Source organism: Rhizorhabdus sp. P4_G5 (assembly GCF_056401065.1).
In genome coordinates this window covers 113604-228946 of sequence record NZ_JBFUKB010000004.1, presented here as the reverse complement: position 1 = coordinate 228946, position 115343 = coordinate 113604, and the positions used below count along the sequence as shown (strand labels likewise).

The window sequence follows — 115343 nt, the reverse complement described above, 5'->3', positions numbered from 1 at the left end:
TGGATCAGGTCGGTCGCCCGCTATCTGCGCGCGACCTCTCCCGCACGCCTCCGCGAAGCCGAAGCATTGCTGCGGCACGCCCGCGTCCAGCCCCCCGCCGCTTTCGCCGCGCCGGAAAAAACAAAAAAAACGCACACACAACCCCATGCACCCGGAAAAAGCTGCGAACGGCTCGCAAATGAAAACCCCTCTCCCATCTTCATGGGCGAGGCCGGGTGAGGCTCTTCTTCCTTCCGCGCCGGTCCACGCCCGTCGAAAGAAGACAACAGACCCTCATCCAGCCCTCTCCCGCCCTTCGACTGCCTGCAAGGCAGGCGCTCAGGATAAACTTCAGCCAAAGGCTGAAGGCGGGAGAAGGCTCCGGCCTGCACGGCATTGCCATCCCTCACTCTCTCCGCCCCTCTCTCCGGTCCCCCAACGCCGTCATTCCAGCGAAAGCTGGAATCTCTCTTCGCTGACATGTCACGGGAAGGGCGGGGAGAAGGTTCGCGCGAAGCCATGGCGCAAAGAAATCTTGGCCCCGCCCCAAGCATCCTTCATTTGCGCATTGCGGCATCAGGGGCCATCTGGCGGCCATGGCATCCTTGCTCGATCCTGAAGCGCGCGGGCGCGTCATCCTCGTCGGCGCCGGTCCCGGCGATCCCGGCCTGCTGACGCTGCGCGCGGTCGAGGCGCTGCGCGCCGCCGATGTCGTCGTCCATGACGGCCTCATCGACATGCGCGTGCTCGATCATGCGCCGGCCGGGGCGCAGCGCATCTCGGTCGCCAAGCAGCGCGATCGACACACCCTGCCGCAGGAGGCGATCAACGCGCTGATCATCGCCCACGTCAAGGCGGGCTCGGTGGTCGTGCGGCTCAAGGGCGGCGATCCGTTCGTGTTCGGCCGCGGCGGCGAAGAGGTCGAGGCGGTCCGCGCCGCCGGCCTTCCGATCGAGGTCATCCCCGGGGTATCCTCGGCGCTGGGCTGCGCCGCCGAAGCGATGCTGCCGCTCACCCACCGCGACTGGTCGAGCGCGGTGAGCTTCGTGGCGGGCACCTGCAAGGGGCTGAGCGAGCAGAATTGGGCAGGCCTGGCCGGCCAGGGCCGCACCCTCGTCATCTATATGGGCGTCACCTGCGCCGGCGCCATCGCCGACAAGCTGATGGCGGACGGCGTCGCGCCCGACATGCCGGTGGCGGTGCTCGAGCGCGGCACGCTCGAAGGCTCGCGCGCGATCCGCACCCTGCTTGCCGATCTCGGCGACATGGTGCCGCGCGAGCAGGTGATCAGCCCGGCGATCATCGTCGTCGGCGAGGTCGTCCTGCTGTCCGACGCCGAAAACCGCCTCAAGGGCCTCGCGGCACAGGCCGAATGGATGAAAGACCCTGAAGTGATAAGAGACCGGGCGTGAAGATATTGACGGGGAATGATCTGGTGACCGGCGACGTGATCTGGTGGACCGGCGAAGGCTGGTCGCGCCATGTCGAGCATGCCGTCGACGTCGACCAGCATGGCGAGGCCATCGCCGCGCGCGAGGAAGCGGCGCGGCACGTCAACGGCCCCTATGTGATCCAGGCCGAGCTGACCGGCACGGGCCCCCGCCCCGCCCATATCAAGGACCGCATCCGCGCGATCGGCCCGACCGTCCGGGCCGATCTCGGCCTCAAACCCGCCGATCCGGCCATCGGCGACTGGGTGATCTGACATGTACCGTTACGACCAATATGATCAGGCGATCGTCGATGCCCGCGTCGAGGAATTCCGCGATCAGGTGAAGCGCCGCCTGTCCGGCGAAATGAGCGAGGACCAGTTCAAGCCGCTGCGGCTGATGAACGGCCTCTATCTCCAGCTTCATGCCTATATGCTGCGCATCGCCATCCCCTATGGCACGCTGTCGGGCAAGCAGATGCGGGTGCTCGCCCATATCGCGCGGACCTACGACAAGGATTACGGGCACTTCACCACCCGGCAGAACCTCCAGCTCAACTGGATCAAGCTGTCCGACGCGCCCGACATCCTCGCCGAGCTGGCCAAGGTCGAGATGCATGCCATCCAGACCAGCGGCAACTGCATCCGCAACATATCGTCGGATCAATATGCCGGCGCCGCCGCGGACGAAGTCGAGGATCCCCGCCCCTGGGCCGAGCTGCTGCGCCAGTGGAGCACCTTCCATCCCGAGTTCAGCTATCTGCCGCGCAAGTTCAAGATCGCGGTGATCGCGGCCGAGGAGGATCGTGCTGCGGTCAAGCTCCACGACATCGGGCTGCAGCTGCACCGCAACGACGCGGGCGAGATCGGTTTCCGCGTGTTCGTCGGCGGCGGCATGGGCCGCACCCCGATGATCGCGCCGGTCATCCGGGAGTTCCTGCCCAAGGCCGACCTGCTGAGCTATATGGAAGCCTGCCTGCGCGTCTATAACCGCTTCGGCCGGCGCGATAATCTCTACAAGGCGCGGATCAAGATCCTCGTCCATGAGATCGGCGGCGACGAATATCGCCGTCAGGTCGAGGAGGAATTCCTCCACACGAGCACGCTGGGGCTGGACGCGCCGGAGGCCGAATATGAGCGGATCGCCGCGACCTTCGCGCCACCCGCCTTCGAGACCGGCCTGCCCGACCAGATCGACCGCAGCGATCCGGAGTTCGCGCTTTGGGTCGACCAGCAGGTCGCCGCGCACAAGGTGCCGGGCTATGCGATCGTCAACATCAGCCTCAAGCCGACCACCGGCATCCCAGGCGACGCATCCTCGGCGCAGATCGACGTCATGGCGGAGCTCGGCGAGACCTACAGCTTCGACGAGCTGCGCGTGACCCATGCGCAGAACATCGTCCTGCCCCATGTCCGCAAGGCCGATCTCTACACGATCTGGCAGAAGCTCGACGCGGCCGGACTGGCGACGCCCAATCTCGACCTGATCGGCGACATCATCGCCTGTCCCGGGCTCGACTATTGCTCGCTGGCGAACGCCCGCTCGATCCCGCTGGCGCAGAAGATCGCCAGCCGCTTCGCCGATCTCGGCAAGCAGCGCGACCTCGGCGAGCTCAAGCTGAAGATCTCCGGCTGCATCAACGCCTGCGGCCACCATCATGCCGGCCACATCGGCATCCTGGGCGTCGATCGCAAGGGCGAGGAGAATTACCAGCTCTCCTTCGGCGGCTCTGCGGCCGAGGATACCAGCATCGCCCGGATCATCGGCCCCGGCTTCTCCGAGGACGGCGTCGTCGACGCGATCGAGAAGGCGGTGAACGTCTTCACCGCGCTGCGCACCGATGGCGAGCGCTTCGTCGATACCTATCGCCGCGTCGGCGAGGCACCGTTCAAGGAGGCGATCTATGGGTGATCTGATCCGTTTCCGCGACGACGAGGCGCATGACGAGCCGGCGGTGACGCTCGACGGCTTTCTCGGCCAGTCGAACGCCACATCGGTCCGGCTCGAGCCGACCGACGATCCGCGCGCGCTGATCCCCTATCTCGACCGGCTGTCGCTGATCGAAGTGTCGTTCCCGAAGTTCCGCGACGGCCGCGGCTATTCGACCGGAAGCATCCTGCGCGAGGCCGGCTATGCCGGCGAGCTGCGCGCGGCCGGCGACGTGCTGGTCGATCAGATCGGGCCGATGCGGCGCTGCGGCTTCGACGCCTTCCTTACCGAAGTCGAGATCGATCGCGAGACGCTGGACAAGCTGCTGGGCCTGTATGACGGCGTCTATCAGAAGACGGTCGACGGACGGATTCCGATCTGGGCCCGGCGCCATGGCTGAGCCGGCTCGCCGCATCGACCGGATCGACACGGCGCCGCGCTTCACCGCGGCCGACGTCGCGCGCCTCAACGCGCGCTTCGAAGGCGTCGGCACCGAGGAGCTGATCCGCGCCGTGCTGGCCGAAAAGCTGCTCGGCGAGGTCGCGGTGGTCTCGTCATTCGGCGCCGAGTCCGCGGTGCTGCTCGATCTCGTCGCGCGGGTCGATCCCTCCGTCCCGGTACTGTTCCTCGACACCGGCAAGATGTTCCAGGAGACGCTCGACTATCGCGACGCGCTGATCGCGCGGCTCGGGCTGACCGGCGTGCGCAACATCGCGCCCGAAGAGGCGGTGATCGCCGCCAGGGACGGCACCGGGCTGCGCTGGTCCTATGATCCCGACGGCTGCTGCGAGATCCGCAAGGTGCTGCCGCTCGCCCGTGCGATGAAGGGCTTCGACGCGTCGATCACCGGCCGCAAGGGTTTCCAGGCGGCGACCCGCATCGGCATCCCGCGCTTCGAGCTCGACGGCGACCGCATCAAGTTCAATCCGCTCGCCGACTGGACCAAGGCGGATCTGGACGGCTGGTTCGAAAGCCGCGAGCTGCCGCGCCATCCGCTGGAGGCCCAGGGCTATCTGTCGATCGGCTGCGCGCCCTGCACGAGCATCGTCAAGCCGGGCGAGGATCCGCGCGCGGGCCGCTGGCGCGGATGGGACAAGGTCGAGTGCGGGATCCACGGCGAACCGCTGGTTCGTCCCGGGGAAGAGCCGGTCTTCTGATCCGGATCGACCCGGTCAGCCGATGATGAACAGGCCGATCTTGTAGAGAATGTAGAATGGCGCGCAGAGCACCGCGCCGGCCAAGATGCCGTCCATGACATGATCGACGCGCTGCATGCCCGATCCCCTCCGAACTGCCCTGCTCGTGCAGGGTCATGATCGTGCAGCAAACCACATCCCCGCGCACTTGTCATGCGGCTAGTCTCGCCTAGTCGTCATAGTCCTGGCTGCCGTACATTTCGTCGGCGAGATCGGAGAATTTGGTGAACCGGCTCTCGAACTTGAGCGGGATCGTCCCGGTCGAGCCGTGGCGCTGCTTGGCGATGATGAGTTCGGCGCGGTTATGGGCGCGGGACATCTTCTGCTGCCATTCCTCGAAGGCCGTCACTTCGACCGCGCTGTCGCCGACCGCGATCGACGCTTCCTTGGGACGGATGAGGTTGAGGTAATAATCCTCGCGATAGACGAACCACACCATGTCGGCATCCTGCTCGATCGATCCGGATTCGCGCAGGTCCGACAGCACCGGCTTCTTGTTCTCGCGCTGCTCGACCGCGCGGCTGAGCTGCGACAAGGCGATCACCGGCACGTTGAGTTCCTTGGCCAGCGTCTTGAGGCCGCGGCTGATCTCGGAGATCTCCTGGACGCGGTTGCCGTCCGCGCTGCGCCCGGAGCCCTGCAGCAGCTGGAGATAGTCGACGACGATCACGCCGATGCCGCGCTGCCGCTTGAGGCGCCGCGCGCGGGTCCGCAGCGCCGCGATCGTCAGGCCCGGCGTGTCGTCGATATAGAGCGGCAGGCCTTCGAGATCCTGCGCCGCGCGGGCGAAAGTGGTGAACTCCGCATGGCTGATCTTGCCCATGCGGATCTGCTCGGCGCTGATCTCCGCCTGCTCGGACAGGACGCGGGTCGCCAGCTGGTCCGCCGACATTTCGAGGCTGAAGAACGCCACCGGCGCGCCCACCGACTTCTCGATGCCCGCCTGCTGGTCACGAATATAGCGGATAGCCACGTTGAACGCGATGTTGGTGGCCAGCGAGGTCTTGCCCATGCCGGGGCGGCCGGCGAGGATGATCAGGTCGGACGGATGAAGACCGCCGATCTTGGCATTGAGCCGCTCCAGCCCCGTCGTCAGGCCGGCGACATGACCGCCCGAGTTGAGCGCCGCGCTGGCCATCTCGATCACGACCTTGGTCGCCTGGCCAAACGTCTTAACGCTGCCCTCCTCGCCGCCCTGCTCGGCGACGCGATAGAGCTGGATCTCGGCCTGCTCGATCTGCGCCTTCGGGTCGACATCATCGGAGGTATCGAGCGCCTGCTCGACCATCTCGCGGCCGACGCCGACAAGCGCGCGCAGCAGGGCCAGGTCATATATCTGGTTGGCGAAGTCGCGGGCGCCGATCAACGCTGCGCCGCTGCCCGTCAGCTGGGCCAGATAGCCAGGGCCGCCCAGCTCGCGCATCCCCGCGTCGCCCTCGAACATCGGCCGCAGCGTCACCGGCGTGGCCAGCATGTTCCGATCGAGGAGGCGCAGGATCGCTTCATAGATCCGGCCGTGCAACGGCTCGAAGAAATGCTCCGGCCGCAGCCTGATCTGGATGTCCTCGGCCAGCCGGTTGTCGATCATGATAGCGCCCAGCAGCGCCGCTTCGGCCTCGATGTTCTGCGGCAAGGCGGGTGCCTCGGCCCCGGTGGGAGCGATATGTCTGACAGGCTCGAGCATGGCGCGATTATCGGCGCGAAGCACCCCTGCCGCAAGCGGCGTCGCGCAAAAGTTCGGGGGACGGATCTGTGGATCGATTCTGCTTGTCTTAAATGTTGCAAGCGTCCATAATGTAAGCATGCTCCCAGATATGAGTCGCAATATTTCGTTTCTGATGCACGATATCGCGCGCCGGTCGCGATATTGGTTCGATGCGCGCGCCCGTTCCCGGGGCATCACGCGCGCGCAGTGGCGGGTGCTGATCATGTTGTCGCGGATCGATGGCTGCACGCAGAGCGAGCTGGCCGAACGCCTGGACGTCGAGCGCATTACCCTGTGCCGCATGGTCGATCGGCTGGCGGAGGCCGGGTTCGTGGAGCGCCGCGCCGATCCTTCCGACCGTCGCGTATGGAGATTGCACCTCACCGAGCGGGCGATGCCGCTCGTCGGGGAGCTCGAGGCCATTGCCCACGAGATGGAGGAAAACATGCTCGCGCCGCTGTCGGCGGAGCAGCGCCTGGTCCTGACCGATCTGCTCATCTCCGTGCGCGACCATATTCGCCAGGACGAGGATCCGATCGAGCTACCGCGCGCCGAGGCACAGCTGTGAACGAGATGAGCAGCATCACCGCGGACGCGGAGCTCGGCGTCACCGCCGGCAAGGACCGCCGCCTGGGCCGTCTCGCGGCCATGGTGTCGGTACCGGCGCTGCTGCTGTTCGTGGGTCTCTACTTCTGGCTATCCGGCGGGCGCACCGTCTCGACCGACAATGCTCAGGTGAACGCGCATGTCGCCGAGGTGAGCTCGGAAATCGGCGGGCGCATCACCGAGGTCGATGTTGTCGAGAACCAGCATGTGAACCAGGGCGATCTGCTGTTCCGCGTGGATCCCGAGCCGTTCCGGATCGCGCTGATGCAGGCCGAGGCCGCGGTGGGCAACGCCGAACTGTCGGTGGCCCAGCTCCAGAGCACCTATCACGCCAAACAGGCCGACACGCAAAAGAGCGTGTCGGACGTCAGCCTCGCGCGTGACACCTTCCGCCGCCAGCAGGAGCTGCTCGCGCGCGGCTTCACCACGCGTGCCAACTATGATGCGGCCAAGGCTGGGCTCGCTGCCGCGCAAGCCGAGCAGGCATCGGCTGCTTCCGAAGCCGAGTCGGCCCGGGCCGTGCTCGGCGTCTCCAGAGCCGGCGGCCACCCCGTCGTCGAAGCCGCCATGGCAGCGCGCGACAAAGCCAGGTTCGACCTGTCGCGTACCGAGGTTCGGGCTCCGATCAGCGGTGTAATCAGCCAGGCCGACAAGCTTTCGCCTGGCACGATTGCGGTTCAGATGCTGCCGCTCATCAACATCGTCAGCGACCACGGCTATTGGATCGACGCCAACTTCAAGGAAACCCAGCTCGACAAGATGCGAATCGGCCAGCGTGCAGACATCGAGGTCGACGCCATTCCCGGGCGCACCATCAAAGGCCATGTCATCGGCATCAACGCCGGCACCGGCTCGCAATTCTCGCTGCTGCCGCCCCAGAACGCCACCGGCAACTGGGTGAAGGTCACGCAGCGTGTGCCGGTGCGCATCCAGATCGACGACAAGCTCGACCGGCCGCTGGTGGCCGGCTGGAGCGCCCATGTGACGGTCCACGTGGCCGATTGAGTTCCTCCCCCAAGAGGCAAACTGGAAGCCTGTAGGACCGCAAGGTTCTGCAGGCTTCTCTTTATCGACCGGCCTGGTCCAGACCGGCCGAACCGACTGGTTTTCCCGCCTGCCGCGGAAGCGCAAAGCGCTTCCACCCCGGCCGATCACCCTCTATGGCCAACAGCCGCATGTCCGATCCGCGCATCATCGCCATCGATCTCGATGAGAAGACGATCATCTGGCGCAACGCCGATGTCGAGCAGGAGCGACGCGTGGCGATCTTCGATCTGCTCGAAGCCAACCACTTCAAGCCGCTCAAGCCCTATCCGCGAGGTTATGCCGGCCCCTATCGGGTCAAGCTGCGGGTCGAGGAAGGGCGGCTGGCGATCGACATCACCGCTGAAAGCGGCGAACTTCTTGAAACGCTTATCCTCGGGCTCGGCAGCTTCCGTCGTCCGATCAAGGATTATTTCGCAATCTGCGACAGCTATTTCCAGGCCATACGGAGTTCCACGGCGCAACAGATCGAGACGGTCGACATGGCCCGGCGCGGCATCCACAACGATGCGGCAGAACTTCTCAAGGATCGGCTGGAGAACAAGATCGACGTCGACTTCGATACTGCGCGCCGCCTCTTCACGCTGATCTGCGTGCTCCATATCCGTGGCTGAACCGGTCGACATGCGCGAAGTCGCCGGCCGTGTCCTCATCGACGCCGCGCGCGAGGCTGCCGGCCACGCCCACGCGCCCTATTCGCGCTTCGGCGTTGGCGCGGCGGTGCTGCTCGGGGACGGCCAAGTGATCACCGGTGCCAATTTCGAAAATGCCAGCTACGGCCTATCGCTCTGCGCCGAAACCGTCGCGATCGCCACCGCCAACAGCCGCGGTCACCTGCGCGACATCGTCGCGATCGGAGTCATCGGCGGCCGGCTCGGCGCGGACAGGACGATCAGCGGCTCCGACCTCGTCATGCCGTGCGGGCGCTGCCGGCAGATCATCAACGAGGCCGCCGATCTCGGCGGACAGGACATCGACATCTACTGCGGAGCGGCCGATGGCAGTGCGTTCGCCTATTATCGAGCGTCCGAATTGCTGCCGCACGCCTTCGGCCCGGCCGATCTCGGCATAAGATAGGGTCTACCGCCGCCGCGTCTCAGCAACCTTGCCGTCATGCTGAACTTGTTTCAGCATCCACTCCTGATCTAGGGCCATCCTCAAGTGAAGCGGTGGATGCTGAAACAAGTTCAGCATGACGATGAACGATGGCGGCCGCTTATCAGGACGGCCGCGTGAAAGGGATTTCAGCCGAATGTCGATCATGTCGGACAAGTGGATCAGAGAGCAGGCGCAAAAGCACGGCATGATCGAGCCGTTCGTCGAGGCCCAGCGGCGCGATGGCTGCATCAGCTATGGTCTTTCCTCCTACGGCTATGACGCGCGGGTCGCGCCCGAGTTCAAGATCTTCACCAATGTCGATTCGGCGACGGTCGACCCGAAGAACTTCGCCCCGAATAGCTTCGTCGACCGCGAGACCGAGGTCTGCATCATCCCGCCGAACAGCTTCGCACTGGCGCGCACGGTCGAATATTTCCGCGTGCCGCGCGACGTGCTCGTCATCTGCCTCGGCAAATCGACCTATGCGCGATGCGGCATCATCGTGAATGTGACGCCGCTCGAGCCGGGTTGGGAAGGCCATGTCACGCTCGAATTCTCGAACACCACCCCCCTGCCGGCCAAGATCTACGCCAATGAGGGCGCCTGCCAGTTCCTGTTCCTGCAGGGCAACGAACCCTGCGAGACGAGCTATGCTGACCGCGCGGGCAAATATATGGGCCAGCAGGGCGTGACGCTGCCGAAGCTTTGACGCCGTCCATTACCGCCGTCCGCCCTTGTGGCGGATGTTCGAAGGCCGCCCTCGCCTGCCGGTCATCGGCCGCGCCCTGCCCTTGCCGTCCCGCCGCGCACCGCCGCGGATCGGCAGATGGTTCGCGCCTTCCTCCAGCTCGAAGCGCAACGAGCCGTTGATCGGGCTGGCCTCGACCAGCCGCAGCCTGAGCTTCATGCCCGGGAAGTAGCGCTCCCCGCTTTCCTCGCCTTCGAGCGAGCGCGACGCCTCGTCATAGCGGAAGCGCTCGGCGCCGAGCGTCGAAACCGGCACCAGTCCGTCACCGCCGAGACCTTCGACGGTCGCGAAGAAACCGAACGGCTGCACGCCGGTAATCCGCGTATCCAGGATCTCGCCGATCTTGGTCGACAGGAAAGCCGCGACATAGCGGTCGATGGTGTCGCGCTCCGCTTCCATGGCGCGCCGCTCGGCCTGACTGATCAGCTCGCCGATCGCGGTCATCCGCTCGGCCTCGTCCTCGGTCAGGGCCGTCCTGGCCGGTATGTCGCCGGAACGGCCTGGCCCAACGAGCTTGGGCTTGCCGCATTCCAGCCGGTAGGCGCCGACCAGCGAACGATGGACGAGCAGATCGGCATAACGCCGAATTGGACTGGTGAAATGCGCGTAGCTGCCCAGAGCGAGTCCGAAATGGCCGGTATTGGCGGGTGCGTAATAGGCTTGGGTCTGGGAGCGCAGCACCTGCTCCATGATCTGCGGCTTGACGGCTTCGTCGGTGATACGCCCCAGGATATGGTTGAAGGTGGCGGGACGCACCACCTGCCCCAGCGCGAATTCCATGTCGTAGGTCGCCAGATAATCCTTGAGCGCGACCAGCTTCTCGCGGCTTGGCGGCTCGTGATCCCGGTACATCACCGGAGCCTTCTTCGCCTCGAGCGCCTTGGCGGCCGCGACGTTGGCCGCGATCATGTAGTCCTCGACCAGACGGTGCGCGTCGAGCCGCTCGCGCGGCGCCACCGACAGGATGCGCCCCTTTTCGTCGAGCACCACGCGTCGCTCCGGCAGGTCGAGATCGAGTGGCTCGCGCTTCTCGCGTGCGTTGAACAGCGCTTTCCAGCACGCCCATAGCGGCTTGAGCGCGGTATCGACCAGCGCCGGATCCCAGTCCGTCGCTCCGGTGGCGGCGTCGATAGCCGCCTGCGCGTCCTCATAGGCGATGTTCGCCGCGATCCTGACGACCGCACGTGTAAAGCGCCAGCCCGCCAATGTGCCATCGGCCTTGACCGTCAGGTGACAGACCAGCGCGGCGCGATCGACGCCCTGCTTCAGCGAGCAGATATCCGCCGAGAGCTCTTCGGGCAGCATCGGCACCACCCGGTCCGGGAAATAGACGCTGTTGCCGCGCTTCTTCGCCTCGCGGTCCAGCGCGGAGCCGGGGCGCACGTAGAAGGACACGTCCGCGATCGCCACGATCGCCCTGAAGCCGCCGGGATTGGCTGGGTCATCGTCGGGCATTGCCCAGATCGCATCGTCATGGTCGCGCGCATCGGCAGGATCGATCGCGACGATCGGCAGGTCGCGCAGGTCCTCACGGTCCTCGCCAAGGTCGAGCCGCGGGACCAGCTCGGCTTCTTCCAGCACCGCTTCGGGGAAGACATCCGGAATGCCGTGCTTGTGGATCGCCACCAGGCTGAACGAGCGCGGCGCGAACGGATCGCCGAGACGCTCGGTCACGCGCGCGGTGATCCGCGGCGGCCGGCCGACCTTTTCGGCCAGCACCAGGTCGCCCGCATCCGCATCGCCCGCGTCGGAGACGAGGGTGTCGCGCTTCTCGCGCTTGTCGACCGGGCGCAGCCACAGCTTGTCGCCCTCGCGGTGGAGCACGCCCAGCATCAGTTCCTCGCCACGAGCGAGCTTCTTCATGGGATGGGCGATCCAGCCGCGGCCGGCTTCCTCGGTGCGCGCCAGGATGCGGTCGCCGACGCCGAGCGCGGGCCCCTTGCGGCCGCGCAGCTCCTTGACCCGCAACTGCGGCGGAGGACCATTTTCGCCATGCCAGGTTTCGGGCACTGCCAGCGCGACGCCTTCATCGGTGACGTCGGTCACGCGCAGCACGGTGACCTTGGGAATGCCCCCCATCTTATGGAAGGCGCGCCCGCGCGCGCTGTCGATCAGCCCTTCGTCGGCCATGTCCTTGAGCAGCGCCTTGAGCGCGATCTTCTCATTGCCCTGCAAGCCGAAGGCACGGGCGATTTCCCTCTTGCCGGCGGGGACGTCCGACTTCGCGATGAAATCGAGGATCTGGTCGCGGCTCGGCAGGCCGGGGGAAAAGGAGCGAGGCATCGCCATGACATAGGTGCCGCGGACGCATTCGTCACGCGTGCTGATTGCCGCAGTTCGATATCCGTCAAACGCTATTGCGATTGATTTGCAATCTAAATGCCGCTAGCTCATCGACATCGACAGGAGTCGGCAGGTCTGATGATGCACGCAACACTCGATCGGAGAGCGGGATTGGAGAGCGAAGCGCTCTTCTTTGTCGACATGCCCGATCCTGCACGCGGCCAGATGCTGATCCGCCCCGTCGAGCCACGCTTCGCCTATGGCGAGCGGAGCAGTCCGAACTGGCCGATGATCGTCATGATAATCGTGCTCCATGCCGCTGCGCTGGTTGCCCTGGTCAAGCTGGATGTAATCCAGGTGGCAAGGGCGAAGCCGGCCCCGCTGGTCATAGACCTCATCTCCGAACCGGCACCGCCGCCGATCGTCGAGCGCCCCAAGCCCGAACCGGTCGTCGAGCAGAAGATCGAGCCACAGCCGGTGACGACGCCTCCGCAGGTCGTCCAGACGGTAGCGCCGCCGCCCCCGCCGATCCTGGTGGCAGTCACGCCGAGCCCGCCGAAGCCGGTGCCCGTCGTTCAGCCATCGGCCGGCCCGATAAGCGTGAGCGATCTCGAAGCGCGAATGATCGAGGGCAAGCCGCCACGCTATCCGGTGGAATCGCGCCGCAAGCGGGAGCAGGGCACGGTGCAGCTCCGCCTCCTGATCGGCACCGACGGCAGTGTCGAACAGGTTTCCATCGCGCAGAGCAGCGGCTTCGACCGGCTCGATCAGGCCGCGCTGCTGGCTGCGCGCGGCTGGCGCTGGCAGCCGATGATCCGCGACGGCGCCGCGGTCGCGGTGCGTGGCATCATGTCGATCCCGTTCGTCCTGAAGAGCTGACCTCGCCATGATGCTGGCTGTTCCCGGCGTGCTGCAGGGCCGCACCCTCGATCATGTCCGCGATCTCGTGACCGCTGCGGAATGGATCGACGGGAACGACACCTCCGGTCATCAATCGGCGCTCGCCAAGCGGAACCGTCAGCTGCCCGAAAACTCCGCTGCCGCGCGTGACGCTGGCTCGACGATCCTCGATGCCCTCGGCGGCGCCCCCCGGTTCATCGCCGCGGCCCTGCCACTCAAGGTGTTTCCGCCGCTGTTCAATCTTTATGGTGTTGGCGACCGCTTCGACACTCATGTCGACAGCGCGATCCGGGTGAAGCGGGGCAGCGACTTCCGTATCCGCGCCGACCTGTCAGCCACGCTCTTCCTCTCCGATCCGGACAGCTATGACGGTGGCGAACTCGTCGTCGAGGACCTGTTCGGCACGCATAGCGCCAAGGGCGCGGCGGGCGACCTGGTCGTCTATCCATCCTCCAGCCTGCACCATGTCACGCCCGTCACCCGCGGCGAGCGGCTCTGCGCCTTTTTCTGGATCCAGAGCATGGTGCGCGACGACGGCGCGCGACGGACGCTGTTCGACCTAGATGGCGCGATCCAGACAATCGCCCTCGATCGCGGCCAGGACGATCCGGCGATCATCAAGCTGACCGGTGTGTATCACAATCTGCTGCGGCGCTGGGCCGAGGCGTGATCTCCAAGCCGTAAACCTGGCCGGAGTGACGGCGGCAGTCAAGCCGCGCGGTTGGCCCGGCGCGCCTTTTCCAGCTTCTTGAGCACCATGTCGCGTTTCAGCCGCGACAGATGGTCGATGAAGAGAATGCCTTCGAGATGGTCCATCTCATGCTGCAGGCACGTGGCCATCAAGCCCTCGAGCTTCTCTTCATGCTGCAAGCCCTGCTCGTCGAGCCAGCGCGCATGGACCACCGCCGGCCGTTCGACCTCGGCATATTGGTCGGGCACCGACAGGCAGCCCTCATTATAGACGGAATGATCGTCGGATGGATCGAACAGTTCGGGGTTGATGAACACGCGCGGCTGCCGGATCGGCTTGCCCTCCGCGTCTTCCTGCTCCTGAAGATCGATCACCAGCACCCGCTTGGGCACGCCGATCTGGATGGCCGCGAGGCCGATCCCGGGCGCGTCGTACATCGTCTCTAACATGTCGGCGATCAGTGCCCGCAGCTCATCGTCGATGCCATCGACGGGCTTCGAGATGGTGCGCAGCCGCGGGTCGGGCGCTTCGAGGATAGGACGGATGGCCATCCTGTGGAGCTAGGTAATCGGGGCCGAATCGTCAAGGTGGCTGGCGCTCAGGACACCGGACGCCTTGCCCTGAGCGCCTGCGCCAGCGTCCCTTCGTCCAGATAGTCCAGCTCGCCGCCGACCGGCAGGCCATGCGCCAGCTGGGTCAGCCGGATCGGCAGGGTGTCCAGCCGGTCGGCAATATAATGGGCGGTGGTCTGGCCTTCGAGAGTGGCGTTCATCGCCAATACCACCTCATCGATTCCGCCCGCCGTCACCCGGCCGATCAGCAGGTCGATCGAGAGATCCTCGGGCCGGATGCCGTCCAGGGCCGAGAGCCGCCCGCCGAGCACATGGTAGCGCCCCGGAAACAGCCGCGAGCGATCGAGCGCCCAGAGATCGGCGACCTCCTCGACCACGCAGAGCATCCGCGCATCGCGGCGCGGATCGCTGCAGATGCCGCAAGGGTCGCTGGTGTCGACATTGCCGCACAGATGACAGCTGGTGAGCTTCTCGTTCACCGCCTCCAGCGCGCGCAGCAGCGGCGCCATCGCACCTTCGCGCTTCTTGAGCAGATGCAGCACCGCCCGGCGCGCCGAGCGCGGGCCCAGTCCGGGCAGCTTCGCGAGCGCCTGCGTCAGTGTCTCGATTTCCGGAGATGCCATGCGCTTATCGATATGGGCTTGCATCATCGCATGGCAAGCGTTTCAGAGGAGCGATGCGTATCGCCTTCATGGGAACCCCCGACTTCGCCATACCGACGCTCGACGCGCTCGTCGCGGCGGGGCACGAGATCGTCGCGGTCTATTGCCAGCCGCCGCGCCGCGCCGGACGGAAACAGGCGGTGCTGCCCTCTCCCGTCCAGGCCCGCGCGGGGGCGTTGGGCCTGGCGGTCCGGCATCCCGTCAACCTGCGCGATGCGGAGGCACAGGCGGCCTTCGCCGCGCTCGATCTCGATGTCGCAGTGGTCGCGGCTTACGGCCTCATCCTGCCGCAGGCGATCCTCGATGCGCCGCGGCTCGGCTGCGTCAACGTCCATGGCTCGCTGCTGCCACGATGGCGAGGGGCCGCACCGATCCAGCGCGCCATCCTTGCCGGCGATCCGTTCACCGGCGTCACCATCATGCAGATGGAGCGCGGACTCGACACCGGCCCGATGCTCGCCAAGGTCGAGACTCCGGTCGATGCGAAAACCGGCGGCGAGCTGACCGATGAACTCGCCCGCAGCGGCGCCGCCCTGATGGCGGAGGTGCTGGCGGACATGACCGCATTCCCGCCTGTCGCGCAGCCCGAAGCCGGATCGACCTACGCACCCAAGATCGACAAGAGCGAGGCCCGCATCGACTTCCGCGAACCTGCGGGCCAAGTCGAGCGCCAGATTCGAGCCTTCAATCCGGCGCCTGGCGCCTGGTTCGAACATGAGGGCGAGCGCATCCGCATCCTCGCCTGCGACATCGTCGATTCCAACGGCCTGGCCGCGCCGGGCGAGGTGATCGACGATCGGCTGACGGTGGAGTGCATCGCCGGCGCGATCCGGCCGACCCGCGTCCAGCGCGCGGGCAAGGCGGCGATGAGCACGGCGGAGATGCTGCGCGGCTTCGCGATACCGGCGGGCGCCAATCTCGCGGCGCCATCTTTCGAATGACGCGGTTCCGGCTGACGGTGGAATATGATGGCCGCCCCTTCATGGGGTGGCAGCGCCAGGCGCACGGGCCCAGCGTCCAGCAGGCGATCGAGGAGGCGGTGACGGCGATCACCGGCGAAACGCCGCCGCTCCATGCCGCGGGCCGTACCGATGCAGGCGTCCATGGCCGGGCCATGGCGGCCCATGTCGATATCGCCCGCGCCATCACGCCGTTCCGGCTCGGTGAAGCGATCAACGCTCGGCTGCGCCCCCTGCCGGTTGCCATCCTCGCCTGCGAGGCGGTCGACGACGATTGGCACGCGCGCTTCTCCTGCGTCGGCCGGCGCTACATCTACCGGATCGTCAATCGCCGCGCGCCGCTTACGCTCGAGGCCGGGCTCGCCTGGCAGGTAGCCGCGCAGCTCGATGCAGCCAGCATGCACGAGGCCGCGCAGCGCCTCGTCGGCGCGCATGACTTCACCACCTTCCGCTCGGCCCATTGCCAGGCGCTGAGCGCGCTCAAGAGCCTCGACCGGCTCGACGTGCGCCGCGACGGCGAGATCATCGAAATCGAGGCGGCGGCGCGCTCCTTTCTCCACCACCAGGTCCGTTCGATGGTCGGCTGCCTGATGCTGGTCGGACGGGGCAAGTGGAGCGCGGACGACCTGTCGGATGCGCTGGACGCGCGGGACCGCGCCCGGCTCGGCTTCAACGCGCCACCCGATGGGCTCTACTTCATGGAAGCGGTATATTCCTGAGATCTCCGCGCACGGCGAGGATTTCTCAGCTCCGTCCCACCCCGAACAGACTCGACAGCGACTTGTCGAGCATCATCAGCTGCCACAATAGCCGGCCATGGTCGCTACGCCCGCTGCGGTGCTCGGTCACGATCGTGTCGAGCGCCTTGCCGTCGAACCAGCCGGTCTCGCTCAGCGCGGAGCCCCGAGCGATCCTCTGGGCCTCGGCTGCGAGCGGGCCGCGGAACCAGGCGCTGATCGGAGTGGCGAAGCCCATCTTCTTGCGGAACAATATATCGTCGGGCAGGTAGCGCCGCATCGCCTGCTTCATCAGCCATTTGCCGGTCGCGCCGCGCGCGCGCATGCCCACCGGCAGCCGCGCGCCGAACTCGATCAGCCGATAGTCGAGCAGCGGCTCGCGCGCCTCCAGGCTCACCGCCATGCTGGTGCGGTCGACCTTCGTGAGGATGTCGCCGGGCAGCCAGATCTTGAGGTCGGCATATTGGGCGCGGTCAAGCCCGTTCCGTGCCGGCGCCGCACGCATCGCGGCGATGTAGCGATCCTCGGCGCGGTGGCCCTGCAGCTCGGCGCGCGCGCCATCCGAATAAATGCGCTGGCGCAGCGGCTGCGCCGTCACGCCGACGGCGTCGGCATAGGCTTCCTCACCGGACCGGCCGAGCGCCTGAAGGGTGCTCTTCGCCCGGAGCATCTGCGGCGCCCAGTCGAGCTTGGGATAGACGTGCCCCATGGTTCCGAACAGGCTGGCGCGCATCCGCGCCGGCAGCAGCCGGCGGATCTTCTCCTCGGTGTTGAAGAAGGTCAGCCGCCGATAGCCGGCAAAGGCTTCGTCCGCGCCGTCCCCGGACAGCGCTACCGTCACGGTTTCGCGCGCGAGTTGGGAGACGCGATAGGTCGGCAGCGCCGAAGCGTCGGCGAAGGGTTCGTCGAAGGCGCGCACCAGCGTGTCGATCAGCCCATAATCATCGGCCGAGACGATCCGGCTGCGGTGATCGGTCGCGAAGCGCGCGGCGACCTGGGCGGCATAGTGTGACTCGTCGAAGTCGGGATGATCGAAACCGATCGAACAGGTCTTCACAGCCTTGGCACTGATCTCCGCCATGAGCGCGACTACCGCCGAGCTGTCGACGCCGCCCGACAGGAAAGCGCCCAGCGGCACATCGGCGATCATCCGGGACGATACGGCGGCGCGCATTTTCTCGATCAGCGCGTCCTGGAGCGCCGCCGCCGACCCCCGCTCGCGATCGGCGAAGCTGACATCCCACCACTGCACCGGGGCGGGCAGCGGCATGCCGCGCCTGAGCAACAGATGATGCCCGGCCGGGAGCTTCCTGACGCCGGACACGATGCAGGCGTCGTCAGGCACGTAGCCGAGGCCGAGATAATCGTCGATCGCGCTGAAATCCGGTGTCCGGCGCAGCAGCGGGTGGACGAGCAGCGCCTTGAGTTCGGAACCGAAGATCACGCTGCCGTCGGACAGCTCGGCATAGTGGAGCGGCTTCACGCCCAGCCTGTCGCGCGCCAGGAACAGGCAGCCGCGCCGGGCATCGTGGATCGCGAAGGCGAACATGCCGTTGAGCCGCGGCAGGCAATCGGGGCCCCAGCGCTCCCATGCCTGCAGGATCACTTCCGTGTCGCTGTGGGTGTGGAAGGCATGGCCGAGCGCCTCGAGCTCGGCGCGCACCTCCAGGAAATTGTAGATCTCGCCATTGAAGATCAGCACCGATTGGCCATCGTCGCTCGCCATCGGCTGAACGCCGCCCTCGAGATCGATGATCGACAGGCGGCGATGGCCGAGCCCTACGCCGGGCGCGATCCAGACGCCCTCACCATCCGGCCCGCGATGGGCGATGGCGTCGGTCATCGCGCGGATGCGCGCCTGGTCGACGGGCTTGGCCGTCTGCAGATGGAATATGCCGGCGATGCCGCACATCGCTTCAGCCGATCCCCATCATCGGATCGAGTGCACTGAGCTGCGCATCCCATCCGTAGCGCAGGATCATGTGCGCGCGCGCCGCCGAGCCGAGCCTGTCGCCGGCGGCCGGATCCGAGATCAGCTGGCTGACGGCATTGGCCATGTCATAGCCATTGGCCACGATCAGGTGCTCGCCGGGAACGGCGTCGATCCCCTCGAAGGCCGCCGGCGACGCGACCACCGGCCGGGCCATCGCCATCGCCTCCAGCACCTTGTTCTGGATGCCGCGCGCGATTTCGAGCGGCGCGACCACCGCGGCTGCGGCGGCTATCCACGGCCGCACATCCGGCACTTCGCCGGTGACGATGACATTTTTGAGCTTTGCCAGTTCCCGGACCGCGGAGGTGGGATCGCGGCCGACGATCGCGAACAGCGTGGCCGGATGCTTGGCGCGGATCGCCGGAAAGGTCCGCCGCGCGAAATAGTCGACCGCCTCGACATTGGGGCGATAGTCCATCTGCCCGGTGAAAACGATCATCGGCTCGGCGCCGGCGACGCGCGGGAAGCCGGCCGGATCGAACTTGGCGGTATCGATACCATTGTCGAGCGCGCGGACATGGGACACCGCGAGGCCCGCCCGCCGGCGGAACAGCGCGGCCTCGGCCTCGCTGACGAACAGGTTGATGTCGGACCAGCGCCCGACATGATTTTCATATTGCGCGAGCAGGCGGCCCTCGCGCCGGTGGACCCAGCCCATCACGCCGCGCTCGGCGGCGCCATAGGTTGCGAATTTCTCTGAATCGACGTCGACGAAATCCATGATGAAGCGCCGCCCGCCACGTTCGTCGGGCACGAACTGCGCCATCTGGCCCGAATAGGCGAAGATTGTATCGATCGGCCGCTCGGCGAGGAGGTTGTCCACCGTGCGGCTGATGCGACCTGAGCCGAACGCCGTTACCGACACCGGGTCACCATGGACCAGCGCCTCGATGCCGGCCCGCAGTTTCGACTTCCGGCGCACCTCGACATGCAGCGAGGCGAGGATCGGCAGCAATTCCTTCGCCGCCTTCTTGTCCTCTTCGCTGTCGACGAAGCCGAGCAGGTGCACCGGCCGCCGCCGCGCGATATGGCGCAATATGTGAAAGCTGCGGATCCGGTCGCCGCGATCGGGCGGGAACGGTATCCGGTGGGCGAGAAACATCACTTCCGCCATCAACCTAGCCCCCGGGCGATCCAGGGTCCCAGATGATTGGCGACGGCCAGCGGCAGCCTTTGCCACAGGGCGACCTGCAGCCGGTAGCGCGGGTTCAGCGGATTGATCTCGCGCGGCTCCTGCCCATCGGCGGTGCGCGCGGCATAGGCGAGCGGCTCGGGCTCGAAGCCCCAATTCTTCTTGAAGGCGAAGGCGCCGGTGCCCAGTTTCGAGCGGCCGAAATCGAAGATCGTATAGCCGCGCCCGCGCGCGTGACCCATCAGCGCGAAATACATCATGTCGTTGGCGCGCCATGTCCGCGCGGCCCGGTTTCCACCACCCCAATAGGGCATCACCACGCCCTTGTGGTAGAGGCTGAGCACGCTCGACAGCGGCACTCCGTCATGGCTGACGGTCAGGATGTCCGCGTCTCCGCCGAAGGCATCGAGCACCGCATCGAACAGCGCGCGGGGGAAGACCGGCGTCCCGAGATTTCGGACGCTCTCCGCATAGACGGCATAATGGTCGGCGCGGTCCTGCCGGGCCGTGCCGATGCGGACCTGCAGGTCAAAGCCCTGCGCGCGGCGCACTTCGGCGCGCTGCTTGCGCGGGATCGCCAGCAGTTCGGCTTCGTCATCGCGCGCGAGAGGCCGGGTGAAACCGGCATAGATGCCGCGCTCGACATGCCAGCTACCGCCCGACGGCAGCGTCCCTCCGCGCAGTTCGAGCGAAGGGCAGCTCAGTCGTTCGGCGAGCGACCAGCCAGCCTCTGCCAGGGCATCCACCACGACCTGATCGTCACCGATCGGCCCACCGCCCACCGCGAAGCCCGCCGAGGCCAGCGCGCGGCCGAACAGCGGCGAATGGACCTCGCTGAGCGGCAGCAGGCCAGCGATGCCGCCGCCACGTTCCGCCAGAAGATAATGCGCTCTCTGCCCGCAGCCGCGCTCGACCGCGCGGCTCCAGGCCGGCCGGTGAAAGGCGCTGCCGCCGGGATGCGTCGCGACATAGGCATCGATCGCCCGCAGTTGCGCGTCGTCGGACAGGTCGGCACGTCGGATCCTGGTCATCGAGTCAGGCTGCCCGTGCCGCTTCGGCAGCAGCCACCGCGTCCACCCTGTCCCATCGGAAATCGTAGATCACCCGATCGAGCTTTCCTTCCATCGCCCCCAGTCGTGCATAATGTCGGATCTTCGACTTGAGCGGCGCCTCGGCGACGCGCGGCTGGCCAGGATCGATCTCCCAAGGGTGGAAATAAAAGATCGCGGGCCGTTGCTCGGCGTTCACCTGCCGGATCGCCCAGCGGGAAAAGGCATAGGGAAACAGCCGAAAAAATCCGCCGCCGCCGGCCGCGACGACACGGCACCGCAGGCGCGCAGTCGTCACCGGCAATTCGATCAGCGCACTGCCCTTCACCGGACGGAAGGCGAAGCGGGGCGCCTCGGGCCAGCCGTAATGATCGTGCACGACCGGCGCGACGCTCGACGAATAGGCATAGCCTTCCTCGGCGAGGATCTCGTGCGCCCAGGGCGTGCGCCGGTCGATCGAGAAGCTTGGCGCGCGATAGCCCGTCACCTTCTGGCCGCCCAGATCCTCGAGCACGGCACGGGTGCGGCGAATATCCTCGCGGAACTGGTCGGGGGTCATCGCGAAAACGCGGGCATGGTCCCAGCCGTGGCTGGCGAGTTCGTGGCCCGCGTCGACGATGCGGCGGATCAATCGGGGATGGCGCTGGGCAACCCAGCCGAGCGTGAAGAAGGTCGCCTTGACCGCGCCACGGCCGAACAGCGCGATCACCGCATCGCTGTTGCGCTCGACGCGCGGGGCCAGCCCATCCCACTCGTCGCGGCGGATGGTCTTCTCAAAGGCCCCCACCTGAAACCAGTCCTCGATATCGACCGAGAGGCCGTTGACCACCATGGCCCGGTCAGGCCGCATCCTGGTTGCCGCCGCTGCCACTCCCCTGCGGCCCCTGCGGCGTGCGCGGATCATTTTCAACAAGCTCGACGAGCAGCGACAAAGTTCGCCGCAGGATGGCCTCCTGATCGGCAAGCCGTGCCTCAAGCTCGGCATTGCGCGCGGCATAATCGATCGCCTCGCTCGCCGGCGGAGCGGCCGGAGACGGCGCGGCAGGCTGATAGGCTGGCGGCTGGTAGGCCGGCGGCTGGGGCGTGGGCGCGAAAGCCGCATAGGTCGGCTGCGGCGGCGGGACGAACGTCTCGTAGCTGGGCTCGGGCGGCGGCGCGGCCGGCCGATAGACCTGCGGCGGCGCTGGAGAATAGGGGAGCGGCCCGGGCGCAGGCTCAGGCGCGGGCACCTGCTCCACGGCGCGCAATTGTGGACGGGCGGGCGCGAGCGGCGGGGCCGGTGCCATCGCGTCGGGCGGCACGAAGCCGTCATAGCGCGGCGGCTGCTCGATCGCTGGCGGCGGGACATTGTCGGGCAGCGCAGCGAAGGGGTCGCCGTTCATCGCATATCGCGGCGCCGGCTCTTCCTCATCGAACGGCGCATAGCTGTCATAGGAAGACGGAGCCGGCGCGGCGGCCGGCGCTGGCATGGGCGAGGCCGGCACGGGCGATGCCGGTGCCGGTGCCGGAAAGGCGGGCACCGCCGCGCCCATGACCGACTGCCCGACCGGGAGATCGGGATAAGGCTGCGGCATGGCCTGGGCCAGCGGTTGCGGACCTGCGGCTGGCATGATGCTCTCGCTCGCCAGATCGGCGGCGACGTCCTCGACCACTTCGCCGTCGATGTCGGTCAGGCGCTCGATCGCTCCCTGCAGCATCACGCGCCCGGCCAGCATGTTGAGCCGCCGGGGGATGCCGCCGGACAGGCGGTGGAACGCGTCATAGGCGTCCTGGGTGAAGCGCGGCGTTCCCTTCCAGCCGGCACAGGCAAGCCGGTGCATGATATAGGGCGCGGCTTCGTCGGGATTCATCGCCGTGAGATGATGGGTGGCGATCACCCGCTGACGCAGCTGCTCGAAGCGCGGCTGTCCCAGCGCGTCGCGGAATTCGGGCTGGCCGAGCAGGAATATCTGGAGAAGCGCCTGACCGCCGAACTGAAAGTTCGACAACATGCGCAGTTCCTCGAGCGCCGACATCGGCAGGTTCTGCGCTTCATCGACGATCAGCAACGTGCGTTTGCCGCCGCGTGCCTGTTCGTGCAGGAAGCGTTCGATCCGGGCGAGAAGCTGACCCTTGGCGGCGACATCGGTCGCCACGCCCAGCGCCAGCGCGACGATCCGCAATATGTCCTCACCCTCGAGCTGCGTCGAGACGAGGTTGATCGCCGTCAGCCGCGCTCGATCGATCGTCGCCATCAGCCGGCCCACCAGCATGGTCTTGCCGGTGCCGACCTCGCCGGTGACGACGATGAAGCCCTCGCCCTGCGCCAGCCCATAGCCCAGATAGGTCATCGCCTTGCGGTGGGTCGCACTCTCGAAATAGAAGCGCGGATCGGGTGTGAGCTGAAACGGCCTGTCGCTCAGGCCGTAGGGATCATGGTCCAATTCGACCCTCCCGACCGGCGCGGAGACGGCGCGGCATCAAAACTGGTACTGCACGCCAAGCTGCGCACGACCCGATACATCGGCTGTAACCCCGTCTTGCTTCGAAGATTCGATCGCCAGGCTGGCTTGCGCCCTTATTCCCCGTCCGAACGTCCGATAGTAATTGCTGCTCAACGAACCAGACAGCACATCCGATGCTCCCACCTGGCCGTTCTTAAACAAATTGCCGGAAAAAGAAAAGGAGACGCCCGAATTTCGCGTCAACTGGCCGGTCAAGGAGACATCGCCGAAGAAGCTTTGATCAACCACGCCGTCCAGCGAAAAAAGCGTGCCGGGATCGTCGATATAGGTCCGCCGGGTGTAGCCCAGCGACGTGGCGACGCTCCACCTACGCATGCGATGGTTGAAGATCACGCTTGCGGCCCGCTCGTGATAGGTGCTGGCAGATGCCTGGCCAAGAGCACCGCCGATGCAGCGGCCCGTGCCCGGCGACTTGCCGAACAGGCAGTTCTGGTAGGAGCTGGTGGGATCGAGCGTTTGGCCGAGATCGAGATTGGCGGGCGCATCCGCAAGCCCGCCCGATACGCCCTGTCCGAAGCTCTCGATCCTGTCGGTCACGATAACCGTGACACCGCTCCGCTCGCTGGGGTGCATCTCCATCAGGCCCGTCACTGACAGCCCGCCATAGCGATAGCCGGCGCGCGCCTCGAACCGGGTGCGGCGGCTCGGCTTCCAGATGATGCCGGCATCGCCGATGAGACCGTCCATGTCATAGGTGAGCAGCCGGGGACTGGCGGGATCAACGACGAACCGTCCGCCCTTCCCGAGCACCGGCAGGCCGGTCAGCGGATCGACCAGCGCCCGGCGCTGCGAGGTGCGCGTTTGTTCATAGCCGCCGCTGGCCACCAGCGCGACGAAGTCGGTGATCGGTACCTTCACTTCGGCAGCCGTGCTGAAGGCGCGGAAATGCTGGGCCAGATTGCTGGTGTTCTCGCGCCGATATTGCGAACTGACGGACCAGTCGAACGGCAGCGAGCTGTTGTCCATGCCGAAATTCAGCGTGCCCTGCTGCGCCTTGCTATTGTCGAACCTGTCGGTCGGCAGGCCGGTCACGAGACCACCGGTCTGGCCGCTTTCATTCTGCGTATAGGCGTAGCGGTAGGTCGCCGAAACGCCGAGATCGCCGAAGCGATGGTTGATGCTCGGCTGGATGAAGGCCGAATAGGTCTGGGTGAGGTTCTTTGGATTGGCCGAATCGAATTGCGGGGCGGCGCCGCCTGCGGCGACCCGGCTGCGGGTGACGATAGCGCCGGTATCGACCGCCAACCATTCGTCGACGACATTGGCCTGCAAGCGCATTACGCCGTCCTGCGAGACGCTCTTGCTGATGTCGCCAATCTCGGGGATCCGGTAGCTCAGCCGATAGCTCGCCGAAGCGACGATCCGCCGGTTGTTGATCCGCGCCATCGCGCCGCCGGAGACCTCGGTATAGGTTACGTCGTCGCCACCGGCGCCGTTGAGCTGCATCTCGCCGAGCTGCTGCAGATCGAGAAACGCACCAAGCTCCGGGCGATCCGCATGGGCCGCGCCGCAAAAGACGCTCCCCGCGAGGAGGCCCAGCATGACTCGCGATGTAGGGCTGCTCATCGCGGCGCTTCGTAACCGTAGTAACTGCCGAAGCGGCGCGCGTTCGGCGCGAAGCGCGCGCCGTTGAGGAGAAGCTGAATCTCCTCGCAGCCGCCCAGCAGCAATACCGCGTCGCGCAACTCGGCTTCGCCGGTCCGGTCGGCGCGAACCACCAGCAGCACCTGTCCGACATGATAGGCGAGCACCGAAGCCGGCGACGCTGCAAGCGCAGGCGGACTGTCGAACAGGATGATGCGATTGGGCTTGGCCGACAGCCGCTCGATGATCGCGCGGGTGCGATCAGCGGCGATCAGCTCAGTCGCTTCATTGGTGTATTTCCCGGAAGGCAGGACCGACAGATTGCCCACATCGGTCTTGATGATCAGCGTTTCGACATCGATATCCGTATCGGCCAGCGCGTCCATCAGTCCCACCGGGCCATCGATGCCGAGGGTCGACAGCACCGTCGGCTTGGCGAAGTCTCCGTCGATCAGCAGGACCTCGATATCGCGTTCATTCGCCATCGAGAGCGCCAGGTTGACTGCGCAGAAAGTCTTGCCCTCATTGGCCTGCGCCGAGCAGATCAGGATGCGGCGGCCATTGGGCAGCGCGGTCGGCCCGATCGCGTTCAGCAGCAGCGTCCGCTTGACGATGCGGAACTCCTCGGCAAGCGCGGTGATCGCCGCATCGGGCATGACGAAGCCCTGGTCGATCAGGTCGGCGCGGTTCACCTTGGCCGTGCGGTAGACGATATCGGGCGAAGGCAGCGCCGCCGGCTCCCTGTCGGCGACCGGTGCGGCAGCCGACGGGGGCGCGGCATTGCCGCCACCGCCAAAGCCGAGCGTGACCGCCGAGAGTGGCGGCGCAGCGATTGTCGCCACGTCAGCTTCCGGCAACGCCGCCGGCATGGGCGTCGGTGCCACCGGCGGGTTCAGCGGTACGTCGACGACCGTGCCCGCGGCGATGCCGTCCGGCATTACGACCCGGGCACGAAGCACCGCTTCGAAGTCGTACACGGACCCAGCCCGCTCGATCAGCGAACCGCGCCCCCGACGCTTCTTGGGAGGCTGTTTGCCCGTGTCGTCCCGCCCGTCCATGCGATCAGGATACCATGATATGCTTAACGAATTCGATCAGCATCAGCAGCATGAACATCCCCGGCAAGCCGGCGGCAGCCGACGAAAACCACATCATCTGCTTGCGGCGGACAGCACGCGTCTCGGCGGTGATGACCTCCGAAATCGATCCAAGCACCGGCAGGCCGCTGGACTTGGCGAGCTGCTGGGTGGTCGTAAAGACGTTCGACAGCTGGCTCTTGGCGAAGGCAACACCCGAACCGACCGCCACCCCGGCGATCAGCACGGCTGTCAGCAACATCGTCCGGTTCGGGGCCGCCGGCTGGTTCGGCAACGACGGCTGGTCGATCACTCGGAACCGCACGCCATCGGTCTTGCCCGTGGCATCCGCCCGCAGCTTGGCGGATTCTCGCTGGGTGAGCAGCTTGTTGTACTGATCGCGCAGCACATCATAGTCGCGGTCGAGGCGGGACTGGTCGATCATCTGTCCCGGCGCAGTCAGCTGGCGCTGGGCGATCAGGTTGACCGCTGACTCCAGCTGGCTCTTGCGCGCGACCAGCGCCGACACATTGCCCTGGCGCTCCGCCTGCATGGACTTGATCGAGACATAGACGGGGTTGGGCGCCATCGGCACCGACGCGTTGCCGCCGCGCGCCTTTTCCGCGCGGAGCTGCGCCAGCTGCGCGCGTATCGCGATCACGTCGGGGTGCTTTTCGGTCCAGCCGCGCGATATCGCCTCCGACAGCTGGCCCTGCAGCTGGCCAATCCGCTGGTCGAGCGAGTCGATGCCGCCGACCGAGCCCGCCGGAATGCTAGCCGGCGTCGCCGCGAGCTGCCCGTTCATCGCGGCGAGCGATCCCTGCGCCGACATCAGGTTGGAATCGATCGTAGCGAGTTCGTTGCGCGCCGCATCCATCCGCTGGTCGAGCGTCCCCGAGCCGGGCAGCGACCCCATCGTCTGCTGGGTGATCAGCGCCCGTTGGCGATCGACATCCGCCAACTCCTTGGCGCGCCGCGCCAGTTCGGCGTCGAGAAAGGTCAGCGTCTCGCTGTTGCTCGTCCTGCTGCCGACCAGATTCTCGGAAACGAAGATATCGATCAGTTTCTGGGTGACGTTACGGGCGATATAGGCCGTCTGCTGCTCGGATACGCCCTTCAGGCTGATGCGTGTCTTGATCTCGAGCAGGTCTTCGCCCTGCGCGGTGATCGAGATTCCGCTCCGCAGTGCGCCGATCAGCGACATCGCCTCGGACGCGGTCAACGGCCGCTCCCCGTTCGAGACGCTGCGCACGACCCGTTTCAATATCTCGGTCGAGGTCAGCGATTGGCGGACGCGATCGATTCCCTTCTGGACGTCGCCCTCGCTGCCGTCGCCGAGCAGTGACTTGACCTGCACCGAAATCCGCGCGCTGCTTTCATAGGCGGCGGGCACGCGCATCACCATCACCCAGCCGACCATGCAGAAAGCCCAGGCAACGGCGAGCGCCAGCCAACGCATCCGCCAGATGGCATAGAGCGCAATCCTGATCTCGGTGTAGATCGCTTCCATCGATTAGCCTGCCGCCCCCACGGTCATCCGATCGGCCTAGAAGGCACTCTCGGGGATGATGATAACATCGCCCGGTTGCAGCTTCACATTAGCCTTGATGTCGCCGCGCTTCAGCAGGCTGTCGATCCGCAGCTTGAACTCCTGCTGCTGATTGGTCGCCGGATCGTGCCGGACCAGTTTCGCCCGGTTGCCCGCGGCATATTCGGACAGTCCGCCGACCGCGATCATCGCATCGAGCAAGGTCATGTCCGAGCGATAGGCGACCGATGCCGGCTTTTCCGCTGCGCCGACGATCCTGATCTGCTGGGCGAAAGTGCCCGAGAAATTGTTGATGATCACCGATACAATCGGATCCTTGATGTAGGTCGACAGCGCGTCGCGGATGTCGTCGGACAGCTTTGCCGGGGTTTTCCCGACCGCAACCATGTCGCTGATCAGCGGCAGGGTGATCCTCCCGTCAGGACGGACCTGAACCGATGCACCGAGCTCGGGATTGCGCCAGACGAACACGGTCAGCGCGTCGAGCGGCCCGATCGTATAGTCCTCACCCGGCATCGCGCCGGAGGGCACGAAGGGCGCAGGCGGCAGCTCTTTCTCGGCGGCGTGGACGGGTCCGGCAAAGATCATGCCTGCGAGCATGACCGCTCCCGCCAGCTTCCTCATCGCAGCACCGAACGCCATCTTACTTCCTCCAGGGCAAACGCGCCCGTCAGCGGACTTCCGCGCGCCCGCTATACGCCAAGCATGTCCTCATAAACATAAACGATGAACATATGCTTAGGAATCACACGATTTCAGTTCCGTCTATGGTTAATTCGCGCGCCGGCGGATGACCGAGGAAAGCCTGCGGGCTCGCCGTAGCGCCATAGGCGCCGGCAAGGAACAGCGCGACGACATCGCCGACCTCGGCCGGCGGCAAACCGACATGGTCGCCCAGCCGGTCGAGCGGCGTACAAAGGCACCCCACCACCGACACCTCCTCGACCGCAGCCGGCAGGGGATTTTTTACCAGTGAAATCGGATAGTTACGCCTCACGACAGTGCCGAAGTTGCCGCTCGCCGCCAGCTGATGATGCAGGCCGCCATCGACGATCAGGAAGATTTCGCCATGGCTGAGCTTCCTGTCGACGATGCGGGTCAGATAGACTCCCGCCTCGCCGACCAACCAGCGGCCGAGTTCGATTGTAAATTCTGTGTCGGACAGGATCGGCGGCCGTTCGCCGAGCTCACGTGCCAGAGCCTTGCCCACGATATGTTCGTCGAGAGCGGTATCTGTCGCGAAATAGGGAATCCCGAAGCCGCCGCCGAGATTGACATGCGGTGGCGGAACGCCGCTTTCCTCTCCGATTCGACCGGCCAATGCGATGGAAGAACGCTGCGCCTCGACGATCGCTTCGGCATCGAGCGCCTGCGAGCCGGCGAAGATATGGAGGCCGCGATAGTCCGCGCCGGCCGTCGCAATGCGATGTACGATGGCTGCGGCCTGATCCGCATCCACCCCGAACGGCTTGGCGCCGCCGCCCATCTTCATGCCCGAGCCCTTCAGCTCGAAATCGGGATTGATGCGCAGCGCCAACCGCGGCGTCCGTCCGATCCCCCGGCCGATCGCGATCGCCCGCTCGGCTTCACCGGCGGATTCAAGGTTGAGCGTGATTCCCGCCTCAATCGCCATGGCCAGTTCGCGGTCACGCTTGCCTGGCCCCGCAAAGGATATGCGCAACGGATCCATCCCGGCCTCGAGCGCGACCTGCGCCTCCCCCGCCGAGGCCACGTCGATACCGTCGACCAAGGCGGCGATCGACGCCACCAGCGGCGGATGGGGATTGGCCTTGACCGCATAATGAAGCGACACGCCTGGAAAAGCGGCGCGAAAGCGGGCGATACGCGCCCGAACGACTGCCAGGTCATAGACGAACAGCGGAGTGTCGCCGGCAAGCCCGACCCAGTCCGCAGCTGTGCGGCCGCCGATCATCAGTTCGCCATCGCGCCAGCCATAGTCGGCCGGGATCGGGCCCATTGCCTTCATGCCCCCGCCTCCATCTTCAGCGCGGCCCGGTCAAGCTTGCCGTTGGCGTTGCGCGGCAGTTCGTCGCGCCAGATCACCCGTGCAGGCTGCATGAAGCCCGGCAGGTTACGCCTTAACCAGTCGGAAAGGCGCTGTTCGGCGCCCTCCCCCACAGGCCGCGCATAAAGCAGGATCGCCTGCCCGAGCCGCTCATCGGCGATGCCCAGCGCCACCGCCTCGGCCGCCGCGCCGCTGGCAATCGCCGCCTCCTCGATTTCGGTGGGACTGATGCGCGTGCCCATGCTCTTGATCATCTCGTCGTCGCGGCCGACGAAACGCAGCAGGCCGCCAGCATCGCGCACCACAGTGTCGCCGGACCAGACCGCCATCCCCCCATAGCGCGATGCGGCGGGCGCGGGCCGGAAGCGTTCGGCGGTCCGCTCCGCATCGCGCCAATAGCCTTGCGCCACCAGCGGCCCGGCATGGACGAGTTCGCCGGCCTCGCCATCGTCCGCCACGCTGCCGTCGGCGCGGACGACCAGAACCTCGGCGAACGGGATGGCGGATCCGATTGAATCGGGATGGCGGTCGATCAGCCCCGGATCCAGATAGGTCGAGCGAAATGCCTCGGTGAGGCCATACATCGAGAACAGCCCGGCCTGCGGGAACAGCATGCGCAGCCGGCGCACCAGCGGCACGCTCATCCGTCCGCCGGTATTGGTGAGCCGCCGGATCGGCGCGATGCTCTCCGCCGGCCAATCGGCTTCGGCAACCTGTATCCACAGCGGCGGCACCCCGGCCAGGGTGGTGATCCCATGCCGCGCGACGGCGCGGACGACATCGCGCGGAGTGAGATAGTCGAGCGGATAGACGCAGCCGCCCGCCGCCCATGTGGAGAGCAGCTGGTTCTGGCCATAGTCGAAGCTGAGCGGCAGGACGGCCAGGGTGCGGTCATCGGGGGCGAGGCCGAGATAATCCGCGACACTGATCGCGCCCAGCGACAGATTGGCATGGCTTAGCATCACCCCTTTCGGCCGGCCGGTCGAACCCGATGTGTAGAGGATCGCCACGAGCTCGTCGGGATCGGCCGATGACGGCGGCAAGGACGCCGCCGTGTCGAGCAGCGCGGCGGCGTCGGCCAGCTCGTCCAGCAGGGTGCAGCCTTCGGGCCAGTCGCCCTGCTCGAGCGTTGCGATCCGCCCCTGCCCGGCGATCAGCAGCCGCGCACCGCTGTCGGCGAGGATATGGGCTACCTGGCCATGTTTGAGCAGGGGATTGATCGGCACATGCACGAGCCCCGCGCGCGCCGCGGCCAGCGGCAACAGGCAGGCAAGCCGGTTCTTGGCAACCCAGCTGGCGACGCGGTCGCCCGGCTCCAGGCCCCAGGCGCGCAGCCCTGCCGCGAGAGCGCCCACGGCGCGGTCGAGGCCGGCGTGATCGAGCGCGCCCGACCGGTCGACAAGGGCGGGGGCATCGCGCGCACCGATCAGCGCAAGATGGTCGAGCGGGCGGGGAGTGGGATCGAGTTCAGTGGGCATCGGTACAACAGCTAGCTTATTTCGCACGCCAATCCTTGTCCGGATTGCGCGATCCGTCTAGTTGGACCGCGTCCGAGGACTGGAGGGGCTTGATAGGTGGGCGTGACCGATCCTGATGTCACTGGGGATGTGGTGCGCGCGGTGCTCGTCGACGTGCTCGCGCTGGACGCGCGCCGCGTCGCCGGGTTCACCGCGGAGACCGCGCTGTTCGGTGCGCTGCCCGAACTCGACTCCATGGCCGTTGCCGGGCTGCTCACCGAGCTGGAGGACCGGCTTCACATCATCATCGACGACGACGAGGTCGACGGGGAGATGCTTGAAAGCTTCGGCGCGCTGGTCGCCTTCGTCCGGGGCAAGGCGAAAGGCTGACGCGGCACATCCTCGCTGCCCCTCCCTCGCAAGGAAGGGGAGCCTGGCTCAAGCCGCCTTGGCGTCGGCCTTCGATTCGAAGTCCGCCTCCGCGAGAAAGCGCTCGGCATCGAGCGCCGCCATGCAGCCGGTGCCCGCCGCCGTGACGGCCTGCCGGTAGAGCTTGTCCGATACGTCGCCGCAGCCGAACACGCCGGGCACATTCGTCCGGGTGCCACCCTTCTCGACGATCAGATAGCCGTCCTCGTCCAATTCCAGATGGCCGCGGAACAGCTCGGTCGAGGGATGGTGCCCGATGGCCACGAAACCGCCATCGACCGCCAGGCTCGACGGCTCGCCGGTCTCGCTGTCCTTCAGCGCGATGGCGACCAGGCCCTGATTGCCCTCGCCGCCGACGAAGCGCTCGACCTGCTTGTTCCACAGCACCTTCACATTGGGATGCGCGAACAGCCGTTCCTGCAGGATCTTCTCGGCGCGCAGCGAATCGCGGCGATGGATCAGCGTCACGTCCTGGCTGTGGTTGGTCAGGTACAATGCCTCCTCGACCGCGGTGTTGCCGCCGCCGATCACCGCGACCTTCTTGCCGCGATAGAAGAAGCCGTCGCAGGTCGCGCAGGCCGACACGCCCTTGCCGCCCAGCTCCTGCTCTCCGTCGATGCCCAGCCACTTGGCCTGCGCGCCGGTCGCGATCACCAGCGTGTCGCAGACATAGAGCGTGCCGCCGTCGCCGCGCAGGCGGAAGGGCCGCTCGCTCAGGTCGACATCGACGATCATGTCCCAGATCATGGTCGCCCCGACATGCTCGGCCTGCGCCCGCATCTCTTCCATCAGCCACGGCCCCTGGATCACGTCGCGGAAGCCGGGGTAATTCTCGACATCGGTGGTGATGGTGAGCTGGCCGCCGGGCTGCAGCCCCTGCACCACGATCGGCGCGAGCCCGGCGCGCGCGCCATAGATCGCGGCGGACAGGCCGGCCGGGCCCGATCCGAGGATCAGCATGCGGGTCGAGTGAGTGGCGGTCATAGGCGCTGGCGCTCCGGGATTCGGGTTAGAGTGTCAGGAATTCAGATAGGGGTGCATGGACCAGCTTGGCAACCGCCCCCGCTTTACCAGCCCTTAGCTTTCGGTCGTTACGGAACTCGAAAATCTATGCAGTGCTATAGGCGGGATTGGCGGGCCATGAAAATTCGACGACTGCGCAGCCTTCGAGGGCAGGAATGCGGCAAAGCGGCGCTGAAACTGGTGTTTTGCAGTTGCCTGCTCGCCATTGCCCTGGCCACCTCGTCGCCGGCGTTCCAGGCGAATCCGCTGCTCGGCAAGACGGTGAGCGACATCCGGCAGCATTTGCCCGCGACATTCCAGAAGATCACGGAAGCGATGGGTGGGCGAGGCTGAAGCCTATCGCTAAATGCGAATTATTATCAAAAAGCGGTTGACACTCTTGCGAGTGATTATCAATAGCTCCCTCATGAACAGCGGAATAGCCGCCATGAGAGGAATATTATGTCATCGACCAACCGACCGACAACCCACACCCCGGCCTTCCTCGCGCTAGGCTGCATCGGCTTCATCGCCTCCGCACCGGCGCTGGCGCAGGACAGCGGCCAGCCCGCCGGCGGCGAGAAGCGGCTCGGCGGAATGACGGTGACCGACACCGCGATCGACGAGGAGGGCTATAAGGGCGAGCGCGTCGAGAGCCCCAAGGCAGTTGCCCCGCTGCTCGATACGCCACGCTCGATCGTGGTCGTCGACAAGCAGGTCATCAAGGACACCGGCGCGGCGACCCTGGTCGACGCGCTGCGCACCGTTCCCGGGATAACCTTCGGCGCGGCCGAAGGCGGCAATCCGATCGGCGACCGGCCCTTCATCCGGGGCTTCGACAGCCAGGGTTCGACCTATCTCGACGGCGTCCGCGACATCGGCGCGCAAACCCGCGAGATCTTCGCGGTCGAGCAGATCCAGGTGGTACGCGGTTCGGACTCCACACTCGGGGGCCGGGGCAGCGCCGGCGGTTCGCTCAACGTGATCTCCAAGCTCCCCGAGCGCGAAACATTCTTCGCCGGGTCGGGGAGCTACGGCACCGACGATTACAAGCGGATCACCGGCGATGTGAATTATCGCCTGTCGGACAGCATCGCCGTCCGACTGAACGCGATGTGGCACGATCAGGACGTCGCGGGCCGCGACGCTATTTACCAGAAGCGCTGGGGCATCGCGCCGTCGGTGACGATCGGCATGGACGGGCCGACCAGGCTGACGCTCAGCTATTATCACCTCGACACCGACGAGCTGCCCGACAGCGGCCTGCCCTTCCTCTATGCCTGCTCGGCCACGATCTGCAACGCGCCCTTGGGCAACACGATCACGACGCCTGCGCTGGGGAATGTCACGACCGCCAGCGGCGTCACCGGCCATATCGGCCGGGACACCTTCTACGGCCTCAAGAACCGCGACTTCCGCGACAGCAAGACCGATCAGGCGACCATGCGCATCGAGCATGACTTCGGCACGGTGAAGCTGCGCAACACCTCGCGCTTCAGCCATACGTCGCAAGCCTACAGCTTCCTGCTGCCCGACGATTCAACTGGCAACGTCTTCGGCAATCCGGCCAACCTGGCAGGACAGCCCGGTGGACAGGTCTGGCGCCGCGCCAACACCCGCTTCGGCAGCACCGATGCCGTCATCAACCAGACCGATCTGTACGGCACGGTCGAAACCGGCGCGATCAAGCACAGCTTCGCGATCGGCGGCGAGCTGAGCTGGGAACGCGCCGAGCGCGGCGCCCTAGTCCTCTCTACCGGGTCGTCCATCAATCCCCGCTGCTCAACGCTGGCGGTCGCGCGCTATTATTGCACGAGCCTGTTCAACCCGGACCCGAACGATCCGTGGATCAACTATTCCAACGACACCGCGACCGGCGTTCCCACGCCGATCGCCCGCGCGGCGCCGGCCGCCCGAACGATCAACCATGGCAATACCCGGGCGCTCTACGCCTTCGACTCGATTACGTTGACCGAGCAGCTGATCATCAACCTCGGCGCGCGCTACGACCGTTTCGCCTCGCGCACGCTGCTGCCGATTTTCGCTGGCCAACGCCCGGAAATCCGTCGAACCGACAATATCTTTAATTGGCAGGCGGGAGCGATCTTCAAACCGACGCCAGACACCAGCGTCTACGCATCCTACGCGACCGCAGCGACACCCCCGAACAGCCTGATCGGCGAAGGCCAGGAACAGAACGGCCTCGGCACCATCGCCAATACGGTCACGCCGGCACAGGCTGCAACGGCGATAGCCGCACTCAAGGACGCCGCGAAGAACGCGCTAAAGGTCGAGAAGACCAAATCTTTCGAAATCGGCGCCAAGGCCGATCTGTTCGGGGGTGGACTATCGCTGACCGCCGCAGGCTTCCAGACCAAGACCAAGAATGCCCGCGTGACCAGTGATGCCAATACCGCCGCCTATATCGGCGAGCGGCGCATTCGCGGTATCGAGTTGGGTTTCAACGGCAACATCACCGACGAATGGAACGTCTTCGGCGGCTACACCTATCTCGACGCCAAAGTCATCAACGGCGGCTTCACGACACTGACCGCTGCCGCCGTTCCCGGTCAGGATGCGAAGCCGTTTGCGGTGCCCTCGGCGATGACCGGCAAGCGGTTCCCGCAGACCGCCAAGCACAGCTTCACATTGTGGACCAACTATAAGGTCACCGAGGCCTTGTCGGTCGGCGGCGGTGCCTTCTATTCGAGCAAGGTGTTCGGCGGTTATGGCGACGACCGCCGCGCGACCCAGACGAGCGCCGGCGTGATAACGGTGACGCCGATAACCCGGACTCTGGCCCGCGCGGTGCCGAGCTACTGGCGCTTCGACGCGCGGCTCAGCTACAAGATCAACGACAATATCGATCTGGCGGTCAACGTCCAGAACCTGACCAACAAGACCTATTTCAGCCAGGTCTACACCTCGCATTATGCGACGATCGCGCCCGGCCGCTCGGCCTTCGCGACACTCAGCTTCAAATATTGAGGCCGCCTTCCAACCGTCACCCCGGCGGAGGCCGGGGTCTCGGGAGACTGGGCGCTATTCTCCCGAGATTCCGGCCTTCGCCGGAATGACGCAGAAGATCGGATGAAGCAGTCGTCATGACCGAAGCCCTCACCATCGAAGCGATCATGGCCATGTCGGCCGAGGAGGTCGCCCGCCGTCTCTCCGGCCCGCCCGAGCAGCGCGCCGCCTTCGTGGCGGTCGCGGCCGAGGGTGGCATCGCCGAGGCGCAGGCTGTCTATGGCCAGATGCTGCTCGACGGCGCGGGTGTCGCCGCCGACCCGAGGGCGGCGGTCGGCTGGTTCGACAAGGCGGCGCGCCAGGGCCACGCCATGGCGATCAACATGATGGGCCGCTGCTATGATCTCGGCTGGGGCGTGGCGGTCGACAAAGCGCGCGCCGCCCAATGGTTCAAGGCGGCCGCCGACCGTGGGCTGGACTGGGGCCTCTATAATTATGCGACCGCGCTGGCACTGGGCGAAGGCGTGGCCGAGGACAAACCCGCCGCGCTTGCTCTGTTCCGCCGCGCGGCGGCGATGGGCAATGCCAAGGCGATGAACTTTGTCGGCAGCTTCCACGAGGATGGCTGGGTGGTCGAGCGCGACCTGGCCGAGGCGGCACGCTGGTATCAGCGCGCGGCGGAGGGCGGCGATTTCCGGGGCCGCTTCAATCATGCCCGCATGCTGGCCGACGCCGGCCGGATCGACGAGGCGCGGGCCTGGCTCGCGCGGGTGCCTGAAACGGCGACGCCGGCGTTCCTGGAGAAGCTTGAGACCTGGCTCGAGAGCCGCCCGGCGCTGCGGTAGCGCAAGCCCAGTATCCCATATTTGCGCCCCGGTGCTGGGCCGCAATGCTCCGATTGCACGCGCCTTCACCCGCCCTTAACCATCTTTTGCTACATATGCGCCGATGGATTTCCCAGTAATCGATCCGCCGTCCCGACCGGCTCTGGCACGCGAGCGCGATGCGTTTGCCGCAATCTGCCGATCCCAGGCCGTCATGGAATTGGGACCGGACGGCACCATCCTGTGGTGCAACCAGCTCTTCCTCGATATCATGGGATATGCGCTCACCGACATCGTCGGACGTCATCACAGCATGTTCTGCAGCGCGGGCTATGCGCAGAGCGTCGACTATCGCCGCTTCTGGGAGAAGCTCGCCGGCGGGTCCTTCGATGGCGGCGAGTATAGGCGGATCGGCCGGGGCGGCCGCGAGCTACGGCTGCAGGCGACATATAATCCGATTATCGGCGACGATGGCCGGCTCGAGTGCATCCTGAAGATCGCATCCGACATCACCGCCACGAAGAAACGCAACGCCGATTTCGAAGGCACTGTGAAGGCGATCCTGCGATCGCAGGCCGTGATCGAGTTCAAGCTCGATGGCGTCATCATCTGCGCCAACGAGAATTTCCTGAACATCTTCGGATATGACGAGCGTGACCTCATCGGGCAGCATCATAGCCTGCTCTGCTCGAGCGACCTCGTCGGCTCCGAGGAATATCGCCAGTTCTGGCATCGGCTGGGACGCGGCGAATATCAGGCAGGCCGCTATCGGCGCCGGGCCAGTGATGGCAGCGACATATGGATCCAGGCCACCTATAATCCCGTGCTCGATGCCGATGGCCGCCCCTGGAAGATCATCAAATTCGCCAGCGACGTCTCGGACCAGGTTCGGCACGAACGCGAGGTTCGTGATCGGCTGGAGGAGAGCGACGGCTTCCGCGACGATCTGGAGCAGCGCGGCGACGAGCTTCAGAGCATGATCGGCGAGGTCTCGAAGATCATCGCCGTCATCAACGGCATTGCCGCCCACACGAATCTTCTGGCGATCAACGCGACAATCGAGGCCGCACGGGCGGGCGAGGCGGGTCGCGGATTTGCCGTGGTGGCAAGCGAAGTGAAGAAGCTCGCCAGCGATACCAAATCGGCCACCGAACGTGCCACGAGCATGATGGCCAAGCGCGTCGGACGTGTCGGCGCTGGAAGCGATAACATCGCCCATTTCGATCGCGGCTGACAGGATCGGGCAGGCGGCTACCCAGGCGCCCTTCCGCTCCGGGCTTATGGCGACGCCACGCCGATGAAATGGGCGACATTGCTCGGTTCCTGCCTGTGCGGCCCGAACTATTGTTGACGGCGGACTGCTCCCCGCTCCACTCATTACACCTTCATAAAGAAAAATATTGTAACGGATGCGCACCATTCGGAACGTATGCTTTTGTCCCATGTTAATTTGTCATGAACAGGCGGCTATTAACAGGACTACATCGCACCTTCAGTCGACGCTGGAAGACAGTGCCTGGAATAAGTTCCATATTGGTGGGATTTTTTATCATTGGAGGTATGGCAGCATCTCCAAATATCCAATCTTATAGTTCACAAGTATCCAGTTATTCACCTTTCGAGGATCCGTTTCTGGATATGGCCTATCGTTCGCCAGGATCACGCGTGGGCGATACTCTACAAAAGAAGCCCTATCATCAGATGGCGTCGTCGCCGGCCGAGCGCGTGCTTTCCGGCGTGCGAGAGACACCTGTTGACTTCGACCAGCCGCCCTTTGCCCCCTTCGACAGCTTCGGCCCTCCGCCGCTATTCTCCACACCAGTGATACCGGAACGGACTGCCTTCTTTGCCGGATCGCCACCATTGCCGGTCGGATCGGGCGGTATCGATTATCCGGCGACAGTCTCGGAATCGATACCGGCGGTGCCGGAACTCTCCACCTGGGCGATGATGATCATCGGCTTCTTCGTCACCGGAGCAGCCGTCCGGCGCCGCCGCCACGGTCCGCGGGGCGATCGCATCCGCCCCTCGAAACGCCATGGCTGCGCCTGAACGAGTTCCGACGTCGAAGGCTTTGCGGTTCACGACGTTCCTGGCTGCCGCGCTGCTGGCACCCGTGGCCGCCGAGGCGCCGCCGGCTACCCCACCGGCACTTCAGGCGGCCCCGCCACACAAGGAAAAAGCCGATCGGATCTACTATCCCGCCCATTCGGAATCGGAATGGATCGGCGGCCGACATCGCTTCCCGATCAGGAGCCTGCTCAACATCCGCAAGAAAATGCGATTCGGCGATTTCGTCTGGGACGAGAAGGATGTTCCGGCCGGGCCGAGCTGGATATTGGTGGATCTGTCGCTTCAGACAATCTCCGTCTTCAGGGCCGGACATGAAATCGGTTCCGCCGTCATCCTGTACGGGTCCGACGGCACGCCGACACCGACCGGCCTGTTTGCGATCATCGAACGCGACCAGCGGCATCGGTCCACGCTGTATGACGCCGACATGAACTACATGCTGCGACTTACGATGGACGGCGTCGCGATCCACGCGAGCTCGGTTCGCGAAGGCTATGCCACCCATGGCTGCATTGGCATTCCGAACGGCTTTGCCGCGCACCTATTCAGCGCCATGAGGAAGGGTGACGTCGTGGCAATCCGGCAGCACGCAGCAAGCGCAACCTGATCACCATCGGGTATTTGTTAACCTTGTGTTGACGCAATCCTGACAAAATCTCCGCTCAGCCGGGATTTTGTCTATGCTTCAGCGCCACTACCGCCGTAAAGTCGGTTACCTTTTGTTAACCTTGTTTGCGCCGATGTTAAGCGGTGGATCGACGGCGACGCTCAATGCGGAGGATCGTCTTCTCGCCGCCCATAACCGGGAGCGCGAAGCGGTCGGCGTGCCGCCCCTCGTCTGGGACGACGCCCTGTCGGAGTCTGCCCGCGGCTGGGCCGATCAGCTCGCAGCGACCGGCTCCTTCCATCATGCCCCGGAAAGAAGCTTCGATCCCGAAGGCGAGAATCTGTGGGCAGGTACGAAGAACTATTTCTCGCTCGAGCGCATGGTCGCGGCCTGGGTGCGGGAGAAGCGTTTCTTCGTGGCTGGAAGATTTCCCGACAACAGCACGACCGGCAATGTCGCCGATGTCGGGCATTACACCCAGCTCATCTGGCGCAACACCACCAGGGTCGGCTGCGCCACCGCATCCGGGGCCGTCGAAGACGTCCTGGTATGCCGCTATAGCGCGGCGGGAAATTACCGGGGGCAGCTGCCCTTGTAGCAGCCGGGCGAGGGATCGAAGATGCCGGCCCGGGCGTTGAGCGGGCATGGTGAAAAACCTGTATCTCGTCGCCGCCATCGCCGCCGCGCTATCCTCCGCGGGGCATTGCGCACCCCGCAATTCCGGCGCCACGGCCGACGACCGGCCGCTCACCCGCACTCGCGGCGTCCCCCGCGATGTCGAGCTCACTCCGCACGAGTTCGGCCATTGGATGAGTACGGTGTGGCGAGGCGGCAAACCGACGCGGACCGCAGCCTCGCAGGGCGCGGCCGAGCCCGCCACGATGGCCGAGGAGTTCAACATGGCGGATGCGGACGGCAACGGGCGGATCACGAAGGAAGAGCTGGCGGACTATCTGGCCCGGCCCGGCACCCGGTGACCCGCAGCAACTGATATCGGACTGCTGGATCGACCGATCGAGTCCGCCCTCTTGGGAGTGCGGACTCGATGGACGTCGGTCGTTGACGAAATATGCTCCGTTGTGCATATACATGCTTATGCAGGTAGATCTCTTCCATGTTCTCGCGGATCCCGCCCGCCGCCGGGTCGTCGATGCGCTCAGCCGCGGCGAGCGACAGGTCAATGATCTCGTCGCCGAAGCCGGCATTCACCAGTCCGGCGTATCGCGTCATCTGCGCATCCTGCACGACGCCGGCTTCGTCACGATGCGGCCGGAGGGGCAGCGGCGGCTCTATTCGCTGAAACCCGATCGCTTTCGCGAGCTCGACGCCTGGCTCGCCACATATCGCCAGCTCTGGGAAGCCCGCCTCGACCGTTTCGGCGACGCCCTCGCCGCCCGCCAGCAGCTAAGGAAGCACAGAAGGAGCTCGGATGATGAATGACCAGATCGAGTCCAATCTCGTTATCGAGCGCAGCTACCAGGCCGATGTCGAGGAGCTCTGGGCGCTTTGGACGACCAAGGATGGGTTCGAATCCTGGTGGGGGCCCGATCAGTTCCGTGCCAACGTCCATCGCATCGAAGCGCGCCTCGACGGCGCGCTGGTCTACGACATGGTCGCCGACACGCCCGAGGCGATCGCCGCAATGGAGAAGATGGGCGCGCCCACATCCCAGCCCTGCCGGGGCAGGTTCACCGAGTACAAGCCGAACGAGCGGCTCGTCCTGACCCAGGTGATCGATTTCCTGCCGGGCGTAGCGCCCTATGACAGCACGATCACCGTCGACTTCTTTCCCGTCGCGGACGGCAGGGTGCGCATGGTGGTCACGTTGAGCCGGATGCACGATGCCGCGACCACGGCGATGCAGAAGGAAGGCTTCACCAGCCAGCTGTCGAAACTGGACCTGCGTTATAAAGACAAGGAGTGAGGATCATTCTATGGCCCCGACTTCGCGAACAACCGCGCGAAGCGCGCGCGCGCCGCCTTGTCGGCCCTGATCCGGCTCTCGTCTTCCGCCGCCACCCGCACCGCAGCCGTCGTCTCGCGCAGGCGTTCGGACAGGAACACGGACAGCGCGCGGTAGAAGCGCGCCGCGAACACCGGCTCCTCCTCGAAGCGCTGGAGGATCAGCTTGCGGGGAATCGCCAGGACTTCGGAGGGCTCCTCGCCCACCACCGACACCAGCGGCGCGTGGCGTTCGACGAAGGACATCTCGCCGACCACGTCGCCGCGCAGCAGCTGGGCGACGCGGACGCCGTCCTCATGGACCACGCCGAGCAGGCCGCTCGTCACGAAGAACAGGTCGGCGATCGGCTTGCCTGCGACGACCAGCTTCTCGCCGGCCTTGAGACTGCGCAGCTTGCCCATCGAGAGCAGCCACAGCATGTCGGCATCGCTGAGGCCGGCGGCGATGTATCGGGCGTTCTGCATCAGCGCTTCAGCACCGAATGGCGCAGATAGGCGCCATAGGCGCTCTTGCCGAGCGCGTCGGCGAGCCGCTCGACCTGGGCGGCATCGATGAAACCCTGATCATAGGCGACCTCCTCCGGGCAGGCTATCTTGAAACCCTGGCGTTTCTCAAGGGTGCGGACGAACTCTGCGGCCTCGATCAGGCTGTCGGGCGTGCCGGTGTCGAGCCAGGCATAGCCGCGGCCCATCAGTTCGACCGAGAGCTTGCCCGCGGCGAGATAGGCCTTGTTGACGTCGGTGATCTCCAGCTCGCCGCGCGCCGAAGGCTTCAGCGAGCGGGCGATGTCGACCACGTCGGCGTCGTAGAAATAGAGGCCGGTCACCGCCCAGTTCGATTGCGGCGCCGCCGGCTTCTCCTCGATCGACACCGCCCGCATCTTGTCGTCGAACGCGACCACGCCATAGCGTTCGGGATCGGTGACATGGTAGGCGAACACCGTCGCCCCCTCGGTGCGCGCGACGGCGCTCTTGAACAGCTCGGTCGAGCCATGGCCGTAGAAGATATTGTCGCCGAGGATCAGCGCCGACGGCCCTTGCCCCACGAAATCCGCGCCGATGATGTAAGCCTGGGCCAGGCCATCGGGGCTCGGCTGGACGGCATAGCTGATCGCCATGCCCCATTGGCTGCCATCGCCCAGCAGCGCCTCGAAACCAGGGGTGTCGCGCGGCGTGGAGATGACCAGCACCTCGCGGATCCCGGCGAGCATCAGGGTCGACAGCGGATAATAGATCATCGGCTTGTCATAGACCGGCATCAGCTGCTTGGACGTGACCGCCGTCATGGGATGCAGGCGCGTGCCGGAGCCGCCCGCCAATATGATGCCCTTCACCGAATCACGCCCCCGCCCGGCCTTACCAGCTCATCGATAATGTCCCGGATGGCGCGGCGCCAGTCGCGCGGTTGGATGCCATAGTCGGCGGCTACCTTCGCGGTCGACAGGCGCGAGTTGGCGGGCCGTCTGGCCGGCGTGGGATAATCGGCTGTGGTAATCGCCTCGACCTCGGCTGTGGGACCGCCGGCCGCCGCGCTCAGCGCGAAGATCTGGCGGGCGAGGTCGCACCAGCTCGCCTCGCCGGCGTTGACGAAGTGATAGATGCCGGTGGACGCCCGCGGGCCGTCGACCAGCCGCCGGACGATGGTGCGGATCGCGGACGCGATGTCCTGCGCCGATGTCGGGCAGCCATGCTGGTCGTCGACCACGCGCAGCTTCGGGTTGGCGGTGGCGGCGCGGAGCATCGTCTTGAGGAAATTGCCGCGATGAGCGGACAGCACCCAGGCGGTGCGCAGGATCACCGAGCGCGACTGCCCCGCGAGCACCGCGCGCTCGCCCTCGCGCTTCGAGGCGCCATAGACGCCGAGCGGGGCGACAGGATCATCCTCGGTGTAGAAACCATCCTTGCTGCCGTCGAACACATAGTCGGTCGAGACATGGATTAGCGGAATACCGGTGTCCGCCAGCCAGCCCGGCGCCTCGCCATTGACCAGGAAGGCGGCGTCGCGATCCCGCTCGGCCTTATCGACCGCGGTATAGGCGGCGCAGTTGACGATCGCATCGAAGCGCCTGCCGCGCAGATAGGCGGCGAGGCTGACCTGCGAAGCAATGTCGAGTTCGGCGCGGGTCGGGTAATGTATAGACATATCTGCCGGCCAGTCCTGCCGCGCCAGTTCGAGGCCGATCTGCCCCTGCCCGCCAGTGACGAGGATGTTGCGCATCGTCATGCCTTGGCCAGGCCCAGCCGGCCGGTATCGTAGCGCCCGGCGAGGATGTCGCCCCACCAGCCGCGATTGTCGAGATACCAGCGGACGGTGTGCTCGATGCCCTGTTCGAAGCTGACCTGCGGCTCCCACCCCAGCGCATCGCGGATCTTCGCGGCGTCGATCGCATAACGGTGGTCATGACCTGGGCGATCGGCGACGAAGCCGATCTGTTCGGCATAGCGCCTGCCGTCGACGCGTGGGCTCAGCCGGTCGAGCGTCGCGCAGATCGCCGTGACCACGTCGATGTTGCGGCGTTCGGAATTGCCGCCGACATTATAGGTTTCGCCGGGCAAGCCGCGCTCGAACACGGTGCGCAAGGCGCGGGCATGATCCTCGACGAACAGCCAGTCGCGGACATTGGAGCCGTCGCCATAGACCGGCAGTGGCTCACCGGCGAGCGCGCGGATGATGATCAGCGGAATCAGCTTCTCGGGGAAATGATAAGGCCCGTAATTGTTCGAGCAGTTGGTGACGAGCACCGGCAGCCCATAGGTGTGGCCCCAGGCGCGGACGAGATGATCCGATCCCGCCTTCGACGCCGAATAGGGCGAGCGCGGATCATAGGCGCTGCTCTCGGTGAACAGCCCTTCGGGGCCGAGCGAGCCGAACACCTCGTCGGTGGAAATGTGGTGGAAGCGGAAGGCCGCCTGGCGCGCCGCGTCGAGCCCCTGCCAATAGCCGAGCGCCTGCTGCAGCATCGTGAAGGTGCCGACCATGTTGGTCTGGATGAACGCGCCCGGCCCATCGATCGAACGGTCGACATGGCTTTCGGCGGCGAGGTGGGCGATCACGTCGGGCTGGAACTCGGCGAGCAGGCGGCCGACCAGCGCGCCGTCGCAGATGTCGCCCTGCACGAACCGGTAGCGCGCGCTGCCGGCCACCGGCGCCAGCGAACTCAGCAGCCCGGCATAGGTCAGCTTGTCGAGATTGAGCACCTCATGCCCGGTCTCGCCGATCAGGTGGCGGATCAGCGCCGATCCGATGAAGCCGGCGCCGCCGGTGACCAGGATACGCATCGTCTCTCCGTTCACAGCGGAAGGCTGTTGAGACCGTGATTCACGTTTCGGCCCGATCAGGGCGGAAACGATCAAGGTCTAGCGGCTCGCCGTCATAGGCGAAGGGGCTATCCCAGCCGGCGAGCGCGGGCAACGCCATGTCCTTGGCCGACAGCACCGGACCGCCCGGCGGCAGCGGCCAGTCGATGCCGATCGTCGGGCAATCCCAGCTGATGCCGCCGTCGCACTCCGGCGCATAGACGTCCGACACCTTGTACATGATCTCGCTATCGGGCTCGAGCGTGACGAAGGCGTGCCCGAAGCCGATCGGGATATAGAGCTGGTCGCCATTGTCGGCCGACAGTTCGGCCGCGACATGGCGGCCATAGCTGGGGGAACCGGCGCGCAGGTCGACCGCATAGTCGACGATCCGGCCGCGGGTGCAGCGGACCAGTTTGGCCTGGGCATGCGGCGGCGCCTGGAAATGGATGCCGCGGATCGTGCCCGGCTGCTTCGAGTAGCTGTGATTGTCCTGGACGAATTCCTCCGCCACCCCCTCCGCCGACCAGCGCGGACGGTGATAGGATTCGACGAACCATCCGCGATCGTCACCGAAGCGGCGCGTGTGGATCAGCTTTACCGGCAACATCGTCTCCCCGTCTGGCTGCGACGGCGGATCGCAGGGCCAGGGCGTTCTGTCCAGTGGGCGGCATGATCGCAGGCGCGAGATATCGATATTGCAGCGCGTTAAAGGCTCCTTTACGACGCGGCGCGAGCTTCCCCTCGAGATGGTTGAGAAACATGATCTTCGTTCACCTCAAGGGCGGCGTGTCCGGCGCAACATTCCCGCGCAGCCTCTCGCCGCTGGATGCTGGCTGACGTGGTGACTGCCTTGCGTCACCTGAAGCGCGCCTGGACGAAGCTGGGTGGGAGCAACCCGCCCGCGGCACCATCGGATGTGCAGCGCGGCAACATGGCGCGCGACCGCCGCGACTGGCAAGCTGCGGCCGAAGCCTATCGCGCTGCGGTAGCCGACGATCCGGAGCTGGTCCCGATCTGGGTCCAGCTAGGCCATGCGCTCAAGGAACAGGGCGCGCTGGTGCCCGCGATCGAGGCTTATGGGCAGGCGGCCGCGCGTCAGCCCGATCTTGCCGAAGCCTATGTCTTCCTGGCTCACCTCTACAAGCAGCTGAGCAGGCCCGAAATCGCGATCGGCTACTTTCTCAGCGCGCTGCATGCCGGCGAAAAAGCCCCGCACGAAGCCGACGAGCTGCTCCACCTGCTGGCCCACCAGGGCGAAGTCGATCGGGCCGGACTGGCGGCGCTGCTGCGTGAGCGGCTGGAACGGCTACCGCCTCGCGCCGCCGAAGCGCCGCTGCTGACGCAGCTCCGCATCATCCTCACCGAAAACATGTCCGAGCAGGTGTCCGGCGAGGAGGCTGCCGATGCCCCGCCGGCGCTGGTGTTCGATATCTCGGACCTGATCGCCTATTATGGCAATGCCCGGCTTCCGACCGGGATTCAGCGCGTCCAGATCGAAACGATCGAGGGGGCGTTGGCCCACGCTAACGATCGCGAAATCCGGCTGTGCTGTTTCATCGCCGGGCGAGACGAGTGGCTGGAGCTGCCGCTCGAGCGGATGCAGAGCATCGCGCGACTGAGTACGTCGGGTGGCGACCGTTTCGATCGAGAATGGACCGAGGCGGTGGCGAACCTGCGCCTGTTCCTGTCGCTGACCCATCCGTTCGAATTTCCGCGCGGCGCCTCGCTGGTCAATCTGGGCACCAGCTGGTGGCTGCAGAATTATTTTCTGTTCGTTCGCCACGCCAAGAAGACCCGCGGCATCCGCTACATCCCCTTCGTCCACGACATGATCCCGATCATGGCGCCGCAACACTGCGTGCGCGAGCTGACCCAGGACTTCATCAGCTGGGTGATCGGGGTGTTCGACCATGCCGACCACTTCCTGGTGAACTCGCAGGCGACCCGTAAGGACCTGCTGCGCGTGGCGGCGACGCTGGGCTACAAGATCGAGCCATCCGACATCGCGGTGATCCCGCTCGACACCGATTTCCGCAAGGCTGCGGCGTCCGAGCTGCCGGCGCGGGCGCTCGACCGGTGGCAGCTCAAGCCGGACGGTTTCGTGCTGTTCGTCTCGACGATCGAATCCCGCAAGGGCCATATGGTCGCGTTCGACGCCTGGGCCGACCTGATCGCGCGCCATGGCGCAGATGCGGTTCCGCAGCTCGTGTGCGTGGGCAACCGCGGCTGGCTGAACGATCGCATCTATGAGCGCCTCGCCCGCGACCCGGCGCTGGCCGCCAAGGTCTCGATGCTGTCGCGGCTGACCGACGAAGAACTGTCGCTGCTGTACCGGACCTGCCGGTTCACCATTTATCCCAGCCTCTATGAAGGCTGGGGCCTTCCGGTCACGGAGTCGCTGGGCCATGGCAAGGTGCCGCTGATCTCCGATGCCGCCTCGCTCCCCGAGGCTGGCGGCGCTTTCGCCGTCTATGCCGCGGCCGGCTCGGTGCCAGCGCTGGTCGAGACGGCGGAGCGGCTGATCCTCGATGCGGATCATCGCGGCGCGCTGGAGGCGAAGATCGCCGCCGGCTTCCGTCCCCGCGCCTGGAGCGAGCTGGCGCATCAGATCACCGACGAACTCGATCGCTTCGCGCGGCGCGATACCGTGCGACGCGGCGGCGTCGTCATCCCGCCACCGCCGACGGTGCGTGTCGGTGCCTGGCATCCGATTACGCGCAACGAGTCCACCCGCATCTGGCGCGGCATCCACACCGGCGAGGGCTTCCGGTCGAACCTCGGATGGCATTGGCCCGAGGACCGGGGCTGCCGGGTACGGCCCGAGGGCGGCGAGCTGCTGCTTCGGTTCAAGGGCCCCCATCTCAGGCTACGAATCCTGTTCCGGCTGCGCGGCGACGAGGCAGGCCTGGCGCAATGGAGCATGCGTGTCGGCGACGCCACCCAGAGCGGCGAGATCCGTGCGCGCGAGGAAAAATGGGTCTCGTTCGAGATCGCCGCCGCGAAGCGGACCCATGACGTGAAGGTCCGGGTCGACGCGGTCCCGGCCGCGGACGGCGTCATCATCACCTACTTCGTCGGGGGCTTCTTCCTCCACGCCGCCGAGGATCTGCTGACCCGGCACGACTTCATCGAAGCGCTGGCGCTGGGGCGGCTCGACACGATCGACGCGTATCGGGAAAGATGACGGCGCTCCCCATCCGCGATACAAGCCGCGCCATGACGACCATGGCCGCATCGGGGGAAGCCGCTCCATCGCCCTTGCTGCCGGCCGGCGCAGAGATCGTTCTCGACCTCTCGCGGCTGTTGTCGCGGACCCTGCACGCGATGCCAACCGGGATCGACCGCGTCGAACTGGTCTATGCGCGCACCCTGCTGTCGCTGATTCCAGGCCAGCTGCGCTTCGCCGCCATCAATCCGTTCGGCTTCTACGGCCGGCTGCCGCACGCGGCGGTGACCCGCTTCCTGGACGAAACCGAGGCACGCTGGGCCAGCCAGGGCAAGCCGGGCCGGGGCGCGCTCCTCCGCAGCGCCGCGCGCAACCTGGCGCGGCTGCGTCCACGCCGGGTTCCGCGGGCCGATGCCGGCGTGCGCCGCTATTATGTCCAGGCCTCTCCGCACCATCTCCACAGCCCGGATCGGGTCCGCGCGAAGCTGCGCGCGGAAGACGCACGACTGATCTGCCTGGTGCACGACCTGATCCCGATCGAGTTTCCCGAATATGCCCGGCCCGACGGCGCCGCCACCCATGAACGGCGGATCAGGACGATGGCCGAACTCGCCGACGGGTTGATCGCCAACAGCCAGGCGACGGCGCATTCGATGCAGCGCTTCCTGAACCGCAGCAGCACCGCGCCGGCCATCAGCATCGCCCATCTGGGTAGCGATCCGCTGCCCGCGGGCGACGACAGGCCGCCGTCCATCCCCCAGCCCTATTTCGTGGTGCTGAGCACGATTGAGCCGCGCAAGAACCACCTGCTGCTGCTCAACATCTGGCGCCGGATGGTCGAAACGCTCGGCCCCGAGCGGACGCCCCATCTCGCGATCGTCGGGCGGCGCGGCTGGGAAAATGAGAATGTCGTCGACATGCTCGACCGCTGCACCGCAATCCAGGGCCACATCCACGAATATTCCGGGCTTTCGGACAGCTCGGTGAGCACCCTCTTGCGGCACGCCCGGGCGCTGCTATGCCCTTCCTTTGCGGAAGGATTCGGAATGCCGGTGACCGAGGCGCTGCTGTGCGGGACCCCGGTGATCTGCAGCGACCTGCCCGCGTTGCGCGAAGCCGGCGGCATCGTTCCCGACTTCATAGACCCTTTGGACGGGCCGGAGTGGATCAGGACGATCATGGACTATAGCGCGGATCGAGGCGACAGACGCACCGCGCAGCTGGAGCGGCTGCACGGTTGGAGCCCGCCCAGCTGGCGCGCGCATGTCGAGGTCCTGCTCGATCTGGTCCGTGAGATCGACGCGCGCGCGGGCGTTCTCGCATGACCGCCGCCCGATCGAGCTTCTATGACGAGCTGACCCTCCAGCTCAACGTGATCGGCGCACTGGTATTGCGCGAGCTGCACACGCGCTTCGGCCGCAACAATATCGGCTATCTCTGGCTGATCGGCGAGCCGCTGATGCTGGCCACCGTGATCGGCGCGCTCCACGCCTTCCAGCCGGGGCATCTGGGCACGAACATCCCGCCGGTGGCGATGTCGCTGATCGGCTACTGCATCTTCATCATCTTCCGCGGCATCTTCAACCGTGCGGAGAGCATCCTCGAGAGCAGCCTGCCGCTGATGTATCACCGGATGATCTCGGTGCTGAACCTGTCGATCGCGCGGGTGGTGATCGAGGCGGCCGGCTGCTTCTGCACGCTGGTGATCCTGATCGGGCTGGCGATCCCGCTGGGCTATGCGGACTTTCCGGCGCGGCCGCTCTACCTGCTGGCCGGGATCGGCTGGATGATCTGGCTGTCCTTCGCGCTGGGCCTGAACGTCACCGCGATCACGTTCGACAAGCCGACGCTGCAGCGCCTGGTCCACCCGATTTCATACTTCATGATGCCGTTGTCTGGGGCGTTCGTGGCGACCGAATGGCTGCCTTATAATCTGCAACGGATCATGGACTGGAATCCAATGGCCGACCTGTTCGAATATGCCCGCTACGGCATGTTCGAAGGCGCATCGGACAAACATCTGTTTGCCGGCTACATCACGGCCTGCTGCGCCTTTTTGACCTATAGCGGCCTGATCGGCATAAGGCGGGTTCGCAGCCGCGTTCACCTGCAGTAATAGACCTCAGCCCGATATTATTTGGACGACCGATGCACGGAATCATCAAGCCGCAATCTTCCCATGACAGCGTCGGCCAACCCGATCGGTTCGCCGCCGCGTCGGATTGGGCGCGCCGGAACAAGTGGTTCCTCATCATCGTGATGCTGCCGACCGTGCTGGTCGGCATCTATTATTATCTGATCGCGGCCGATCAATATCAGTCCGAAGCCCATTTCGTGGTCAAGACATCGGACAGTTCACCGCTGCCGTCCAGCGGCCTCGGCCAGTTCCTAGGCCTGTCGGCGGGGCTGTCGCAGGCGCGCGCCGATGCGATCAGCGTCAACGACTATCTGGATTCGCAGCAGGCGGCACTGCGGCTCAACGCGGCTGTCGGCCTGGTCGATCGCTTCCGCAGGCCGGAGGCCGACATCGCCACCCGGCTATGGTTCTCCGACCCCACGCCCGAGATGCTGCTGCGCTATTATCGCAAGCAGGTCGACGTGAAGTTCAACCAGGAAACCGGCATCACCACGCTGCAGGTGCGCAGCTTTCGGCCAGCCGATTCCTACGCGATCATCAACCAGCTGCTGCAGATGGGCGAGCAGCGGGTGAACCTTATCAACCGCCGCAGCCAGAATGACGCGCTGGCGACCGCGCGCCGCCAACTCGCCGAAGCGGAAGATTCGCTCGCTGCGGTGCAATCGCGGCTCACAATGTTCCGCCAGCAGCGCGGCGACCTCGACCCCGAAGGTTCCGGCAAGGCGCAGCTGACCCTCGTCACCACCCTTCAGGGCCAGCTTACGACGGCGCGGGCGCAACTCAACGCGATGCGCGGGATCATCTCCCCCAACAGCCCGCAATTCGTCGCCATCGCCGCGCGCGTCCGGGCTCTGGAAGCGCAGGTCGCCGGCCAGACCGGAAAGCTGACCGGCGGCGGCAGCGCGATCGCGGCGCGGCTGGGCAATTACCAGGATCTCCAGATCCGCCAGGACTTCGCGATGAAACGCTACGAAGTCGCCGCCGCGAACCTGGAAAAAGCCCGCGACGCGGCGATGAAGCAGCAACTCTACATCGTCCGCGTGGTCGATCCCAACATGCCGGTGAAGTCGGAGTTTCCGGAGCGTGGCAAGATCGTACTGACCGTCTTCCTGTCGCTGATGATCGCCTATGGCATCGGCTGGCTGCTGGTGGCGGGCGTTCGCGAGCATTCGCTGTAGGCTGAGGTCGAAACGTCCGACGGAGTTCGCCTTGGACATCGTTTTCCTGCAGACTGCCGACCCGTTTCGCTACAAGCGGATGCTAGACGCCACAGCGCGGACGGTAACCGAATATTGCCGGCGTCACGGTTTCGGATATGAGAGCTATGTCGGGATCAAACGGGGATATTTTCCCTGGCATGCGACATTCAATCGCATGTTCCAGTTCCGCGAGCTGCTCGATCGGGGGTTCACAGGCTGGGCGATCTATCTCGACGCCGATGCCTATATCCATGATCTCGAATTCGATCTCGTCGCCTATCTAGGGGCTAGGCCGGCCTGTGCAGGCATCATGACGACTATCCAGGGCGCGCCGTATCCATGGTGTATCAACGCAGGCGTGCTGCTGCTGAACCTTAGCGAGCCAAAGGGTCGCGAAATCGCGGTACGGTGGCTCGACCGATATTTGCAGATCGACGAGGGCGAATTGCGCCGCATGGAGATCTGGGACGACGGAAACAGCGACCAATCGATGCTATTCGAATTGCTCCAGCAAGATCCAACGCTCCGCACGGCGCTGCACTATGACGATGGCAGCGTAGTCAACTCGCATGACGCGCGCTTCATCCGCCAACTGCTACGCTCGCTCAGCCCCGACCTGGAACAGCGCACAGTCACGCTGGAAACCCATGTCGACGCTATTCTGGGGCGGTCGGCCGATCTCTCCGCAACGATGGTAACCGCATTATATAGGGCCATACTGGAGCGGGAGCCGGATGAAGGCGGGCTTGCTGCCTATGCCCGATATGTTCGTGATGCAGGCCCCGAAAACGGCGTGCGATTTGTAGCAGCAGAGATGTTGGCGAGTAAGGAATATCGGATGCGGCCATTCCGTCATGGCAGCAAGCCGCTACCATGATTATCTTCAAACACAAGGATACCGGATGGGCATCGCTCTCTCTGGGTTAAATGCCCTTCTCGACCTCCACAGCCGGTTTGGAGACTTTGGCAAAACTGTACAGATTGGTCGTCAGGGCCTGTATATCGCTGCTCATGAGCAAGCTGCAGCCGATGCTGCGGTTCGCGCTCATGGTCTTGCCGATAGCCTGAGCGCAATCGTGGCGAGCGACATGTTCGCGGATACGAATCTCCTGGCACGGCTCGGCGCCCATCCAGTCATGGCGGCAGATGCCTCTCCCTATGAGGGAGCGACCATCATCCACGACTTCAACGATCCCATTCCTGTTGAGTATCATGGGCTGTTCAACACCTTGATCGAATCTGGGTCGCTAGAACATATATTCAACGTTCCGGTCGCATTGGCCAATATGATGCGGTTGCTAGCGATAGGTGGACGTCTAGTGAGCATAGCTCCGGCCAATAATTGGCTTGGACACGGTTTTTACCAACTTAGCCCGGAACTGCCGTTCCGCGTCTTCCAACCTGAGAACGGCTTTCGCATAATCTCGGTAAAGCTAGTAGAGGGCGATGGTCGCTCCGTCGAATTAACCGATCGCGGCGCGGAGGGTTACCGCAATGAACTGGGCGCAACATCAGGTACAACCGATTTGATCACGATTGCGCAAAAAATCTCCGACGTCGCACCCTTCGCGCGCTGGCCTAAACAGGGCGACTATGCCCATGCGTGGGAAATCCACGATGCAAGACAAGGTGTTTAATGCCGCAGCGCGGTGCACGGATTATGCCCGACCCGACGGCTTTCGGTATGTTTGCGGCGGCGCCGTGGTTTTCAATTAAATCAATCGGACTTTTGAGCGCGATATTTCTGGTCGGCATCGCTCGACGATGCTCACTTGGCCCGGGCACTCTGCCGCGCTAGGGAGCGCGCCATATATTGATCAATGTAGGTGAAGCTCGTGGTCCATCATCACCCCGTTGACGATCTGGCCTTGGGTCGACCTTGCGAGCAGAGCTCGGCCTGCCATTGGTCGGCCGCAGCCTCGACGGGGGCGGACGCTGCTTTCGTAGTCGAGGGCATCATCGATCGAGCCGATCGAGAATATGCCAATCATACCGCTGAGGAGCTATTTCCGTGGTGGCAAGTCGACCTAGGTGGGATCTACTGGATTGATACGCTTCGGCTGTTCAATCGGCGTACATGTGCTGAGCGCCTCTCCCGGTTCAGCATTCTCGCATCTGACGATCAGGTAAACTGGACGACGATCTATAGCCATGACGGAAAGTCGGTCCTGGGGGCTGGCGACGACGGTGCGGCTATAGCGATCGATTGCCCTAACTTAGCTCGCTACGTTCGGGTGCGGATGGACGGTTTCGGTCATCTGCACCTACGAGCCGTTCAAATATTCGGGCATCGTCCCAGTGAAAAGGACAGCGAGGCTTACGCCGCCTTCGTCTCTGCTCATTCTGCCAAGCGTGATGCTGCCATCGCCGGTCGCACGGGAAGAATGATTCAAATCGGCAATCTCCAGGTGTTTGCCGATGACGAGCGATACAGCCCGCCGATCATCAGATCGTTGGAGGATGGCGGATATGAGAGCGCAGAGCGAAGCATCCTCTATGCGGCGCTTCGACCAGATGATCGTGTGCTCGAGATTGGAACAGCGGTTGGCGTCTTGTCGATGACGGCCGCATCGATCGTCGGGCCAGAGAGCGTCACAACCTACGAAGCCAATCCTTACATTCTTGAGGATGCTCGCCGAAATTTCATGGCGAATGGACTCGGCGCGATCCGGTCATCCAACGCCGTGCTGCAGGCGCGAGCCGAGATGGCAGGCGTGCCGCCAACCATACCGTTCGCCGTATCACGGGACTTCTGGGCGTCTCGGCTGGGTGCAACAATCAATGATCCGGATATTGTTGACGTTGTCGATATTCCCACAGCCAGCCTCGAAGATGCCATCGAAGCCCATCGCGCCAATTTTCTCATTTGCGACATCGAAGGGGGTGAAGCCAATCTTCTGCTGCGAGCAGACCTAAGTCTAATCGACACGATCATAATCGAGACCCACTACTGGGCAGCGGGCAAACGGGCCATTTCCGACATGATTCGTAAGTTCATATCAGACGGATTCGATATTGATCTCGATTTGAGCGCACATCATGTCAGCTGTTTCCGCAGAGATCTTTCCTAAATCAAGCTACGCCGCTTTCGCAGACACACGTCGGAGCGATATTATGGCGGTGCCAACGCCCTCGGTGGTAAGAGGTGCCTAGTTCAGGTGTTTAGTCCCGCACAGTGGTGATACGCAGCGCATTTGAAGCGGTCAGTTCCCCCTGTCCTAGCGATCAGTTGGCTCGCTGGACCGCAAAAGTGTGGCTGAGCCCGATGTCGCCGGCAGCACCATCTTCGCGCACTTCGAGCGGTCGACAGCCGGCTTGCTCTATGATCTCGAAGATAAGCCGCTGCGGCAGCGCGTTCATCTCCATCGAAGGCTGCTCGCTGGCAAGATATTGACCGGAAGAAAACTTCTGGCCTTGTAAGAAGGTCGGAAACTGGACGATCGCAACGCCTTCCGGTGCCAGTGCGTCGAGCAGCCGGCGATATAAGGCGGCCATCACCGGCGGAGGATTGTGCTGCAGCACGATGCGGCTGATAATGAAATCGAAGCCACTTTGCCGCGCGAGATCGGCGACGGAATCGATGGCCTCAAATTGAACATTGGAGATTCCCTTCTGGCGGGCACGCTCGATAGCGAGCTTCAAGTGCGGCGGAGAGATATCGATTCCCACCACCCGATGCGCATGAGGTGCAAGCGCCAGTGTCAAACGTCCCACACCGCAACCGAAGTCGAGCGCCTTCCGGAAAGTGACCGGCAAGCCTGCTCGGCGTAGAAAATTAAGATGGACCTCAATGTCGCCTTGGCCAGTCGCATAGAACCGGTCGATATTGGCTGTCAGATTCTCTTGGCGAAAGTCCTCGCTAACCAGCACCGACCAATGGGGCTCCGTTTCGCCGAAAGCTCGCCATGCCTCGGCGATGCGATCGAACATCGACTGAAGCTGATCAGGCGTGCAGTCGATGTCGATCTGGATGTTCTCCACATCGAAGAAGCGACCTACCGGCAAGGAATGCGTCATTCCTCCATCGTATTTCGCCCTGAATTCGGGGCTACCCAAGAAAGCCGATCGCAACTCGGCACGATTTCCTGCCGCCATCGCCTGCATGACGACATCTTCGTTCTCCGGCTCCCGACCAAGGATCAAGCGATAGGCATAAATCACTTCTTCGCGCGTGACAGTCATATCGGTCCTTTTAGCGGCGCTTCAGCGAGTCCCTGCGTGGCGCGAGAAGATGTCGTATAAGAGGGTATAATGGCGCGGCTTGCGGCCGACGGTCGCCTATATCAGAAGCCTAACTCGCGGGACGTACGTAACGAACGCCGTAGCGCTTGGGGGTTCGTGAACGACGCTTCGGTAGCGCTCAGCTCTTCGGGCGCAGGATCCCGGTTGAGGATCAGCCGATAAGCCCAAAGCACCGCTTCACGAACATTCATCTGAAAGCTCCTCCGAAGCTGTGCCATGCCTGCGCCGACGGGCGGCCGCAACAGATTACAAGCTAAATACCTCCAAAATGGAGATAATGCTCCTCCGCATAACCTGCGCGCAGCCAGTGGCGGTTCCGCGAAACAAGCCGATAGCCCCCGGCCTCGCGCATGAGTTCGGCGACGGAGGGCTGATCGGTCAGTCCTGCCTCCTGGTTGATGCTCAATATATGCCGGATGCCGATTCGCCGCGCATCGGCGAGATAGCCCAACGCCGCCCCGCGTTCGATCTCCGGCAGCGAATCCGCGTTGAACAGGATGTCGATCGAGCCGGGCTCGGTGGTCGCAAAGGCGCTGCCGGGGAGGATTGCTATAGGCTTGGGCGGCTCTCCCGCGAGCGAGACATCGTGGCCCGCCCCCGCCAGCACATAGGCCTGAACGGCGTTCATCGTCGGCAGATCGAACAGCCGCCAGCTCTTCTGCCCCAGCATCAGCGCATAATAAGCGGTCAACGCGGCGCCCGGGCCGATCTCGGCGATGCGCGCGTCTGCGCCGAGCCCCAGCGCGTCGGCGAGCTGGCGCAGCCGCCAGGCGGCATGGATCGAATCGAGCATGCGCATGTGCAGCACGACGCCGTTCCCCACCGCGATGCCGAGATGTCCGCCGATATGCGGCGGCGGCGAGAGATCCACGGCGAGCGCTGCCTGGATGTCGCGGAAGAGCTCGGCCGGCTCGATCATGGCATTCACGGACCAGCGCCCATTCTCTGGATTTTCGAGCGGCAGCACACCCACCGCCTCGGCCAGCGAGACCAGCTTGTCGTAGGTCCACAGCGCCAGCCGATCCGCGAACTGCTGGCTGCGCGCCCGCTCATGCTGGCGCGCGCCGCCAAAGAAGCCTTGCGAGAGGCGTGCCTTTCCAAGGCCAGACAGGTTTTCGGCAAGGGCCCCGACATCACCGCGATTTAGAAATCGCACAAAATCATTCTGAAAATCTTCGAGCAGCGGCGCCCATATCGGTCCGGCGTCGGATGGCTTCACGACCCTGTTCCAAGCCGACAGGATCGGCGCAACAAGATCCGGACGCGGCACCGGCACGGGCGCTTCGACCAGGGTGGGCTGCAATCCGGGAAGATGCGCCAGCCGGGCATACCAGCGATCGTCGCCGGCGCGCGGCGACGCGGGAGCTGGCAGGCCGCCTTCGCGCGCCACCTCTCCCACCGCAGCCGCAAGCGCCCGGAGCCTGGCTTCGAAGGTGGGCGAGAGCGTGCGGAGGTGCTGGCGGATGAAGCTGGCATGCGGCCCGTTCATGAACGCCATCTGCTCGACCAGTACAGCATCGGCGATGGCGCGGTCACGCCGCAGGATCGTCTGCAGTATGTCCTGGTCGTTGCCGGCGCCGAACCATTCGCTGCCCGCCCGCAGGTCGTCATCGCTGTGTGCCGCGAATCCGGCGACCCATTGCTCGATCAGCGCGCGGCCCAGCGGATGACCGAGATTGATCAGGGCCACGCCGGCATTGACGTCCCAATGTTCGCCGGTGACGCCCGACGTCGCGAAGATGGCTGCACGGTCTGTCTTGTCGGCCAGATAGGCAGCGAGATCGAAGTCGAGATCCTGGATATAGGCATCGGCGTCGAGATAGAGCGCCCAGCCGGTAAAGCCACGGTCGAGAAGTTCCGCCAGCATCGGGATGCGGTTGAAGGTCGCCTGCCACGGGTGGAAGCCGCGCTTGACGCCCAGGAAGCTCTCATAGCCCAGGTCATGGCGGCGGCAATATTCGCGCACGTTGGTCGCGGTGATCGCCAGCATCGGCGCATAGCGCTCCGCGTCGGCGGTCTGCAGGACGATGATGTCGTCGCCATCCGGCTTGTCGCGCGCCCGATCGCGCGCAGCAGCACGGAGCCGGAGGACGGCGCAGAATTCGTTGCGGCCGTGCGCCGTGTCGTAGACCTCTGCCACTTCGAGCCCGGTCAGCCCGAGCGCCCCGAGCGTCTCCATGATGTTGCGGAAGCTGTCCGGCGTGAAATACCAGGCGTGGACGTCGATATAGCCGCCAGCGCTCATCGCATGGGCGGCGGCGGCGCGCTGAAGCCGCGCCGGCTGGTCGGCCGGAATGGCGGGGCCGTGATCGCCGGCCCAATGCCGTCCCGAATCATTGTGCGTGGTCAGCGCGATATGCTCGATCACGCTGGCGACGCTATGGACGCGGCGTTGCTCGCGATGTGCCTGGATCACGCCGGCAATCGTGCTTTCGGCGATATAATGGTCGAAGCAGTAGCGCTTGTCCGGAATGATCAGGCAGAACAGCCCATCGGGCTCGAGAATCCGTTCGATCTGCTCGAGGTGGCGCACGAGGTCGGGCTGATGCTCGATCGCATGGCTGCTGACGACGGCGTCGAAGCGGCGGCGGATCTGTTCGATGCCGCCGACATAGTCGATCCAGTCGGGACAGCCCGCCGGATTCACCCCGATGTTGACGGCGCGGGCACGCAGCTGTTCGGCGTCGAGGACGTCGAAATAGGCGATGTTGGGGCCCCGCAGCAGCGGCCGACAGAAAGGACCGATCTCGAGCACGGAGCGGCCATCGTCGATCAGCGCGATCAGATTCTCACGTAGCGCCAGCGGCGATGCGACGCGGCCCTGGGCGCGGCCGAAGCGGGCATAATGATCGGCAGCCTCTTCGAGCTTTAGGCCCAGATCGGGATTGGCCGCGAGGTAATGGCCGGCGTCGAACGCCGGGGGCAGCGCCCGGCTGCGCGCGATGGTGCCGTCAATCATAAGGCCCGGTTAGCGGCTCGATGCTCCTGAGCCTAGCCGAAAACTACCGGTACCAGGCGCCCGGATCATCCGCGGGCATGACCTCGAAACTGTCGCGGCGCAGGCCGGGATGCCAGGACGGGTCGTTGTCGAGCCACTGCTTCCAGCGCTGCTGGAACAGCGCATATTGATCGCCCGCGACCGGCGTCTCGCCCCGCGATGCCTTCTCGGCATGGACCATCTCGGCCACTGGCGTGCAGATGATGCGATAGCCCAGCGCGCGCAGCCGCAGGCACAGGTCGACATCGTTATATTCCAGGCTGAACTGCTCGTCGAAGCCGGCGACCTCCTCCAACAGTGATCGCCGGGTCGCGAACAGGGCGCCCGTCACCATCGACCATTCGCGCTGCACCAGCGCCCAATCCTGATAGGTGCCGCCGACCTTCGTCCGCGCGGCCCAGGCATGGGCGACGGCGCCGAATTGCGGGACGATGCCGGCATGCTGCAGGCGTCCGTCGGCATAGAGCAGCCGCGCCCCGACACCGCCGACGCTCTCGTCGATCGCGAACCCGACCAGCGCCTTGAGCCAGTCGGGCGTGACCGGCTGGAGGTCATCGTTCATCAGCACGATCTGCTCGGTCTCGGCCGTCCGCCACAGCCGGTTCATCTTGGCGGCATAGTTGAAAGGCTCGTCGTCGCCGCGCAATGTTTCGATGCGGCGGAGCGTGAACGGCCAGGACTGTATCGCCCAGCCCGGCTCTCCGGCGATGTCGTCGCCCACGATCACCGTCAGCCGATCCATCGGCCAGTCGGCTTCGGCTATACCCTTGAGGAGCCGCTCGACATAAGTGGAGCGGCCACCGGCTATGCGGCTGCGGCGGGTCGGGATGATCAGCGATACTTCGGGAACGGCAGCGCGGAACTCACGCAGCTGCGCAAGACTCCCCGGCACCCGCCCCGGCTTGAAGTCATAGCTGGCGAATTGCGGCTGCTGCGCGAGCATCCGCTGGCGCACTTGGGGATCGGCGATCGGGCGGGCGCCGCGGTGGGCCAGCAGGACCTTCGGGATACGCTCGATCGAGGCGCCGGCGCGATGCGCGCGGAAGAGCAGGTCGTCGAGCACCGCCGCGCCCATCTCGGTACGCAGGCCGAGTTCCGCGAACAGTGAGGCGCGAACGATCAGCGGCGCGCCGATATAGTCCTGCGCTGCGAGCAATGTCAGGTCGAATGCAGGCTTCAGCCGCAGCTGATCAAAGCCACGAGCCTCCCCTGCAGCGAAGTCATCGCCATAGAAGATGCCGACATCGGGCCGGGCCGCAGCGGCCTCGCGCCACGTCCGTTCGAACAACGGCGAGAGCAGCGCGTCGCGCGGCGCAAGCACGATCCATTGATTCCGGGCCGTGGGAAGATCGGCCGGCAGCGGCGTGTCGAGCACAGCATCGGGCGCCAGGGCCACGACGTGCAAGGTCGGACCCAGCGCTGCCATCCCGACAGGGATGCCCATCGACAGGTTCGACGGGACGTGCACGGCGCCCTCGTTGCCGGGTGCCGCAACGACCGCGGCGAAGCTGGCTGCCACCTTTTCAGCCACGGCCTCATAGGACAGCAGTGAACCGATCCGTTCGCGCGCGGCGGCGCCTTTGCCATCCTCGCCGGCTTCGATCCGATCGGCGGCCTCGATGAGCGTGACCGTCAGCGCGGGCTCATCGATCCGCGCCCATTGTCCGCCTTCGGTATAATGGCCGAAATCCTGCTCCAGTCGCCACGGATGATATCGGACCGGCCAGCCGCTGCCCGCATCGAGAAAGTCCCGACTGCCGCCGAAGTCAGTGGCGATCACCGGCTTACCCATCGCCATGGCTTCCGCGATGGTCAGCCCGAACCCTTCCGAACAATGCGGGGATGCGTAGAGGTCGGCGAGCGCGGTGAGTTCTTGAAGCTCGTCGGCCGCCATTGATCGGTCGATGAGCAGGACGCCATCGGTGCCGTCGGCGAGCGCACGCAGCGCATCGCCTTCCTCAGGCCGATCATGGAGATGCTTCGTCTTGAGCAGCAAGGACCAGCCACGCGCCGCCAGGCCCGAGGCGGAGAATGCGCGGATCAGCGCTGCCGGATTCTTGCGGACGAGATAGCTCGAGCCATCGAACACGTAGAGGATCGTACGGCGATCCGCGGAGAGCCCGAGCCGGCCCAGAGCCGCTTGGCGGTCCAGCGCCGGCGGCTCTACCAGCGGAACGACATGGGGAATGACATCGACGGGAACGCCGTCCTGCCCGGAGAACACGTCCGCGCAATAGCGGCTCGGCGCCCAGATGCGGTCGACCGAGCCGAAATTGCTGCGCCACGCCGGCGGGATATGCCCCATCTCCCACACCCAATAACCGATCCGGCGCTGCGCCTGCGCTATGGCGCCGCGCTGCTGTTCGGTGAGGAGATGCCAGCTGTCCGGGTTCAGGTGCACCAGCGCGATCTCGGCCGGGCCTTCGAAGTCGATGATATCGGTGGCCGGCACCAGTGGCTTGTGGATATGGAAAGGCAGCTTGATCGGGTGAAGATTGACGAGCGCGCCGGTCCTGCGGATCGCGGCGATGATGCCGCGGCTCGCCTGGCCCAGGCCATTGTCGTAATTCCACGGCCCGTAAAAGGCCACGCGCAGCGGCCCGCGGCCGAGTTTCTCGCGCGGCAGGCGCCGGGCCAGCAGGCGGCCACCATCGTCCACGGGGCCCTTCTCCGCCCCCGCCGCGATCGCCGCCTCAGCCAGCGCCACGTCGAAGCCCGCCTGCGCGAGCGTCTCGCGCCAGCCGGAGACGTCGGCCGTCTCGAACTCGCCGCGCAGCAGCAGCAGCTTCACCAGCGGCATGCCGTCGGCGATCAGCTCGCGCCAGCCGAACAGCGTCGGATTGATCGCGGTCGGGCTCGGGAACAGTATCTCGACATCATGGCCGCTCTGCTCGGCCAGCTCGGCCAGCCGGATCTCATAGGCGCGGATCACATGATCCTTGCGCGTGAGCAGCCGAACCTCGTCCATGAAGCTGTGAAAGGTTCGCGAGGACAACAGCCGCGGCTTGATTGCCAGGAAGTAGCTCTGGACGTGCCAACGCCACTCGTGGCTTTCGGTCAATCCGATCAGGTCGGCCTTGCTCTGCCGCACGCGATCGACGATCGCGCCGATCCGCCCGTCCTCGGTCGCCGGGAACACGCTGTCATTGGCGAGATAGAGCGTCGCGGCACCGTAAAGCCGCGGATAGAGCTTCAGCGCGTGGCTCCACGCCCCAAAATCATAGCCGGCGTTGCGGCGCACCATCACCGCATCTGCAAGGTCGATCAGCTCCGGCGGAAGATCGACCGGCCGGTCCACCGTCGCGATCAGGAAGATGCCCAGCCGCTGCGCTTTCAACGCTCGCAGATAGGGCAAGACATGCGGCTTGATCTTGCCCGAGCGCGAATGCGTGACGAACAGGACGATCTCGCTGTCGATCGGCAACGACAGCGGCTTGACCACGTCGCTCGGCACCGACCAGGCAGGGGGATGGCTTTCGGGGTGGCGCGATGGCGGAAACAGCATGACCGGCGACGGTTCGAGCTCTGCGCCATCGGGCATCCGGCGGCCGACGACCTCGACGCCGTCGCCGTCTTCGCCGAGATCTATGTCCAATATGGCCCGGAAGCTGAGCGTGCCGTCATCGAGCCGCTCGGGAAACGCCTGCCCTACTCGCCGCTCGCCGTCATGGAATTCGACCCACGGCCTTGTGCCCCCAGTCTCAAAGAGCACTCCCGAGACGGATCGCTCATACCAGCCCTCGATCTTGCCGCCCCGGGGGACCTCAATCTCTGGCTCCGGCTCTGGCTCAGCTTGTGCGTTGGCTTGCGGCTCCGATTCAAGCTCTCGCGGCAAAAGTTCGGCGAGCGCATTGACGGCGTGCTGGTTGCCGTCAAGCGCCAGGCTCTCGCGATAAAGTGCGATTGCGAGGTCGATATCCCCGGTGCGGCGGGCGAGATGGCCCCGGCACAAGGCAAGATCGGCGTCGGACGGATCGAGGCCGTAGGCGATCCGATAGGCCCGGTCGGCCTGCTCGGGATCGTCGCTCTCGGCAAACATATGGCCGAGTTGAACCCAGATCGCGAAATCGCCCGGACGATAGACGAGGTAGCGGCGATAATGCTCCGCCGCCCTGCCCCAATCACGCGCGTCGCGCGCGGCCGTAGCCATGCGGAAGGCACGTTCCATCGCCCGTTTTCGCCAGAACCCCCTCGTCATGCATTGCTCGCTATCATGGCATCGATGGTTACGAAACAGGGAGCGAGCATCCGGATGTCCAGCGGGTGCGGGTCATTCGGCCCTGCACAAGGAACCTGCCTCTTAGGAAGAAGAGCGGTTTCTGCGCAAGTCTTACAAGCTGTTAAGGCTAGGGCAAGGACAGTATCGCAATTGACAGCCGCGCAGGGCGGGCTATGGGGGCGCCCCGGCATCAACGACATGACCGGTTGGACCCGCCGGTATTTGGGCGGCGAATTGGATGATCTTCGACATCGCTTCGATTGACAACAGACCAGGCCGGCAGGGGCATCGGTTCGCGTTGATGTTCGGCGCAGCCTTCTTGCTGCAAACCGCCGCTCCGGCCTCCGCCGAGACACTGATGGATGCCGTCGAAGCCGCCTATGGCAACAACCCGACGCTTGTCGCCCAGCGCTACCGGCAGAAGAGCACCAACGAAAACTATGTACAGACGCGGGCGCAATATGGCCCGCAAGTGTCGCTCCAGGCGGTCGGCACCTATGATTATGAGAAGCTTTATAGGCGGCCCTCGGCCGATGGCTATGTAGGCGACCTCACGCTGAATGTTCGCCAACCGATCTACAGCGGCGGCCGCCAACGCGGCGCGCTGGCGCAGGCGCGGGCCAATGTCCGCAGCAGCGAAGAAGGGCTCCGCCGGGTCGAGGGCGAGGTGATCGGCGACGTCATCAATGCCTATGCGGCGGTGCTGCGCGATCAGCAGCGGCTCGAAGTCGCTCGACAGAATGTGACCGTGCTGAATCAGCAGCTGGCCGAGCGCCGCGCGAAACGGCGGGTGCGGGACGTGACGGTCACCGACGTTGCCCAGGCGGACTCGCGGCTGGCTGCCGGGGAGGCCCAACTTGCCAATCTCGAAGCCCAGCTCGCGGTCAGCCGCGGCGAGTATCTGCGCATCGTCGGCCATGAGCCGGGAGATCTCCAGCCGCTGCCCGAACTTCCTGGGCTGCCGGAGTCGATCGACGAGGCGTTTGCGGTTGCGGAAGTCGAGAACGCCGAACTCACCTCGGCCCGTTTCGCCGAGGAAGCCGCTCGCGCCAATGTCGCTACGCAGCGCGGCGGCCAGCGGCCCACTGCCTCGATCACGGCGGACGCGGGGAAGGTCCGCGGCGTGCTGTCGCCATTCGACCGCCATAGTTTCCGCACCCAGGTGACCGCGCAGGTCACCATCACCCAGCCGCTCTTCCAGGGCGGAGCGATCCGCTCGCGGATCCGCCAGGCGCAGGATCAGAACAACGCAGCCCAGGCTGTAGTCGATGGCACACGCCGGCAGGCCTTCCAGGACGTCGTGCTAGCCTGGAACCAGCTGGCCTCCACGCGATTGGGAGTCATTGCGGGCAGCCGTCAGGTGCAGGCGGCGCAGATCGCCTTTGCCGGCATGGAACGCGAGGAGCGCTATGGGCTGCGCAGCACGATCGAAACGCTCAATGCCGAGCAGGAACTCGCTTCGGCCCAACTGACCCTGCTGTCGAACCGCTATCAGGAATATGTCGCGCGTGCCTCGCTCCTGCTGGCAATGGGCCGGCTCGACGCGCGGACCGTCAATTCGGCGATACCGGCCCGGGATCCCGAGGCCGAGTTCAAGAAGGTGCGCTGGCGCGGCATCTCGCCGACCGAGCCGGTCGCGATGCTGCTCGATCATGTCGGCTCGGCCAGCCCCTATGCCAAGCCCAAGCCCGATCTGCGCGGCGCCAACCAGCCCAAGCCGACAGGATCGCCGGCCATGCCCGCGGCGCTCGACAAGAGCTATACGCAGAAGCCGCTGGTCCCGATCACGCAAAGCCCGCTGGTCCCTGCCGACCAGCTTCCGTCGATCGTCGGCGACTATGGCACTCCGCCGCAGGACGACGATCCGCGATGAAAATTGCTCGCCGCCTGTCCGGCATATGTTAAGAGACTTGCGTCCCGGGCTTGACCCGAAGGCGCCAAAACCGGGATTGAACCTGCTCCGATGACGTCAGCCCTGTTCCAGAAGAACATCCTTACCGACGCCTTGAAGCAGGGTAAGAGTTCGTTCCTTTTCGCGGCGCTGTTCAGCCTCGCGAGCAACCTGCTCTATCTGACGCTGCCGATCTACACCAACCAGATCTATTCGCGCGTGCTGTACAGCCATAGCGGATCGACGCTGGCGGTGCTGACCGCCGGCGCGCTTGTCGTCTTCCTCCTGTCCGCCCTGCTCGACCATTTTCGCGCTGAGGTGCTGCAGAATTTCTCGATCGCCTTCGACCGCTATCTCGCAAGCTCCACCTTTGCGGCGCTGTTCGATCTCGTCGTCCGCCGCATGGGCGGTGCGCATGCGCAGGCGCTGCGCGACCTCGATACGGTGCGCTATGCCCTGGCGGGCCAGGCGGTCGGCGTGCTGTTCGACCTGCCCTGGATGCCGCTGTTCCTGATCATCCTGTTCATCATCGATCCGTGGATCGGGGCGCTGACGCTGGTCGGCGGCATCATCCTGCTCATCCTCGCGGTGCTGCAGGACCGTGCGACGCACAGCGCACTGAAGGAGGCGAGCAACGCCGCGATCAAGAGCTATTCCTTCACCGACGCGGCGCTGCGCAATGCGGAAGTGGTGCGGGCGCTCGGCATGCTGCCCACGCTCGGCGCGGCATGGGCGCATTTCCGCCATACCTCGCTCAACATGGGACAGGTCGCCAGCCAGCGCGGCAGCTTTTACGGCAATGCCATCAAGTTCGTGCGGATGGTCATTCAGATCGCCACGATCGGCCTGGGCGCGTGGCTGGTGATCGAAGGCACCATATCGTCGGCGATCCTGTTCGCGAACATGATCCTGGCGAGCCGGGCGCTTGCCCCGCTCGATCGCGTGGTCGGATCGTGGAAGGGGCTCTTCGAAGCGGCACAGGCCTATCGGCGCCTCGAAAAGGTGCTGGGCGACTATGAGGCCCCCGTGCCCGCTACTCAGTTGCCGACTCCCAAGGGCCGGATCAACTTCGAAGGCGTCAGCTTCGCACCCGCGGGCGCGCCGGCGCTGATCCTGTCCGGCGTCACCTGCACGATCTTGCCGGGCGACATGGTTGGTGTGATCGGGCCGTCGGGCGCGGGGAAATCCACCCTGCTGCGCCTGATGGTCGGCATCTGGAAGCCGACCTCCGGCACCGTCCGGCTCGACGGTGCAGACGTCTATAGCTGGGAGCGCGGCGACTTCGGGCAGCAGGTCGCCTACCAGCCGCAGGATACCGAATTGTTCGCGGGAACGGTCAGGAACAACATCTGCCGCTTCCAGCTCGATGCGAAGGACGAGGACGTGGTCAGGGCGGCGCAGGCGGCGGGGGCGCACGAACTGATCCTGCGGCTATCCAAGGGTTATGACACCCAGCTCGGCGAAGGCGGCTCGGTATTGTCGGCCGGCCAGCGCCAGCGGGTCGGCCTGGCGCGGACGCTCTATGGCGACCCGAAGGTTATCGTGCTCGACGAACCCAATGCCAATCTGGACGCGGACGGCGAAGCCGCGCTCGCCGAGGCGATCAAGGGCCTGAAGGAACGCGGCGCGACGATCGTGATGGTTTCGCACAAGCCCAGCGTGCTCGCCCAGGCGGACAAGCTGATGCTGATCAGGAACGGACGAATCGAAATGCTTGGCCCGCGCGAGGAAGTGCTACGTGCCATGGCACCGCCGGCGCCGGCGGTTCCCGCCCAGCGTCCCGCCCTGCAGGAGGCCAAGCCATGAGTCTGCTCCCCGACCTGCGCAAGATGCTCGTTCGAGCCGAACCGCTGCCCGACGACGAGGATTCGGCCCGGGCCTATGCCGCCGGCACCTTGCCCAGCGACGAGGATGTTAGCCGCCAGATCAAGCGGCCGATCCTGATCGGCGGACTGGTCACGCTGTTGTTCGTGATCATCCTGCTTATCTGGGCCGCGGTCTTCTCGATCTCGGGGGCGGTGCTCGCGACCGGCGTCGTCAAGGTCGAGAACAACAGCAAGGACGTGCGCCGGCTCGAAGGCGGCATCGTCCGCCGGATCTTCGTCCGCGAGGGGCAGAAGGTCGCCAAGGGGCAGGTGCTGATCCGCTTCGACAACACCCAGGCCCAGGCCTCGGTGGATATCTACCAGAGCGTGGTGGACACCGCGCAGGCGCAGATCGCCCGCTTCCAGGCGGAATCGGTCGGCGCGTCCGGCATCGACTTCCCGCCGGAGTTGCTCGCCCGGGCCAACGATCCGCGCGTGGCCGGGCTGCTGGAGAGCCAGCGGGCGCTGTTCCAGACCCGCATGATGCTCTATCGCAGCCAGGCCATGGTGCTGAATTCGCAGGCCCAGCAGCTCGAAACCCAGATCAGCGGCATGCGGCTGCAGGCGCAGTCGGTCGACGACCAGGCCAAGCTGGTAAAGGAAGAGCTCGATGGCGTGCGCGAGCTCAGCCGCCAGGGCTATGCCCCCAACAGCCGGCTGCTCGCGCTCGAGCGCAGCGCAGTGCAGGTCAAGGGCCAGAAGGGCGCCGCACTGGCCGAAATGTCCCGCGCACGGCAGGCGATCGGCGAGATCCGCCTCCAGATCGCGCAGCTCGAGGATCGCCACCAGACCGAGGTGGCGGATGGCATCCGCACCGCGCAGGACCGCCTGGCGGAAAACGCCCCGAAGCTGCGCGCGGTGATGGACCAGCAGCAGCAGACCGAAATTCGTGCGCCGGTCGACGGCTATGTGTTCAACCTGACCCAGTTCACCGAAGGCAGCGCCGCCGGCGCGGGGCAATTGCTGATGCAGATCGTGCCGTCCAGCGGGCGCATGATCATCTCCGCCGATGTCTCGCCGCGCGACATCAGCGACGTGCGGGTCGGCATGCCCGCGCGCGTCACCCTGATGGGCTATAATCCGCGCACGGTATCCCCCGTCGAAGGAACGGTCAGCCTGGTGTCCGCCGATGCGCGGACGTCCGAGAAGACCGGCGCCAGCTTCTTCGTCGTCGAGATCACCGTTCCGGCGGCCAATGTCGCCAAGGCCGGCCCGAACGTGCATCTCGCGCCGGGCATGCAGGCGAGCATCGCCATCGTCACCGGGCAGCGGACGATCCTGCAATATCTGCTCGAGCCGTTCACGGACTCCATGCGGACGGCGATGAAGGAGCGATGAGCCTTTCGCCCAGGGTGGCGTTCCTCGTCGCGGGCGTGCAGAAAGGCGGCACGAGCGCGCTGTTCGAATATCTCCGCGACATGCCGGGGCTACAGCTCCCGGCGGTCAAGGAGGCGCACTTCTTCGACGACGAGACGATCGACTGGGGACGCCCCGACTATGAAGCCTATCACCGGCTGTTCGAGCCGGACGGACGGCTGCGCGGGGAAGCGACGCCGATCTACATCTACTGGCCCAACGCGCTCGAACGGATCGCCGCCTATAATCCGGCGATGAAGCTGATCCTGCTGTTCCGCGACCCGATCCAGCGGGCCTGGTCGCACTGGAAGATGGAATATGCCAAGGGCAAGGAACGCGAGCCCTTCGCATGGTGCATCCGCGAAGGGCGCGCCCGGCTGGAGCACGGCGACGCCGCCGCTCCGGGCTTCCACCGGGTGTTCAGCTATGTCGAACGCGGTTTTTATGGGCGGCAGGTCGAGCGGCTGCTGAGCCTGTTCCCGCGCGAGCAGTGCCTGTTCCTGCGCTCCGAGCAGCTACGCGAAGACCCGGCAGGCGCCCTGACGGCAGTCTGCTCGTTTCTGGGCCAGTCTCGACCCGCAGGCATCGCGCCTCGGATCGTCCATCCTGCGAGGGCTCGGCAATATCCATCCGAACTCCTGCCGTCGGACATCGCGATGCTGCGCGAACTCTATACACCTGATATGAAACTGTTTTCGCAGCTGACACAGATCGATCCGTCAGCCTGGACGCGCAACTGGAGCGGCCATAATAAGGGCCAGCCCAAGGCCTTGGACGCGCAGCAACATCGGCAGGAATAGCCGGTTATCCGCGGCCGTTCTTCTTCACCACTGGCGCGACAGCGCACAAACTATTAAGAAATTCCTCACCAATATCGCGAAATTTCGACCTTTGATGGTGACTCTGCTCGTCGCATCGCCTATCAGGAAAACGCAACACAAGCATCAAATCGGACGATGTCGAGCCTGCGCTTCGCTTTTTGCCTGTTGCGCGGTTGAGAAAGCTTGGCTAAGCAACGTTCTGGGCTTGCTCGATGAACCATGCCACGGGGGATCGGTTCACGAGCGGCAAGGGGCGCTTCCCGCTCGTGTAAACGGGAGGTGGCACGCTGCTTGCCCGGGTAAAGGTTCTACTGGAGGACTCTAATGGCTACTTACGTTTTTGAAAATCTCTCGCAGGCTCAGGCCAACGCGATCACCGGCGCTGACATCATTGCCTTCTCGACCGCCACGGCGAACGCCGGCAACGTCACCGTTGCGATTTCGGCCGTCACCGACACGATCCAGAACACGACCCTCACCGTTGGCAGCAAGTCGCTGTTCTTCGATGCCGCGTCGCTCAGCACCATTTCGCAGGCCGGCAACCTGGTGTTCAACGACGGCTCGTCGCTGATCGTCGGCGTCAACACCGCCGATACGCTGACTGGTACTGCCGGTGGCGACACCGTCTATCTGTTCGCTGGCGACGACACCTTCACCGGTGGCGCTGGCGCTTCGAACATCTTTGCAGGGCTCGGCAACGACACCGTCACGGCTGGTGCAGGTTCGAGCAATCTGTTCGGCGCTGAAGGCAATGACAGCCTCCTTGGTGGCGCAGGCAATGACCACCTCTATGGCCAGAGCGCCGCGGGTGGCACTGACGGCACCGACACCATCACCGGCGGTGCTGGTGGCGACTACATCAACGGTAACGCCGGCAACGACGTAATCGACGGCGGTGCAGATTCCGACCGTATCTTCGGCGGCAACGGCGTCGACACGATCCTCGGCAGCGCCGGTAACGACACCATCAACGGCAATCTCGGTAACGACCGCATTGACGGCGGCGCTGACAACGACTCGATCCGCGGTGGTCAGGGCAATGACTCGCTCTCGGGCGGCGCTGATTCGGACAACATCCAGGGCGATCTCGGCACCGACACCATCGCAGGCGGCACTGGCGTTGACTTCGTCACCGGCGGCGCTGGGATCGACCAGTTCAACTTCGCTGCTGGCGAGGCTGGCACTGGCGTGACGGTTGCTGGCGTCACGTCGTACGACACGGTCAATGACTATGCCGATGGCGAAGATCTGTTCCGCCTTGCTGGTGGCACGGTCGGCTCGGCTGCAGGCGACGTCCTTCTGCAGGCTTCGGGCGCGAGCTTCACGACGGTTTCCGCAGCTACGGTTTATGCTCAGCAGCTGCTCGACGCCCACGCTGGCACGACCGATCTCGCCGTCGTCAAGGTGGGTGGCGACAGCTACCTGTTCTATAACGATGCGGCTGGTGCGACCATCAACGCGATCATCAAGGTGCAGGGCGTCACTGACGTCTCGCTCTTCACTGTCGCTGATTTCGCTGGCGCGTAAGCCAACACACCTTCGGGTAAATGAAGAGGGGCCGGTCGCGAGACCGGCCCCTTTTTGTTGCCTGAAGCTTTCTCGGTCCACCTGGGAAGATAGGCCTTCGTGGTAACGGAATATAATAGCCAACCCGTCGGGCCAGAGCTATGCGCGGCAGACCCACGCATGTTGAGAAGTCATAATGGATGCCAGGCTAATCGCCGCCGATGCCGCAATCGCGCAAGGTCGAAGGTCGGACGCCGTCGATCTCATGATCGCAGCACTGGAGGATGGCACGGAACAATCCGTGGATCTCTACCGCGCGCTGCTTCGCAATCTTCTGACGCTCGCACGATTTATGGACGGTGTCGGCTGGGCAACGACGGCTCTCGAATTTCAGCCTCGAAACTACGAGTTCCTCAATTTTCTAGGGATCTTCCTGCGACGATCGGGCCGCCATCGCGAGGCGCTTGAAGTGCTCGATCGGGCCATAAAGTTGCAGCCGAACGATCCCATTGCGCAGGTCAACAAAGGCAATATCCTGAATGATATCGAGGATGGCGCCGGTGCCGAAGCTGTTTTCACCAAACTCGTCCGAAAGACGCCGAAATCGGCTGAATATCAGCGCTCGCTAGCCAAGGCGCTGATGAACCAGAAGAAATATGGCCCGGCGGCGATGCGCCTCCGTCAAGCGCTCCTGCTTAGGAAGGACTATATCGACGCCTGGCTCGATCTCGCCGGTATTGCGAGCTATCGGGCTGACAAGGAAGAGGCCGTCTCGATACTGGATCGGGCGCTGAAGGCCGCGCCAGATCACGAGCGCCTGTTGCAGGCAAAAGCGGCGACCATGCGCCAATTCGGTGAGCCGCGCGCAGCGGAAGCCTATTTATCCTCGCTGCAACAGCGGTTCTCCAACACGGCCTGGTTTCATCACCAGATGGCACGATCTATCGCGGATTACGACCGCGACCGCGCGAACATTCATCATCGCAAGGCCGTTGAACTAGCTCCCGATAATTTCGAATATCGGATGGCGCTGGCTGAAAGTCTGGAGCGTACTCGCGGCTCAGCTGAGGGCGCAAACATCGACGAAGGATATGACGTGCTGCGCCGCGGCAGCTTTCCTGATCGCGTAGGCAGCGGCGAAGCCAAGATCGCAACCGAGATATTCACCCGCGTTGCCGATTATGATGCCGTCGCGCAACTTGGCACCTTCGCCGAACTCGGTCGAAGCTGGGCCTTAACCTATCGACACACCGCCCTGTTGAGCCAGATGTCGAGGGTCAAGACACATGCAGACCGTGTCGAATTGCTCGGCCAACACCGGATATGGGGCGAGAAAGCCTTACAACCGGCCCAGCTCGCTCCGATCACACGCCCCTCTTCATCGAAGCCGACGTCCAAGATACGGCTCGGCTTCATGTCGTCAGATCTACGCGATCACCCCGTCGCCTATTTCTCCCTGCCTTTGTTCGAGAATGTGGATCGCTCGCGGTTCGAACTATATTGCTACTCTTTCTATCAGGGCGACCCTGACGGCGCCGTCCAAAAGAAGCTGACCGGGTTGGTCGATGCCTTTCGCTGGAATCCCGCCATCAGCAATCGAGACGCCGCCCAGATGATCGCTAACGACCAGCTCGATATATTGTTTGAGCTCGGCGGCGCTACGCACATGAACAAGATCGACGTGATGGCGTGGAAGCCGGCTCGCATCACCGCAAGCTGGCTCGGCTATCCCCACTCGATCGGCCTGAGCACGATCGACTATCTTATGGTCGATCCCCATCTCTGCCCACCCGATCGAAGCCTGTTGATCGAAGAACCGCTAATCATGCCGCGATCGTGGATCGCGATGAGCGAATATGCCTTCCCGGAAGGCCATGTAATCAATCCGGTGGCCCCGATCCGCCGCAACGGGTTCATCACCTTCGGCACCGCGAACAACCCCTATAAATATGGGCCGGAGATGCTGCGCGTGTGGGCGCGAACGGTTGCGGCCGTGCCGAATTCGCGCTTCCTGTTCGTTAGGCCCGAAGGCGGCTCGCAGGCATTCGTCCGCAATATCCGCGCGCGATTCGAGGCCGAGGGTGTCTCCGCCGACCGGGTGCAGTTCAGCGCCGTGCGCGGCGCGCATATGCCGCATTACAACGACATCGACATAGCGCTCGACACCTTCCCGCAGACGGGCGGCACCACTACCTGCGAAGCGGCCTGGATGGGCGTCCCGACCGTGACCCTAGCCGGCGAGGCACTGTTCGAGCGGCTCAGTTACTCGATCCTGCAGAATGCCGGCCTCGGCGACCTCTGTGCTGCGACGCAGGACGAGTTCCACGAGATCGCCGTACGCCTGGCTGCCGACCATGATCGCATCCAGGCATTACGAACCGGCCTGCGCGCGCAGATCAAGGCGAGCCCACTCGGCCAGACCGAACAATTCGCCAAGGATTTCTACGATCTCGTCGCGCGCACCGTCGAGAGCCATCAGGAAGCAGCACCCAAGCCATGAACCTTCAGCATGTCACGAGCCTGTTTTTCGGCGTCAAGAATTGGCAGGAGTTTATCCGGTCGATCAACGGCGCAATCGGCGCCCTGAACAACAAGGCCGGACTGTTCACCGGCGATAATCTGATCACCTACAGCAAAAATCTCAGCTTCCTAACCGATGCGGAGTTCATGAAGGCGTTCAACGCCCATGCCACGACAAATATCGAAAAAGGCATAATCTGGCGGATCGCGACCGTTGCCTGGGCGGCGCGAAACGGCATGCGGCTCGAAGGTGACTTCGTCGAATGCGCATGCTACAAGGGAATCACCGCACGGATCGTCTGCGACTATGTCGACTTCGGATCGCAACCGGATCGCCATTATTATCTCTACGATCTGTTCGAGCACGACGCCTCGATGCCGCACCATCACATGCCTGAACATAGCCAAAGCCTGTTCGACGAGGTGAAGCAGCGCTTTTCACATTTACCCAACGTAACCGTTACGCAGGGCCGCGTGCCGGAGTCGCTTGCGCAGGCAGCGCCCGAGAAGATCGCGTTTCTCCATCTCGATCTGAACAACAGGGATGCCGAGATCGGCGCGCTCGAGGTCCTGTTTGATCGAATGGTGCCCGGCGCGGTGATGATCCTCGACGATTATGGCTGGCTGGCCTATCGGGCGCAGAAGCTGGCCGAGGATCCCTGGCTGGAAAAGCGCGGCTACCGCGTGATGGAGCTGCCCACGGGTCAGGGCCTGCTGATCAAATAAGCCCCGCCAGATAGTCGTCGATCAACGGTAGCACCGGCCGCGCCGGGGCGCCCAAGGCATCGAGGCGGGTGACCTCCAGGGTCTTTCCCGGTGCCGCTCCGTCGGTGCGGGTGAACGCGACGGCTCGGCCGTTCCGCGCGAACAGCTCGGCAATCTGCGCATTGGCGATCGTCTCGCCCCGCGCCACGTTGACGATCCCGTTCAGCGGGCTGTCGAGCAGCGCGTGGAGCGCGGTCGCGACGTCGGCGATGTGGATATAGTCGCGGGCGCTCGCCGGGCTGGAGTCGATCCGCAGGCTGCGGTTCGCTGTCGCCGCGCGCAGCCAGTCCGACAGGAAGCCTTCGGCGCCCGCGTCCCACCCGAACACATAGGACAATCGCGCGACGACACCGCGGCCGTCCGACCGGTGCAGCGCCAGATTCTCGCCCAGCAGCTTCGACAGCTCGTAGAGATGGGCCGGATCGGCGGCGTCGACCGATATCGGGCGATCCTCGCGGCCCAGCGCGCCAGGCTGGCTGTCGTACAGCCGCGTCGAGGACAGGTAGACGATCCGCTCGAACCGGGCGCTTTCGAGCAGCCGGGCGAACAGCACGACATGCGCCTCCACCGCCGCGAAAGGACGGGTGCGATAGTCGCCGGTCAGCCCGGCGCAGTAGAATATCCGGCCAAGATCGCGGTCCCACAGCGCCGGATCATCGCGCGCCGGCAGGAAGGGCTGGTGTCCCAGGGCGCGAAGGTGCGCGGCGACCTGCGATCCGACGAAGCCGCTGCCGCCGATGACGGTATAGACGGTCATGCCGGCCGGCGCGTGCCGCGCCTGACGGCGGGGACACCGGCATAGAGCCCGTAAGCCTCGATCGCGCCGCGCGCCACGGACCCGGCAGCGATCACCGCCCCCTCGCCGATCACCGCGCCATCGAGCACGACGACATTGGCGCCCAGCCAGACATCGTCGCCGATGACAATTCCGCCGCGGCTCGGCTGGAAACCCTGGTCGCGGATGCGGCGATCGGGATCGGCGAAGGCGTGGTTGGTCGGCGCCAGCGTGCAATTGGCCGCGATCAGCACGGCGTTGCCGATGCTGATGCCATTGCCGCTGTACAGGACCGTGCCCGAATTGATCGCGCAATCCTCGCCGATGATCACATCGCCGGTTCCGCCGGCCGGCTTAATCTTGACGAAGGAGTCGATCGTGGTGCGCGCGCCGATCACCACCTTTGATCCGCGCACCGACGGTTCGATGTCGGCCAGCTGCGATATCCGGGCGGTGGGGTCGATCGTCAGCATGGCGTCATCGCTCCCCATCGAAATCGGGATAGCCGGCATCCTGCCCGGATATCACCTCCGGCGCGGCGGGCCAGTCGATCGCGAAGGCCGGGTCGTTCCAACGGACGCCACGGCCATGGCCGGGCTCGAACATCCGGTCGATCTGATAGAAGATGTCGGTCGCCGGCTCGAGCGTCAGGAAGCCGTGCGCGACACCTTCGGGGATCAGCAGCGCCCGGCCATTGTCGGCGGACAGTTCGGCCGCGGTCCAGCGCAGATAGCTGCTGCTGCCGGAGCGAAGATCGAGCGCCACGTCGAAGATCCGGCCGCGCACCACCCGCACCAGCTTCGCCTCGCCATAAGGCGCCGGCTGATAGTGCAGGCCGCGCAGCGTCCGCGCCGCGAAATTATGCGACAGGCTCGACTGGAGCGGCGTGAAGCCATAGCCCGCCGCCGCGAATTCGGCGGGGCAGAAGCTGCGCGCGAAATAGCCGCGCTCGTCGGCGATCGGCTCGAGATCGACGAGGGCAACGCCGTCGATGCCGGTCGCCGTGAAGCGCATCAGTCGAGGATCTCGACATGCGGCGTGGCGATGACGAACTTGCCACCCCAGTCGCGGATCACCGCCATCTGCTCCATGATCTCGCCCTTCAGGTTCCAGGGCAGGATGATCAGATAATCGGGCCGGATCCGCTCGACCTCGGACGGGGCGAGGATCGGGACATGGCTACCCGGCAGATAGCGCCCCTGCTTGTGGGGGCTGGCGTCGAACACGGCCTTGATCCGGGGAAATTTCACCCCGGCATAGTTGAGGAAGGTGTTGCCCTTCGCCGCCGCGCCATAGGCCGCCACGGACTTGCCCTGGCGTTCCGCCTCGCCGAGGAAGCGCAGGAAGCCGTCGCGCACCCCTGCGGCTCTCGTCGCAAATTGCTCATAGGGTACCCTGCTGCCCAGCCCCGCCTCTTCCTCGCGCGCGCGCAGGTCGAATAGCGCCAGCGTTTCCCGATGCGCCGACCCGGCATGCGCGCAGAACAGCCGCAGCGAGCCGCCATGGGTCGACAGCAGCCCGACATCGAACACCTTGAGACCGTTGGCCGCCAGCACTTTCTCGACCGCCAGCAGCGAAAGATAGGAGAAATGCTCATGGTAGATGGTGTCGAACTGGATCAGTTCGATCTGGGTGAGCAGGTGGGGGAATTCGAAGGTGAGCACGCCCTCGTCCTTCAGGACGATCGGAAAGCCGGCGACGAAGTCGGCGATGTCGGGAACATGGGCCAGCACATTATTGGCCGCGATCAAGTCCGCCCTGATGCCCCGCGCGGCAAGGTCCGCCGCCGTCGCTGCGTTGAAGAAGGATATCTCGGTCGGCACGCCGCGCTCGACCGCGGCCGCGGCGGTGTTCGCGGTCGGCTCGATCCCCAGCACCGGGATGCCCTTCTCGACGAAATGCTGCAGCAGATAGCCGTCATTGCTGGCGATCTCCATCACCAGCGAGTTCGCGTCGAGGCCGAGCCAGGGGGTCATCGCATCGGCATAGCGCTTGGCATGCGCCACCCAGCTCGCCGAATAGGAGGAGAAATAGGCATATTGATCGTCGAAGATCAGGTCGAACGCGACAGGATCGTCGACCTGGACGAGGAAGCACGCCTCGCAGACCCGCGCATGCAACGGATAATGGCGCTCGGTGCCGGCATCGAGCGTGGTCTGGCTGAGGTACGAGTTCGCCAGCGGCTGGTCGCCGAGATCGAGGAAATCGAGCGTCAACGGCGCGCGGCAGAAACGACAGGTGGCTATGGTCATCGAGACTCTTCGTAGCGGGAGATCTGTTCCTCGCACAGGGCGAGCGCGGCAGCGCCATCGGCGAGCCGGCGATACCAGTCAATCGTCCAGTCGACCGCGGCCGGCGCATCGAGCAGGCTGTCGAAGCCTAGCAGGCGCCGTGCAAGGCCGGTGTCGATGCCCAGCATGCGCGCTTCGATCGAGCCGGCATCGGGCTCGTGCCGCCACGCGCTCGACCCCATCGCGGCGGTTGCACGCATCGCGAGCTCGCCGACGGTCATCACCGGCCCGTCGGCACGGGGCCCAAAGTTCATCGCCCTCGGCAGCGCCGGATCGGTCGCGAGCCGCTCGGCATAGACGAGATAGCCGGCGACGCAGTCGAGCACATGCTGCCACGGCCGCGTCGCCTCCGGATGGCGCAGGACGGTGACCTCGCCAGCGCGCGCGGCGCGGACGATGTCGGCCATGATGCGGTCCCGCGAATAGTCGCCGCCGCCAATCACGTTGCCGCCGCGCGCGGTGGCCAGCGGTACGCCCGCCTGTTCGAAATAGCTCCGTGCGAAGCTGGCAGTGACGATCTCCGCCGCTGCCTTGGACGCCGAATAGGGATCCTTGCCGCCGAGCGCGTCGCCCTCGGCAAAGGCCCGGCCGGTCTCCGCGTTGGCATAGACCTTGTCCGACGTGATCACGAGGATCGCCCCGGGCGCGGGCCCGTTCCGCAGCGCGTCGAGCAGATGGGCCGTGCCCATGATGTTGGTCGCAAAGGTGGCGATCGGATCGCCGATCGACGCACGCACCAGCGCCTGTGCCGCCATGTGGAGAACGATATCGAAGCGCTCGTCCGCCAGCGCGGCGCTGACGGCATCCTTGCCGCGCAGGTCGACGACGCGGTGATCGACCAGATCCGCCACGCCGGCCAGCTCGAACAGGTTGGGACTCTCCTCGGGCGCCAGCGCGAGGCCCGTCACCCTGGCACCCATCCGCGCCAGCCAGATCGCCGCCCAGGCGCCCTTGAAGCCGGTGTGCCCGGTCAGCAGCACGCGCTTGCCCGACCAGTAATCCCGGCTCGGCCGCGTCATTCCCAGGATCGCCAGGGCGCGCGACCGTTCGACCAGAGCGTCTCCAGCTCGTTCTTGTCGCGCAGGGTGTCCATCGCCTTCCAGAAGCCGAGATGGCGATAGGCCATCAGCTGCCGATCGCGCGCCAACCCCTCCAGTGGTTCGGCCTCAAACGGCGTCGCGTCACCAGCGATGCGGCCGACCACTTCCGGCTGCAGCACGAAGAAGCCGCCATTGATCAGGCCATTGTCCCCCGGCGGCTTTTCGATGAAGCAGTCGACCTGATCGTCGCTGAGCGCGAGCGCGCCATAGCGGCCGGGAGGCGACACCGCCGTCACGGTCGCGTCGCGGCCATGCTGCCTGTGGAACGCCGCGAGCGCGGTCAGGTCCACATCGGCCACGCCATCGCCATAGGTGAAGAAGAACGGCTCACCGGGGGTCAGATAGGGCTCGACCCGCCTGAGCCGCCCGCCGGTCATCGTGTCGGTGCCGGTGTCGACCAGCGTCACCCGCCACGGCTCGTGGTTGGTCGCATGATATTCGACCGAACCCTTGCCAAGGTCGACGGTCAGGTCGGCATTGTGCAGCACATAGTTGGAGAAATACTCCTTGATGACATAGCCCTTGTAGCCGAGGCACACGACGAAATCGTTGAAGCCGTGCTGCGAGAACAGCTTCATGATGTGCCAGAGGATCGGCCGGCCGCCGATCTCGATCATCGGCTTGGGCTTGAGGTGGCTCTCCTCCGAGATGCGCGTGCCCAGCCCGCCGGCCAATATCACCGTCTTCATGGTCGGTCCCCCGTGGAGCTCGTCAGGCGATGCGCTTGACGAAGGCATCGGGCCAATAGGTCACGCGCTTGGCGACGGCGCCCTCGTTGAACGGGAAGGCTGGCTCCTCGATCACGAAGCGCGGGTCTTCGGCGACGAAGGCGTGCGCCGCCTGTTTCGGGTTGTTCCAGGTCCAGTCCGCCTCGGTACGCGGTCCGCCGGCGACCTGTTCCATGATGCCGTCGGTCGCGACGATATAGCTGCCGATTCCGACCAAGGGGGCATAGGCGCGCAACTCGTCGAGCACATGGCCCTTGCTGTGGTTCGAATCGAGCACCACCAGCACCGTTTCGCCGGGCTTCACCAGCGCCGCAGCCTGCGCAACGATCTCGGGCGCGGTCGACGATCCTTCGAGCAGTTCGATGCGTTTCTTCATCGGATGGGCCTCGATCGCGTCGCGATTATGCGGGCGGATCTCGATGTCGATGCCGACGACGCGCCCCTTGCCCATCGCCTCGAACAGTGACGCATAGAATATCAGCGAGCCGCCATGGGCAACCCCCGTCTCGATCAGCACATCGGGCTTGAGCGCCCAGATCACCTCCTGCAGGCGGATCATGTCTTCGGGCAGCTGGATGATCGGACGGCCCATCCAGGCGAAGCTGTAGACATATTTGGAATCCCAAGTCGCCCGCACCCAGGCGCGCGACGCCGCGTCGAAGCCCTCGGCGGTCGCAAGACTGTGGCGAACCTCGCTATCGCCATCGCGCACGATGACGATGCCCTGCTCCTCGTCGATGGTCGTGATCAAAACTCGGTCCTTCCAAATGTCGTCATGGCCACCCCATTATCCACACTTGCCGCTTTGATGAAGCAGTAAGCGCATCAGTGGCGGTCAACCGGATGCGACCTGGTCTATCACCGCCATCCACGCGGGCAGCCCGACGCCGCGGCTGTCGAAGCGGGAGACCGCGGKCTCCCSCGCGGCCCTGCGCATGGCGAGAAATGCCGCCGGCTCGCGCACGGCGCGCACCATCGCCGCGGTCAGTGCGCCGATATCGAAGAAGTCGTTGAGCACGCCATCGACGCCGTTCGTCACCGCATCCCGCACCGGCGCGACATCGGAACCCAGAATCAGGCACTCGCACGCCATCGCCTCTAGCAGCGACCAGGACATGATGAACGGATAGGTATAATAGACATGGGCCCAGGAGATCGACAGCGCGTCGATCATCCGGCTGTGCTCGACATAACCAAGGAAATGAACCCGGTCAGGATCGAGCCTGTCGCCGACCTCCGCGAGCATCCGATCCTTCCATTCCTGGCCATCGGGCAGCACCTGGCCGTAGGAAACCCCCTTTTCATCGCCGATCAGCACGACATGCGCGTCGGGACAGGCGGCGAGGAATTCCGGCAGCGCGCGCATGAAGACATGGAAACCGCGCAACCGCTCGAAGCGGCGATTGATGAAGGTAATGACCGGCGTGGATGCGTCAAGGCGGCGTCCGTTCGGGAGATCCAGCACCGCGTCGGGACGGCGGCGCGCGCGTCGGGTGTCGATGCCTTCGTGGATGATGTCGATCATCGGCTGGAAGACGGGCGGAAAGCTGTTGGCCTGAAAAGGCGTGGGGCAAACGATCCGGCTGCCGGTCGAGAAGGCCAGCGCCTGGGTCGCATTCTTGGCGTGGATGCGCAGGTTTTCACCGAAGTTCAGCGCGTCGAATTCCGGATCGAAATCGGTGTCGAGCCCCTTCGCCTGATAATAGAGCTCGCCCAGCAGGATCTGCGGCGCATCGGGGAAGACGCTGCGCAGATGCAGTGTCTCTCCCCATTGCGGGTGCGCAATCACGAGATCGGGAACGAAGCCCCGCTGCTTCAGCTCGGCGGCAGCACGCACTGCGGCGGTGCCACGAATCATATCCGCCTCCGCGCGCACGGCCTGATAGAATATATCCGGAGTCGATCCACGCCCGGCCTGCCAGCGCGCAAGCGGCACCCCGTCCATCGGCTTCGCCGTCGGCCCACCGATCGCGACCACCCTGTCGCCGCGCTCGAGGAGGGCTTTCGTGATATGGACGAACTGGCCGGGGAAGTTCTGGTGGATGATCAGGATGTTGCGGCTCGCCATGGACGGCCCGTTCCTCCACCAAGTTCGAAGCGCCATCGATGACCCTGCGTTAGCGGCGGACGGGGCGATTGACTAGGCCGGGCTTGCGTTAGAGCACCACCGCGAACCGCTGCTCGATTACCGTCTTTCCACCCCGCATCACCACATAATGCGCGGCATAGCGCCCGGCCGGCCAGCCCGCTGCCGGCCGCTTCTTGCCAGCGAAGATCAGCCACTGCGCCTTGTTGCGATCAAGCGGCTGGGCGCGATTCTCCGACAATATGGTGCCGTCGGGCGCGGCGAGGCTGAGAATCTGGACGTCGCCGCCTTGCAGGCCGATCGCGCGGACGAAGGCGACGAGCGCGGGCGCATCCCGGCTCGGGCGCGGCAGCTGGTCGGCGCCATTCTCCTCGACCGCAGCCATCGCCACGGGTCCGGTCGCAAAGCCTGAATTGAGCACTTCCCCCGCCCGATACGCGTCGGCCAGTCCGGCAGACGGCGCCCACAGGTTGCGTCCGCCGCCGCACGCGCCGGGCTTCGCTCCATAAGCGAAGGGATCGATCGCCTTCCCCGCCTGGCGGACGATGAAATGAAGATGCGGGAACTCGGCGTCGCCGGACATGCCGACCTTGCCCAGCGGCGTGCCGGCCTTCACCGCCTGCCCCGGCTTCACCGCCAGGCTGCCGCGCAGCATGTGGCAATATTGGGTCTGCACGCCCGATCCGTTGTCGATCACCACGCCGTTGCCGCACTCCCGGCCGGCGACCGAGGCCGGGCCGGCGATCTTCACCGATATGTCGGGCATGCCGTCCCGCAGGCTGAGCACCGTACCGTCCGCGGCCGCCAGCACGGCGACGCCGCGGCGGGCATCGGCCATGCTCCTGATCCGAAAATCGGTGCCGTCATGCTTGTCATAGGTGCGGGCGCCGCAATGATAGTCGCCTATGCCGGGCGTCGGGTCGATATCGACATAATGCTGGATCGCGCAGTTCTGGCCGATCCTGCAGGCGATCGGCAGGGCCAGCTGCGGGAGATCGCCATCGGCTGCGAGCAGGAAAGGCAGCGCAGCAAGAGGCAGCAGGCCGAGCCTCATGTCACCGGCCTGCCCGCCGGCATTCGCGTCGATGCGCCCGGCTATCGCCGCAGCGTCTCGAGCCGATCGACCAGCGCAGAAGCGGTGGCGGCGACACTGCGCTTGTCCCAGACATAGGCCTGCGCAGCGAGCGCACGGCGCGCGGCTTCCCCGCGATCGTCCAGCACCGCGCGCAGCGCATCGAGCCAGCCCGCCGCATCGACGAACAGCGCATGCCGGCCGAGCAGCGGATCGGCACGATAGGCGGGGCCATCGCTGAGCAGGGGGAGGATGGCGAGCGCGGCATAGTCCAGAGCCTTAATGTCCGACTTGCAGCGATTGAACGCATTGTCGGCGAGCGGAGCCAGACCCAGGTCGAACGGTCCCTGCGCCCGCAGCCAGCGCACGAAGCGGGGATAGCTGACATCCTCCGCCGATGGCACCAGCCGGTGCAGCCAGGGCGCCGACGCCAGATCGGGATCGATGCCGATGACGGTCAGGTCGAAGGCATCGCCGCGCTCGGCATGCAGCGCGTCGAGCGCCGGGCGGATCATGGCGAAATCCGCGCCATGGGTGTGCGTGCCCATATAGACCATGCGGACCTTGTCGCCCGAGAAGGGGGCGGGCCGCTGAGCCCGCCAGTCGCGCCACAGCCGGGGATCGAGCGCATTGGCGACGATCGCGCTGCGCGGCGTCAGCCGGGCATAGGCCTGGGCGAGCTCGAGCGTCGAGAACCATGTTTCCGCCGACGCCGCGATCACGCGATCGAGGGCCGCATTGAGCGGGCGATACAGGCCGTGCTCGGGATGGTCCGCATCGATAAGGGTGAAGGCGTCGTCCACATCGGCCACCAGCGCCGCGCCGAGTTCGCCCAGCCGCCGCACCACGGCGTCGACCGCGGCGACCGACGGCAATGCGGTGCGCTGGACGATGCAGACGTCGCAGTCCGGAACCGGATCTTCGGGCGCGCCCAGGGTCAGGCGCACGCGCTGCGCGACGCTCTCGTCGGTCAGCGGCGCGACCAGGCGGATATAGGCCGAGCTCTGCGGTCCGATCGTACTGTGCCGGGCGACGACATGGACCCGCAGCCGATCGTCGAAGTCGGGCGCGGGCGGCGGGAATGGCGACGGCAGGCCGAGGATCGCGAAGGCGTCGCCGACGAAGCTGCGGGCGCGCGCATCGAAGCCATGCTCTTCATGGACATAGGCGGCCGCAAGCTGCGCCGCCTTCGGATCGTGCGGCCGTGCGAGCATCTCGTCGACCGCCGCCGCCAGCTCGGCCGGGCCGGAGACCTGCGCCACCGCATCACCGAACACGGATGCCATCGACGGCACCGGATCGGAAACCACCCTGCCCCCGCTGCCGACGGCATCGAACAGCCGGTTCGAAAGCAGCCCGAAGGCGCGCATCGATGGCCAATGGTCGTTCAGCACCACGCCCGCCGATGCGTAGAGTGCGCCGAGATCGCGATTGTCGATATTCTTCGCCCGCACCAGTCCGGGCGGCACGCGCCCTTCCCAGCCATCGCCATAGATGACGGGCGGCCTGCCGGCCTCGATCGCCCAGCGGACGATGTCGCGCTCGACTCCGCGCGAATTGCCGACGAACACCACATCCGGCGCGGGCGGGGCATCGCGGGGGTGGAAGCGCTCGGGATCGGTCGCCTGCAGCATCGCCGCGACCGGCGGCCGGACGACATGCGCGAGCAGCGCCGCGTGGGATTCCGACGCGGCATAGACCCGGCTGTAGCGGTCATATTCGTCGAAGCCGACCTGGTCGGGATGGCTGATGTTCCACAGGAAGGCCATCTGGCCGGCGCGCGGCTCATAGCCGATCAACCCGCGCAGCACGATCACCAGATCCTCGCTGGCGATGGGATGACCATGCCAGCCGCCGCGGAAGTCGATCCGCGCGCGGTGACCGAGCCGCTCGATCGCCGCCGCCAGGCTCTCCGCGAAATGATAATCGCCCCACGCCGCCTTCTCGTCCTCGGGCGCGGCGATCTTGATCGCGACGTTGAGCTTCAGCTGCGCCGCCAGTGCGTGCGCGTCGCGCCCGGTCGGCAGCCCCAGCTTGTTCTTGACGCGGACCAGTGCCTGGAAGGCAGCAGGCTCGCTCACCGTGATCCGGCCCCGGTCGCTCTTGGCGTCGTGATATTCGCAGCCGACGAACGGCGCATAGCCGACCGGCCGGTCCTTGCCGTAGCGCAGGATCAGGTCCCAATCGACCATCCGCCGCAGATTGCGATCGAACAGGCCGAGCTGGTCGACCAGTGCCCTGCGATGGCAGAAGGCGTTGAGGTCGACATAATTCTCGGCGAGGCAGGCTTCCCAGTCGAAGTCGTCGCCGCGATAGCCGGTCAGCTGGTTGAGCTCGTCGCGCAGCGCGATCCCCGAATAGGCGACGTCCAGGCGCTGCGACGTCATGAACAGCGCCATTACGTCGAGGAACCAGCTCTTCCAGCTGTTGTCGCTGTCGAGATAAGCGACGATCTCGCCGGCCGCGGCCTCAAGACCAAGGTTGCGAGCGGCGCTGACGCCGCCATGGGCGCCCTTGATGACGCGCACGCGCGGATCGCTGGCGAAGGCGGCGGCGATCTCGGCAGTACCGTCGGTCGAGCCATCGTCGACCACCAGCAGTTCTAAATGCCGATGGCTCTGCGCGAGCACCGAGCGAATGGCGGCGGCAATGCGGTCGGCCCGGTTATAGGCGGGCATGACGACGCTGATCAGCGTCTCGTCGGCGTCGCGCCGTACCGTTTCGGGCAGGCCAGTCATCTCGCGCAGGAAGGCTTCTTCGCGGGCGATGTCGAAATGCCGGTAGAAGCGCCGCGGCCGCTCGTCGGATGTCTCGTAGCGCGGCCGGCTGACCGGGATCGCCAGCCTGCCCTCGGCCGCGCCGATTTCCAGGAAATGCTGCAGCGGATCGCCTGCAACATCGTCATAGCTCTTGCGGTAGAAGACACCGTCGAACAGCGGCCCGGTCGAGCGGCCCTCGGCCGCGCCATGATGGATATAATGGTGGAGCGGATGCATGCCCGCCGCATGCACGTCGGCGTGGATGCTGTTGTACCAGCTGCTCGAGAAATAGAGGTTGGGATCGAGCGCGTCGGCCTCGCGGCCACGGCGGATATAGTCGATCAGCGGATTATGGGTCGCGATCAGCGCCGACAGATCGGCATCGGGCGGCCCGACGCCCAGCCCCGCCGCATCGACGAGGGTCTGGATCACCGGCTCGTGCGACGGTGCGCCCGGCGCCTGGACGAGTTCGATGCAGCCATCCTCGACCAGCCCGATCTTGCCACCCAGCCCAAGTGGAGCGAGGCCGAACAGCCGTTCCACCGCGTGGCCGAGCGCGCCGTCGCGCTGCTGGCTGATCGTCCCGGCCTCGCCGAAATCGGCCAGCGCAGCGACTTTCTCCAGCAGCGTGCGGCGCGCCCAGAAGAAGGTGCCGGCGAAGAAGCCCCAGTCGGCAGGCGGATAGGCCGGCGCCACGAGGTGCGGCGCCAGATCCGACAGCAGCTCGGCATTGCGGAACAGGTGGCTCGCCACCGACTTGTAGAGCGGCTTCGGTCCGAGCAGCGAGAGATCGGGATGCGCGGCGAATGCGGCAACGACGTCGTCGACCAGCGCCGGCGACGCGATCATGCCGTCATAGGCAAGCTGGCGCCACTCGGGCGCATAGCCCGATCCGCCCTTCTTCGTGTGCAGCTTGCCGATCAGGTCATAGCCGCGCTCGGCCAGCATCGGCAGCAGCTCGAACAGCGGGCCGATGTCCCACCCGCGGTTGCCGACTGCGACCAGCTCCGCCTTGCGCGGCAGCCGGTCGAGTGCGGCCAGCACGCTCTCGTCGAGGACGACGCTATGGGTGACGAAGATATCGACCGCTGCGCCCAGCGCCGCGACCCGATCGATCAGCTCGACCGCCACCTCCGGATAGAAGAGGTGCAGGACCAGCGCGGCCTTCATCGCCCGCCTCCCGCCGCGAGCCGCCGCGCCATCTGCCGCGCGTAGAAGCCAGTGTCGAACAGCGGGTGCGGATTATCGCCCCTGGCCGCGCCTATCGTCAGATAATGCTCGATCGGGTCGAGCCCGCTGCTCGCCGCGTCGGGATAGCTGGCGAGATACCAGGCCTCGTCGAACAGCCCGCTGTCGCGGATCATCGCCACCGCCTCGGCATGCGGCGGGGTCGGCGCGGGCATCGACTGCGGTGGGGGCGTGACGTTATGCGGCTCGGCGGGCGTGGCGGGGATCTCCGCAGCACCCGTCCGGCGGTGGCGCAACTCGTCATGTATGATGTCGTCGGCAAGCCACGGAACCGCATCGAGCCGCGCATAGGCGGCGTCGAGCGCTGCGCGAGCCGCCTCGTCGTCGCGGTCGAGCATGGCCTCCAGCCCATGCCGCACCGCCTCGACGATAGCGCCAAGGGGCTGCTCCAGGTTCGACGCTGCATCGCCATGGTGGCGCAGCGCCGGATCGAGGAAATTGTCGATCGCCTCCGCCGTTTCGCCCTCCGGCATCTCACCGCCGGTCAACGGCAGCAGCCGGCGAGCGGCATCACGCCAGTCGCCGAGCATCGCGTCGAAGTCTATCACCGTGCGCATGAGGCTGCGGCTGGCGCGCTCGGCCTCCATCATGTGCCGCAGCCACAGGAGATGCGCGAAGGCCGAGGTGGTGCCGTCGCGGCTGGCGATCGACCGGGCGACCGCAGCCGGGTTGCGCAGCATCAGCACCGCGCGCGCGGCGATGCCATGCTCGGCCAAGGTCTCGACGATGGTCGGCACGAACCGGCACTGGCGCGGATCCTTGATCGCCATCAGCCGCGCGTCGCCGAACGCGGCCGTCACGGCCTCCCAGATCCGGTCCTTGCGCGAGCGTAGTGCCGAAGCATCGAGCCTGGAGAGATCGAGCGGACGCGGATCGAACCAGCTGGAACGGGCGACCCGCAAAAGCTGGTCGTCGGCCTTCACGATGGCCTCCGACTCCCAATAGCCGCGCGCATTGTCGGCGTGCGCGTCGATCGCATCGGCGGGCAGCGCCGCGCCGAGATGGCCGATCAGCCGCGCGAGCGCGGAAGTACCGCTGCGATGCATGCCGAGCACCAGGATCGCGGTGCGCGCTTGGCTGTTGTCGGGCCGCCCCAATCTCGTCTCCGTTGCCGTCGCGGCGACGGTTAGCGGCTATGGCCGGACCGGGGAAGACTATTCGTCGGGCGCGTCCAGCATGGCTTCGTCGCACATGACCTCGACCCATCGCCGCGCGGCGGCCACGGTCGCATCGGGCGCTTCCGCCTTTAAAGTCGCCGGTGCCGGCGCCTCTATGCCGGCGGCGTGGCGCAGGAACACCGACATGACGTGCGCCACCCCTTCCTCGGTCACGTTGCGCAGGTCCTCGGCGAAGTAGCGCGCACCCGCGGGAGCGCCGGTGATGATCTCATAGGAGGGGAAGTAGAAGACGCCGGGATGGTCCTCGGCGATCTCCTGCGCCGCGGCCCGGAGCACCGACTTCGAATAGGTGGTCGCGGCGAGCACATGGTTGCCGCTCGCCGTCGCCGCCAGCGGCACCGGCGAGACGGTGAGGATGATGCGCGCACCCGGATTGACGCCGCGAAGCCGCGCGATGAAGGCGGCGAGATCGCTCACGACCTCGCCAGTCCGGAAATTGTGGAAGCGGTGGCGGCCGGCGTCGAACACCCCGCCCGACACGCCGGGACAAAGCGGAAACACCGCTCCGTCGACTGTCGACACCCATCCTTCGGTCAGCCCCAGGGTGAAGACGAAGACGTCGAGCGTCTCGAACATCTCCCGGACGCGGGACAGGTGATGGGTACGATCGGCGCGCAGTTCGGCCTCGCTCGCGAAGCCGCCCGGCTCGATGGTCGGGCGAAACGGGTCGACCAGGCCGCTGCCGCCGGGCGCGGGCCAGATATCCTCGGCCGGGGTGAAGGCGCCATAGGCCCGGTCGAACAGCTGGAGCAGCTGCCGGGCAGTGTAGATATTGCCGTAGCGCGCGCTGTACAGGCCATAGCCGTGGCGCTCCGCGACATGCGGCGGCACGATCGGGTGCGCGCTCTCTGTGACCAGGAAATCGAAGCCGCTGTTCTTCAGGTGGCGGGCGATGTTCTGCGCAAAGCAGCTTCCCGCGGTCGCGACCTTGTCCTCGCGGGCGAGGGTGAGGAAAGCGCCCGCGACCGGATCGATCGCCGGGCCTTTGCCAGCCACCGAGCGGCGCCAGAACGCCGTGGCGGGCATGTCGCGATAGGGATGGGACGTCACATCGCCTCCAATCCGCGGATCACCGCTTCGCCATAGGCGGCATTGCCATGGGTCGCATCACCGGCAAGATGCGGCAGCAGGAAGCCGTTATCATCCTGCGTCTCGCGCGGAACGGGCAGGAAGCCCAGCCCCAGTTCGGCGCAATAGCCGGCGATAATGCGCGAATGGAGCCGCCATATCTTGTAGCGCAATCTCGGCGAAGCGACGCCCAGCGCCGCGATGCCGCGATCCTTGAAATAGGCATCGGCCTGTGCGGCGATAGCGGCGCTGTCGGCCAATGGCGGTGGGGACTCGAGCTGGATGGCAGCGCCGGCCATCCGCCTTATCGCACGCAGCCGGGCTCGATCGCGCGCCAGTCCGTTCTCCAGGGCAGCGCGGACCAGCGCCTCCGAAAGAGGCTCGGCTTCGGGATCGAGCGGCGGCCCGTCCTCGCCGGACAGCAGGAAGTCATAAGGTCGGGGGTGGCGAATGAGCGCGAAGCCGTTGTGGACATTGCCGCCGCTGGCCGATGCGACCAGCGGGTCGTGCCGCGTGATCTGATCGCCGATTGCCTCCGCCAGCGCGGGAGCGAACCTGGCCTCGTCGCCGTCGCCGACCAGTTCGGGCGCATATTGCGGTTCGATCGTGTGGATCACGCGGGTCCGCAGCCGCTCGGGATCGGCCTCGCGCCTTATCTTCGCCGCCGCTCTGATCGCCGCGACATGGCTCTGGCCTATGACGAGGATGGCCCGGCTCATGGCACGACGGTGGCCCCGCCGAGGACATGGTCGCTATCGAACGGCAAGATCGCGATCTCTACCGACGACGCACCGGCCGCGGCCGCACGCAGCCGCTCGCGCGGCACCGCCAACGAGAAGCCATGCCGTCCGTCACCAAAGCCGTGCGGCACCAGATCAGGCCGATCGCGATCGGCGACCGCCACGCCGAGCGTTTCCCGCCCCAGCCGCGCCTCGATGGCAAGCTGCGCTGCGGGAAAGGCGCGGGCATGCGCCCAGCCTTCGAAGATCACCGTGTCGCCGTCGGCGCGGACGTCATCGAGGCAGCCATCCACCGCCGGCCGCGGGAAGGCCGACATTCGAGGCGCGAGGGCCGGACCGCCGACCTTCGCCGGTTGTACCATCCCGCTCTCCTGGAACATCGCCACCACCAGGCCCAGCATGCTGATCCCGTCGAAATAGTCCAGCCGCCGATTGCGCAGCCGATTGAGCACGGCGTCGCGATCGACCGATTGCCATAGCGCCAGATCGCCTTGCGCTTCGATCGTCGCGGCAAGTGCGGCACGGATTGCCGGAACATGGTTGATCGAGAATTGCCAGTTGCCAAACACCGGCGGCGCCCCCGCGCCCGGCAGGACGGGATCGGTCTGCGGCGCGTCCGGGCCCAGCTGCGCATCCCAGCGCTGCAACGCAAAGGGCAGCGCCAGCAATTCCGGGGCGCAACGCTCGATGATCCGATAATGGAGGAGCTCGATCTTGCGCTCCTCTGGCGTCAGCCGGAAGGCGAGCCGCAGCAGCGCCGGCGCGCCGAGCGGCACCACCGGCTGGCGCTCGAACGATTTGATCGCCCGGATCGCCCCGAGCCAATTGGGTATGCGATTGCGGTAGTAGAAGAGGTCGGGAAGATCCGCCTCGGACGCGCCGTTGCGCCGTGACTGTTCCATCTGTCCGGCAAGCTGCACCGCGAGCGCCTCGCGCGCCTCGGCCCGTAATATGCCCATCGGATCGAACGGCGCCTGCAGCCGCACCATCGCGATCGGATCGAGCCCTTCTGCCGGCAGCGGCTTCTTCGAATAGGCCTTGAGCACTTCGCCCATATGACCGGTGATCAGCGTCTCGGTGGCGATCCGCTCGCCGAGGATCAGGTCCCACCCGCCGACCATGCCGTCGGTTTGCCAGCTCTGCGCCATCAGCTTGTTGAAGAAGCGCTCGACCGTCCAGTGCGCCGGTTCATCGCTGCCATGCGGCGGCTCGCGCCGATGGGGAAGGCCCAGCGCCGCGGCGATGCCCGCGCCGGCAATCACGTCGGGATGCCCTGCATAGCCTCGGGTGAACAGCCGCAGCCTATCTTTGAGACCGCTCGCCAGGCACAAGGCGAGGATCACCCGGCTGTCCTTGCCGCCGGTAATCGGCAGGTCGATCGGCCCGTCCGCGGCGATGCCGAGCTGGATCGCCGCCTGGGCCTGGGCGATCCCCTCGCCGAGCATGGCATCGAGCGCCGGTGACCAGCCGCGCCCCTCCTCGAAGCGGACGATCGGAGATGCTGACGGATGGCTGGCCATGCCGTCCGGCCCGAAGCTCAACAGCTGCTCCTGCGCGAGTTGCGTCACCGCGCGATAGGCGGTGGCGGTGCCGACGCGATAACCGATCGCGGCGAGCCAGGTCAGGCCTGACGGATCGGCCATTCGGTCGCCGAGCACTGCCGCTACCAGCCCGGCGCGATTGGCCAGCACCGGCGTTTCGGCGGGTCCATGGAACAGCTGATGAAGCCCCGCCTGATCGGAGAAGGCGGTGAGCGTTCCGTCGGGATGCAGCCGCGCTACGGCATATTCCCCGGCGATGTCGTCAGGCCATGGCGCGCCGGGATGATCGAGCAACTGTGCCACCGCCGCGGCATCGAGCAGCATCGGCCGTCCCGAAACGATACGCCAGATCAAGCCATGGATGACGCACACACCCTGGCCGGGCTGCTGCCATAGCTGCTGAGCGGTCGAGTAGAAGTGCGTGCGAGTCGCGAAGATGGCGAAATGCCAGCGGCCCAAAGCCGTTTCGACCCTGCCGCGGACGGTCGATTCGGGGGCGATATGGACTTCGCGCGACAGCAGTGAATGAAGATCGCCGGGCTCGAGCCCGGAAGCGGCCGGTTCCCGCCAGAAGACAAATGAAGCCATCGCCAATGCCTTAGCAGCGGATACCGGACGAATCGAGCAGGGCGCGGAAATCCGCCAGTTCTCCAGAATCGAATAACCCGGCTGTTAGGCCGGGTTATTCTCTGGAGGATTCTGACTAATGACCTTCTTGGTTTAGCCCTTCGCCCCGACAAAGCAAGCGCGAAAGCGCAGAAGGGCACAAAGTTTTGCCCATGCGGATGGTGCGGGCGGTCGGAATCGAACCGACACTCCTTGCGGAACCGGATTTTGAGTCCGGCGCGTCTACCAGTTTCACCACGCCCGCACGGCGCTGAGCTATAACGCCTCGATCGCGGCGTGCAACCGCTCAGCGCGCCAGCGCCGAGCGAATGATCGCTTCGTAGATATCGGTCAGCGCGTGGAGATCGGCGATGGCCACGGCCTCGTCCAGCTTGTGCATCGTCGCGTTGCACAGGCCGAACTCGACCACCGGGCAGAGCCGCGACAGGAAGCGCGCGTCGGAGGTGCCGCCGGTGGTCGACAGCTCCGGGGTGAGGCCGGTCGCCTTGACGATGGCGTTCGAGATCAGCGCCGAGAAATCGCCCGGCGGGGTGATGAAGCTCTCGCCGGAGATCACCGCGCGGATCGTCGCGGCGGGGGCGTTCGCCGCCACCGTCGAGCGCACCAGTTCGACCAGCTGTGCGCCCGTATGCTCGTCGTTGAAGCGGATGTTGATGCGCGCCTTCGCCACCGCCGGAATCACGTTGGTCGCGCCGTTGCCGACATCGACGGTCGTAATCTCGAGGTTCGACGGCTGAAACCAGGCGTTGCCGTCGTCGAGGTGCAGACCGGCCAGGGCATCGAGCGCCTTCACCAGCGCCGGGATCGGATTGTCGGCAAGATGCGGATAGGCGACATGGCCCTGCGCGCCGCCATTCTCTATCCAGATATTGACCGATCCGCGCCGGCCGATCTTGACCATGTCGCCCAGCCGGTGCGTCGATGTCGGTTCGCCGACGAGGCAGAGGTCGGGGCGGACGCCGCGCTGGTTCATCCAGTCGATCAGCGCCACGGTGCCGTGGGTGGCGGGGCCTTCCTCGTCACCGGTGATGATCAGGCTGAGCGTGCCCGGCTGCTCGTCGAGACGCGCCGCGGCGGCGATGAAGGCGCCGATCGCGCCCTTCATGTCGACCGCGCCACGGCCGTAGAGCAGATCACCGCGAAGCTCCGGCACGAAGGGATCACCATGCCAGCCGTCGCCCGGCGGCACCACATCGCTATGCCCCGCAAAGGCGAAGTGCGGCGCGCCCTGCCCGCGCGTCGCGAACAGATTCTCGACCGGGCCGTCGGGAGCCTCGCCGGCGGCGAAGCGATGGACGGTGAAGCCGATCGCCTCCAATGCCTCGGCGATCACCGCCATCGCGCCGGCATCGGCGGGCGTCACGCTCGGGCAGGCGATCAGGCGCTTGGTCAGCGCGACGGGGTCGATTGCGTTCACCATGTCGCCCGCCTAGCGTCGCGCGTCCGTTATGCAAAGAGCCGTGAGACCCCGATGCCGAAGATCGATCTCGATACGATCCCCCAGACCAACGGCACCGGCTACCCGCCGATCTACGCCGGCGTCGTTCAGGATCGCTGGTATCGCCGCCTTGCCCCCGCGGCGGGGCTGATCGATTTCGGCGTCAGCCACGTCACGCTGAAGCCGGGTGCGTGGTCTGGCCAGCGCCACTGGCACGAGGGGGAGGACGAGTTTGTGGTGATGTTGTCGGGCCAGGCTGTGCTGGTCGACGACAAGGGCCGGACGCCGATCGGCCCGGGCGATTGCATCGCCTATCCCAAGAGAGACCCCAACGGCCATCACCTGATCAACGAGAGCGACGCCGATTGCGTGTTCATCGCGGTCGGCCGTCCCTCAGCGACCGACTGCCATTATCCCGACATCGACATGCACCTCGACGCCACCAAGGGCCGCCAGGTGCGCAAGGACGGCTCGGAATTTTGATGCCAGCTACGCCTTCTCCGCCGCGCGTTCGAACTTGTCGATCACCCAATGCTCGCCTGCGGCGCCTGCGCTCCACTCGACCATGAACGGATGGTCCCAGACCGCCGCGCAATAGTCCGACGCCAGCGCCGGTAGGGGGATCGAATAGGTACGGAAGCGGGTGACCACCGGGGCAAACATGATGTCGACCGCGCCGAACGCGCCGAACAGATAATCGCCGCCCTGGCCGAACTGTTCCTTCGCCTGGTCCCACAGCGAGGTGATGCGCTGGACATCGGCGGCCACCTCGGGCGTGAGCGGTTCCGGCGGATAGACATGTCGCATGTTCATCGTGTGCTGGGACCGCAGGGCGGTATAGCCGGCGTGCATCTCGGCCGCCATCGAGCGCGCGAGCGCGCGCGCCTTGTCGGCCGCCGGCCAGAAGCGGTCGCGCCCGACCCTGTCGGCCAGATAATCGATGATCGCCAAGCTCTCCCAGACGGCGGCGTCGCCGTCCCACAGCACCGGCACCTTGCCGTTGGAAGCGGCGAACTCGGGCGCCTGGCGACGGACGTCCCAGTCGTCGCCATAGAGCGAGACGACCTCCTCCTCGAACGGCAGGCCCCCCTGCTTCACCGCCAGCCAGCCGCGCAGCGACCAGCTCGAATAGACCTTGTTGCCGATATAGAGCTTGAGCGTCATGGCGAGCCTCCATGGTGGATGCGACGCCCCTTAGCTCAGGATTGGCGGCTTTCCCACCCATTGGGCTCAGGAAGAGATCGCCTCCAGGATCGCGGCGCGAAGCTCGGCGATGCCAAAATCCTTCTCGCTCGACGTCACCAGCAGGCGCGGATGAGCGGCGACATGCTTGCGGGCCTCGGCCTCGGTCTCCGCGGTCACTGCCGCCAGCTCGCTGGCCTTGATCTTGTCCGCCTTGGTCAGGACGACATGATAAGTGACGGCGGCCTTGTCGAGCATCGTCATGACCTCGCGGTCGACGTCCTTGATGCCGTGGCGGCTGTCGATCAGCACCAGGGCGCGCTTCAGCACGACGCGGCCGCGGAGATAGTCGTTGACCAGGAATCGCCACTTGCGGACCATGTCCTTGGGCGCCTTGGCGAAGCCATAGCCGGGCATGTCCACCAGCCGCATCACCGGCACGGCGCCCTCCTCGGGTGCGCCGACATCGAAGAAGTTGAGCTCCTGCGTCCGGCCCGGCGTGTTCGAGGTCCGGGCGAGGCTGTTGCGGTTGGTCAGCCGGTTGAGCAGCGACGATTTGCCGACGTTCGAGCGGCCGGCGAAGGCCACCTCGGGCGCGTCGGCGTCGGGCAGGAACTTCAGGTCGGGTGCGGACTTCAGGAAGCTGACCGGTCCCGCGAACAGCTTGCGCGCGGGCTCGATCAGATCCTCGATCGGAACCTCAGGGGGTCCGTCGTCGCTCATTTTTTCTTCACGGTCACGACGGCCGCAGAGGCTGGCGTCTCCATCATCGGATGCTTGCTGTAGAGCCATGCCTGCTGCGCGATCGTCAGGAAGTTCGAGGTGATCCAGTAGACCAGCAGCCCAGCGGCGAACGGCGCCATGACGAACATCATGATCCACGGCATCAGCGACATCACCTGCTGCTGTGCCGCCTCCATCGGCTGCGGGTTGAGCCGGAACTGCAGCCACATCGAAACCCCGAGCAGCAGCGCCAGCACGCCGATGCCGAGAAAGGCCGGCGGGGTGAAGTCGAGCAGGCCGAACAGGTTCAGGATGTGGAGCGGATCGGGCGCGGACAGATCGCGGATCCACAGGATGAAGGGCTGGTGGCGCATTTCGATCGTCACCATCAGCACCTTGTAGAGCGCGTAGAAGACCGGGATCTGGACCAGGATCGGCAGGCAGCCCGCGAGCGGGTTGACCTTCTCCTCCTGGTAAAGCTTCAGCATCTCCTGCTGGAGCCGCGGCTTGTCGTCCTTGTAGCGTTCCTGCAGCTCCTTCATCTTCGGCTGCACACGGCGCATGCCGGCCATCGAGCGGAACTGCTTCTGCGCGATCGGGAACATCAGGCCGCGCACCAGGAAGGTCAGGATGATGATCGCCACGCCGAAATTGCCGACCAGCTTGAACACCTGATCGAGCACCCAGAAGATCGGCTTCTCGATCACCCGGAACCAGCCCCAGTCGATCGCGCGGCCGAACTGTTCGATGCCCAGCGTCGCTTCATAATTGTCGAGCAGCTTCACTTCCTTCGCGCCGGCGAAGAAATGCTGGCTGACCGAGGCCGCCTTGCCGGGTGCGATAATGACCGGGCGACCGGTCAGGACCGCCTGATAGACATGCGGCGACGGCGACAGGAAACCGGCTTCCACCGGCGAACGCTGATCGGGCACCATCGCCGTCAGCCAATATTTGTCGCTGAAGCCTAGCCAGCCGCCCGTGCTGGCGAAGCGCGAGCCGGCGGTTCCTGCGGTGTCGAGATCCTGCGCCTTGACGAAGTCTACCGTGCGGTCGTTGGCCTTGGAGATCGCACCGACGCGATTGGTCCAGCTCCACGGATCGCGGGAAATCCCCTCGCGGGAGACCAGCCCGTAAGGCCGGGCGGCGACGGCGCTGGCGCCGCTGTTGATCAGCCTCTGCGTGACCGTGAACATGTAGTTCGCATCGACCGCGAACACCGTTTCGAAGCGCTGCCCGCGGCTGTTCGTCCAGCTCAGGGTTACGGGCGTCGAGGGCGTGAGTTTCTGGCCGGTGGCGGTCCATAGGGTGTTCGGGCCGGGTGCGTCGACACCGTCACCGGTCCAGCCGAAACCGGCATAATAGGAGCTCGGCGCGCCATTGGGAGACAGCAATCGGATCGGCGGTGCATTCTTCGCCACCGTCTCGCGATAGGCCTTGAGCACCAGATCATCGATCCGCGCGCCCTTGAGGTTGATCGAACCGGCGATCTTCGGCGTATCGATCGCGATACGCGGCGTATCGCGCAACACGACCGCGCGCGCGCGAATCGCGCCCGCCGTTTCCGCGACGGGGCCGGCGCCGGGCTGGGGCAGCACCTGCTCCTTGCCGCCTTCGATCTTGGTGACCGGCGGCTTGGCTACCGGGAAATACCGGTCGCTGAGCGCGGTCCATCCGAACAGGACGATCGCCGACAGAACGATCGCGAGGATCATGTTGCGCTGGTTATCCACCAAAAACTCCCGGAAAACTGTCGATGTTCAGGGTACCGGATCATGGCCCGAGCCACCCCAGGGGTGGCATCGGCAAATCCGGCGGAGCCCGAGCCATCCGCCTTTGAGCGCGCCATAGCGCGAGACGGCCTCGATCGTATAGGCCGAACAGCTCGGCACGTAGCGACAGGTCGGCGGCAGGATCAGCGATGGGCCCTTCTGCCAGGCCTTCGCCAGCAGGATGATGACCCGTCCGATCACGCCAGCGGCCTCGGCGAAATCTTCCCCAACGCTTTCAGCAGCTGCGCGCGCAGATCGGCGAAATCATTGTCGAGACCACCGGAGCGGCCGATCAGGACATGATCGGCACCGGCTATGCCGGCGATCGGCAGCAGCTCGCGAGCGAGCGCGCGGAAGCGTCGCTTGATGCGGTTGCGGACGACCGCATTGCCGATCTTCTTGGTCACGGTGATGCCCAGGCGCATGACGGGATCGTCATCGCCGCGCGGCCTTACCAGCAGCACGAAACCGGGCATTGGCGCCCGCCGGCCGCCATTCGCCGCCAGAAAATCCGCACGGCGCCGAAGCACCGCATACGGAGTCGCGTTCAGGCGGACAGCTTGTTGCGGCCGCGCGCACGGCGAGCGGCCAGCACCTTGCGGCCACCGGGGGTGGCGCTGCGCGAACGGAAACCGTGGCGCCGCTTGCGGACCAGGTTGCTCGGCTGGAAAGTGCGCTTCATCGTATCTCGCCTCAAATTCAAAACAAAAGGGCCGCCGAACAAGTGGCAGCCGCTAACGAGAGCGCGCTTAGGCAAAAGCCCGGCGCGAGTCAATCAATGTGCACGGCGCCGGCGATCGACAAGACCACGGCAGAATTCGTTTCGGCCGATGGCTCCTTTTCGTTTCGCATGCGTTCGGAGGCGCAACACAGTCGTAGCCTGGAGACCGACATGCGCCGTTCCGCCCTCTGCCTGCTCATGCTGCTACCGGCGCTCAGCGCCTGCCATTCGAAGGTCGACGATCGGCTGAAGGCGATGGAGGATCGTCTCGCCAAGGTCGAGCAGTCGATCGGCGAACACCAGGCGATTACCCTCAAGCCGGGTCAGACCGGCTATGGCCTTCTCGCCACCGATTTCGGCCGAGTGGCGGTGGCGCTCGCCGATGTCCAGCCCTATGCCGGCGGCTCGCGGATCGTGCTGGATTTCGGCAATCCGACCACGGCGCGGCTCAGCGGCATGACGGCGAAGGTCGAATGGGGCTCGAACGACGCCAAGGGCTCGCCGATGACGCCCAGCACGGTGCAGTCGCTGAATTTCGTGGCGCCGGAGCCGCTGCCGGCCGGCAGTTGGCATCAGTATAGCATCGATCTTCCTGGCGTCGCGCCGACCTCGCTTGGCTGGGTGAAGCTCTCGGCCTTCGACAGCGGCCAGGTGGACCTGCTCAGCCAATAGCCGAAAAACCTCGACAATCCTTTCACCCCCGCCGATAGAACAGCCCGGGAACATCGGGGGCTGGTCTATGGTGGCGCATGTCGCGACGGTCGCATTTCTGGGGCTGGAGGCCCGCGCCGTCGAAGTACAGGTGCAGGTCGCGCCGGGGATGCCGGCCTTCGTGGTAGTCGGGCTGCCGGACAAGGCGGTTGCCGAGAGCCGGGAGCGGGTGCGGGCGGCGCTGTCCGCGATCGGACTCGCGCTGCCCCCCAAGCGGATCACCGTGAACCTGTCGCCCGCCGACCTGCCGAAGGAGGGCGCGCATTATGATCTGCCGATCGCGCTGGGGCTGCTCGGCGCGATGGGCGTGATCGATGCCGAGACGCTGGCCTCCTATGTCGTCGTCGGCGAACTCGGGCTCGACGGCCGCGTCGCCCCGGCGCCGGGCGTACTGCTCGCCGCCCTGCACGCGTCCGAACGCGACCTGGGCCTCGTCTGCCCTTCGGCGCAGGGGTCCGAAGCCGCCTGGGCCGGCTCGATCGAAGTGGTGGCGGCGCCCGATCTGCTCGCACTGATCGGCCACTTCACGCTACGCCGCGAAGATCAGCCAGCACGTGAAAAACGTGCCTGCATATCGATATCACGCTGGGCGGGCACGTCCGCCAACATCTTGGAGAGAGCCGGATGACGCCTCTCCTCCCGGTTCTGGGGCAGAGCGCGGTTGTCCATAAGAAAGCTGGATGGGCTCAAAGTTGAAGATACTCGCCTTCACCAACCTCTTTCCGAGTGGTTCTCGACCGGGCAACGGCATTTTCCTCAAGCACCGGCTAAAGCACTTGTCGTGCGTGCCGGGCGTGGAGCTGCGAGTGATAGCGCCGGTTCCGTGGTTCCCCTTCAAAGCGCCAATCTTCGGCAGCTATGCTAAGCTCGCCCAAACACCCCGCGAGGATGAAGCGGCAGGTATCAGGGTGCGTTTCATGCGGTATCTTATGGTGCCGAAGATCAGCATGTGGCTCACCCCGTTCAGCATCGCGTCCGCCGCGCTGCGTTCGATCCGGAGCATCAGACGATCAGGCTTCGACCCGGATGTCATCGACGCTTATTATCTCTATCCGGATGGCGTCGCCGCCTGTCTGGTGGGCCTCTGCCTCCGTAAGCCGGTGATGCTGACTGCTCTCGGCACCGACGCCAGCCAGATCGCACATCAGGCCATGCCCGGCGCGATGATCAGGTGGGCGGTGCGACGGTCCATCGCGACGACAGCGGTCTGCCAAGCTCTTGTCGATGAGCTGACCGGCTGCGGCGTCGCGCCGGAAAAGCTCTCGGTTGTCGAGCATGGCGTGGACCATGAGATGTTCAGCCCGCCAGAGGACCGCCACACCCTCCGCCAAGGCTTGGGCCTGAGACGCTTCACGGTGATCTCGGTCGGCCATGCTCTCGAAAACAAGGGCCATCACCTCGCGATAGAGGCGGTATCCGCGATACCAGATGCAGAATTGATGATCGTCGGCGATGGCCCTGAACGAGATCGGCTGATGAAGCTAGCCTACGAGCTGGGAGCAACGGACAGGGTGACGTTCATTGGCCCGGTCGATCAAGCCCACCTCGCAACGCTACTCGGTGCGTCCGATCTGCTGGTGAGCTGCTCCAAATATGAGGGCATCTCTAATGTGCTATTGGAAGCCCTCGCCTGCGGCACGCCGATCGCGGCAACGCCCGTGTGGGGAGCGCCCGAGGTGGTCACCGACCCCAAGATCGGCTTGCTGTTCAAGGCGAGGACGACTGCGGCCATCACAGAGGGCATCCGCTCTGCCATGTCCCGACAATGGGATCGTGCCCTGATCCGGCATCATTCGGAACGCTATGACTGGCAGGGCACCGCCGATCATCATTACCAGATCATGGCACGTGCCTTGAGCGTACCCACGTCCCGCACCGCTGACCCAAGCTGAAATGCGATGACCGCAAAAGGGAAGTATCATCGCCATCGCTCAATGTGGGTTGAGACGATATGAATTATAACCGAAAGTACATCTTCGCACTACGTTGACAAAAAATGTCTTCTCTTCTATAAATAATTTCTCAATAATTTCATAGAAATACCAAATAATCGCCGTTGCAACTAGTTGCACTCGAAATATATTGAAACGTTCTCACGATTAATTATCTTGCTACTAGCGAAAGCTGGATGCCGCCCGGTCTGGTGTGGCCCCACCCACGACGACTGGGCGGCATCTTTGATGTGGGGCAGATATAATGGAAAGCAATGTCGTGCCGATCTCGGCACACCGTGAAACGACGCCGACCGAGCCATCGTGCTTGCAGGTTTATCAGCGGATCATCCGAGAGTGGGGTGGGTGCCTCAACAGCTTCGAGCTTATCCTAGCTATGATGATCGCCGATCGGACGATCGGCTGGGGGAAGACCCGCGCCACGTTCAGCACGAGACGGATGTTGGAGGGCGACGCGCTCTATACGGGGCTCAACATGAGCCGGGCGACCCTGTTCCGGGCACTGGCCTCGTTGGAGCGCAAGGGCATTATTGCCCGCCACGACCACCCGGAAGGCAAGGAAATCAAGGTTTATTCGATCAATTTGGACTGGTCATCGAGGAAACTCGACATCCCAGAACGCCCCCGTGACCCGTCTCAAAGTGAGACTACCCCGTCTCACCGTGAGACTATCCCCGTCTCTGACAGCGACACGAGAGAAAGAAATCGGGGAGAAAGAAATCGGGAGAAAGAAAACTATACCGTTCCGCGTTCGCTTCACGGGGTTGCCGGGTCCACAGAAACTGTCCGGGGAAAGTTAGGAGCTGCCACCGCCGCCCACCGCGCCGCCGCCGAGCGCAAGGCCAGCGGCAAGGATACGGTCGCTGCGCTGGAGACCCGCTGGCGGCTCGCGCTGATCGACGCATACCCGGCGATAGGCCACACCCCGTGGACCACCAAGAACAAGGGCCTGATCGGGCAAAAGATGGTTGCTTGGGCCAACGCCAAGCAGATTACCTTCGGTGACTTTGTCGATTGGTCCGTGCGTAACTGGTCGGGGGTGATCCTCAAACAGCTTCGGTGGATGACTAAGAGCAAGCCGCCAAAGGTGCCCACGGTCGGTTTCTTTGTATCGTTCATAGACCATTTCGCCGAGTGTTGGGCGAGCGGCAAGCTCGACGCATGGCTGGCTTCGCCGGAGCGGACAGAGATGGCACGCCTCTTGAAACGAGGCATGACCCCGGAGCAGGCCGCTGCTGAAATAGGGGAAGCTCGTGCGGTCGTGTCCATGAAGGAGGAGAACGCCAAGGCTGAGATCGAGGTCCGCGCCCGGTATCGACAAGTACAGCTCGCGGAGCAGCGGGTCGCAAGGATGGAGGTTGGCACAGTTGATCCACGGTCGCTTTCGGCACAGGGCGTGGTCGTGCCGATCGAACCGATGGCCAAGCTCGCGGTCGTGGACATGACCCCGCTCAATCTTGATCCGAACTGGGAGCCGCCAGAATGAACGGATGCGGCAGATATGACCGTGGCAGCAATCCACTGCCCGGACGGCCGCAGGCAAGGCCATATCGGCTAGGAACGCCGACAAGGGCGTTGCGGAGTGGAAAGGCAGGCTAAGGGAGGCCGGACGACTGACACCGGAGACCGATGCTCCAGCGCAGGCGATGTTTCGGCGGTTTCGGATACGGCGCAATCCGCGCTGGTAGCTAGGGATCGGTCCCAGCTCATTCCCGGTTATTCCGGACCAGATCGGATTGAGCGGCAGCAACCGACCCGTAGCGGGCACGGGCACTTCGTTGTAGGCAAGAGCTATGCCGACCTGCTCAAACCGTGCTTGGAACAACTTCGTAATGCAAAGCAGCCCAGCTTCATATGAACTGGGAAGCAGCAAGCGTGCCGCTGCGGTCGCCAACCTCTTCATGGCGGGGGCGAACAATGGCGGTCTAAACTCCTTTCTGACTTCAACGCATTACTTGGACGCCATCGAGGTCGTCGATGCGCTCACTGCTCTGGGTGCCCGAAAAGCAGCCCACCAGCTACAAATCGTTCTGCAGGGTTTGGGAGCACCGCTGCCCGCATCGACCGAGGATGAGCGGTGGCATCGCTTGGAAGTTCAATGGCACGATGGCTTGGACGAGTATGACGTTTTAACCGAAGAGGCCGACAGTGAGTTAATGACGGTGCTTGGAAGCCATGTCGCCGCCAATGAGGCTTTCTACAGCCGCCTTGACTGAGGTGGCTTGATATCTGCTATCCGCCAGCAGTCATTCCTGCCCAGAATGGATGGAACGGCGGCTGCCGACCCACCGCCGTCAATGGGCTACCACCAGCTTGGCTCTTGCTCGGCGGCCGACCAGCCCCAATCCCGCAGCATCTCTCTTGCACTGTCATAGTCATCGTCAAGCCCAAGGCTCACGGCCGAATAGCCGTATCCGAGCTTCCAGAGCATGTCCGCATGGGGTTCGATTACTGTCCATTCCGGGTCAACGATCATGCCGCTCTCCCCTCCGATCTGGGGCAGCAATGCGGTAAAAGTCACGCGGGATGTCCCGATCATGATTGTAGCGGGAGCTGTGACGTTAATGCCGAGATGCGACCCCAGCCTGTTCCAGCAGTCTATTTCGTCAGCCATCTCGGCACACTAGGCAACGCAGCGTCTGCTTACCACCGAGGCCGAGTGAAAACTCCCCGGTAATCGGCACCAGATCGGATCGAACGACCGCATCCGATCTCCTTGCGGTCGTGCGAATAACCGTTGAGGCTAGGGCGTGCGTTGGACCGATCTTCCTAATGCCCTAGTTGCCCTCATTTGGGTGCTGCTCCTACTGAGCGGCGTCCAGGGCATCGTCGGCATAATGAGGCAGCATGTGCCGGGGTATCCAGCTACAGGGCAGTACATCTTATATGTTGGGTTTCCTGTCGCCTTCCTAGCGTTGGCCGCGCTGTCAGCGTTCCTCGCTCGGAAAAGCCGGTTGTTATGCGATTTATATCCGTTCGCGATTATGCTGATCGCGTTTGCAATCTTCCCCGTCGCATGTGTCTGGCGTGGAGGCGTTTAGCAACTCGACGACGGATGACCGCTAACCACTCATCACTCCCATTCCGCACCACGTCGGATCGCGGCCACTCCCCCGCCGACTATTCGGCAAGTGGGTACTGAAACTGGTACTAATTCCGCCTGATGCCACTCCGCAAAATCCTTGTTTTCCTGGCTTTGCCGATCCCGGTTGGCTTTCCTGCCAAGCCCACCCAGTGGCGCTGTGACCGTACACCGCACATGGCGCGCGATCGGCTATCGCTCATATCGGACATTAAGCTAAGTTCGACCCCTAAGGGGGCACGATGACATTCACCACGCTTGAGCAGGAGGCCATCGTTCTGAATGCCGTAATGGGCATGGTGGACGATATGGTGAACCATGCCATATTTTGCTCACTGGGCGAGAAGAAGGAAAACACAAATCTCCTGCCCAAAACGTCAGACACCCTTCGGCAATTCGCAATCATGCTGCGGGACTTTCTCTCGCCGGTCACTGGCAAGGGACAAGGGCCAATACCCTTCGGACTGCCAAAGCCACCCCAAGGCAGCAAGGCCACCGATTACACCACTCTCTTTTACCTCGCGCGCATTTGCGAGAACCCATTGATCGGAACCGATCTCGATTTCCTCGCGTCGCTGGTTCACGATTTCACTGAATGGCTTGAGGCTTCTGCCTTCGTCCCGGAGGTATGGCTGTCAAACATCGAGGTGAAGGTCAATCTAACTATCAAACGTATCGACTTTCTCCGCATGGGCGGAGACATTGGGAAGCACAACTTCCTTCGTCTCGGCGGACAGGCTGCTAAGTTGCAAAAAATTCTCGGGGAGAACGGCGTTACGATTAACGAGAGCCAAGCCTATGCCGCGCTACCAGATTGTTGGGATTGGTTTCACACGCATCTATTCGCGTACCACGCCAGCACACTAGCGGAATTCCTGAACAACATTCGCTATGCCATTCGGTTCTACGTTTCGCCCGTCGCAGAAGCCCGCTATCGTGTCACAGGCAAGATCGACGACTATCTCGAAATGTACTCCTATGACCGGCCCGCCGAGATTGCGAACGAGTTTGCATGGGCGCAGTATTACGACCTGCTAAACAGCACACGGCGTGCAGCTAACTTTCCGCCGTTTAGCGTGACCCAATCGTTGAAAGACCAGTTCTGATGGGCTTAGGCGCAAAGATCGACATCATCCATGCCAGCAAAAAGCAGGTTAATGATCAGGCTTGCGACGACGTCAAGCGTGCCGCTGGCGCAGCCTGCGTAGCTCATGGTTCTTGCTGAACGGCCGATGGCTGCCGTGGAAGCAGAGGATGTACGCTTGCCAACGCCGGAAGGGATAGGGACAGGATGACAAGGTTCCTCCAGCAGCTAACGACAGATCAAGGCCGGATAACCACTGGATGCGCGCTCGTTGTAGCGATCATTGTGGGGCTATGGCCCGATCATCCCCGAGAGATTGATGCTGCCAAGTTCGGCGCTGCCCTCATGGCTGCCCTTGCTTGGCTCTTCGCGGAGCTAGGCGGGCGTCGAACGCCTAGCCCGCACGACACTGCATTGTTCGACAGCATTGTGAAGACACTACCGCAGTCCCTGCTGGATTTCCTTAGAGAACAGGACTTTGGGGTGGGATCGTATCATGATCCGGCCTCGGCAGCCCTTTTTAACATGGCGCGTTGGGAAGGGTCGCGTTACAATTTTGTCGATCCAACCCTCAACAAACGATGGCTTGCAACTTGGCAGGTGATCAGAGAGTTTGCGACCTGTCTCGCTCGCAATACGTTCCCGGTGCGGGATACCGATTTGCAGGACTGGCGAACCGTCCATCCAACGCATGGCGATCCCGAGATGCTCGAGCCGTTCGTTGAAGAGCGGATTGAGAAGCTCAACAAGGGTGCGACCAAGGCCGTGCTCGAAATCGACGCCTTCGAGAGTTTCGCACGGCGTCGGCTCGGCCTTTGACGACCTTCGGCTACACTTCCTTGAGAGCGCGCCACTCGGAAATCCCACGCCGAGAGGTAAAACTTACCCCGTTTGAACTATCCCGCAACAGGGCCGTGACCGCTGGTGTAATAGGATACAATCTGCTGATGAGCGGACCTCCCGGCGCGGGCAAGTCGCTGATGGCAGCCTGCCTTCCCGGCATATTGCCCGAGCTCACCCCCGCCGAGGCGCTGGAAGTGTCGATGGTGGCCTCGGTCGCCGGCGAGTTGCAGGGCGGGCGGCTTATCCGCGCCCGCCCGTTCCGCAGCCCCCATCATTCAGCGTCGATGGCCGCGCTGATCGGCGGCGGGCTGCGCGTTCGCCCTGGGGAGGTAAGCCTCGCCCATCTCGGCGTGCTGTTCCTTGACGAAATGCCGGAGTTCCAGCGCGCGGTGCTCGATTCGCTGCGCCAGCCGCTCGAGACCGGCAAGGTCTCGGTCGCCCGCGCCAACGCCCATGTCACCTTCCCGGCCCGCGTCCAGCTGATCGCGGCGATGAATCCCTGCCGCTGCGGCCATCTCGGAGATGCCGCCCTCGCCTGCTCGCGCGCGCCGCGCTGCGCCACGGACTACCAAGCCAAGTTGTCGGGCCCGCTGCTCGATCGTATCGATCTCCACGTCGAGGTCGCCGCCGTCAGCGCCGCCGATCTCGTGCTGCCGCCCCCCGCCGAAGGCTCGGCCGAAGTCGCCGCCCGCGTCGCCGCCGCCCGCGCGATCCAGACCGCGCGCTTCACCGGCCATGGCGCCCGCACTAACGCCGAGGCCGACGGCGAACTGCTCGACAGCGTCGCGACGCCGGACGAGGCAGGCCGCAAGCTGCTCGCGCAGGCCGCCGAGGCGATGCGGCTGTCGGCGCGCGGCTATCACCGGGTGCTGCGGGTCAGCCGCACGATCGCCGATCTGGCGGGCGCGGAAGGCGTGAGCCGGGTGCATATCGCGGAAGCGCTAAGCTATCGGCGGCGGGCGGCGGTGAGTTGAGGCTGGGTGGGGCGGCGAGATCGCGCTCATCCTGCGCGAGACGATGGCCATGACGCGGGTCTTGGATCACCGGCGATGACTGCGCGCGCCGACACGCTGTCGTCCCGGATAATCGCGGCCGCGCCGTGGATCATCATAGCGATCGCTATAATATTCCGCATCTATGCGCTCGACCGGCTGCCCGGCCTCAATGGTGACGAGGCTTGGTATGGGGTGCAGGCGCAGCGCTGGGCCGGGGGCGAAGCGTTGCGTTGGCGGACTCCGAGCGGAAATCTGCCTGGGCCGGTGCAGATCGGCTGGATGCTTGTGCTCCAGCCGATCTTCACGCCGAGCGTGACGCTGTTGCGTATTCCCCCGCTGATCTCATCGCTTGCGGCGATGGGGCTGGCCTATGCAATCGGCCGACGCTTCTTCGATCGCACCACCGCGATGATCGCGCTGCTGCTGATGGCGGCGCTGCCCGCGAACATCGTCTATGCGCGGTTCGGCTGGGATCCGAGCCATATCGGCCTGGTGATACTCGCCTCTTGCTGGGCGGCACTGGCAGGCCGGCCACTGCTCTCGGCGCTTGCCTTTGCGCTCGCGTTGATCGTCCATCCGACCAGCGTATTCGCCGCGCCGTTCCTGACCTTCGCCTTCCTCGGCGCCGACCTTGAGCGGCACGGGCGTAGACAGGCACTCAAGCGCAGCGGTGTTCATGTCGCGCTCCTCGCCGCCGCGCTGGCCCTGCTCGCGATCACCACCTCGCAGGGGCAGGTCGGCATCGGAATGGCTGGACTGAAAGACCGACTCACCCAGCCGCTAGAATGGGCGATCTTCCCGCTTCTATTTGAGCGCCTCCTGTCGGGCGAGACCGTATACAGCTTCGTCACCGGCCATGGTCTCGGCGTCGCGCGCCATGCCGCCGACGTGTTCGGCGCGGCGCTGCTGGCCCTGCTGGTGACCGTAGGCACCGCCGGCTTATGGGGAAAACGCTTCGGGCTGATCGCAGGCATTGTCACTGGCTGGGTGGCCAGTCTCCTGGCCTTCTTCCTGATCGCTGGCAACGAAGCGCTGCAGCCGCACCATGAACGTTATGCGCTGGTGCTGATCGTGCCGACCGTTCTGGCGCTTGGGCTGCTGATCCGGCGGCTGTTCCCCGAACCGGGACGGGAGGGCCGCGCAATCCTGTTTACCCTAGCGATTACGGCGTCGCTTCTGGTCGGCTTCTGGTTACGCTATTTCGTCGTGCTGGAGCGGGAGGGCAGCGTCTCCGCAACGGCCTTCTGGACCGGGCTGCGCGAACCCAAGCAGGTGGCGGTCGAGTGCATCTTGGCGGCGACGACCGTGAGCGGACCGGCGCAGGTGATCGCCGAGGACTGGTGGCTCTATCAGCCACTGGCCTATCTCGCGCATGGCAAAGGGATCGATCTCGTCGATCCCGGTCGACGGGGGCCGCCCCTAGCTATGACGAGGCTGCCTGGCGGCACCTATTTGCTGGTGTTTGGCGGCAGTGAGATGGATAGCCGGATCGCGGCAACGCATCACGCCAGGCTCCGCTGGACGATCCCCGCCACCGGCCATCCCCGCGCCATCAACATTTGGTGGACACCGACTATCCACTAATCGAAGCATCGACCGAAAAAGGGGACAAGATGATGTGGTGGCGTGTTTTCGACCATGTGTCGTTCGCGATGATTTGCTTCGAGGTGGCGCATAATCGCAGGTCGTCGGCCGCACCCCGTCGCCAGGCGCTCAGCTATCGCTGGGGCGCAGTAGTGAGTTGAAGGTGGCGGGCCCGGCCCAGGCCGACGATCCGAGCCCCTATCCCGCGTGCAGCGTACGTTGGATGCGCCGTACCGCCAGCGCGACGCACAGCGCCACCAGCGGTATGGCAAGGCCTGTCGCGAGTTCGGGCTTCAGGACCGGCACAACCTCGTGCAGCCCCTTGAACACATAGCCGATCAACCCGACCAGATAATAGCTGATCGCCACCACCGAGAGCCCCTCGACGGTCTGCTGGAGGCGGAGCTGGAGGTGGGTGCGGCGGTCCATCGAGTCGAGCAGGTCGCGGTTTTGGCGGGCCAGCGCGGTGTCGACGCGGGTGCGAAGTAGCGAACTGGTCCAGGCGACGCGCTGCGACAGATCCTCGAGCCGCTGCGAGAAGGAATTGCAGGTCCGCATCGCCGGGATCAGCCGCCGCTCGGTAAAGTCGACCAGGGTCGGATGGCCGCGCACCGCACGGGTGGCGAGGCTGTGCAGCCGATCGGTGCTGAGCTGCGCATAGGCGCGGGTGGCGCTCATCCGGTAACTGGTGTCAGCCATCAGCCGCGCCAGTTCGGCCGAGAGGAAGCTCAGCTCGTCGAGCAGCCCCTCATCGTCCGACAGGCGCTCGGCGACGGCGTCGGTGAGGGCCGACAGGCGTTGCTCCAGCGCGGTCACCCGTGGGGTCAGGCTCTGCGCCAGCGGCAGCCCAAGCAACGCCATGTTGCGGTAATTGCCCAGCTCCTGCACGCGCTGGATGAGTTGGGCGGGTTCGGCGCCTTCGAGGCCGTGATCGGCGATCAGCAGGCGGCCGAAGCCGTCCGCGTGCAACCGGAAATCCGACCAGAGGCGGGCGCGCCCATCCATCACATCGCAGACGATCAGATCGTCGGCCGAGAAAAACCGCGTCAGGCTATCGAGCAGATCGGGTGCGACATCGCGCCCGACCAGGGCAATCTGGGTCGCGCGGATCACCTCGCCCGGAAGCTGCGCGACGAAGTCGTCCGCCAGCGCGGCGAAGGGCTCGCTGCTGAAGCCCGGATCGAGCATGTCGCGGCGGATGAATGTGTAGCTCGCGACCTCGGTGTGGCGTTCCCAGACCAGCTCGAACTCACCGAGCCGGCATATGAAATATTTGGCGCTGGCGGGAATGGCGACATCGTGGCGCGCGCAGAGCGCCTCGACATGGAGGCGGCTATCCTCGATGCCCTTTTCGCCGACATGCGTGACGATCTGCATCAGCCGCGCGGGTGCGTGGAAATGCGGCAACTTGCGGACGTGCATTTCCTCGGAGAGCGACGCTCGTAGCGGATGGCTTCGCGCTAGCATGCGGAACTCATCGATCGGACGACCGTCAGACAGAATATTCCTCCAGCGCATGCCCATTGCCGCATCGCAGCATCAGAAAATAAATAGCCGCGCGGGTGCGATATGTCACGCGTCGGACCCGGATCAGGTCAGGATGCCGATTTTGAGGAGGATGTGCGCCCTCTTGCTCAGCCGACCGACTGCGTCACCGACTCGAGCGCCTCGGTGAAGCGCCGGCGCCACCAGATCACGTCTTCGGCCGCGATATTGTCCATGCAGGCGCGCCATCGCGCCTTGCGTTCCTCGAGGGGCATATCGAGCGCCAGCGTGATCGCATCGGCGATCTCCTCCGGGCTATAGGGATTGATCAGCAGCGCCTCGGTCAGCTGCTCGGCTGCGCCGGCGAAGCGCGACAGGATCAGCACGCCGGGGTCTTCCGGGTCCTGCGCGGCGATATATTCCTTGGCGACCAGGTTCATGCCGTCGCGCAGCGGCGTCACCAGCCCGATCTTGGCGGCGCGGTAGATGCCCGCGAGCCGATCGCGCGGATAGCCGCGATTCACGTAGCGGATCGGCACCCATTCGACATTGGCATAAGCCCCGTTGATCCGGCCGGACAGCGCGTCGAGCGAGGCGCGGATCTCGCGGTAGCTCTGCACGTCGCCACGCGAGGGCGGGGCGATCTGCAGCAGGAAGACTTCGCCGTGCAGCTTTTCCTCGCCCTGCAACAGCCGTTCATATCCGAGGAAGCGTTCCTCCAGGCCCTTTGAATAGTCGAGCCGGTCGACGCCGATGATCATGTCCCGCCCCGAACTGCTCTGGCGCATCCGGTAATAAGCATAGCGGGCGGGCGCGGATTGCGACGCCGCCACAAAATTCTCGGTGTCGATCCCGATCGGGCAGGCGATCGCCCGTATCGACCTGTCGTCAACCGTCACCCGCCCATCCTCGGCGATCGTGCCGCCCATCTCCTGGGTTACATAGTCGTGGAAGCTGGTCAGCGAATCCTGGGTCTGGAAGCCCACCACGTCATAGGCGAACAATGTCTCGACCAGCTGGCGGTGATTGGGCAGCGACAGCAGCAGCCGGTAGGGCGGCCACGGGATGTGCAGGAAAAAGCCGATCCGGTTGGCAACCTCGCGGTCGCGCAGATATTGGCCGAGCGGGAACATGTGATAATCATGAATCCAGACGAGATCGTCGCGCTCGATGAGCGGTTCGAGCGTTTCGGCGAAGCGCTGGTTGACCCGCTCATAGCCCTCGGCAAAGCCGCTCTCGAACTCGGCCAGGTCCATCCGGTAATGGAATAGCGGCCACAGCGTGCGATTGGCATAGCCGTTATAATATTCGTCGACGTCCTGCTCCTCGAGGTCGATCGTCGCGGTGGTGACGCCGTAGTTGCGCTGCAGGTTGATATGGCCGGTGAACTGATCGGTGATGTCGCCCGACCAGCCGAACCAGATCCCGCTCGATTCGCGCAGCGCCGCCGACAGGGCGACAGCGAGGCCGCCCTGGCTGCCAGTGCCTTCGCCCGTCGGCGGCTGGACGCGGTTGGAGACGATGATCAGCCGACTCATCGCACCGAACTCCACGGCTTGCTGAGCAGGGTCGCGCAGTTGATCATGCCGACCAAAGAATAGGTTTGCGGATAGTTGCCCCAGAGTTCGCCGGTCGCAGGATCGATGTCCTCCGACAGCAGCCCCGCCGGGGTCCGCCGCGACAGCATTTCCTCGAACAGTTCGCGTGCATCATTGGTTCGGCCCGTCAGCCATAATGCTTCGATCAGCCAGAAGGTGCACACATTGAAAGCGGTATGCGGCAGGCCGAAGTCATCTTCAGTCGCGTAGCGCAGCATGTGCGATCCGCGCCGCAATCCATCCTCGACCGCCCGCAATGTGCCCTGGAAGCGCTCGTCACCCGGCTTCACGAAGCGCAGGTCGAGCAGCTGGATCAGGCTCGCGTCGAGATCGTCGCCCCCGAAGGTTGCGGAGATACGCTGAGTATCCTCGCGCCAGGCGGCGCGTTCGATGCGGGCGCGGATATGGCCGGCGCGGTCGCGCCAGAAGCGCTCGCGCGCCGGAAGGCCGAGCGCCTCGGCGGCATTGGCGAGCCGGTCGCAGGCCGCCCAGCACATCGCCACCGAATAGGTATGCACGTGGCTTTTGGTGCGCAGCTCCCACAGCCCGGCATCGGGCTTGTCGTGCACATCCCAGGCATGCTCGCCGACCCGTTCGAGCGCGCGGAAGTCTTCTATGCCCGCCATCCGGTAAAGCCTGCGGTCGAAAAAGGCCTGGGCGTTGGAAAGGATGATCTGGCCATAAGCGTCGTGCTGGATCTGCTCATAGGCCTGGTTGCCGACCCGCACCGGCCGCATGCCGCGATAGCCCGACAGCGCCGGCGCGACGCGCTCGGTCAGAACGGCTTCGCCGCCGACGCCGTAAAGCGGCTGGATATGCCCGCCCTTGGCGTTGTCGACGATGTTGCGCAGATATTCGAGATAGGATTCGAGCACGTCGAGCGCGCCGAGGCGATTGAGCGCCTGCACCGTGTAATAGGCGTCGCGAATCCAGCAGTAGCGATAGTCCCAATTGCGTTCCGAGCCGGCATGTTCCGGGATCGAGGTGGTGAGCGCCGCGACGATCGCCCCGGTCTCCTCGTGCTGGCACAGCTTCAGGGTGATGGCCGAACGGATAACCGCCTCCTGCCACTCGACCGGCGTCGCCAGGGCGCGGGTCCATTGGCGCCATTCTGCCGCGGTATGCTTGAGCATGGTGTCGAGCGCGCCGCCGATGTCGCCGACGAAGCTCTCGTCAGGTCCGAGAAAGAAATGCAGCGGGCGCTCCACTCGGAACAACCGCTCGGCCTGGATCCAGCCGAGCGGAGCGGAAGTGGTGAGACGCAGGGTCGTGTCGCTCAGCTGGTAGCGGATATGGTTGGACCCTTGCGTCGTCGTCGGATCGGCCGCCCCCCAGTCATAGGCCGGACGCAGCCTGACTCGGATGCGCGGGCTTCCGGCGATCGGCCGCACGATCCGTGCGAAGGCGACCGGACGATACATCCGGCCATGACGATAGTGCCTTGGACAGAAGTCCGTCACTTCGATCGCATTGCCCGCGCCATCGCTGTGACGGGTGATGAGAATCGCGGTGTTGCGCAGATATTCCTGGTGCGTCTCGACGCCGCCTTCCAGGTCGATCTCCCAGAAGCCGCGTGCGCCCTCGGCCGATGGCGGATGATCGTCCAGCAACGAGCAGAAGGCCGGATCGCCGTCGACGCGCGGGACGCACGCCCAGACGAAGCGCCCGGCGCGATCGACCAGCGCCGACACCTGGCAATTACCGATCGGCCAGAGATCGAGCGTCGCGGTCATGCGGCCATGTCCCACAGCCAGTGCCGGACCGCCCCGACATCGCCCAGGCCGTAGAGCGCGGCGGTTTCCCGCCGGGCGCCGACGAGAATGCCGAAGCCGCCCTTCTCGCCCGCGATCCGCATCGCCGGCTCGTCGGTAAGGTCGTCGCCGATCACCACCGGCAGCGTCCCGGTCATGGGGGGGCCGGCCAGCAGGGCGTCGACGGCCCCGCCCTTGTCCCAGCCGGGGCCGCGCAGTTCGACCATCATCTTGCCCGGCTGGACTTCCAGACCTGTTCGCTCGGCGATTTTATAGGCCTGCCGCTTCACCGGCTCCTCGAGGATGGGGGCGACTCGATAGTGCATCGCCACGCCATGGCTCTTTTCCTCGATGATCATCTCGGGATGCCCGGCGCCATAGGATCGCACCTCGGCTATGGCGGCATCGAGACCGGCCGGCCGTGGCGGCTGGATCAGCCGGCCGTCGTGGCGGACCTCCGCGCCATGGCTGCCGGCGATGGCGATGATCTGCGTGATCGGCCCGATCATCCGGTCGAGCTGCTCGACCGATCTGCCGCTGATCAGCGCCAGCCGACCAGGGAAGCGCCGATGGAGCGCCTCCAGCAGCTCGGTCAATTCGGAATCGGCCCGGACCAGGTCCGGCCGGTCGACCAGCGGCACCAGCGTTCCATCGAAGTCTACGAACAGGCTGTGGCTCGAAGGCTCGATCCGCGGCGGGGGCGCGAGCACCGGTTGGCTGGGCCGGGTCGACATGCAATTTCCTCACGGCGATGAAGGACGGGGTTCGGTCATGACGCAGCTCTTCCGTGGAAATCCGGGTTGAGCCAGGCAGAGGACGCGTGGAGCCGCCGTTCAGTTCCGTCGGCGCTTCTGCTGGAAGCCGGTCGGCGCGCACGGGGAGCGTGCGCGAGCTGCCCGGAGGCAGTGAGGAAAACGGAAAGCACCCCCGGGCAAGGGAACCCGAGGGTGCGTCCCACGCGGAGGAAATTGCCAGTCCGCCGCGTGTATCTCGAAACATGGGTGCCTCCCGGGGCGATAGGGGGGCTGGGGGACCCCGGGAGGCGGAGCGATCAGTGCGCCGCGACGTTCATGCGGCTGTTCTCGGCAATCTGGGTGCCGGCGTTGGCCAGTGCCAGCTCGACCTGCGGCATCGCACGGGCGATAGCGACCTTGGTGCAGCTCTCGGACTGGGACAGCGCCTTGAGCGACTTGTCGCCATCGGCAGAGCAGACCTGCTTGGCTGCGCGGATGACGCGGGCCTTGAGAGCCTGGGCACCGTCCTGGCTGGCGAGATCGAGATCGCCGTAGCGGACTTCCGCGCTGGTCTGGGTCACTTCCGCGGCCTGGGCCGGGAACGAGACGGTGGCAGCGGTAGCGGCGGCGACGGCGAGGGCGGCGAAGAAAGTGGTCGAACGGGTCATGTCATATCTCCTGTTGCGTTCCGGACTTGGGTGGCGACCTTCATCCGGTAAATCTGCGTGGCGGCGGCCCGGTCACCGGGGTGGTCTGCCGTTGGAAAGGAGATAGGCCAGGCACGCGCGCCGCGCATTTCCGCTTCGACCGACCGCGCCAAAGCCTCCACCAAGGCGCATGGCGGCCGACAAACGCATCGCCGGAGTCGACGAACGACAGGAAGGACCCGACACCCGCCGATCGGCGACGGGAAATTTTGAATCACCCAAGGCGATTGCAACAGGATCGTCACATTTGTAGGTGAAGCGACCGAACCGGGGATCAGATCATTCGCCAGATTGCCGTCCTGCCCTATCGCACCAGCCCAGCAGGCCAGATCGAGGTGCTGCTGATCACCTCGCGGGATACGCGGCGCTGGGTGTTGCCCAAGGGCAACCGGATCAAGGGTCTCAAAAGCCACGAGGCGGCGAGCCACGAAGCTTATGAGGAAGCCGGTCTGGTGGGCATCGCCTGCCCCTTCGCGATCGGCAGCTATAATTATCGCAAGACCCGCAAGAACGGCACGTCCCGCCCGGCGACGGTCGACATCTTTCCATTTTCAGTGACGACCCAGCTCGACGAGTGGCCGGAGCAGGACGAGCGCGAACTGCGCTGGTTCGCGCCGGCCGACGCCGCCGCCGCGGTCGACGAGCCCGAGCTGAAGGACATATTGTCGACATTCCACCCGCCGGTGTGGAATCCCGGACTTACCGAGAGATTTGTGGCGGCGACCCGCCGCCACACAGCAGAGAGGTTCACCATAGTGCGCTGGTTCCAGGCATTGCTGCCCAAGCAAGGCAGCTTCTTCGAACAGTTCGAGGCGCATGCGGCGCTGACCGTCACCGCCGCGGACGCGCTCGGCCGGCTGCTGCAGGGCGGCGCCGACATGCCGATCCACTGCCAGGAGATCTTCGATCGCGAAAATGATGCCGACGACATCATCCGCGACGTCCTGGTCGATGTCCGCAAGACGCTGATCACGCCGTTCGACCGCACGGCGATCACCAGCCTCATCGGCTCGATGGACGATGCGATCGACCAGATGAACCAGACCGCCAAGGCGATCACCCTGTACGAACTCAAGACGTTCGAGCCGCAGATGCGCGACATGGCGGGAATCATCGTCGAGGCGGCACGGATCACCGCCGATGCGATGCCGCTGCTGCGCGACTTGGGCCGCAACGCCGCACGGCTCCACAGCCTGACCGAACGGATCGTCAAGCTCGAGGGCCATGCCGACGAGATCCACGATTCCGGCCTGAAGACGTTGTTCAAGGCGAAAGGCGACACATCACCGATGGCGTTCATCATCGGCCGCGAGGTCTATAGCCACCTCGAGAAGATCACCGACCGGTTCGAGGATGTCGCCAACGAGATCCAGGGCCTCGTGCTCGATCACGCCTGACGATGGAAGGCGCTCTCCTCTCCTTCCCGCTGCTGGTCGGGCTGATCGGCATCGCGCTGGCGTTCGACTTTCTCAACGGCCTGCACGATGCCGCCAACTCGATCGCGACGGTCGTGTCGACACGCGTGCTCAAGCCACATTATGCGGTTGCCTGGGCGGCCTTCTTCAATTTCATCGCCTTCCTCTTCTTCGGTCTTCATGTCGCCGAGACGGTGGGCAAGGGCATCGTCGACGCCGACATCGTCGATGCCCAGGTGATCTTCGGCGCCTTGATGGGCGCGATCAGCTGGAATGTGATCACATGGCTGCTCGGCATTCCCTCCTCGTCGAGCCACGCCCTGATCGGTGGCCTGATCGGCGCCGGCACCGCAAAGGCCGGCCTGTCGGCGGTGGTCTGGTCCGGCGTACTCAAGACCAGCTTCGCGATCATCCTGTCGCCCACGGTCGGACTGCTTCTCGCGCTGCTGCTGGTGCTGATCACCAGTTGGGCCTTTGTCCGCGTAACCCCCACAACAGCGGACAAGCGCTTCCGCCGGATGCAGCTGGTGTCGGCGTCGCTCTATTCGCTCGGCCATGGCGGCAATGACGCGCAGAAGACGATGGGGATCATCGCCGTCCTGCTCTATTCGCAGCATATGCTCGGTGGCGAATTCCACGTCCCCTTCTGGGTGGTGATCACCTGCCAGTCGGCAATGGGGCTGGGCACGCTGCTCGGCGGCTGGCGGATCGTCCACACCATGGGATCGAAGATCACCCGGCTGACGCCGGCGCAGGGCTTCTGCGCGGAAACCGGGGGGGCGATCACGCTGTTCGCCGCGACCTGGCTCGGCGTGCCGGTGTCGACTACCCACACGATCACCGGCGCTATCGTCGGTGTCGGCGCCTCCCGGCGGCTGTCGGCGGTACGCTGGAACGTCGCCGGCAGCATCGTGATCGCCTGGGTTGTCACCCTGCCCGCCGCCGCGGCAATTGCAGCGGCTTTCTACTGGCTGGTCGGGCTGATGGGCTGACGCCTCCCTTCTGCCGCCACTGCGGGAGGGGGAGTCAGGTGCGCGGCGCCAGTCCTTCGGTCAATATATCCACCATTTGCCTGGCAATGTCCGCGGCGCTCAACTCGCCGCCCGGTGCATGCCAGCGCGCCGGCCAGTTGAGCGCGCCCGCTACCGTGAACGCCAGCATCTTCGGATCGGTGCGGGCAATCGATCCGTCCGCCATGCCATCCTCAATCAGATCGCGCATCGCCTTGTCGATCCGGCGTTTGCGCTCGCGAAGGCTCTGCGCGCCCTCGGGGGATAACGCCTCCACCCCGGTCCGTATCACGCAGCGGCCGAAATCGTCCATGTTGATCTCGGCGTAGCGGCGCAGGAAATGGCGCAGCCGGTCGAGCCCCATGCCTGGTGTCCGGTGCGCCTCCTCGACGGCATCGAGAAACTGCTCAAGTCCGATCGCGACGCATTCGAGCAACACCTGCTCCTTGTTGCCGAGATAATGGTAGATGGTGGGCTTGGAGATTCCGAGGCTCGCTGCCACATCGTCGAGCAACGTCGCATGGAAGCCACGCTCGTTGAACATCCGCACCGCCGCGAGCAGCACCGCCTGGCGCTTGGCCGAGCGCT

At 65.1% G+C, this 115343-nt stretch carries 103 protein-coding genes, 1 tRNA gene and 1 pseudogene (2 of these 105 cut by a window edge); 52 read left to right on the top strand and 53 right to left on the bottom strand.

Annotated elements, in window-relative coordinates:
• The 6 genes from AC1DQK_RS09265 to AC1DQK_RS09240 all read left to right on the top strand — a co-directional run.
• On the top strand, positions 1-219 hold the 3' portion of the coding sequence (locus AC1DQK_RS09265; RefSeq protein WP_477869686.1) for an HGGxSTG domain-containing protein. It extends 174 nt beyond the left edge of the window; only the last 219 of its 393 coding nucleotides appear in the window; its start codon lies beyond the left edge, outside the window; it ends in the stop codon at positions 217-219.
• A gap of 356 nt (positions 220-575) precedes the next feature.
• Positions 576-1391, top strand: coding sequence for a uroporphyrinogen-III C-methyltransferase (gene cobA, locus AC1DQK_RS09260; protein WP_477869684.1), 816 nt, complete (start codon positions 576-578; stop codon positions 1389-1391).
• Positions 1388-1684, top strand: coding sequence for a DUF2849 domain-containing protein (locus AC1DQK_RS09255; RefSeq protein ID WP_477869682.1), 297 nt, complete (start codon positions 1388-1390; stop codon positions 1682-1684). Before cobA ends, AC1DQK_RS09255 begins: the two co-directional genes overlap by 4 nt.
• 1 nt (position 1685) lies before the next feature.
• Complete coding sequence (locus AC1DQK_RS09250) at positions 1686-3320, top strand: nitrite/sulfite reductase (protein WP_477869680.1); 1635 nt, start codon at positions 1686-1688, stop codon at positions 3318-3320.
• Positions 3313-3738 (top strand): DUF934 domain-containing protein, encoded by a 426-nt coding sequence (locus AC1DQK_RS09245; RefSeq protein WP_477869678.1) that lies wholly within the window; start codon positions 3313-3315, stop codon positions 3736-3738. The genes AC1DQK_RS09250 and AC1DQK_RS09245 overlap by 8 nt, the downstream gene beginning before the upstream one ends.
• Positions 3731-4495: a phosphoadenylyl-sulfate reductase gene (locus AC1DQK_RS09240; RefSeq protein ID WP_477869676.1), complete on the top strand. Its 765-nt coding sequence runs from the start codon at positions 3731-3733 to the stop codon at positions 4493-4495. The genes AC1DQK_RS09245 and AC1DQK_RS09240 overlap by 8 nt, the downstream gene beginning before the upstream one ends.
• 208 nt (positions 4496-4703) lie before the next feature.
• Here the strand turns inward: AC1DQK_RS09240 and AC1DQK_RS09235 are convergent, their stop codons facing one another.
• Positions 4704-6218 carry a replicative DNA helicase gene (locus AC1DQK_RS09235; protein WP_477869674.1) on the bottom strand — a complete coding sequence of 505 codons (1515 nt, stop codon included), beginning with the start codon at positions 6216-6218 and terminating at the stop codon, positions 4704-4706.
• A 130-nt stretch (positions 6219-6348) separates the two neighbouring features.
• On the opposite strand from AC1DQK_RS09235, the gene AC1DQK_RS09230 reads away from it, so the two are divergent.
• From AC1DQK_RS09230 to dcd, 5 genes are all read left to right on the top strand, one after another.
• A complete protein-coding gene (locus AC1DQK_RS09230) occupies positions 6349-6807 on the top strand; it encodes a MarR family winged helix-turn-helix transcriptional regulator (protein ID WP_477869672.1) in 459 nt (152 codons plus the stop codon).
• A 5-nt stretch (positions 6808-6812) separates the two neighbouring features.
• Positions 6813-7850 (top strand): HlyD family secretion protein, encoded by a 1038-nt coding sequence (locus AC1DQK_RS09225; protein WP_477869670.1) that lies wholly within the window; start codon positions 6813-6815, stop codon positions 7848-7850.
• A gap of 170 nt (positions 7851-8020) precedes the next feature.
• Positions 8021-8503, top strand: coding sequence for a UPF0262 family protein (locus AC1DQK_RS09220; protein WP_477869668.1), 483 nt, complete (start codon positions 8021-8023; stop codon positions 8501-8503).
• 10 nt (positions 8504-8513) lie between these two features.
• Positions 8514-8966, top strand: coding sequence for a cytidine deaminase (locus AC1DQK_RS09215; RefSeq protein ID WP_477869896.1), 453 nt, complete (start codon positions 8514-8516; stop codon positions 8964-8966).
• A gap of 175 nt (positions 8967-9141) precedes the next feature.
• Positions 9142-9696, top strand: coding sequence for a dCTP deaminase (dcd, locus tag AC1DQK_RS09210; protein WP_477869666.1), 555 nt, complete (start codon positions 9142-9144; stop codon positions 9694-9696).
• 9 nt (positions 9697-9705) lie between these two features.
• Here dcd and AC1DQK_RS09205 read toward each other — a convergent pair whose 3' ends face one another.
• Positions 9706-12024, bottom strand: coding sequence for a ribonuclease R family protein (locus tag AC1DQK_RS09205; RefSeq protein ID WP_477869664.1), 2319 nt, complete (start codon positions 12022-12024; stop codon positions 9706-9708).
• 132 nt (positions 12025-12156) lie between these two features.
• Here AC1DQK_RS09205 and AC1DQK_RS09200 point away from each other — a divergent pair, with 132 nt between their 5' ends.
• Positions 12157-12897: an energy transducer TonB gene (locus AC1DQK_RS09200; RefSeq protein WP_477869662.1), complete on the top strand. Its 741-nt coding sequence runs from the start codon at positions 12157-12159 to the stop codon at positions 12895-12897.
• 7 nt (positions 12898-12904) lie between these two features.
• Complete coding sequence (locus tag AC1DQK_RS09195) at positions 12905-13588, top strand: Fe2+-dependent dioxygenase (RefSeq protein ID WP_477869660.1); 684 nt, start codon at positions 12905-12907, stop codon at positions 13586-13588.
• Between the two features lie 38 nt (positions 13589-13626).
• Here AC1DQK_RS09195 and def read toward each other — a convergent pair whose 3' ends face one another.
• Both def and recR read right to left on the bottom strand, forming a co-directional pair.
• A complete protein-coding gene (gene def, locus AC1DQK_RS09190; protein WP_477869658.1) occupies positions 13627-14160 on the bottom strand; it encodes a peptide deformylase in 534 nt (177 codons plus the stop codon).
• A gap of 47 nt (positions 14161-14207) precedes the next feature.
• Positions 14208-14804, bottom strand: a complete 597-nt coding sequence (gene recR / locus AC1DQK_RS09185; protein ID WP_477869656.1) for a recombination mediator RecR — start codon at positions 14802-14804, stop codon at positions 14208-14210.
• Between the two features lie 53 nt (positions 14805-14857).
• Between recR and fmt the strand changes: the two genes are divergently transcribed.
• Both fmt and truA read left to right on the top strand, forming a co-directional pair.
• Positions 14858-15784 carry a methionyl-tRNA formyltransferase gene (fmt, locus tag AC1DQK_RS09180; RefSeq protein WP_477869654.1) on the top strand — a complete coding sequence of 309 codons (927 nt, stop codon included), beginning with the start codon at positions 14858-14860 and terminating at the stop codon, positions 15782-15784.
• The gene (gene truA, locus AC1DQK_RS09175) at positions 15781-16521 is read left to right on the top strand and encodes a tRNA pseudouridine(38-40) synthase TruA (RefSeq protein ID WP_477869652.1); all 741 of its coding nucleotides are present in this window, start codon (positions 15781-15783) and stop codon (positions 16519-16521) included. The genes fmt and truA overlap by 4 nt, the downstream gene beginning before the upstream one ends.
• Positions 16522-16546: 25 nt before the next feature.
• Here the strand turns inward: truA and AC1DQK_RS09170 are convergent, their stop codons facing one another.
• From AC1DQK_RS09170 to AC1DQK_RS09120, 11 genes are all read right to left on the bottom strand, one after another.
• Positions 16547-18451, bottom strand: a complete 1905-nt coding sequence (locus tag AC1DQK_RS09170; protein ID WP_477869650.1) for an XrtA/PEP-CTERM system amidotransferase — start codon at positions 18449-18451, stop codon at positions 16547-16549.
• A 4-nt stretch (positions 18452-18455) separates the two neighbouring features.
• A complete protein-coding gene (locus tag AC1DQK_RS09165; protein WP_477869648.1) occupies positions 18456-19646 on the bottom strand; it encodes a TIGR03087 family PEP-CTERM/XrtA system glycosyltransferase in 1191 nt (396 codons plus the stop codon).
• Positions 19646-20695 (bottom strand): FemAB family XrtA/PEP-CTERM system-associated protein, encoded by a 1050-nt coding sequence (locus AC1DQK_RS09160; protein WP_477869646.1) that lies wholly within the window; start codon positions 20693-20695, stop codon positions 19646-19648. Before AC1DQK_RS09160 ends, AC1DQK_RS09165 begins: the two co-directional genes overlap by 1 nt.
• A gap of 4 nt (positions 20696-20699) precedes the next feature.
• The gene (locus AC1DQK_RS09155) at positions 20700-21545 is read right to left on the bottom strand and encodes an XrtA system polysaccharide deacetylase (RefSeq protein ID WP_477869894.1); all 846 of its coding nucleotides are present in this window, start codon (positions 21543-21545) and stop codon (positions 20700-20702) included.
• A gap of 7 nt (positions 21546-21552) precedes the next feature.
• Positions 21553-23136 (bottom strand): ExeA family protein, encoded by a 1584-nt coding sequence (locus AC1DQK_RS09150; protein ID WP_477869644.1) that lies wholly within the window; start codon positions 23134-23136, stop codon positions 21553-21555.
• A gap of 36 nt (positions 23137-23172) precedes the next feature.
• Positions 23173-24759, bottom strand: a complete 1587-nt coding sequence (locus tag AC1DQK_RS09145; RefSeq protein WP_477869642.1) for a porin family protein — start codon at positions 24757-24759, stop codon at positions 23173-23175.
• 20 nt (positions 24760-24779) lie between these two features.
• Positions 24780-25859: an AAA family ATPase gene (locus tag AC1DQK_RS09140; protein ID WP_477869640.1), complete on the bottom strand. Its 1080-nt coding sequence runs from the start codon at positions 25857-25859 to the stop codon at positions 24780-24782.
• 4 nt (positions 25860-25863) lie between these two features.
• Positions 25864-27387, bottom strand: coding sequence for an XrtA system polysaccharide chain length determinant (locus tag AC1DQK_RS09135; RefSeq protein WP_477869638.1), 1524 nt, complete (start codon positions 27385-27387; stop codon positions 25864-25866).
• A gap of 36 nt (positions 27388-27423) precedes the next feature.
• The gene (locus AC1DQK_RS09130; protein WP_477869892.1) at positions 27424-28026 is read right to left on the bottom strand and encodes an XrtA/PEP-CTERM system exopolysaccharide export protein; all 603 of its coding nucleotides are present in this window, start codon (positions 28024-28026) and stop codon (positions 27424-27426) included.
• Between the two features lie 145 nt (positions 28027-28171).
• On the bottom strand, positions 28172-29413 hold the full coding sequence (locus AC1DQK_RS09125) for a pyridoxal-dependent decarboxylase, exosortase A system-associated (RefSeq protein ID WP_477869636.1): 1242 nt from the start codon (positions 29411-29413) through the stop codon (positions 28172-28174).
• Entirely contained in the window at positions 29410-30930 is a 1521-nt protein-coding gene (locus tag AC1DQK_RS09120) for an acyl-CoA ligase (AMP-forming), exosortase A system-associated (RefSeq protein ID WP_477869634.1), read from the bottom strand. The genes AC1DQK_RS09125 and AC1DQK_RS09120 overlap by 4 nt, the downstream gene beginning before the upstream one ends.
• Positions 30931-31026: 96 nt before the next feature.
• Here AC1DQK_RS09120 and AC1DQK_RS09115 point away from each other — a divergent pair, with 96 nt between their 5' ends.
• Positions 31027-31299 (top strand): acyl carrier protein, encoded by a 273-nt coding sequence (locus tag AC1DQK_RS09115; RefSeq protein ID WP_477869632.1) that lies wholly within the window; start codon positions 31027-31029, stop codon positions 31297-31299.
• A gap of 48 nt (positions 31300-31347) precedes the next feature.
• On the opposite strand, the gene trxB is transcribed toward AC1DQK_RS09115, so the two are convergent.
• On the bottom strand, positions 31348-32322 hold the full coding sequence (gene trxB, locus AC1DQK_RS09110) for a thioredoxin-disulfide reductase (RefSeq protein ID WP_477869630.1): 975 nt from the start codon (positions 32320-32322) through the stop codon (positions 31348-31350).
• 126 nt (positions 32323-32448) lie between these two features.
• On the opposite strand from trxB, the gene AC1DQK_RS09105 reads away from it, so the two are divergent.
• The 10 genes from AC1DQK_RS09105 (at position 32449) to AC1DQK_RS09060 (ending at position 40735) form a co-directional block, all read left to right on the top strand.
• Positions 32449-32694, top strand: a complete 246-nt coding sequence (locus tag AC1DQK_RS09105) for a hypothetical protein (protein ID WP_477869628.1) — start codon at positions 32449-32451, stop codon at positions 32692-32694.
• 108 nt (positions 32695-32802) lie between these two features.
• Positions 32803-35328, top strand: coding sequence for a TonB-dependent receptor (locus tag AC1DQK_RS09100; protein WP_477869626.1), 2526 nt, complete (start codon positions 32803-32805; stop codon positions 35326-35328).
• Between the two features lie 116 nt (positions 35329-35444).
• A complete protein-coding gene (locus AC1DQK_RS09095; protein ID WP_477869624.1) occupies positions 35445-36152 on the top strand; it encodes a tetratricopeptide repeat protein in 708 nt (235 codons plus the stop codon).
• Between the two features lie 103 nt (positions 36153-36255).
• Positions 36256-37365 (top strand): methyl-accepting chemotaxis protein, encoded by a 1110-nt coding sequence (locus AC1DQK_RS09090; RefSeq protein WP_477869622.1) that lies wholly within the window; start codon positions 36256-36258, stop codon positions 37363-37365.
• A gap of 302 nt (positions 37366-37667) precedes the next feature.
• Positions 37668-38183: a PEPxxWA-CTERM sorting domain-containing protein gene (locus AC1DQK_RS09085; protein ID WP_477869613.1), complete on the top strand. Its 516-nt coding sequence runs from the start codon at positions 37668-37670 to the stop codon at positions 38181-38183.
• The gene (locus tag AC1DQK_RS09080; protein ID WP_477869611.1) at positions 38170-38811 is read left to right on the top strand and encodes a L,D-transpeptidase family protein; all 642 of its coding nucleotides are present in this window, start codon (positions 38170-38172) and stop codon (positions 38809-38811) included. The genes AC1DQK_RS09085 and AC1DQK_RS09080 overlap by 14 nt, the downstream gene beginning before the upstream one ends.
• 133 nt (positions 38812-38944) lie before the next feature.
• Positions 38945-39409: a CAP domain-containing protein gene (locus AC1DQK_RS09075; protein ID WP_477869609.1), complete on the top strand. Its 465-nt coding sequence runs from the start codon at positions 38945-38947 to the stop codon at positions 39407-39409.
• Positions 39410-39455: 46 nt separating this feature from the next.
• On the top strand, positions 39456-39788 hold the full coding sequence (locus AC1DQK_RS09070; protein ID WP_477869608.1) for a hypothetical protein: 333 nt from the start codon (positions 39456-39458) through the stop codon (positions 39786-39788).
• Between the two features lie 118 nt (positions 39789-39906).
• Entirely contained in the window at positions 39907-40251 is a 345-nt protein-coding gene (locus AC1DQK_RS09065; protein ID WP_477869606.1) for an ArsR/SmtB family transcription factor, read from the top strand.
• Positions 40244-40735 (top strand): SRPBCC family protein, encoded by a 492-nt coding sequence (locus tag AC1DQK_RS09060; RefSeq protein WP_477869604.1) that lies wholly within the window; start codon positions 40244-40246, stop codon positions 40733-40735. Before AC1DQK_RS09065 ends, AC1DQK_RS09060 begins: the two co-directional genes overlap by 8 nt.
• Positions 40736-40743: 8 nt before the next feature.
• On the opposite strand, the gene AC1DQK_RS09055 is transcribed toward AC1DQK_RS09060, so the two are convergent.
• From AC1DQK_RS09055 to rfbC, 5 genes are read right to left on the bottom strand one after another with little or no spacing between them, the layout of a single operon-like run.
• A complete protein-coding gene (locus tag AC1DQK_RS09055; RefSeq protein WP_477869602.1) occupies positions 40744-41238 on the bottom strand; it encodes a Crp/Fnr family transcriptional regulator in 495 nt (164 codons plus the stop codon).
• Positions 41238-42107 carry a glucose-1-phosphate thymidylyltransferase RfbA gene (gene rfbA / locus AC1DQK_RS09050; protein ID WP_477869600.1) on the bottom strand — a complete coding sequence of 290 codons (870 nt, stop codon included), beginning with the start codon at positions 42105-42107 and terminating at the stop codon, positions 41238-41240. Before rfbA ends, AC1DQK_RS09055 begins: the two co-directional genes overlap by 1 nt.
• Positions 42104-42997, bottom strand: a complete 894-nt coding sequence (gene rfbD / locus AC1DQK_RS09045) for a dTDP-4-dehydrorhamnose reductase (RefSeq protein ID WP_477869598.1) — start codon at positions 42995-42997, stop codon at positions 42104-42106. The genes rfbA and rfbD overlap by 4 nt, the downstream gene beginning before the upstream one ends.
• Positions 42994-44052, bottom strand: coding sequence for a dTDP-glucose 4,6-dehydratase (rfbB, locus tag AC1DQK_RS09040; RefSeq protein ID WP_477869596.1), 1059 nt, complete (start codon positions 44050-44052; stop codon positions 42994-42996). The genes rfbD and rfbB overlap by 4 nt, the downstream gene beginning before the upstream one ends.
• Positions 44053-44092: 40 nt before the next feature.
• Complete coding sequence (gene rfbC, locus AC1DQK_RS09035) at positions 44093-44680, bottom strand: dTDP-4-dehydrorhamnose 3,5-epimerase (protein ID WP_477869594.1); 588 nt, start codon at positions 44678-44680, stop codon at positions 44093-44095.
• A 219-nt stretch (positions 44681-44899) separates the two neighbouring features.
• Between rfbC and AC1DQK_RS09030 the strand changes: the two genes are divergently transcribed.
• The 7 genes from AC1DQK_RS09030 (at position 44900) to AC1DQK_RS09000 (ending at position 53646) form a co-directional block, all read left to right on the top strand.
• A complete protein-coding gene (locus tag AC1DQK_RS09030) occupies positions 44900-47257 on the top strand; it encodes a glycosyltransferase family 4 protein (RefSeq protein ID WP_477869592.1) in 2358 nt (785 codons plus the stop codon).
• Positions 47254-48564, top strand: coding sequence for a glycosyltransferase family 4 protein (locus AC1DQK_RS09025; protein ID WP_477869590.1), 1311 nt, complete (start codon positions 47254-47256; stop codon positions 48562-48564). The genes AC1DQK_RS09030 and AC1DQK_RS09025 overlap by 4 nt, the downstream gene beginning before the upstream one ends.
• Positions 48561-49355, top strand: a complete 795-nt coding sequence (locus tag AC1DQK_RS09020) for an ABC transporter permease (protein WP_477869588.1) — start codon at positions 48561-48563, stop codon at positions 49353-49355. The genes AC1DQK_RS09025 and AC1DQK_RS09020 overlap by 4 nt, the downstream gene beginning before the upstream one ends.
• Positions 49356-49387: 32 nt before the next feature.
• Complete coding sequence (locus tag AC1DQK_RS09015) at positions 49388-50554, top strand: KpsE/RkpR family capsule polysaccharide export protein (RefSeq protein ID WP_477869586.1); 1167 nt, start codon at positions 49388-49390, stop codon at positions 50552-50554.
• 196 nt (positions 50555-50750) lie between these two features.
• Positions 50751-51452 carry a hypothetical protein gene (locus AC1DQK_RS09010; protein ID WP_477869584.1) on the top strand — a complete coding sequence of 234 codons (702 nt, stop codon included), beginning with the start codon at positions 50751-50753 and terminating at the stop codon, positions 51450-51452.
• Positions 51453-51477: 25 nt separating this feature from the next.
• Positions 51478-52212, top strand: coding sequence for a class I SAM-dependent methyltransferase (locus AC1DQK_RS09005; protein ID WP_477869582.1), 735 nt, complete (start codon positions 51478-51480; stop codon positions 52210-52212).
• A gap of 189 nt (positions 52213-52401) precedes the next feature.
• Positions 52402-53646, top strand: a complete 1245-nt coding sequence (locus tag AC1DQK_RS09000) for an FkbM family methyltransferase (RefSeq protein ID WP_477869580.1) — start codon at positions 52402-52404, stop codon at positions 53644-53646.
• A gap of 154 nt (positions 53647-53800) precedes the next feature.
• Here the strand turns inward: AC1DQK_RS09000 and AC1DQK_RS08995 are convergent, their stop codons facing one another.
• From AC1DQK_RS08995 to AC1DQK_RS08985, 3 genes are all read right to left on the bottom strand, one after another.
• Complete coding sequence (locus AC1DQK_RS08995) at positions 53801-54757, bottom strand: class I SAM-dependent methyltransferase (protein WP_477869578.1); 957 nt, start codon at positions 54755-54757, stop codon at positions 53801-53803.
• Positions 54758-55070: 313 nt separating this feature from the next.
• Complete coding sequence (locus AC1DQK_RS08990) at positions 55071-57776, bottom strand: class I SAM-dependent methyltransferase (RefSeq protein ID WP_477869576.1); 2706 nt, start codon at positions 57774-57776, stop codon at positions 55071-55073.
• A gap of 43 nt (positions 57777-57819) precedes the next feature.
• Positions 57820-61983, bottom strand: coding sequence for a glycosyltransferase (locus AC1DQK_RS08985; RefSeq protein ID WP_477869574.1), 4164 nt, complete (start codon positions 61981-61983; stop codon positions 57820-57822).
• Between the two features lie 352 nt (positions 61984-62335).
• On the opposite strand from AC1DQK_RS08985, the gene AC1DQK_RS08980 reads away from it, so the two are divergent.
• The 7 genes from AC1DQK_RS08980 to AC1DQK_RS08950 all read left to right on the top strand — a co-directional run bounded on the left by AC1DQK_RS08980 (position 62336) and on the right by AC1DQK_RS08950 (position 72719).
• Positions 62336-63907 carry a TolC family outer membrane protein gene (locus AC1DQK_RS08980; RefSeq protein WP_477869890.1) on the top strand — a complete coding sequence of 524 codons (1572 nt, stop codon included), beginning with the start codon at positions 62336-62338 and terminating at the stop codon, positions 63905-63907.
• Between the two features lie 90 nt (positions 63908-63997).
• Complete coding sequence (locus AC1DQK_RS08975) at positions 63998-65731, top strand: type I secretion system permease/ATPase (RefSeq protein WP_477869572.1); 1734 nt, start codon at positions 63998-64000, stop codon at positions 65729-65731.
• A complete protein-coding gene (locus AC1DQK_RS08970; RefSeq protein ID WP_477869570.1) occupies positions 65728-67128 on the top strand; it encodes an HlyD family type I secretion periplasmic adaptor subunit in 1401 nt (466 codons plus the stop codon). Before AC1DQK_RS08975 ends, AC1DQK_RS08970 begins: the two co-directional genes overlap by 4 nt.
• Positions 67125-67946, top strand: coding sequence for a sulfotransferase domain-containing protein (locus tag AC1DQK_RS08965; protein ID WP_477869568.1), 822 nt, complete (start codon positions 67125-67127; stop codon positions 67944-67946). Before AC1DQK_RS08970 ends, AC1DQK_RS08965 begins: the two co-directional genes overlap by 4 nt.
• A gap of 345 nt (positions 67947-68291) precedes the next feature.
• Positions 68292-69494, top strand: coding sequence for a calcium-binding protein (locus tag AC1DQK_RS08960; RefSeq protein ID WP_477869566.1), 1203 nt, complete (start codon positions 68292-68294; stop codon positions 69492-69494).
• A gap of 175 nt (positions 69495-69669) precedes the next feature.
• Complete coding sequence (locus AC1DQK_RS08955) at positions 69670-71973, top strand: O-linked N-acetylglucosamine transferase, SPINDLY family protein (RefSeq protein ID WP_477869564.1); 2304 nt, start codon at positions 69670-69672, stop codon at positions 71971-71973.
• Positions 71970-72719 carry a TylF/MycF/NovP-related O-methyltransferase gene (locus AC1DQK_RS08950; protein WP_477869562.1) on the top strand — a complete coding sequence of 250 codons (750 nt, stop codon included), beginning with the start codon at positions 71970-71972 and terminating at the stop codon, positions 72717-72719. The genes AC1DQK_RS08955 and AC1DQK_RS08950 overlap by 4 nt, the downstream gene beginning before the upstream one ends.
• On the opposite strand, the gene AC1DQK_RS08945 is transcribed toward AC1DQK_RS08950, so the two are convergent.
• From AC1DQK_RS08945 to dapE, 16 genes are all read right to left on the bottom strand, one after another.
• Positions 72712-73515 carry an NAD-dependent epimerase/dehydratase family protein gene (locus AC1DQK_RS08945; protein WP_477869560.1) on the bottom strand — a complete coding sequence of 268 codons (804 nt, stop codon included), beginning with the start codon at positions 73513-73515 and terminating at the stop codon, positions 72712-72714. The genes AC1DQK_RS08950 and AC1DQK_RS08945 overlap by 8 nt on opposite strands.
• Positions 73512-74006, bottom strand: a complete 495-nt coding sequence (locus AC1DQK_RS08940; RefSeq protein ID WP_477869558.1) for an acyltransferase — start codon at positions 74004-74006, stop codon at positions 73512-73514. Before AC1DQK_RS08940 ends, AC1DQK_RS08945 begins: the two co-directional genes overlap by 4 nt.
• A gap of 4 nt (positions 74007-74010) precedes the next feature.
• A complete protein-coding gene (locus tag AC1DQK_RS08935; protein ID WP_477869556.1) occupies positions 74011-74547 on the bottom strand; it encodes a dTDP-4-dehydrorhamnose 3,5-epimerase family protein in 537 nt (178 codons plus the stop codon).
• Positions 74547-75785 carry a methyltransferase domain-containing protein gene (locus AC1DQK_RS08930; protein WP_477869554.1) on the bottom strand — a complete coding sequence of 413 codons (1239 nt, stop codon included), beginning with the start codon at positions 75783-75785 and terminating at the stop codon, positions 74547-74549. Before AC1DQK_RS08930 ends, AC1DQK_RS08935 begins: the two co-directional genes overlap by 1 nt.
• A complete protein-coding gene (gene rfbG, locus AC1DQK_RS08925; RefSeq protein WP_477869552.1) occupies positions 75782-76843 on the bottom strand; it encodes a CDP-glucose 4,6-dehydratase in 1062 nt (353 codons plus the stop codon). Before rfbG ends, AC1DQK_RS08930 begins: the two co-directional genes overlap by 4 nt.
• Positions 76840-77613, bottom strand: a complete 774-nt coding sequence (rfbF, locus tag AC1DQK_RS08920; RefSeq protein ID WP_477869550.1) for a glucose-1-phosphate cytidylyltransferase — start codon at positions 77611-77613, stop codon at positions 76840-76842. The genes rfbG and rfbF overlap by 4 nt, the downstream gene beginning before the upstream one ends.
• Positions 77614-77635: 22 nt before the next feature.
• A complete protein-coding gene (locus tag AC1DQK_RS08915) occupies positions 77636-78403 on the bottom strand; it encodes a cephalosporin hydroxylase family protein (protein WP_477869548.1) in 768 nt (255 codons plus the stop codon).
• An 84-nt stretch (positions 78404-78487) separates the two neighbouring features.
• Entirely contained in the window at positions 78488-79720 is a 1233-nt protein-coding gene (locus tag AC1DQK_RS08910) for a glycosyltransferase (RefSeq protein WP_477869546.1), read from the bottom strand.
• Positions 79721-79808: 88 nt separating this feature from the next.
• Complete coding sequence (locus AC1DQK_RS08905; protein WP_477869544.1) at positions 79809-80792, bottom strand: M23 family metallopeptidase; 984 nt, start codon at positions 80790-80792, stop codon at positions 79809-79811.
• Positions 80793-80833: 41 nt separating this feature from the next.
• Entirely contained in the window at positions 80834-84739 is a 3906-nt protein-coding gene (locus tag AC1DQK_RS08900) for a glycosyltransferase (protein ID WP_477869542.1), read from the bottom strand.
• Positions 84736-85914, bottom strand: coding sequence for a sulfotransferase family protein (locus AC1DQK_RS08895; protein WP_477869540.1), 1179 nt, complete (start codon positions 85912-85914; stop codon positions 84736-84738). Before AC1DQK_RS08895 ends, AC1DQK_RS08900 begins: the two co-directional genes overlap by 4 nt.
• A gap of 57 nt (positions 85915-85971) precedes the next feature.
• Positions 85972-87045 carry a GSCFA domain-containing protein gene (locus AC1DQK_RS08890; protein WP_477869538.1) on the bottom strand — a complete coding sequence of 358 codons (1074 nt, stop codon included), beginning with the start codon at positions 87043-87045 and terminating at the stop codon, positions 85972-85974.
• Positions 87042-87782 carry a hypothetical protein gene (locus tag AC1DQK_RS08885; protein WP_477869536.1) on the bottom strand — a complete coding sequence of 247 codons (741 nt, stop codon included), beginning with the start codon at positions 87780-87782 and terminating at the stop codon, positions 87042-87044. Before AC1DQK_RS08885 ends, AC1DQK_RS08890 begins: the two co-directional genes overlap by 4 nt.
• Positions 87779-89932 (bottom strand): hypothetical protein, encoded by a 2154-nt coding sequence (locus AC1DQK_RS08880; RefSeq protein ID WP_477869534.1) that lies wholly within the window; start codon positions 89930-89932, stop codon positions 87779-87781. The genes AC1DQK_RS08885 and AC1DQK_RS08880 overlap by 4 nt, the downstream gene beginning before the upstream one ends.
• A 198-nt stretch (positions 89933-90130) precedes the next feature.
• Positions 90131-90215 (bottom strand) — tRNA-Leu (locus tag AC1DQK_RS08875).
• A gap of 42 nt (positions 90216-90257) precedes the next feature.
• Entirely contained in the window at positions 90258-91391 is a 1134-nt protein-coding gene (gene dapE, locus AC1DQK_RS08870) for a succinyl-diaminopimelate desuccinylase (protein WP_477869532.1), read from the bottom strand.
• Between the two features lie 51 nt (positions 91392-91442).
• On the opposite strand from dapE, the gene AC1DQK_RS08865 reads away from it, so the two are divergent.
• The gene (locus tag AC1DQK_RS08865) at positions 91443-91892 is read left to right on the top strand and encodes a cupin domain-containing protein (protein ID WP_477869530.1); all 450 of its coding nucleotides are present in this window, start codon (positions 91443-91445) and stop codon (positions 91890-91892) included.
• Positions 91893-91898: 6 nt separating this feature from the next.
• Here AC1DQK_RS08865 and AC1DQK_RS08860 read toward each other — a convergent pair whose 3' ends face one another.
• The 6 genes from AC1DQK_RS08860 to rpmH form a co-directional block, all read right to left on the bottom strand.
• Positions 91899-92573, bottom strand: coding sequence for a glutathione S-transferase family protein (locus AC1DQK_RS08860; protein WP_477869528.1), 675 nt, complete (start codon positions 92571-92573; stop codon positions 91899-91901).
• Between the two features lie 66 nt (positions 92574-92639).
• Entirely contained in the window at positions 92640-93314 is a 675-nt protein-coding gene (gene yihA / locus AC1DQK_RS08855) for a ribosome biogenesis GTP-binding protein YihA/YsxC (RefSeq protein ID WP_477869526.1), read from the bottom strand.
• Positions 93311-95044 carry a membrane protein insertase YidC gene (gene yidC / locus AC1DQK_RS08850; RefSeq protein WP_477869524.1) on the bottom strand — a complete coding sequence of 578 codons (1734 nt, stop codon included), beginning with the start codon at positions 95042-95044 and terminating at the stop codon, positions 93311-93313. Before yidC ends, yihA begins: the two co-directional genes overlap by 4 nt.
• 27 nt (positions 95045-95071) lie before the next feature.
• A complete protein-coding gene (gene yidD, locus AC1DQK_RS08845) occupies positions 95072-95284 on the bottom strand; it encodes a membrane protein insertion efficiency factor YidD (RefSeq protein WP_477869522.1) in 213 nt (70 codons plus the stop codon).
• Positions 95281-95613 (bottom strand): ribonuclease P protein component, encoded by a 333-nt coding sequence (rnpA, locus tag AC1DQK_RS08840; RefSeq protein ID WP_477869520.1) that lies wholly within the window; start codon positions 95611-95613, stop codon positions 95281-95283. The genes yidD and rnpA overlap by 4 nt, the downstream gene beginning before the upstream one ends.
• Positions 95614-95630: 17 nt before the next feature.
• The gene (gene rpmH, locus AC1DQK_RS08835; protein WP_127744382.1) at positions 95631-95765 is read right to left on the bottom strand and encodes a 50S ribosomal protein L34; all 135 of its coding nucleotides are present in this window, start codon (positions 95763-95765) and stop codon (positions 95631-95633) included.
• A 210-nt stretch (positions 95766-95975) separates the two neighbouring features.
• Here rpmH and AC1DQK_RS08830 point away from each other — a divergent pair, with 210 nt between their 5' ends.
• From AC1DQK_RS08830 to AC1DQK_RS08810, 5 genes and pseudogenes are all read left to right on the top strand, one after another.
• Positions 95976-96476 carry a DUF3251 domain-containing protein gene (locus AC1DQK_RS08830; RefSeq protein ID WP_477869518.1) on the top strand — a complete coding sequence of 167 codons (501 nt, stop codon included), beginning with the start codon at positions 95976-95978 and terminating at the stop codon, positions 96474-96476.
• A 67-nt stretch (positions 96477-96543) separates the two neighbouring features.
• A pseudogene (locus AC1DQK_RS08825) lies at positions 96544-97041 on the top strand (magnesium chelatase domain-containing protein); the annotation flags it as partial.
• 166 nt (positions 97042-97207) lie between these two features.
• Positions 97208-98407, top strand: coding sequence for a glycosyltransferase (locus AC1DQK_RS08820; protein WP_477869516.1), 1200 nt, complete (start codon positions 97208-97210; stop codon positions 98405-98407).
• Positions 98408-98711: 304 nt separating this feature from the next.
• Positions 98712-99953 carry a hypothetical protein gene (locus AC1DQK_RS08815; RefSeq protein ID WP_477869514.1) on the top strand — a complete coding sequence of 414 codons (1242 nt, stop codon included), beginning with the start codon at positions 98712-98714 and terminating at the stop codon, positions 99951-99953.
• Positions 99954-100299: 346 nt separating this feature from the next.
• The gene (locus tag AC1DQK_RS08810; RefSeq protein WP_477869512.1) at positions 100300-100683 is read left to right on the top strand and encodes a DMP19 family protein; all 384 of its coding nucleotides are present in this window, start codon (positions 100300-100302) and stop codon (positions 100681-100683) included.
• An 86-nt stretch (positions 100684-100769) separates the two neighbouring features.
• Here AC1DQK_RS08810 and AC1DQK_RS08805 read toward each other — a convergent pair whose 3' ends face one another.
• Positions 100770-101081, bottom strand: a complete 312-nt coding sequence (locus AC1DQK_RS08805; RefSeq protein ID WP_477869510.1) for a hypothetical protein — start codon at positions 101079-101081, stop codon at positions 100770-100772.
• Positions 101082-101791: 710 nt separating this feature from the next.
• Here AC1DQK_RS08805 and AC1DQK_RS08800 point away from each other — a divergent pair.
• From AC1DQK_RS08800 to AC1DQK_RS08785, 4 genes are all read left to right on the top strand, one after another.
• Positions 101792-102655 (top strand): hypothetical protein, encoded by an 864-nt coding sequence (locus AC1DQK_RS08800; RefSeq protein WP_477869508.1) that lies wholly within the window; start codon positions 101792-101794, stop codon positions 102653-102655.
• 185 nt (positions 102656-102840) lie between these two features.
• A complete protein-coding gene (locus AC1DQK_RS08795; RefSeq protein WP_477869507.1) occupies positions 102841-103452 on the top strand; it encodes a hypothetical protein in 612 nt (203 codons plus the stop codon).
• Positions 103449-104450, top strand: a complete 1002-nt coding sequence (locus AC1DQK_RS08790; RefSeq protein ID WP_477869505.1) for a YifB family Mg chelatase-like AAA ATPase — start codon at positions 103449-103451, stop codon at positions 104448-104450. The genes AC1DQK_RS08795 and AC1DQK_RS08790 overlap by 4 nt, the downstream gene beginning before the upstream one ends.
• 75 nt (positions 104451-104525) lie before the next feature.
• Entirely contained in the window at positions 104526-106055 is a 1530-nt protein-coding gene (locus AC1DQK_RS08785) for a hypothetical protein (protein ID WP_477869503.1), read from the top strand.
• 198 nt (positions 106056-106253) lie between these two features.
• Here the strand turns inward: AC1DQK_RS08785 and AC1DQK_RS08780 are convergent, their stop codons facing one another.
• From AC1DQK_RS08780 to AC1DQK_RS08760, 5 genes are all read right to left on the bottom strand, one after another.
• A complete protein-coding gene (locus AC1DQK_RS08780) occupies positions 106254-107522 on the bottom strand; it encodes a DUF3422 domain-containing protein (RefSeq protein WP_477869501.1) in 1269 nt (422 codons plus the stop codon).
• A 167-nt stretch (positions 107523-107689) separates the two neighbouring features.
• Complete coding sequence (locus AC1DQK_RS08775; RefSeq protein ID WP_477869499.1) at positions 107690-109078, bottom strand: alpha,alpha-trehalose-phosphate synthase (UDP-forming); 1389 nt, start codon at positions 109076-109078, stop codon at positions 107690-107692.
• Positions 109075-110871, bottom strand: coding sequence for a glycoside hydrolase family 15 protein (locus tag AC1DQK_RS08770; RefSeq protein WP_477869497.1), 1797 nt, complete (start codon positions 110869-110871; stop codon positions 109075-109077). The genes AC1DQK_RS08775 and AC1DQK_RS08770 overlap by 4 nt, the downstream gene beginning before the upstream one ends.
• On the bottom strand, positions 110868-111623 hold the full coding sequence (otsB, locus tag AC1DQK_RS08765) for a trehalose-phosphatase (protein WP_477869495.1): 756 nt from the start codon (positions 111621-111623) through the stop codon (positions 110868-110870). Before otsB ends, AC1DQK_RS08770 begins: the two co-directional genes overlap by 4 nt.
• A gap of 317 nt (positions 111624-111940) precedes the next feature.
• On the bottom strand, positions 111941-112291 hold the full coding sequence (locus AC1DQK_RS08760; protein WP_477869493.1) for a UrcA family protein: 351 nt from the start codon (positions 112289-112291) through the stop codon (positions 111941-111943).
• Positions 112292-112611: 320 nt separating this feature from the next.
• Here AC1DQK_RS08760 and AC1DQK_RS08755 point away from each other — a divergent pair, with 320 nt between their 5' ends.
• Positions 112612-113727, top strand: a complete 1116-nt coding sequence (locus tag AC1DQK_RS08755) for a DUF47 family protein (protein WP_477869888.1) — start codon at positions 112612-112614, stop codon at positions 113725-113727.
• A gap of 2 nt (positions 113728-113729) precedes the next feature.
• Positions 113730-114737: an inorganic phosphate transporter gene (locus AC1DQK_RS08750; RefSeq protein ID WP_477869491.1), complete on the top strand. Its 1008-nt coding sequence runs from the start codon at positions 113730-113732 to the stop codon at positions 114735-114737.
• Positions 114738-114771: 34 nt separating this feature from the next.
• Here the strand turns inward: AC1DQK_RS08750 and AC1DQK_RS08745 are convergent, their stop codons facing one another.
• Positions 114772-115343, bottom strand: the 3' portion of a protein-coding gene (locus AC1DQK_RS08745; protein WP_477869489.1) for a TetR/AcrR family transcriptional regulator. 55 nt of this gene lie beyond the right edge of the window; 572 of the gene's 627 nt are visible here — the last part of the coding sequence; the start codon falls outside the window, past its right edge — the gene reads right to left on this strand; the stop codon is at positions 114772-114774.

Excerpts from the sequence above, each read along its gene's own strand:
- rpmH (WP_127744382.1), bottom strand. The coding sequence starts at position 95,765 with ATGAAGCGCACTTTCCAGCCGAGCAACCTGGTCCGCAAGCGGCGCCAC.
- AC1DQK_RS09030 (WP_477869592.1), top strand. The coding sequence starts at position 44,900 with ATGCTGGCTGACGTGGTGACTGCCTTGCGTCACCTGAAGCGCGCCTGG.
- yihA (WP_477869526.1), bottom strand. The coding sequence starts at position 93,314 with ATGAGCGACGACGGACCCCCTGAGGTTCCGATCGAGGATCTGATCGAG.
- AC1DQK_RS08970 (WP_477869570.1), top strand. The coding sequence starts at position 65,728 with ATGAGTCTGCTCCCCGACCTGCGCAAGATGCTCGTTCGAGCCGAACCG.
- AC1DQK_RS08775 (WP_477869499.1), bottom strand. The coding sequence starts at position 109,078 with ATGAGTCGGCTGATCATCGTCTCCAACCGCGTCCAGCCGCCGACGGGC.
- AC1DQK_RS09065 (WP_477869606.1), top strand. The coding sequence starts at position 39,907 with ATGCAGGTAGATCTCTTCCATGTTCTCGCGGATCCCGCCCGCCGCCGG.
- AC1DQK_RS08950 (WP_477869562.1), top strand. The coding sequence starts at position 71,970 with ATGAACCTTCAGCATGTCACGAGCCTGTTTTTCGGCGTCAAGAATTGG.
- AC1DQK_RS09230 (WP_477869672.1), top strand. The coding sequence starts at position 6,349 with ATGAGTCGCAATATTTCGTTTCTGATGCACGATATCGCGCGCCGGTCG.
- AC1DQK_RS09015 (WP_477869586.1), top strand. The coding sequence starts at position 49,388 with ATGCACGGAATCATCAAGCCGCAATCTTCCCATGACAGCGTCGGCCAA.
- AC1DQK_RS08935 (WP_477869556.1), bottom strand. The coding sequence starts at position 74,547 with ATGCGCTTCACGGCGACCGGCATCGACGGCGTTGCCCTCGTCGATCTC.
- AC1DQK_RS09005 (WP_477869582.1), top strand. The coding sequence starts at position 51,478 with ATGGGCATCGCTCTCTCTGGGTTAAATGCCCTTCTCGACCTCCACAGC.
- AC1DQK_RS09240 (WP_477869676.1), top strand. The coding sequence starts at position 3,731 with ATGGCTGAGCCGGCTCGCCGCATCGACCGGATCGACACGGCGCCGCGC.
- AC1DQK_RS09010 (WP_477869584.1), top strand. The coding sequence starts at position 50,751 with ATGTTCCAGTTCCGCGAGCTGCTCGATCGGGGGTTCACAGGCTGGGCG.
- AC1DQK_RS09075 (WP_477869609.1), top strand. The coding sequence starts at position 38,945 with ATGTTAAGCGGTGGATCGACGGCGACGCTCAATGCGGAGGATCGTCTT.
- AC1DQK_RS09160 (WP_477869646.1), bottom strand. The coding sequence starts at position 20,695 with ATGACCAGGATCCGACGTGCCGACCTGTCCGACGACGCGCAACTGCGG.
- AC1DQK_RS09055 (WP_477869602.1), bottom strand. The coding sequence starts at position 41,238 with ATGCAGAACGCCCGATACATCGCCGCCGGCCTCAGCGATGCCGACATG.
- dapE (WP_477869532.1), bottom strand. The coding sequence starts at position 91,391 with ATGGTGAACGCAATCGACCCCGTCGCGCTGACCAAGCGCCTGATCGCC.
- AC1DQK_RS08900 (WP_477869542.1), bottom strand. The coding sequence starts at position 84,739 with ATGAAGGCCGCGCTGGTCCTGCACCTCTTCTATCCGGAGGTGGCGGTC.
- cobA (WP_477869684.1), top strand. The coding sequence starts at position 576 with ATGGCATCCTTGCTCGATCCTGAAGCGCGCGGGCGCGTCATCCTCGTC.
- trxB (WP_477869630.1), bottom strand. The coding sequence starts at position 32,322 with ATGACCGCCACTCACTCGACCCGCATGCTGATCCTCGGATCGGGCCCG.
- AC1DQK_RS09215 (WP_477869896.1), top strand. The coding sequence starts at position 8,514 with ATGCGCGAAGTCGCCGGCCGTGTCCTCATCGACGCCGCGCGCGAGGCT.
- AC1DQK_RS08945 (WP_477869560.1), bottom strand. The coding sequence starts at position 73,515 with ATGACCGTCTATACCGTCATCGGCGGCAGCGGCTTCGTCGGATCGCAG.
- AC1DQK_RS08975 (WP_477869572.1), top strand. The coding sequence starts at position 63,998 with ATGACGTCAGCCCTGTTCCAGAAGAACATCCTTACCGACGCCTTGAAG.
- AC1DQK_RS09130 (WP_477869892.1), bottom strand. The coding sequence starts at position 28,026 with ATGCTCGCAGGCATGATCTTTGCCGGACCCGTCCACGCCGCCGAGAAA.
- AC1DQK_RS08815 (WP_477869514.1), top strand. The coding sequence starts at position 98,712 with ATGGAAAGCAATGTCGTGCCGATCTCGGCACACCGTGAAACGACGCCG.
- AC1DQK_RS08770 (WP_477869497.1), bottom strand. The coding sequence starts at position 110,871 with ATGACCGCGACGCTCGATCTCTGGCCGATCGGTAATTGCCAGGTGTCG.
- AC1DQK_RS08930 (WP_477869554.1), bottom strand. The coding sequence starts at position 75,785 with ATGACCATAGCCACCTGTCGTTTCTGCCGCGCGCCGTTGACGCTCGAT.
- AC1DQK_RS09225 (WP_477869670.1), top strand. The coding sequence starts at position 6,813 with ATGAGCAGCATCACCGCGGACGCGGAGCTCGGCGTCACCGCCGGCAAG.
- AC1DQK_RS08865 (WP_477869530.1), top strand. The coding sequence starts at position 91,443 with ATGCCGAAGATCGATCTCGATACGATCCCCCAGACCAACGGCACCGGC.
- AC1DQK_RS09125 (WP_477869636.1), bottom strand. The coding sequence starts at position 29,413 with ATGAAGGCAATGGGCCCGATCCCGGCCGACTATGGCTGGCGCGATGGC.
- rfbF (WP_477869550.1), bottom strand. The coding sequence starts at position 77,613 with ATGAAGACGGTGATATTGGCCGGCGGGCTGGGCACGCGCATCTCGGAG.
- dcd (WP_477869666.1), top strand. The coding sequence starts at position 9,142 with ATGTCGATCATGTCGGACAAGTGGATCAGAGAGCAGGCGCAAAAGCAC.
- AC1DQK_RS08830 (WP_477869518.1), top strand. The coding sequence starts at position 95,976 with ATGCGCCGTTCCGCCCTCTGCCTGCTCATGCTGCTACCGGCGCTCAGC.
- otsB (WP_477869495.1), bottom strand. The coding sequence starts at position 111,623 with ATGTCGACCCGGCCCAGCCAACCGGTGCTCGCGCCCCCGCCGCGGATC.
- AC1DQK_RS09070 (WP_477869608.1), top strand. The coding sequence starts at position 39,456 with ATGGTGAAAAACCTGTATCTCGTCGCCGCCATCGCCGCCGCGCTATCC.
- AC1DQK_RS09155 (WP_477869894.1), bottom strand. The coding sequence starts at position 21,545 with ATGGTGGTCAACGGCCTCTCGGTCGATATCGAGGACTGGTTTCAGGTG.
- rfbD (WP_477869598.1), bottom strand. The coding sequence starts at position 42,997 with ATGACGATGCGCAACATCCTCGTCACTGGCGGGCAGGGGCAGATCGGC.
- AC1DQK_RS08955 (WP_477869564.1), top strand. The coding sequence starts at position 69,670 with ATGGATGCCAGGCTAATCGCCGCCGATGCCGCAATCGCGCAAGGTCGA.
- AC1DQK_RS08980 (WP_477869890.1), top strand. The coding sequence starts at position 62,336 with ATGTTCGGCGCAGCCTTCTTGCTGCAAACCGCCGCTCCGGCCTCCGCC.
- AC1DQK_RS08780 (WP_477869501.1), bottom strand. The coding sequence starts at position 107,522 with ATGCTAGCGCGAAGCCATCCGCTACGAGCGTCGCTCTCCGAGGAAATG.
- AC1DQK_RS08785 (WP_477869503.1), top strand. The coding sequence starts at position 104,526 with ATGACTGCGCGCGCCGACACGCTGTCGTCCCGGATAATCGCGGCCGCG.
- AC1DQK_RS08965 (WP_477869568.1), top strand. The coding sequence starts at position 67,125 with ATGAGCCTTTCGCCCAGGGTGGCGTTCCTCGTCGCGGGCGTGCAGAAA.
- AC1DQK_RS09135 (WP_477869638.1), bottom strand. The coding sequence starts at position 27,387 with ATGGAAGCGATCTACACCGAGATCAGGATTGCGCTCTATGCCATCTGG.
- AC1DQK_RS09060 (WP_477869604.1), top strand. The coding sequence starts at position 40,244 with ATGAATGACCAGATCGAGTCCAATCTCGTTATCGAGCGCAGCTACCAG.
- AC1DQK_RS08905 (WP_477869544.1), bottom strand. The coding sequence starts at position 80,792 with ATGAGGCTCGGCCTGCTGCCTCTTGCTGCGCTGCCTTTCCTGCTCGCA.
- AC1DQK_RS09250 (WP_477869680.1), top strand. The coding sequence starts at position 1,686 with ATGTACCGTTACGACCAATATGATCAGGCGATCGTCGATGCCCGCGTC.
- AC1DQK_RS08750 (WP_477869491.1), top strand. The coding sequence starts at position 113,730 with ATGGAAGGCGCTCTCCTCTCCTTCCCGCTGCTGGTCGGGCTGATCGGC.
- AC1DQK_RS08990 (WP_477869576.1), bottom strand. The coding sequence starts at position 57,776 with ATGATTGACGGCACCATCGCGCGCAGCCGGGCGCTGCCCCCGGCGTTC.
- AC1DQK_RS08885 (WP_477869536.1), bottom strand. The coding sequence starts at position 87,782 with ATGAGCCGGGCCATCCTCGTCATAGGCCAGAGCCATGTCGCGGCGATC.
- AC1DQK_RS09095 (WP_477869624.1), top strand. The coding sequence starts at position 35,445 with ATGACCGAAGCCCTCACCATCGAAGCGATCATGGCCATGTCGGCCGAG.
- AC1DQK_RS09165 (WP_477869648.1), bottom strand. The coding sequence starts at position 19,646 with ATGGCGGAAGTGATGTTTCTCGCCCACCGGATACCGTTCCCGCCCGAT.
- AC1DQK_RS09245 (WP_477869678.1), top strand. The coding sequence starts at position 3,313 with ATGGGTGATCTGATCCGTTTCCGCGACGACGAGGCGCATGACGAGCCG.
- AC1DQK_RS08800 (WP_477869508.1), top strand. The coding sequence starts at position 101,792 with ATGACATTCACCACGCTTGAGCAGGAGGCCATCGTTCTGAATGCCGTA.
- AC1DQK_RS08805 (WP_477869510.1), bottom strand. The coding sequence starts at position 101,081 with ATGGCTGACGAAATAGACTGCTGGAACAGGCTGGGGTCGCATCTCGGC.
- AC1DQK_RS09200 (WP_477869662.1), top strand. The coding sequence starts at position 12,157 with ATGATGCACGCAACACTCGATCGGAGAGCGGGATTGGAGAGCGAAGCG.
- AC1DQK_RS09195 (WP_477869660.1), top strand. The coding sequence starts at position 12,905 with ATGATGCTGGCTGTTCCCGGCGTGCTGCAGGGCCGCACCCTCGATCAT.
- fmt (WP_477869654.1), top strand. The coding sequence starts at position 14,858 with ATGCGTATCGCCTTCATGGGAACCCCCGACTTCGCCATACCGACGCTC.
- AC1DQK_RS08760 (WP_477869493.1), bottom strand. The coding sequence starts at position 112,291 with ATGACCCGTTCGACCACTTTCTTCGCCGCCCTCGCCGTCGCCGCCGCT.
- AC1DQK_RS09020 (WP_477869588.1), top strand. The coding sequence starts at position 48,561 with ATGACCGCCGCCCGATCGAGCTTCTATGACGAGCTGACCCTCCAGCTC.
- AC1DQK_RS09090 (WP_477869622.1), top strand. The coding sequence starts at position 36,256 with ATGGATTTCCCAGTAATCGATCCGCCGTCCCGACCGGCTCTGGCACGC.
- AC1DQK_RS09080 (WP_477869611.1), top strand. The coding sequence starts at position 38,170 with ATGGCTGCGCCTGAACGAGTTCCGACGTCGAAGGCTTTGCGGTTCACG.
- AC1DQK_RS09205 (WP_477869664.1), bottom strand. The coding sequence starts at position 12,024 with ATGGCGATGCCTCGCTCCTTTTCCCCCGGCCTGCCGAGCCGCGACCAG.
- AC1DQK_RS09170 (WP_477869650.1), bottom strand. The coding sequence starts at position 18,451 with ATGTGCGGCATCGCCGGCATATTCCATCTGCAGACGGCCAAGCCCGTC.
- AC1DQK_RS08995 (WP_477869578.1), bottom strand. The coding sequence starts at position 54,757 with ATGACTGTCACGCGCGAAGAAGTGATTTATGCCTATCGCTTGATCCTT.
- AC1DQK_RS09220 (WP_477869668.1), top strand. The coding sequence starts at position 8,021 with ATGTCCGATCCGCGCATCATCGCCATCGATCTCGATGAGAAGACGATC.
- AC1DQK_RS08880 (WP_477869534.1), bottom strand. The coding sequence starts at position 89,932 with ATGGCTTCATTTGTCTTCTGGCGGGAACCGGCCGCTTCCGGGCTCGAG.
- rfbB (WP_477869596.1), bottom strand. The coding sequence starts at position 44,052 with ATGCGTATCCTGGTCACCGGCGGCGCCGGCTTCATCGGATCGGCGCTG.
- AC1DQK_RS09145 (WP_477869642.1), bottom strand. The coding sequence starts at position 24,759 with ATGCTGGGCCTCCTCGCGGGGAGCGTCTTTTGCGGCGCGGCCCATGCG.
- recR (WP_477869656.1), bottom strand. The coding sequence starts at position 14,804 with ATGGCATCTCCGGAAATCGAGACACTGACGCAGGCGCTCGCGAAGCTG.
- AC1DQK_RS09235 (WP_477869674.1), bottom strand. The coding sequence starts at position 6,218 with ATGCTCGAGCCTGTCAGACATATCGCTCCCACCGGGGCCGAGGCACCC.
- AC1DQK_RS08985 (WP_477869574.1), bottom strand. The coding sequence starts at position 61,983 with ATGGAACGTGCCTTCCGCATGGCTACGGCCGCGCGCGACGCGCGTGAT.
- AC1DQK_RS09120 (WP_477869634.1), bottom strand. The coding sequence starts at position 30,930 with ATGCCCACTGAACTCGATCCCACTCCCCGCCCGCTCGACCATCTTGCG.
- AC1DQK_RS09140 (WP_477869640.1), bottom strand. The coding sequence starts at position 25,859 with ATGGACGGGCGGGACGACACGGGCAAACAGCCTCCCAAGAAGCGTCGG.
- AC1DQK_RS08795 (WP_477869507.1), top strand. The coding sequence starts at position 102,841 with ATGACAAGGTTCCTCCAGCAGCTAACGACAGATCAAGGCCGGATAACC.
- AC1DQK_RS08860 (WP_477869528.1), bottom strand. The coding sequence starts at position 92,573 with ATGACGCTCAAGCTCTATATCGGCAACAAGGTCTATTCGAGCTGGTCG.
- AC1DQK_RS09100 (WP_477869626.1), top strand. The coding sequence starts at position 32,803 with ATGTCATCGACCAACCGACCGACAACCCACACCCCGGCCTTCCTCGCG.
- rfbC (WP_477869594.1), bottom strand. The coding sequence starts at position 44,680 with ATGTTGCCGGTAAAGCTGATCCACACGCGCCGCTTCGGTGACGATCGC.
- AC1DQK_RS08810 (WP_477869512.1), top strand. The coding sequence starts at position 100,300 with ATGCAAAGCAGCCCAGCTTCATATGAACTGGGAAGCAGCAAGCGTGCC.
- AC1DQK_RS08960 (WP_477869566.1), top strand. The coding sequence starts at position 68,292 with ATGGCTACTTACGTTTTTGAAAATCTCTCGCAGGCTCAGGCCAACGCG.
- truA (WP_477869652.1), top strand. The coding sequence starts at position 15,781 with ATGACGCGGTTCCGGCTGACGGTGGAATATGATGGCCGCCCCTTCATG.
- AC1DQK_RS09105 (WP_477869628.1), top strand. The coding sequence starts at position 32,449 with ATGCAGTGCTATAGGCGGGATTGGCGGGCCATGAAAATTCGACGACTG.
- AC1DQK_RS08940 (WP_477869558.1), bottom strand. The coding sequence starts at position 74,006 with ATGCTGACGATCGACCCCACCGCCCGGATATCGCAGCTGGCCGACATC.
- AC1DQK_RS09025 (WP_477869590.1), top strand. The coding sequence starts at position 47,254 with ATGACGGCGCTCCCCATCCGCGATACAAGCCGCGCCATGACGACCATG.
- rfbG (WP_477869552.1), bottom strand. The coding sequence starts at position 76,843 with ATGACGCGGCCGAGCCGGGATTACTGGTCGGGCAAGCGCGTGCTGCTG.
- def (WP_477869658.1), bottom strand. The coding sequence starts at position 14,160 with ATGGCCATCCGTCCTATCCTCGAAGCGCCCGACCCGCGGCTGCGCACC.